Source organism: Runella sp. MFBS21 (assembly GCF_029433105.1).
Taxonomy (GTDB): domain Bacteria; phylum Bacteroidota; class Bacteroidia; order Cytophagales; family Spirosomataceae; genus Runella.
The window spans coordinates 113,721-208,879 of the sequence record NZ_JARNTW010000004.1; the positions used below are offsets into that span (position 1 = coordinate 113,721).

The 95,159-nt window shown below is 40.1% G+C and carries 89 protein-coding genes and 1 tRNA gene (1 of these 90 only partly in view); 55 read left to right on the forward strand and 35 right to left on the reverse strand.

Annotated features, from left to right (window positions below):
- The 5 genes in view from P1X15_RS10920 to P1X15_RS10940 are tightly spaced (at most 27 nt apart) and all read right to left on the reverse strand, a layout consistent with a single transcriptional unit that may run on beyond the window.
- On the reverse strand, positions 1-13 hold the 5' end (the start) of the coding sequence (locus P1X15_RS10920) for a Card1-like endonuclease domain-containing protein (RefSeq protein WP_277338164.1). Its footprint begins 1,214 nt before the window's first position; the window shows 13 of its 1,227 coding nt (coding positions 1-13); it begins with the start codon at positions 11-13; its stop codon lies beyond the left edge, outside the window.
- Between the two features lie 3 nt (positions 14-16).
- On the reverse strand, positions 17-1,063 hold the full coding sequence (cmr3, locus tag P1X15_RS10925; RefSeq protein ID WP_277338165.1) for a type III-B CRISPR module-associated protein Cmr3: 1,047 nt from the start codon (positions 1,061-1,063) through the stop codon (positions 17-19).
- Positions 1,064-1,071: 8 nt separating this feature from the next.
- Positions 1,072-2,868, reverse strand: coding sequence for a type III-B CRISPR-associated protein Cas10/Cmr2 (gene cas10 / locus P1X15_RS10930; protein WP_277338166.1), 1,797 nt, complete (start codon positions 2,866-2,868; stop codon positions 1,072-1,074).
- Entirely contained in the window at positions 2,865-3,800 is a 936-nt protein-coding gene (gene cmr1, locus P1X15_RS10935) for a type III-B CRISPR module RAMP protein Cmr1 (RefSeq protein WP_277338167.1), read from the reverse strand. The genes cas10 and cmr1 overlap by 4 nt, the downstream gene beginning before the upstream one ends.
- A gap of 27 nt (positions 3,801-3,827) precedes the next feature.
- Positions 3,828-4,499: a CRISPR-associated endonuclease Cas6 gene (locus P1X15_RS10940; protein ID WP_277338168.1), complete on the reverse strand. Its 672-nt coding sequence runs from the start codon at positions 4,497-4,499 to the stop codon at positions 3,828-3,830.
- A 292-nt stretch (positions 4,500-4,791) separates the two neighbouring features.
- Here P1X15_RS10940 and P1X15_RS10945 point away from each other — a divergent pair, with 292 nt between their 5' ends.
- Positions 4,792-5,007, forward strand: coding sequence for a hypothetical protein (locus P1X15_RS10945; RefSeq protein ID WP_157585378.1), 216 nt, complete (start codon positions 4,792-4,794; stop codon positions 5,005-5,007).
- Positions 5,008-5,011: 4 nt separating this feature from the next.
- Here the strand turns inward: P1X15_RS10945 and P1X15_RS10950 are convergent, their stop codons facing one another.
- Both P1X15_RS10950 and P1X15_RS10955 read right to left on the reverse strand, forming a co-directional pair.
- A complete protein-coding gene (locus P1X15_RS10950) occupies positions 5,012-5,389 on the reverse strand; it encodes a PIN domain-containing protein (protein WP_028666213.1) in 378 nt (125 codons plus the stop codon).
- On the reverse strand, positions 5,382-5,543 hold the full coding sequence (locus P1X15_RS10955) for a hypothetical protein (protein ID WP_157585380.1): 162 nt from the start codon (positions 5,541-5,543) through the stop codon (positions 5,382-5,384). Before P1X15_RS10955 ends, P1X15_RS10950 begins: the two co-directional genes overlap by 8 nt.
- Positions 5,544-5,598: 55 nt before the next feature.
- Here P1X15_RS10955 and P1X15_RS10960 point away from each other — a divergent pair, with 55 nt between their 5' ends.
- A complete protein-coding gene (locus P1X15_RS10960) occupies positions 5,599-5,769 on the forward strand; it encodes a hypothetical protein (protein ID WP_277338169.1) in 171 nt (56 codons plus the stop codon).
- A gap of 378 nt (positions 5,770-6,147) precedes the next feature.
- Here P1X15_RS10960 and P1X15_RS10965 read toward each other — a convergent pair whose 3' ends face one another.
- The 11 genes from P1X15_RS10965 to P1X15_RS11015 all read right to left on the reverse strand — a co-directional run bounded on the left by P1X15_RS10965 (position 6,148) and on the right by P1X15_RS11015 (position 11,296).
- The gene (locus tag P1X15_RS10965; RefSeq protein WP_277338170.1) at positions 6,148-6,459 is read right to left on the reverse strand and encodes a DUF3850 domain-containing protein; all 312 of its coding nucleotides are present in this window, start codon (positions 6,457-6,459) and stop codon (positions 6,148-6,150) included.
- An 18-nt stretch (positions 6,460-6,477) separates the two neighbouring features.
- Positions 6,478-6,786: a hypothetical protein gene (locus P1X15_RS10970; RefSeq protein ID WP_277338171.1), complete on the reverse strand. Its 309-nt coding sequence runs from the start codon at positions 6,784-6,786 to the stop codon at positions 6,478-6,480.
- Between the two features lie 134 nt (positions 6,787-6,920).
- Positions 6,921-7,697, reverse strand: coding sequence for a hypothetical protein (locus tag P1X15_RS10975; protein WP_277338172.1), 777 nt, complete (start codon positions 7,695-7,697; stop codon positions 6,921-6,923).
- 4 nt (positions 7,698-7,701) lie between these two features.
- Positions 7,702-8,094 carry a hypothetical protein gene (locus P1X15_RS10980; protein WP_277338173.1) on the reverse strand — a complete coding sequence of 131 codons (393 nt, stop codon included), beginning with the start codon at positions 8,092-8,094 and terminating at the stop codon, positions 7,702-7,704.
- Complete coding sequence (locus P1X15_RS10985) at positions 8,057-8,422, reverse strand: hypothetical protein (RefSeq protein WP_277338174.1); 366 nt, start codon at positions 8,420-8,422, stop codon at positions 8,057-8,059. Before P1X15_RS10985 ends, P1X15_RS10980 begins: the two co-directional genes overlap by 38 nt.
- Positions 8,423-8,433: 11 nt before the next feature.
- The gene (locus P1X15_RS10990; protein ID WP_277338175.1) at positions 8,434-8,925 is read right to left on the reverse strand and encodes a hypothetical protein; all 492 of its coding nucleotides are present in this window, start codon (positions 8,923-8,925) and stop codon (positions 8,434-8,436) included.
- Complete coding sequence (locus P1X15_RS10995; protein ID WP_277338176.1) at positions 8,892-9,362, reverse strand: hypothetical protein; 471 nt, start codon at positions 9,360-9,362, stop codon at positions 8,892-8,894. The genes P1X15_RS10990 and P1X15_RS10995 overlap by 34 nt, the downstream gene beginning before the upstream one ends.
- 252 nt (positions 9,363-9,614) lie before the next feature.
- On the reverse strand, positions 9,615-10,304 hold the full coding sequence (locus P1X15_RS11000; RefSeq protein ID WP_277338177.1) for a hypothetical protein: 690 nt from the start codon (positions 10,302-10,304) through the stop codon (positions 9,615-9,617).
- A 71-nt stretch (positions 10,305-10,375) separates the two neighbouring features.
- A complete protein-coding gene (locus P1X15_RS11005; RefSeq protein WP_277338178.1) occupies positions 10,376-10,591 on the reverse strand; it encodes a hypothetical protein in 216 nt (71 codons plus the stop codon).
- Entirely contained in the window at positions 10,588-10,899 is a 312-nt protein-coding gene (locus tag P1X15_RS11010) for a hypothetical protein (protein ID WP_277338179.1), read from the reverse strand. The genes P1X15_RS11005 and P1X15_RS11010 overlap by 4 nt, the downstream gene beginning before the upstream one ends.
- Positions 10,900-10,984: 85 nt before the next feature.
- Positions 10,985-11,296, reverse strand: coding sequence for a hypothetical protein (locus P1X15_RS11015; protein WP_277338180.1), 312 nt, complete (start codon positions 11,294-11,296; stop codon positions 10,985-10,987).
- Between the two features lie 555 nt (positions 11,297-11,851).
- Here P1X15_RS11015 and P1X15_RS11020 point away from each other — a divergent pair.
- Positions 11,852-12,268, forward strand: coding sequence for a helix-turn-helix transcriptional regulator (locus P1X15_RS11020; protein ID WP_277338181.1), 417 nt, complete (start codon positions 11,852-11,854; stop codon positions 12,266-12,268).
- Between the two features lie 231 nt (positions 12,269-12,499).
- On the opposite strand, the gene P1X15_RS11025 is transcribed toward P1X15_RS11020, so the two are convergent.
- Positions 12,500-13,057: an AraC family transcriptional regulator gene (locus P1X15_RS11025; RefSeq protein ID WP_277338182.1), complete on the reverse strand. Its 558-nt coding sequence runs from the start codon at positions 13,055-13,057 to the stop codon at positions 12,500-12,502.
- A gap of 992 nt (positions 13,058-14,049) precedes the next feature.
- On the opposite strand from P1X15_RS11025, the gene P1X15_RS11030 reads away from it, so the two are divergent.
- The 5 genes from P1X15_RS11030 to lpdA all read left to right on the forward strand — a co-directional run bounded on the left by P1X15_RS11030 (position 14,050) and on the right by lpdA (position 22,314).
- Positions 14,050-14,736: a LytTR family DNA-binding domain-containing protein gene (locus P1X15_RS11030; RefSeq protein WP_277338183.1), complete on the forward strand. Its 687-nt coding sequence runs from the start codon at positions 14,050-14,052 to the stop codon at positions 14,734-14,736.
- Positions 14,737-15,429: 693 nt separating this feature from the next.
- Positions 15,430-16,335 (forward strand): PorP/SprF family type IX secretion system membrane protein, encoded by a 906-nt coding sequence (locus P1X15_RS11035; RefSeq protein ID WP_277338184.1) that lies wholly within the window; start codon positions 15,430-15,432, stop codon positions 16,333-16,335.
- A gap of 84 nt (positions 16,336-16,419) precedes the next feature.
- On the forward strand, positions 16,420-19,200 hold the full coding sequence (locus P1X15_RS11040) for a 2-oxoglutarate dehydrogenase E1 component (RefSeq protein ID WP_277338185.1): 2,781 nt from the start codon (positions 16,420-16,422) through the stop codon (positions 19,198-19,200).
- A gap of 70 nt (positions 19,201-19,270) precedes the next feature.
- Positions 19,271-20,821, forward strand: a complete 1,551-nt coding sequence (gene odhB, locus P1X15_RS11045; protein ID WP_277338186.1) for a 2-oxoglutarate dehydrogenase complex dihydrolipoyllysine-residue succinyltransferase — start codon at positions 19,271-19,273, stop codon at positions 20,819-20,821.
- Between the two features lie 89 nt (positions 20,822-20,910).
- Positions 20,911-22,314 carry a dihydrolipoyl dehydrogenase gene (gene lpdA, locus P1X15_RS11050; protein ID WP_277338187.1) on the forward strand — a complete coding sequence of 468 codons (1,404 nt, stop codon included), beginning with the start codon at positions 20,911-20,913 and terminating at the stop codon, positions 22,312-22,314.
- A gap of 39 nt (positions 22,315-22,353) precedes the next feature.
- Here lpdA and P1X15_RS11055 read toward each other — a convergent pair whose 3' ends face one another.
- Positions 22,354-23,640: an McrC family protein gene (locus tag P1X15_RS11055; protein ID WP_277338188.1), complete on the reverse strand. Its 1,287-nt coding sequence runs from the start codon at positions 23,638-23,640 to the stop codon at positions 22,354-22,356.
- Between the two features lie 112 nt (positions 23,641-23,752).
- Between P1X15_RS11055 and rimP the strand changes: the two genes are divergently transcribed.
- The 7 genes from rimP (at position 23,753) to P1X15_RS11090 (ending at position 32,099) form a co-directional block, all read left to right on the forward strand.
- Entirely contained in the window at positions 23,753-24,220 is a 468-nt protein-coding gene (gene rimP, locus P1X15_RS11060; RefSeq protein ID WP_277338189.1) for a ribosome maturation factor RimP, read from the forward strand.
- Positions 24,221-24,268: 48 nt separating this feature from the next.
- A complete protein-coding gene (nusA, locus tag P1X15_RS11065; RefSeq protein ID WP_028668355.1) occupies positions 24,269-25,513 on the forward strand; it encodes a transcription termination factor NusA in 1,245 nt (414 codons plus the stop codon).
- 189 nt (positions 25,514-25,702) lie between these two features.
- The gene (infB, locus tag P1X15_RS11070) at positions 25,703-29,029 is read left to right on the forward strand and encodes a translation initiation factor IF-2 (protein ID WP_277338190.1); all 3,327 of its coding nucleotides are present in this window, start codon (positions 25,703-25,705) and stop codon (positions 29,027-29,029) included.
- A gap of 295 nt (positions 29,030-29,324) precedes the next feature.
- On the forward strand, positions 29,325-30,296 hold the full coding sequence (locus tag P1X15_RS11075) for a CPBP family intramembrane glutamic endopeptidase (RefSeq protein WP_277338191.1): 972 nt from the start codon (positions 29,325-29,327) through the stop codon (positions 30,294-30,296).
- Positions 30,283-30,495, forward strand: a complete 213-nt coding sequence (locus tag P1X15_RS11080; protein ID WP_028668357.1) for a putative signal transducing protein — start codon at positions 30,283-30,285, stop codon at positions 30,493-30,495. The genes P1X15_RS11075 and P1X15_RS11080 overlap by 14 nt, the downstream gene beginning before the upstream one ends.
- A complete protein-coding gene (locus P1X15_RS11085; protein ID WP_277338192.1) occupies positions 30,476-31,309 on the forward strand; it encodes a phosphatidate cytidylyltransferase in 834 nt (277 codons plus the stop codon). Before P1X15_RS11080 ends, P1X15_RS11085 begins: the two co-directional genes overlap by 20 nt.
- Positions 31,310-31,364: 55 nt before the next feature.
- Positions 31,365-32,099: a carboxypeptidase-like regulatory domain-containing protein gene (locus P1X15_RS11090; protein ID WP_277338193.1), complete on the forward strand. Its 735-nt coding sequence runs from the start codon at positions 31,365-31,367 to the stop codon at positions 32,097-32,099.
- Between the two features lies 1 nt (position 32,100).
- On the opposite strand, the gene P1X15_RS11095 is transcribed toward P1X15_RS11090, so the two are convergent.
- The gene (locus P1X15_RS11095; RefSeq protein ID WP_277338194.1) at positions 32,101-32,916 is read right to left on the reverse strand and encodes a UDP-2,3-diacylglucosamine diphosphatase; all 816 of its coding nucleotides are present in this window, start codon (positions 32,914-32,916) and stop codon (positions 32,101-32,103) included.
- Between the two features lie 98 nt (positions 32,917-33,014).
- Between P1X15_RS11095 and P1X15_RS11100 the strand changes: the two genes are divergently transcribed.
- The 12 genes from P1X15_RS11100 to P1X15_RS11155 all read left to right on the forward strand — a co-directional run bounded on the left by P1X15_RS11100 (position 33,015) and on the right by P1X15_RS11155 (position 45,501).
- Positions 33,015-33,509 carry a phosphoheptose isomerase gene (locus tag P1X15_RS11100; protein ID WP_277338195.1) on the forward strand — a complete coding sequence of 165 codons (495 nt, stop codon included), beginning with the start codon at positions 33,015-33,017 and terminating at the stop codon, positions 33,507-33,509.
- Between the two features lie 40 nt (positions 33,510-33,549).
- Complete coding sequence (locus tag P1X15_RS11105; RefSeq protein ID WP_277338196.1) at positions 33,550-34,083, forward strand: YfiT family bacillithiol transferase; 534 nt, start codon at positions 33,550-33,552, stop codon at positions 34,081-34,083.
- A 109-nt stretch (positions 34,084-34,192) separates the two neighbouring features.
- The gene (locus tag P1X15_RS11110) at positions 34,193-34,645 is read left to right on the forward strand and encodes a YkvA family protein (protein ID WP_277338197.1); all 453 of its coding nucleotides are present in this window, start codon (positions 34,193-34,195) and stop codon (positions 34,643-34,645) included.
- 266 nt (positions 34,646-34,911) lie between these two features.
- Positions 34,912-35,115, forward strand: a complete 204-nt coding sequence (locus P1X15_RS11115) for a twin-arginine translocase TatA/TatE family subunit (protein WP_028668364.1) — start codon at positions 34,912-34,914, stop codon at positions 35,113-35,115.
- A 108-nt stretch (positions 35,116-35,223) separates the two neighbouring features.
- Positions 35,224-36,675, forward strand: coding sequence for an Asp-tRNA(Asn)/Glu-tRNA(Gln) amidotransferase subunit GatA (gene gatA, locus P1X15_RS11120; protein WP_277338198.1), 1,452 nt, complete (start codon positions 35,224-35,226; stop codon positions 36,673-36,675).
- Positions 36,676-36,728: 53 nt separating this feature from the next.
- On the forward strand, positions 36,729-38,165 hold the full coding sequence (locus P1X15_RS11125) for a lytic transglycosylase domain-containing protein (protein ID WP_277338199.1): 1,437 nt from the start codon (positions 36,729-36,731) through the stop codon (positions 38,163-38,165).
- Between the two features lie 95 nt (positions 38,166-38,260).
- A complete protein-coding gene (hemJ, locus tag P1X15_RS11130) occupies positions 38,261-38,797 on the forward strand; it encodes a protoporphyrinogen oxidase HemJ (RefSeq protein ID WP_277338200.1) in 537 nt (178 codons plus the stop codon).
- 792 nt (positions 38,798-39,589) lie between these two features.
- Positions 39,590-40,963 carry a hypothetical protein gene (locus tag P1X15_RS11135; RefSeq protein WP_277338201.1) on the forward strand — a complete coding sequence of 458 codons (1,374 nt, stop codon included), beginning with the start codon at positions 39,590-39,592 and terminating at the stop codon, positions 40,961-40,963.
- 185 nt (positions 40,964-41,148) lie between these two features.
- A complete protein-coding gene (locus P1X15_RS11140) occupies positions 41,149-42,522 on the forward strand; it encodes a cytochrome-c peroxidase (RefSeq protein ID WP_277338202.1) in 1,374 nt (457 codons plus the stop codon).
- Positions 42,523-42,629: 107 nt separating this feature from the next.
- The gene (locus tag P1X15_RS11145; RefSeq protein ID WP_277338203.1) at positions 42,630-43,001 is read left to right on the forward strand and encodes a hypothetical protein; all 372 of its coding nucleotides are present in this window, start codon (positions 42,630-42,632) and stop codon (positions 42,999-43,001) included.
- A 165-nt stretch (positions 43,002-43,166) separates the two neighbouring features.
- Positions 43,167-43,904: a GDSL-type esterase/lipase family protein gene (locus P1X15_RS11150; RefSeq protein WP_277338204.1), complete on the forward strand. Its 738-nt coding sequence runs from the start codon at positions 43,167-43,169 to the stop codon at positions 43,902-43,904.
- 4 nt (positions 43,905-43,908) lie between these two features.
- On the forward strand, positions 43,909-45,501 hold the full coding sequence (locus P1X15_RS11155) for a serine hydrolase (RefSeq protein ID WP_277338205.1): 1,593 nt from the start codon (positions 43,909-43,911) through the stop codon (positions 45,499-45,501).
- A 70-nt stretch (positions 45,502-45,571) separates the two neighbouring features.
- Here P1X15_RS11155 and P1X15_RS11160 read toward each other — a convergent pair whose 3' ends face one another.
- From P1X15_RS11160 to P1X15_RS11215, 12 genes are all read right to left on the reverse strand, one after another.
- Entirely contained in the window at positions 45,572-47,053 is a 1,482-nt protein-coding gene (locus P1X15_RS11160; RefSeq protein ID WP_277338206.1) for a RagB/SusD family nutrient uptake outer membrane protein, read from the reverse strand.
- A 12-nt stretch (positions 47,054-47,065) separates the two neighbouring features.
- Positions 47,066-50,221 (reverse strand): TonB-dependent receptor, encoded by a 3,156-nt coding sequence (locus P1X15_RS11165; RefSeq protein ID WP_277338207.1) that lies wholly within the window; start codon positions 50,219-50,221, stop codon positions 47,066-47,068.
- 334 nt (positions 50,222-50,555) lie between these two features.
- Positions 50,556-51,407, reverse strand: a complete 852-nt coding sequence (locus P1X15_RS11170; RefSeq protein WP_277338208.1) for a flavin reductase family protein — start codon at positions 51,405-51,407, stop codon at positions 50,556-50,558.
- 33 nt (positions 51,408-51,440) lie between these two features.
- Complete coding sequence (gene fahA / locus P1X15_RS11175; protein WP_277338209.1) at positions 51,441-52,679, reverse strand: fumarylacetoacetase; 1,239 nt, start codon at positions 52,677-52,679, stop codon at positions 51,441-51,443.
- Positions 52,680-52,731: 52 nt separating this feature from the next.
- On the reverse strand, positions 52,732-53,889 hold the full coding sequence (locus P1X15_RS11180; protein WP_277338210.1) for a homogentisate 1,2-dioxygenase: 1,158 nt from the start codon (positions 53,887-53,889) through the stop codon (positions 52,732-52,734).
- Positions 53,890-54,012: 123 nt separating this feature from the next.
- On the reverse strand, positions 54,013-54,324 hold the full coding sequence (locus P1X15_RS11185; RefSeq protein WP_277338211.1) for a DHCW motif cupin fold protein: 312 nt from the start codon (positions 54,322-54,324) through the stop codon (positions 54,013-54,015).
- A 19-nt stretch (positions 54,325-54,343) separates the two neighbouring features.
- Complete coding sequence (locus tag P1X15_RS11190; RefSeq protein WP_277338212.1) at positions 54,344-54,682, reverse strand: cupin domain-containing protein; 339 nt, start codon at positions 54,680-54,682, stop codon at positions 54,344-54,346.
- Between the two features lie 81 nt (positions 54,683-54,763).
- Positions 54,764-57,814, reverse strand: a complete 3,051-nt coding sequence (locus P1X15_RS11195) for an efflux RND transporter permease subunit (protein ID WP_277338213.1) — start codon at positions 57,812-57,814, stop codon at positions 54,764-54,766.
- A 60-nt stretch (positions 57,815-57,874) separates the two neighbouring features.
- Positions 57,875-58,951, reverse strand: a complete 1,077-nt coding sequence (locus tag P1X15_RS11200; protein WP_277338214.1) for an efflux RND transporter periplasmic adaptor subunit — start codon at positions 58,949-58,951, stop codon at positions 57,875-57,877.
- Between the two features lie 42 nt (positions 58,952-58,993).
- Positions 58,994-60,361: a TolC family protein gene (locus P1X15_RS11205; RefSeq protein ID WP_277338215.1), complete on the reverse strand. Its 1,368-nt coding sequence runs from the start codon at positions 60,359-60,361 to the stop codon at positions 58,994-58,996.
- 195 nt (positions 60,362-60,556) lie between these two features.
- Positions 60,557-60,982, reverse strand: coding sequence for a DUF3995 domain-containing protein (locus tag P1X15_RS11210; RefSeq protein WP_277338216.1), 426 nt, complete (start codon positions 60,980-60,982; stop codon positions 60,557-60,559).
- Between the two features lie 25 nt (positions 60,983-61,007).
- On the reverse strand, positions 61,008-61,625 hold the full coding sequence (locus tag P1X15_RS11215) for a TetR/AcrR family transcriptional regulator (RefSeq protein WP_277338217.1): 618 nt from the start codon (positions 61,623-61,625) through the stop codon (positions 61,008-61,010).
- Between the two features lie 288 nt (positions 61,626-61,913).
- Here P1X15_RS11215 and P1X15_RS11220 point away from each other — a divergent pair, with 288 nt between their 5' ends.
- The 24 genes from P1X15_RS11220 to P1X15_RS11335 all read left to right on the forward strand — a co-directional run bounded on the left by P1X15_RS11220 (position 61,914) and on the right by P1X15_RS11335 (position 85,252).
- Positions 61,914-62,426: an HNH endonuclease gene (locus P1X15_RS11220; RefSeq protein ID WP_028668385.1), complete on the forward strand. Its 513-nt coding sequence runs from the start codon at positions 61,914-61,916 to the stop codon at positions 62,424-62,426.
- Positions 62,427-62,553: 127 nt separating this feature from the next.
- Complete coding sequence (gene rpsA, locus P1X15_RS11225; RefSeq protein WP_273213132.1) at positions 62,554-64,371, forward strand: 30S ribosomal protein S1; 1,818 nt, start codon at positions 62,554-62,556, stop codon at positions 64,369-64,371.
- A gap of 62 nt (positions 64,372-64,433) precedes the next feature.
- Positions 64,434-64,504, forward strand: a tRNA-Cys gene (locus P1X15_RS11230).
- 297 nt (positions 64,505-64,801) lie between these two features.
- Entirely contained in the window at positions 64,802-66,007 is a 1,206-nt protein-coding gene (locus tag P1X15_RS11235; RefSeq protein ID WP_277338218.1) for a c-type cytochrome, read from the forward strand.
- Positions 66,008-66,077: 70 nt separating this feature from the next.
- Positions 66,078-69,167, forward strand: a complete 3,090-nt coding sequence (locus P1X15_RS11240) for a TAT-variant-translocated molybdopterin oxidoreductase (RefSeq protein WP_277338219.1) — start codon at positions 66,078-66,080, stop codon at positions 69,165-69,167.
- Between the two features lie 68 nt (positions 69,168-69,235).
- Positions 69,236-70,663: an NrfD/PsrC family molybdoenzyme membrane anchor subunit gene (nrfD, locus tag P1X15_RS11245; protein ID WP_277338220.1), complete on the forward strand. Its 1,428-nt coding sequence runs from the start codon at positions 69,236-69,238 to the stop codon at positions 70,661-70,663.
- Between the two features lie 57 nt (positions 70,664-70,720).
- On the forward strand, positions 70,721-71,248 hold the full coding sequence (locus P1X15_RS11250) for a DUF3341 domain-containing protein (protein ID WP_277338221.1): 528 nt from the start codon (positions 70,721-70,723) through the stop codon (positions 71,246-71,248).
- A gap of 14 nt (positions 71,249-71,262) precedes the next feature.
- Positions 71,263-71,853 carry a cytochrome c gene (locus tag P1X15_RS11255; protein WP_277338222.1) on the forward strand — a complete coding sequence of 197 codons (591 nt, stop codon included), beginning with the start codon at positions 71,263-71,265 and terminating at the stop codon, positions 71,851-71,853.
- A 92-nt stretch (positions 71,854-71,945) separates the two neighbouring features.
- Positions 71,946-73,271: a quinol:cytochrome C oxidoreductase gene (locus P1X15_RS11260; protein ID WP_277338223.1), complete on the forward strand. Its 1,326-nt coding sequence runs from the start codon at positions 71,946-71,948 to the stop codon at positions 73,269-73,271.
- Between the two features lie 30 nt (positions 73,272-73,301).
- Positions 73,302-74,420 carry a cytochrome c oxidase subunit II gene (locus P1X15_RS11265; RefSeq protein ID WP_277338224.1) on the forward strand — a complete coding sequence of 373 codons (1,119 nt, stop codon included), beginning with the start codon at positions 73,302-73,304 and terminating at the stop codon, positions 74,418-74,420.
- Positions 74,421-74,450: 30 nt separating this feature from the next.
- The gene (locus P1X15_RS11270; protein ID WP_277338225.1) at positions 74,451-76,331 is read left to right on the forward strand and encodes a cbb3-type cytochrome c oxidase subunit I; all 1,881 of its coding nucleotides are present in this window, start codon (positions 74,451-74,453) and stop codon (positions 76,329-76,331) included.
- Positions 76,309-77,331 (forward strand): heme A synthase, encoded by a 1,023-nt coding sequence (locus P1X15_RS11275; protein WP_277338226.1) that lies wholly within the window; start codon positions 76,309-76,311, stop codon positions 77,329-77,331. Before P1X15_RS11270 ends, P1X15_RS11275 begins: the two co-directional genes overlap by 23 nt.
- A gap of 2 nt (positions 77,332-77,333) precedes the next feature.
- A complete protein-coding gene (cyoE, locus tag P1X15_RS11280; protein ID WP_277338541.1) occupies positions 77,334-78,209 on the forward strand; it encodes a heme o synthase in 876 nt (291 codons plus the stop codon).
- Positions 78,210-78,235: 26 nt separating this feature from the next.
- Positions 78,236-78,820, forward strand: coding sequence for a cytochrome c oxidase subunit 3 (locus tag P1X15_RS11285; protein WP_277338227.1), 585 nt, complete (start codon positions 78,236-78,238; stop codon positions 78,818-78,820).
- Between the two features lie 43 nt (positions 78,821-78,863).
- On the forward strand, positions 78,864-79,625 hold the full coding sequence (locus P1X15_RS11290; RefSeq protein WP_277338228.1) for a cytochrome c oxidase subunit 3: 762 nt from the start codon (positions 78,864-78,866) through the stop codon (positions 79,623-79,625).
- Between the two features lie 67 nt (positions 79,626-79,692).
- Positions 79,693-80,013: a cytochrome C oxidase subunit IV family protein gene (locus P1X15_RS11295; RefSeq protein ID WP_277338229.1), complete on the forward strand. Its 321-nt coding sequence runs from the start codon at positions 79,693-79,695 to the stop codon at positions 80,011-80,013.
- Positions 80,014-80,018: 5 nt separating this feature from the next.
- The gene (locus P1X15_RS11300; protein WP_277338230.1) at positions 80,019-80,537 is read left to right on the forward strand and encodes a hypothetical protein; all 519 of its coding nucleotides are present in this window, start codon (positions 80,019-80,021) and stop codon (positions 80,535-80,537) included.
- Position 80,538: 1 nt separating this feature from the next.
- Entirely contained in the window at positions 80,539-81,081 is a 543-nt protein-coding gene (locus tag P1X15_RS11305; protein ID WP_277338231.1) for a DUF420 domain-containing protein, read from the forward strand.
- A gap of 6 nt (positions 81,082-81,087) precedes the next feature.
- Entirely contained in the window at positions 81,088-81,366 is a 279-nt protein-coding gene (locus P1X15_RS11310) for a hypothetical protein (RefSeq protein WP_277338232.1), read from the forward strand.
- A 143-nt stretch (positions 81,367-81,509) separates the two neighbouring features.
- Complete coding sequence (gene prmC / locus P1X15_RS11315; protein ID WP_277338233.1) at positions 81,510-82,373, forward strand: peptide chain release factor N(5)-glutamine methyltransferase; 864 nt, start codon at positions 81,510-81,512, stop codon at positions 82,371-82,373.
- 141 nt (positions 82,374-82,514) lie between these two features.
- A complete protein-coding gene (locus tag P1X15_RS11320; protein ID WP_157585686.1) occupies positions 82,515-83,123 on the forward strand; it encodes a hypothetical protein in 609 nt (202 codons plus the stop codon).
- Entirely contained in the window at positions 83,120-83,578 is a 459-nt protein-coding gene (gene yidD / locus P1X15_RS11325; protein ID WP_277338234.1) for a membrane protein insertion efficiency factor YidD, read from the forward strand. Before P1X15_RS11320 ends, yidD begins: the two co-directional genes overlap by 4 nt.
- Positions 83,575-84,426 carry a hypothetical protein gene (locus tag P1X15_RS11330; protein WP_277338235.1) on the forward strand — a complete coding sequence of 284 codons (852 nt, stop codon included), beginning with the start codon at positions 83,575-83,577 and terminating at the stop codon, positions 84,424-84,426. Before yidD ends, P1X15_RS11330 begins: the two co-directional genes overlap by 4 nt.
- Positions 84,371-85,252, forward strand: coding sequence for a hypothetical protein (locus P1X15_RS11335; RefSeq protein ID WP_277338236.1), 882 nt, complete (start codon positions 84,371-84,373; stop codon positions 85,250-85,252). The genes P1X15_RS11330 and P1X15_RS11335 overlap by 56 nt, the downstream gene beginning before the upstream one ends.
- 37 nt (positions 85,253-85,289) lie before the next feature.
- Here P1X15_RS11335 and P1X15_RS11340 read toward each other — a convergent pair whose 3' ends face one another.
- Positions 85,290-85,733, reverse strand: coding sequence for a TM2 domain-containing protein (locus P1X15_RS11340; RefSeq protein WP_277338237.1), 444 nt, complete (start codon positions 85,731-85,733; stop codon positions 85,290-85,292).
- 80 nt (positions 85,734-85,813) lie between these two features.
- Positions 85,814-86,335 (reverse strand): hypothetical protein, encoded by a 522-nt coding sequence (locus tag P1X15_RS11345; RefSeq protein ID WP_277338238.1) that lies wholly within the window; start codon positions 86,333-86,335, stop codon positions 85,814-85,816.
- A 284-nt stretch (positions 86,336-86,619) separates the two neighbouring features.
- Between P1X15_RS11345 and cmk the strand changes: the two genes are divergently transcribed.
- The 4 genes from cmk to P1X15_RS11365 form a co-directional block, all read left to right on the forward strand.
- On the forward strand, positions 86,620-87,327 hold the full coding sequence (cmk, locus tag P1X15_RS11350; RefSeq protein ID WP_277338239.1) for a (d)CMP kinase: 708 nt from the start codon (positions 86,620-86,622) through the stop codon (positions 87,325-87,327).
- A complete protein-coding gene (locus P1X15_RS11355) occupies positions 87,324-88,394 on the forward strand; it encodes an FAD-binding oxidoreductase (protein ID WP_277338240.1) in 1,071 nt (356 codons plus the stop codon). Before cmk ends, P1X15_RS11355 begins: the two co-directional genes overlap by 4 nt.
- A gap of 85 nt (positions 88,395-88,479) precedes the next feature.
- Positions 88,480-91,695, forward strand: coding sequence for a hypothetical protein (locus tag P1X15_RS11360; protein ID WP_277338241.1), 3,216 nt, complete (start codon positions 88,480-88,482; stop codon positions 91,693-91,695).
- A gap of 492 nt (positions 91,696-92,187) precedes the next feature.
- Positions 92,188-95,159 (forward strand): SdrD B-like domain-containing protein (locus tag P1X15_RS11365; RefSeq protein WP_277338242.1); only part of this gene is annotated, 2,972 nt, incomplete at its 3' end.

Sequence of the window (95,159 nt, forward strand, 5' to 3'; positions counted from 1 at the left end):
CGGTAATGCTCATAGGTTAATTTTCTTTAAAAGGTATAACTTGAAACTTTCCAAAACCATTACTATTGGCTGTATTTTTAGCTATTAAGGTTTTTATGTTATCTGCCAAATTACTATTATGATTTAATTTCTTAAAAAGATAAATTGACCCCGCAGGAAGAGCCTTTTTCATAGGTTTGGGTTCTTTTTTATTGACGTCAAATCCACCTATTGAGAGATATTTACCTATCGAGGCACTTACCAGTTCAAAACCATCTATGTTATTAAGTTCTTCTATTCCATCGCCACTTTTCCAAAATGTAGGGCTTTGTATATATACTTTTACATATTTTGCTTGCTCAATACCTGTTGAGGAAATCGGTATGTTAGGTTGCTCAACCTTCTGGAATGAAGCCAGTTTTCCTTCTCCACCTAATTTGAGAATGCCATTGTCAAAAGCATAATCAGATTCATATTCAACCAAAAAACCCCAATTTTCAGCAAACTCGACCATTTCTACTTTATAAAACTGCTCGTTTACCGTTGTTCTTGAGGTTTTAGATAAAGCTATTCCAACTTTAGGATTTTTAGTGCTAAAATCATCAGGTTTATAAACCGTTGTCCTATGATTTTGTCTGGCACTGTATGACTCAAATAAATCTTCTATATTGATAAAAAGATTTTCTTCTCGTTCAGCATCCTTGATACTTGGCTTTACCAATGTTGAAAATGGTACATTTGAAAGGGGGTTATTAATGTATTTTTCGGTAAAGAAATAATCCCTTTTTTCATCTACAAACAAATCCAGTGGTGCAGGAACAAGCGTTTTACTTAATACAGGATTGTGTAGATATACATGATGAATCTGAAGTTTTTGTAGGTCTTCATCCTTAATAGAAAATTTTTGTAATCGTTCTTCTCCACTATTGATGCAAAGGCTTGTAAATAATGCACCCCAAATCACGGATGGATAAGGAATAATCATAGAACTATCTACAAAAGCTTCTTCGCCCTTACTAAAAGGTTTTCCAGAACGAAAAAATAAGGTATCAAGTGGTTGTATAAATAAATATGACTTGTTCATGAGTTGCTTTATTTTAGTTCTCCTGCAATTTTTTCAGCCATTTTGACAAACGATGCAAAGTTATCTATCGAAGTTTCTAATGTTTTCAGATTAAAACCTTGTAATAGAATCTTTTCCACCAATGGTTCATAGATTGCCTCTTCAATATATTTCCAATCTGCTTTAGGACTTTTAGCACGTTTCATCAAGCGTTTTAGTTCTACCTTTAAAATAGATACTTGTGCTAAAAAGGCAAATTCATCTGATAACTGTCCAATAATTGGCGTGCAGTTATTCACAAACTTGAATAGAAAAGTGGAGCTTATATGTTTATCTTTAAAGGCTTTTGCTAGACAAAATAGCAGGATTAAATCATCATTCTTACAGTACATTTCACTAATGATTGACGAGCGATTCATAAAAGCTAATCCAGAGGCGTTTTTATCATCAAAGCTTTTTTTAGCATTCATTTGTAGCCTTCTTACTTGATTCAACACATCATTTAATGGTGTTTTGTAATGTGCAATGACAATCCCAGTTGAGAAAGATAGCGATTGGTTTAAAGGTTTGTTGACTTTCTCTTTGAAAGCCTCTTGTAGGCTTACAAGCACAGAAGATAAATATTGAATATTAACAAACCCTAAAAAATCATCACCACCAGCGTAAATGGTTTCGCCAGAACTGTTAACAATTACAGTAGCCTCTTTAGCAAAATCCATCAGACATATAGATATTTTTTGATGAAAATCTAGCAATGAAATATCTTGAGGTAGATATTCTCCACTAAGCCATTGTCCCATGCTATCACCATCAAAGGAAATCAGGGCATAATGCCTTGTATTTAAGCTATGTGCAAAAGAGGGAATAAACTTTTCCAATATCAGTTGTCTTTGATAAGGATTGGGGATGCTTTCCTCTGTGATATTTTCTTTGTAATAATATTCTGCGTCAAAAGTAGTAATGAAACGTTGTTTATCATTACAATTCATCTCAGTAAAATTTTCTAGGCATAAGCTTACAATTTTATCGTGATTGAAAATAATGTTTTTGTATTCATTAAGCGTTTTTAGAGGTTCTCCTGATATATTTTCAATATCAGATTTTAATGCTATTTCAATTGTTGAGGGAAAGCTTTGACTATCATACATTCTCTTTAGAAAGCTAACGGCACTTAACCCTTCATTTTTAGACAATTTTGTGCCTTCAATTATTGTAGCAAAGGGATTCCATTTTGAGTCGAGATAGTTTGAGTTAGTACTCTCTCCAAAAAATAAGGCATTTCGTTCACCATCAAGACTACATTTGCGTCCTTTTTCACCATTCCCTTCATTAAACTGCTTAAATCGACGTACATTTTTCATACTGGCTAACTGCTGCTGAATATTTGAGTAAGCAGTATTGTAATCATTGTTTTTTATTTCTTCAAATACCCAGTATACCTCTAAATGCTGTTCAATCTGTTGTTTAAAGGCAGGAAATGTTGGTATTCTAGCATTTTTCAGTGCCTTTTCTGAAACACTTTTGAATTTTGCTCTAATTGCATCTTCCGTATCTTTACCAAGTTGATTTATCTCACTTTCTGTACCTGATAGTTGTGCTACAAAACGATTAGGAAGAGAATTAACTTCCTCCCAATCTTTTTCTATCTCATACTTTGCATAAGGAAAAACAATATTAGGTCTTCCAATAGATTCTACACCCGTTTTTGTGAGTTCTGTTAAAATCTTACTTCCGGCATACAAGTCCACAGTCTTTCTTGCCTGAGCAATAAACGATTGTACTGGGCCAATGGTTAGTAAGAATAGATATATTTTGTTATTGCTCATAAAATTTCATTTTTTAAATCTGTTTGTAAACTCCATTTTTTACCCCCATGTGATACTGTTTTAAGTGTTGTAATAATTGGCAAATTATCTTTTAATATAGAAATGTAAATGGGAGATGCAAAGCGAGGATTTCCTGCACCAACAGTACTTTTATAAAGAAAAGCATCACTTAACATTACCTTATGAGTGGAGTTTCCTATTTCTGATACTGTTTTAACCTGTGTCCCTATCTGAATTTTTGTCACATAAGGGAATTCGCCTAAATCCCTGTATGAACTTTTACTATTTAGTAGGATTCTATTCCTATCAATTTTAAACTTATCTTCATTAACTGAATTTTTTACAACAAGTAAATTCATACATGGCAATAAGTTTTCTAGATTTTGCTCTTCTGAATAGGCTTGATTATTTATATTAGTTATTCTAAAAGAACCAAAACCTCTTCTACTTCTTTTACCTAAGCCACCTAAAATAGATGTTAGTATAAACAAACTTCTTAATGAATTAATAGTAAATGTGTAATCAGAATTATTATATCTAACAGAGATACTGCTGGTCAGCGTTAATTCTATCTTAAAAGTACTTTTTTGAAGAAAAGCTTTATTTAAAGACCTTGAATCCTTTTCTTTATCTTTTGGTTCTGGTTTGTGAGGTAACATAAAACTGCTTGAATTTCCATCATATTTTAAAGGTGAATAATCGGTAGAAGGTTTAGGTTCTTTGATTATAATTCTACTCCTCTTCTCCGTACTCCCAAATATCTCTCCTTCAAGCTTTCGCATTTCATCCACGGACAAATGCCCATTCATCGCTCTCCACCAAAAGCGTAAGGCTCCTTTGATAGACGCAGGGCGGAGTTCGGGGGTAGTGCTGTCTGCTCCTGCCAGAAACATCGGCGTAATTACTTCGCAAGTAAAGGTGATGGTTTGCATGTTTTTCTTTTTTTTAAATCACTTTTTTCAGTTCTTAACTTGTCTAACTGTCCCAAATCCGTGGCTTACGCCTTTGCCTAGTCCGAGGTAGTCGGGTAAGAAAACATTGGAGCGAAAGGTCACATCAAAAGCCAATAGTTTTTGCGCCTTAAACGTCACAGGGCGTACCTTGTCGACGCTATCTATACGCAGACTCATCGTTTTGTCGATGTCCCAGCCGATACCCTTCGCAAAAGAAATGATGTTGGCTTTGAGCGTATTTTCCAGCAACGTCAGCCGCGAAAGCTCATCGGTCGTATTTAGGTATTTGGTATAGTTTTCCTGATTCAGAGCCAGCCATTGGGTCAGGCGCATACAAAAGCTCTTTTCCCACACTTGCAGGTTGTACTGATTCATTTCTAGGTGTTTCACATGCAGTGAAAGCTTACGACCACTAATTTCGATATCAAGGTTACGATTATTGAAAAAATGATGCACTTCATCGACCCCAAAATCCACGCAAATCAGCGCAGGATTCCGCCCGATGCGCTTGTATTGAATCACCGGATAGCGATAGATGACTTCGTGGTCGTTGATATGATTGTGAAAAGTGATGTGCTGTTCGCCCGTTTTTTGGATGACAGCCCCCCGAAAAGCAGGCAGCTCCCACCCTTCGATTTCGGCATCGAATTGAACTTTGAGGAAACGTATTTTTTTCAAAATGGCTAGCGGTTTAAGCTTTTGTTAAACTTATCGGTTTTTATTCAAAAAAAACAAGAATAAATGTCATAATTTTATCAAGTGGCAAAAAATTTACTTTACGGAAATTATGAGACTATAACCATGTATCTACAAAAGGCCGCATTTCAAAACTATTGGTAGGGCAATTTTGGTTAAATGGGCAGGTGTGACAGAAAAACTTAGAAGGAATGCATAAAATTGAAATGCGCCTTTAAATCTTACTATTTTAAGGTAAATTGCGACTATAATACAGTCACCTACTAAGGAAGCTATGTTACCAACTGCCTCAACTCTTTCGCTAGATAATTCTTGGATGTTTAAGGAAGTAAATGAGAAATTTCTGACTCGAAATGAAATTTATGGCGACCACTACGCACGTCATAAAATGGCCTACATCCGAAAAACCTTGAACCTAAAACAAATCACCATTCGTACTTTTGCAGAGTTTTACCGAATTGATGTTTGGTTGTTTTATGGCAAGAAGTAGAGATTTACCTATTACTTAAAAGTATCAAATCAATCATGGAAGCACTCTTAAATTTTGTTTCGCTGCTTATCAATGGCAGATTAAGCCACTGAGCCGTAGCTACAATAATGGCATCCATAAGTTTGAGAGAAGTGGAGAGTCGTGTTTTGATGGCTAAAGTCTTGACTTGTTCATTAAGGTCAAAAATCAGGAGTTGTTCCAACAAAGCCTTTATTAGCTTACGTTCTGAGGCTGTCATGTTTTTTTTGCACTGTATTTCCATTTCCGTGATGATTGATATGCAGGGGGTTTTGTCACCAAGGATGATTTTAACAGCCATATCCCCTTCCAACAAACGGATAAGAGCGTTGGTATCTAGCAATATGTATTCTTCTTTATTCACCTCTTAACTCACGTTGAAATTTCAAGGAGTCTTCTCCCCACTTGATTTTACCGAAGAACTTATCTACGTCAAATTTTTTAGTAGGCTTTTTGAGTTTACCTAAAGCCTCTTCTATCTGCTTTTTGGTGGCGTTAGGTTTGATGATAACAGTCATGGTTGTAAGCGTTTTAATTTCACTCACCAAAATTACAAATTTCATTTAACAATTCATGGCAAGATACATCATTCTCCCTTTGTACGTTCCCAAAGGGAGAGTGTATATTTTTTCATTTATTATCCTGCCAAATGCCCTGAATAGCCTCAAACTTAGCTTGGGCTTGGACTATTTCTATGGTTACTTCGAGGAGTTGGTCGGCAAAATTGGGAAGGCATTCGGCTAACCCTATTGCTTTTTTTTCAAGATTTGAATGAGTTCTAGTTGGTCGGTGTAGGCTTTTCGATAAGCCTCTCTGGTCAAGGTTATTTTATCAGGCATGGCAGGAGTTGTTTTAGGATTATCACCAAGAGTAGCAGGAAAGCCAATATGCCCACTACCGAAAATAAGGTATTGGTTTTCATAGCAACTTATTGATTAAAGTAATTCTTCATCTGAGGGGTAGTTTTCATACTCAATGTATTGTATGGTGAGCGTTTTTTGAACGTATGACTTTGACCAACTGGCTAGTCTGCAAATGAGTTTGTAATAGAACCGTTGCAGTTTCCACTTTGCATGATTGGATTGGTAATGAGCATAGGTATGTAGGTCAAGCGACAATTGTTTAAAGCGTTTCAATACCTCTATTTTGAGGTAGAGCTGATACTTCTCTTTCCGTATGTTCATGATTTTGGAGGTTTTTTAAGGATAAAATGCAAAAGCCTTTTTTGATTCCGAATTCTCCCCCTTCTAGCTTAAAGGAGATTTCGGCAGTGATATAAAATTTGCCATAGGACTGGAGTACTGAATAATATTCGACCAAATGTAAGATGTCTCCTACTTGAAAGTTACGGTCGTCTTTTCGTACCTCAAATAGTTTGTTTCGGAACCATATCTCCCCAAAGTATAAGGGCTCGGTTTTTAGTATGTGTGTCATGGAGTAGTCGTTTTAGGGTTATTTTATTAAGATTTTAAAGGCTTTTTTGACTAGATTGATATTCTCTTCGAGTTTTTGGTATTTCTCCTCAAACTCATTTCGCCAACGGTAATAGTCTCGGTATTGTTCTTCAGACTTATTTTGAAGGGCTTGATACGCTTTTTTGGTACAGTCGTAGTCTTTGATGATGTATTCGATAACACTCTGACCCGTTTTGATACCTTCTTTTTCCATGACTTCGTTCATGATGTTGACGAGGTCAGGTTTTTCGTTCATATCCCTGAGGGTGATGGTCTTGAAGTCCTTTTTTTCTGAATTTGCTATCATTTTTTTAGATTGGTTTTGCTGATGCGCGACGGAGCAGAGCTGCATCAGCGATTAGTGAATTTATTTTGCTATCAAAATGGACGCTGCGGCGGTGTCCAGGCTTCACGATCGATAGGTATTTTGCTATCAAAATTTTATAGGAGTTTGATAAGCTTTTCGATGATGGCTTGCCGCTGATGCTTGTGCATCTGAGCAAAGTTCTTTGCCCAATTCTTTTGTTGCTTTTTAAGCGTTTCGCGTTCTCGGTAGTCCTTGCCGATGTAGTAGGTGTCTTGCAGTTTTTGGGGAGGCTCGTAGTTCAGGTACATATGCTCGGTGCGAACTTGACCACTTCTTGTAACGGAACTGTAGATAGTTTTCCTCCAATCTGCTAGTCTTTCTTCATACATGGCGTTTGGGTAGGTGGTGATGGCTATTTGTGCATTTTCAAACTGCAACACCTCGCTAAGAAGTAGCTCATGTTGACCATCAGTAAGTTCGTGCTTATAGCGATTGTTAGAAGAACGGGTTGAAAGAGGGTAAGGAGGGTCACAAAAGATGAAAGTATGCTCGCGGTCAATGGCTTCTTTTCGGATATATTCAAGAATCTCAAAGGCTGATGCCCAAACTACCCAAGTACCTTGTTCTTCGGTAGGCAAAATATAAAGCTGCAAATCAGTGAGACTATAAACCTTGTTAAGCTCAAGGTTTTGGGCTAATCGTTTGGCCTGTTTTTGGTCTTTTTCAATCAAAAAACACCTCTCAGGCTTTTGGGTCAATTTGCGGTAAATAGAGGCATTCCCCGCAAAAATCTCCCAATAGTCGTGGCATTGCGGTATTTCGTTGATGATAGTCTGATAGACCCCGTCTTGCCCTTTGCCTCGAAAGTAGCTTTTGTCTGAAGCACCGCTTTTTATGGTGGTAGTAAACATTGGATTAGGGTTTGTTTTTGACAATGACCATGTTCATGAAAACGAATTTGAGGTTTTCGACGCTTCCCAAGTGCCTAAACTCAAACTGTAGTTGTCGTTGGTATTCTTCGAGCTTCATTCCTCTATCAATGCGTGATACAAAGCTGCTGATGCGTGAAAAAGGATAGACGCTGATTGCTTCACAAATGGCATAGAGGAAGGTTTTTCCCTTGACCTGAATTTCGTAGGTTTCCCCCACTTGGTAGAGGTCAGATTCAGGCAAAAGCACCTGAAAACTATGGGTAGAGGCCAATTTGTTGTTGTAGTTTTCGCCAAGATTGATTTTGGGAAAGGTCAAAGGGGGTTTGTAACCTTGTTGCTCAAAAAGGTTGATGTGATGGTTCCATTGGTTGTTCATTTCGGTAAGGGAGATTGAATTGTACAAAAACAGAATCAGGGATAGCATGAAGTAGCGTTTGAGGGTCGTAGTAGAGCGGATTTCCATTGATGTCTTTGGCGAACACGTCTATACGGGCAGGGCTGATGTAGGGTACCGCCTTCACAAAGAAGAGCTTGATTTGGGCGTTTTCGGCAGTGATAACGGCTTTTACCTCGGTCGAATCTTCGGTACGTTCGACGGCCAAAACCTGACCAATCTTAATGACAGGTGGATGCGTAAATAAAGAACCAAGGGTGATGATTCCAATCACCAAAAAGTAGAGAAAAATGAGTTGGATTCGTTTCATAGAATGATTGTTTAGTGTTCAAAATACCAGAGATAATCTTCTTCATTGTCGGGGGTAGATTCGCGTTTCATATCGCCCAAAAAGAGGTTGAAATTCTTCGCCAAATGCGTTTGGATATTACCCTTCAAGATGTTCAACTCTTTGTTGTTGGAAGCCTCACACAGCTCAAAAAGGATGATAGCGACCTCAACGGAAATCCTGACTTTCAACCCTCGTTGGTTTGGCCCTTGATAGTGCCACAACTGCCCCGATTTCTTCCACTTTTCGATGTCCTTTAGCAGGGTCTTGATATGGGCAATGCGAAGGATATTTTCGGGGGTACGCTTGAGGGGTTCGAGCCTGTCAAAATCGTGGCAGGGAGGGTATATTTTGGCCATGAGCGTCCATTCTATCCAATCCACTTCGGCGGATTGAATATAGATTTCGGCCTTATCCGCTAACTTTTTGAAGTAGAAATAAGCGTGCATGACTATCGACGGGCGTGTTGGATGTAGTACTGCCATGATTCCATGATTTTGGTCACAAAATCAATCCCTTCTTGGGTCGCAATGATGTCTCGGTTGATATGAGGCTCACATTGCCCATTCGTGAAGATGTTGAGTTTGCAAAGCATGGCATTGGGGTGGCTTTCGGGAATCGTCCCTCCTTTGTTGTCGTTGAAATAGATTTGTATGGAGGTCATTTGATTGTCACCATAGCGTGATTTTAGCTTGTTTTCGATGAATCTGACCGACCTATTGAGTTCGAGCATTAGCCTTTCATCTTCGTTGATGAGGGCGTCGTATTCGCGGTCTATTTTCTTTTTGAGGTAATACTTTAGGTTCTTTTTGCCTTGATGATTGACGGGGTTTTGGTGGTAAATGGTGATAGCCAAGAGGCTGTTGGCTTCATCAAAGGGGCTTTCGGATTTAGTAGCAGGTTTGAATACGGTAGTGTTCATGATTGGTTTGATTTAATGTGTTGATAGTCAGAGTATTAAGGTATTTTCCAAGAAAAATCGGGCCGCGCCCCCCCCTTACCCCAAGTTCAGAATCTGAACGGGTCGTCACTTTTCGGTACATTTTATCGGAACGGGGGAGGATTTTTTGGGATGAAAGGTCGAAGACCTTACTAAAAGTCCTTTCAGAAGTTCAGACGAGTACAGATAGGTACGGATTCAGTACTTGTGTCTGTACTTATAGTCAAAAATTAGCTATTCCCTTTTTAAAAAATGGGCAAACGAGTTTTCAAAAATCGAAGCAATGGCCGACGGCGTTTCGGAGCGTTTTTGGGCTTGGTTTTCGACCTGAGCTTTGGCGGCCATGATAGAAGCCCCTACCACACGGTGTTTTTGGTTGGTTTGTTGAGTTTTGTAGCGTGATTCTTCGGCAGATAGTTCGCCGACCTTTACGGCTTCGTTGTGCCTCTCATCCTCAAATTGAAGCACAATCGGGTTAACTTTGAGGATGATACAGGGGGTGTTTTGGTCGTGCAGTCCCAATCCACCTCGGTACTTTTCGGTCAAAAATGGCTTGTACATACCCAATAGCTTATTGATATGATTTTTGATAGTAGCAATGCAACAACTATCGTTGAGGGCTTTCCTAAGATAGCTATGGGTGATTCGGATTTCGTAGGCACGGGCGGTAGGTTTTCCCCAATTTTTGATGTAGTGCATGAGCAGTTGCCAAGCGGTGTTCTGAACGCTTTGGTGCATACGTGGATAGGTATCCTTGTTTTCCTGGCATAGTTTTCTGATTTGCTCGTTGGAATGGAAAAACTCGGCTAGTTTAGCTTTGGTCTTGGCCATTGAAAAAGCAGGTTTTCGAGGAAAGAAAGAAGCGGGTGCGGCGTAACGTTGGTACTGAGACCAAATCCCTGCGGTAACGGTGTTTTTGAGCATTTTTTTAGGGGTGAAAGTTTGTAAAAATGACTGAAAATGAGTATTTTTATGTATTGAAATCGGGTATAGTTCTAGTTTATTCTTTCTTCTAAGAAATCCCTTATAGCTCTAAAATGCTGTAAGGCCAATCCCTTTTTTGTTTTACCAAACCTGAGAATGCAAGCCCAGTTGGGATAGGATGCACCTATCGACACAGCTTTCTCACAAACTTCTACCCGTTGGTACTGCTTTTCGATTTTCTGACAGAGTTGTTCTGCCCATTCGCGGCTTTCGGTGGTAGTCTTCATTGTTGTCTCAAACGGTTGGTTTGGCATTTGGTGGGTCCGTGGCCATTGTAGGCATAGAGGTTGGGAAAGGTTCGGTCACATCCCTTGCAATGGATACCCTCATTGATAGAGGGAGCGTTTTGGCTTTTCTGCGTGAAGTACCATTCAATCCAGTCGAGGGGAGCTACGGAGGCTTGGTTGGCGAAATTGGGGATTCGAAGCAGGGCAGTTCGTTGGGCATGGGCATTGCCTCGTGCGGCCAATCCTTCTTCTACTATACTAGCTAAGTTTTGTAAGGCTTGTTCTCGTTCTTTGGTAGCAAGTGTCATGGTTTTTGCAGGATTAAAGATAGGGCAGGATTCTGCCTAGCTAAGTAGGTAGCTAGTACCTGAGCAATACACGAATAAATAGTACTTACGGGGTATGAACAGTATGAACTTCTGAGGCTTTGATGAAGTCCAAAGTGGTTTTGATTTGTGGGTGAGCTTGAAATTGACCCACAAAATCGTCAAAATCGCTATAATTAGAGTGGGGAACTAGTGGAATGATATGCTCAAAGACCATCAGATTTACGTAAAACCATTTTCTGAGAGGGCAAATATCGACCCACAAATACATCTCAAATGGTTCCCACTTGGGGATACTAAAAATACAGTGAATAAGGCTTTCTCCTGCCACAATGTCTTCCCCTCCTAGCTCTGCCAAAAACTTTGTAAATTCATTCATTTTAGGTATTGGTTTATGGTGAAAAAAGCGTGTTGGATTAATAAAAGAACAATGGAATCCAAGTGAGGCAGCAATAGTAAAAGGGAAATCCAAGGCTAAAAACGCCGATGAAAGGGGCAAAAAGGAGAATCCAGAAAAGTACTGGATACGACCAATGATGCTTGGGAGTTTCGGAGGTAGGGGCGATTTTCATAGAGTTAAATATGACGGTTTACTTCGTTTTCAATAAAGTCTATTTCTCTTGGAAGAGCTTCTTTTTTTCGCCCGATTAGGCTTTCGAACCTGACGTCGGATTTGTATCCATTTATTTTCCTAAAAAGAGCTCTTATCTCTTTCTTAGCCATCATAGGCAATCCTTTATACCTATCTATTAGCTCAGTTGGTAAAGAAATCATATGTTTGCCGTTTACTAAAAAAAACATCCTTTTATGTATATCATACTACAAAATAGTTGTAAAATGGCTATATTGTAGCGATTTGGTTTCAAAGTAAACTAAATAAATGAACTAAGTCAACTATAATAAGGAATAATTTTAAAAATAGTACATTATGATAATGAACATTCATCCTATTGGCCTGACCCTTAGAGAGATAGCCAATGAAAAAAAAATCCGTATAAAGGATATAGCAAGCGCAAAAGGGATTTCAAAGCAAGCGGTCTCAAATGTCTGGAAAAGAGACTCTATAAGGTTGTCTGAATTGGAGGTGTGGGCTAAGATTTTGGGTGTAACTCCAGAGGAGATTATAGACCGTTCTCGCAAGATTGGTACACTAAATAATGTACAAAAAGAAAGTGTTCAGTCAACTAAAGAAGATGTACAAATTTCTAGGGGGACTTTTAATGATGACCTATATGGGTTAATAAATCAAATACAAGTGAAGCACTCAAAGGAGTTATCTGAAAAAGATAAAGAGATTCAGTATTTACGAGAACAACTTCGGGTTGCAAACGAGAACTTGGGAAAGCACTAGCCAAGTAAGAAAAGTCTGTGTGAGTTTTTTTTTGATTAAAATTTACTCGCATTCTTACTTGTCGTTTTGGGTTTATAAACCTAATGCAGACAAAATCAGGAAGTTACGCAGTAAAAAGTGTGGCGGCCCTGGGTACTCAAAAAGTCGTAAGACGCATGGCTCGAAGTTTTTACTTCGAGCCTTTTTTGTTTTTAACTAATTTTAATCCCGAAATACGGATAAGCTGTATCACTAAAAAATAGGCCTCCTTTTAGAATGGGAATAGTTTAGCTGGTATTGCTTAGGAGTAACACCAAAGTGCTTCAGAAACATTTTAATGAACTTTATAGGTTGAGAATAGCCCACCATACTCGAAACTGCGCTTACGGGCAATCCTTGAAGAAGTTGAATAGAGGCATATTTCATCTTTTTATTCATGTAATACTCATAAAAAGGGCTGCCATACATCTTCTTGAAATGTAATTTAAAGGTAGGTACTTTTAATCCTAAATGATTTGCTACTTCACTGATTTCGGGGATAATTCCTTTCGATAGGTAGTCATCGATGAAAATATCAATGCTCCGAAGACTAATACTGTTTTCGGAAATTTTATTATTGCTACTCAAGTTTGTTTGTACTGACGTTTCGTTTATCTCATTAGAATCTTCTTTATGAGTTGGCTGAATTATAAAAAAAACTTCTGATTGAATCAGAGCAGATACTACTTTCTCTATGTCAGTTTGGCTAATAAAAAAATTTACATAAGAAGGTAGGATAGTTGGATTGATAGTAGGGCTGAATTTTGTCATGATATTTGGAAGTTAGATGGCTTTGTGTATAATTTAATATACTTTGGCGATTTCAAAAATTATACAAATTTTATGAATATTATGCTTGTTGGATATATTAGGTTGAAAAATGGATATATTCTATGGGATATTTGTATGATTATACTGAAAATAGTAATTAAAAATAAATTGTAATATTGCAGTGATTATATTTGAAAGAAGTAGTCAGTTCGAGTTTTGTGCTCTCTTATCACTACTTGTACTTTGATTGATTCGTTGATTAAGGATGTATAAATGAAAAGTATACCGATGATTTATTTTTTATGTAAAATATTTTAAAATTAAATTTTGGTATATTTTATCGATAAAATAGTAAAGATTGGTATAAAAACAAAATAGTTAAAAAAATAAAATATAGCTTTAAAGATTATTTGAAATTAGGCGGAGATATATGGTGTTAATTCCAACAATGAAAGATAAGAATATATGGTTTGTTGATGAGTATAGTGTAAGTCTTTTCTCTTTTAACTATAAAAAAAGATGCGCAAGGAGATTGAACTAAAACTTACAGAAATACAATACTGATTTAGATAGCCTTGCACAGAGAGTTAAAAGCCAAGTCAAGTCAAGACAGAGGTAGCTAATGGTTAGCTTAAAAAACTTGAGGCATAATGATTTTAGAGCCTTATTTACTGAAGGTAGGATTGATATTAGTGTATTGTATCTTAGCCATACACCAAAATTTGACTGGTGGCATGAGCATAGAGATAGCTGCTATTATTCAAAGAAAGTTGTGTAATACTTCAGATGCGAATCGGCGTGGAGATAAGTTTGCTATTGAGGGTAGTAGAAAAATCTTTCAGTTGGAATGCCACGGGTAGTGTAATAGTGAATAAAGGGTATTCCTTAAGTAGAATTAAATAAATAATGTAAGTTTGTCCCTTGATTATCAGAAGATTAAAAACGGTGATTTACCATACTTTGAAAATAACTTTAATAATTTACTCGTGTTTATGAACATCTTATTGATTGAAGACGACTCTTCGCACTCTCTACAGATAGAGGCAATGCTTTCAAAATTGGACTATAACATGATAGGGGTTGCTAAAAATTTTGAAGAAGCTATAGACATAATAAATCTTACTAGTATTGACTTAGTCTTATTAGATGTAGGGGCGAAGGGAGACAAAAGAGCTCTGGAAACAATAGCTTTACTATCGCCGCATCTTATTCCTATTGTATTAACACCAACTTACGACACCCAAGAACTATATGATAAAGTAAAAAAGTTAGATAATGTTTTTTATCTCGTGAAGCCTTTTCATATACATACCCTTGATAATAGCATAAGACTTTTGAAGCGTAAAACGGAAATAAATACTGAGTTTATACGAGGTGGGGTAAGAAGCGAAATTATTGCTTTGAAAAATATTTTATATATTGAGGTAGAGCGGACCTATTCCTTTATTCAGACTGAAAATCGCCGATATGCTTTCAAGAAATCATTGACTCTGTTAAAGAAGCAAATACCAGTGGGCGCATTTATTCAAATTCATCGTAGTTTTTTGGTGAACAAAAAATACATCAAAAGGATAGATATTGAACGTAGTATGGTAGAACTAGAAGGAGGTGTCATTTTGCCAATGAGCCGCAGGGTAAAACATTTGTTGATTTCTAAAGACATTAAAGATATTGGATGATTGAATTTGCGAATGAATTATATTATTGTTTTTCATTTATTAGTAAGGTGAATGTTTTTTGAATTATAATTTCGTTGTAATGAAAGAAGGAAGTATAATTTTTTGTTTTTAATATACTAAAAAAATGTAATTTTAATATTGAAAAGTCATCGTAGGTTTATTTTTTACAAAGAAGGATATTAATTGAAGTAATAGGATATTAAATTTAAAAATAATTTTTTGTTGACATATATTAGTGTAATTGTGAATATTTTAAAAGTTTTTACCCTAAAATATATCTTTTGTAATATTTTTTAAAAACTCTATAAGGACTGTTTATTAGTGATCAATTCAATGGAGTTCTAATTTGTATGTGCTATGGGTTATTATGAAGCTGTGTGGGGCTACAACTTTACAAACAAGTCTAGTTTTTATCGGTACTTAAGGAGTTATAAAAATACAACCAAATTCACCTAAAATAGGGAGCTGCCTAAAGTCCCACCATTCCATTATTGAAAATGAGAGACAAGTGAGAGAGAAATAGGTCTACTTACAGCAGTGTTGTAGCAGTACCCCCTTGATTATTCTTGGTAGATTAATAGTATCAGCCAAAAAAGCAGAAGACGCTATATCTTCTGCTTTTTTGTTGGGTTTGGCAAGATTCATGCTGTCTTTTGCGTTGTTAAACGAGCCAAACAGTTTATTATGAAAAAAATGTATTCACTCTTTTCCTTTGTACGTCTCTTTTTGCTCCTTGTAGTTTTATTGAACGGATATAGAAGCTATGCCCAACGAGAAGTGCAGTATTCCCAATACCTCGTCAATCCACTTGCCATCAATCCTGCGGCCACCGGTGTTCGCGAAAATTTTTACTTCAATGCGGTTTTGCGTCGTCAGTTTATAGCGGGAGTACAGGGGCTTCCTGTGACTCAATCCTTTGCCATGGATGGAAGCCTCGCCAATGGTAAAGTAGGCTTAGGACTACTGGGCCTAAACGACCGCGTCGCAGTCAATACGGCGGTGTTTGGAAGTATTTCTTACATCTTTAAAATATCAGAAGAGCAAAAAATTTCGATTGGAGGCTTAGGAGGTATCAATGTCTTACCTACGCGCAACGCCATCAATACAGGAGGAAGCCTCAATAAAGCACTCGCTAGTGCGGGTGTCGGAATTTATTATGAAGATGAGGTGTTTTTTGGAGGAGTCTCTATGCCTGAAATACTCAAACAACAATACGGCTACAATAACACAAGTGGATTACTTAACTATCAACGACCCTTGTTTGTACAGTTAGGGATGAAGACAGACTTGGTAGAAGAACTGGATTTTAGACCTTCTATCGTTTTGACAAAACCTGAAAATGGCAAAATACGTACTGATTTGAATGCTTTGGCACATTATAAAAGTAGAATTTTGGCAGGGCTTTCGGTTCGCATAGGTACTACTACTTATATACAAGGACTGCTAGGGTTTGACATTTCGAAGAACATTCGGGTGGGTTACACCTATAATTCTCGCCGTGTAGAAGATTTTAACGGTACTTCTAATAATATTCCTGGAGCAGGAAAAGGAATTCATGAAATTGTTTTTACACTTCAACCCAATCCACGTGTAGATTAGTTTTTTGCTAAAACTATACGATTTTTGCAATTTTTTACAAATACATAAGCTAACTTTGCCCGACTGAATCTAAGTGGTTTTCAAATGGAAAAATACTCATATATAGCTAATTCGGAAGCAGCGTACATTGAAGAGTTGTACCAGAAGTACCAGCAGCAACCAGACTCGGTTGATTTGAGCTGGCAACGATTTTTTGAAGGTTTTGAATTTTCAATTAAATATGGAGAAAACAAACCTCATATAAATGGAAATGGAGCTGCCGCTCCCGCCGCCGAAAAACCAGTTTCGGCAAGCCACACCCGCAAAGAAATGGAGGTAGTTCACCTCATTAGAGGGTATCGCCAAAGAGGGCACCTTAAGTCTCAAACCAACCCGCTAGGGCCTCGTAAAGACCGTCAGGCGCAATTAGATTTGCAAGATTTCAATCTTTCGGAGGGCGATTTGGACACTGTTTTTGAAGCCGGTATTGAAGTGTTTGGCCGACCAGCCAAACTGCGTGAAATCGTGGAAGCCCTTCAAAAGGTATATACTCAAAAAATAGGATTTGAGTATCAGTATATCCGCGACCGACGTGCCAAAAGCTGGTTGCGTAAAAAAATCGAAGACGAATATCTCAACTTCAAGCCTACTATTGAGCAGAAAAAGAGAATCTTGGAAAAACTCAATGAGGCTGTTACGTTCGAAAATTTCTTGCATACGAAGTTTCTTGGTAAAAAAAGATTTTCGCTTGAAGGGGGAGAAGCTACCATTCCGGCTCTTGATGTGGTACTAAATAGAGGTGCAGAGCTAGGAGTAGAAGAAGTAGTAATTGGGATGGCGCACCGTGGGCGTCTCAATGTGCTCACCAACATCATGCAAAAATCTTATGACCAGATTTTCAATGAGTTTGAAGAGAATGTAGTACTTGATGAGTTTAGTGATGGTGATGTAAAATACCATATGGGGTACGAGAGCCAAGTTGAGACCACTTCAGGTAAGCGAGTAAGTCTCAAACTTATGCCCAATCCTTCTCACCTCGAAGCAGTCAATCCCGTAGTAGTAGGGTACGCACGTGCTCGCGCCGATGAACACTATAACCATATTCCGGGGCAAGATAAATATGACCCTGTGCTGCCGATTTTGATTCACGGTGATGCCGCAGTCGCTGGTCAAGGTATTGTGTATGAAGTGACCCAAATGTCTAATTTGCCGGCTTATTACACGGGAGGTACGCTACATTTTGTGATCAACAACCAAGTAGGATTTACCACTGACCACGAAGACAATCGTTCGTCCATTTATTGTTCTGATATTGCTCGTATTGTAGATGCTCCTATCTTCCACGTCAATGGTAACGACCCCGAGGCGGTAGCATTTGTAATGAAAATCGCGGTCGAATTCCGTCAGGAGTTTAATCGGGATGTATTTGTAGATATGGTATGTTATCGTAAATATGGCCACAACGAAGCGGATGAGCCTCGTTTTACGCAGCCTACGATGTATACCAAGATCTCTCAACAGCTCAATGGGCGTGATTTGTATATGAAGATGCTCACCGAACGGGGTGAACTTGATGCGCAAATTGCCGACCAAATGAAAGTAGAATTGGAAGGCGAGCTACAAGAATTATTACAAAAAGTAAAACAAAAGCAACTACCTTATCAACGTCCTAAACTAGAACGTGATTGGGCTGAGCTTCGTCGTTCGATTCCCGAAGACTTTGAAGAATCGCCTGCTACTGGTATATCAAATGATGTAATTGAAAAAGTAGGAAATGCACTTACTAATTTGCCAGAAGGCTTCAAAGTGTTGAAGCAAATTGAGAAAGTCATAGAAGAACGCAAACAAATCTTTAGCGGCGAAAAACCATTTAACTGGTCGGCAGGTGAATTGTTAGCTTATGGCTCTATCTTGGCCGAAGGTCGTACCGTACGTATGACAGGTCAAGATGTGCAACGTGGTACGTTCTCTCATCGCCATGCAGTACTTCACGAGGTAGATTCCAACGAAAATTATAATAGCCTTGCACACATTGGCGAGGGACAAGGCATATTTGAAATATACAATTCTCTTTTGTCAGAGTATGGCGTGATGGGCTTTGAATATGGTTATGCCATGGCCAATCCTCACGCACTTGTAATATGGGAGGCGCAGTTCGGTGATTTTGCCAACGGCGCCCAAATTATGGTCGATCAGTTTATTTCGGCTACCGAGTCGAAATGGAATGCCATGAACGGCTTAGTGATGCTCTTGCCTCATGGATATGAAGGACAAGGCCCTGAGCACTCAAGCGCTCGTCCCGAACGTTTCTTGATTTTGTCGGCTGAGTACAATATGTATGTATGTAATGTTACTACGCCAGCCAACTTCTTCCACATGATTCGCCGTCAATTGGCATTGCCCTTCCGCAAACCTTGCATTTTGATGTCGCCTAAGTCGATGCTTCGTAGTCCTTATGCTGTTTCGCCTATGAGCGATTTTGAGGAAGGGACTCGTTTCCAAGAAACCATTGGTGATACTTTTGCTGAACCTAAAAAGGTAAAAAGAGTGTTACTTTGTACAGGGAAGTTGTATTGGGAATTGTATGAAAAACAACAAAAAGACAACCGAAAAGATGTGGCAATCATTCGTATTGAGCAGTTACATCCTTTCCCCGAAAAGCAAGTAGAAGCGCATCTGTCTCAATACAAAAAAGCGGAAGTAGTTTGGGTACAGGAAGAACCCGAAAACATGGGTTATTGGACGTTTGTTTTGCGGGCATTCCCTCAAATTGGCTTAGGAAAGGTATTGGCTCGTAAGCCTAGTGCATCTCCTGCTACTGGTTACATGAAAATCCACGCTAAAGAGCAAGCAGAGCTTATTGAGCAAGCTTTTAATGTAGGCTAACCTACATTTTGATTAAATAACCAACATTAAGATTCATTGAACAACTAGGATATAACGGATAATAGGAACAATGTCACAGATTGAAATAAAAGTGCCTACCGTAGGAGAATCTATCACAGAGGTAACGATTGGTTCTTGGGTAAAAAAAGATGGCGAGACTGTCAAAAGAGATGAAGTCATTTGTAGTCTGGATTCAGACAAAGCTTCTTTTGAAGTGGTAGCCGAAGCCGATGGTGTATTGCGTATCAAAGCACAAGAAGGCGACGTGTTGCCAATAGGAGGATTGATTTGTTTGATCGAAACTAGTGCTGCTGCCCCAGCACCTGTTGCTGCTAATCCAGCCCCAGCTACTACAACTGCTGCCCCTGCACCTAGTGCTCCTGCGGCAGCATCAAAAGTAGTAGAAATGAAAGTACCTACCGTGGGAGAATCTGTGACTGAAGTGACTATCGCCAACTGGAATAAAAAAGATGGCGAAACCGTGCAGTTGGATGAAGTACTTTGTGAACTAGAGTCTGATAAAGCTACCTTCGAACTTCCTGCTGAGGCGGCAGGGGTGCTTCGTATTGTAGCAGAAGCTGGCTCAACTTTGGCAATTGGAGCTGTAATTTGTCGGATTGAAGTAGGAGCTACTGCGCAGCCAGCTGCTAGCAATGGGCAGCCTGCACCAGCCGAAGCCAAAACCGTATCAGCCAATGCTGAATCTACTACTTATGCTGCCGGGCATCCTTCACCAGCTGCCGCAAAAATCTTAGCTGAGAAAGGCATTGATCCAAAAGATGTCTCGGCTTCGGGAGTAGGAGGTCGAATCACCAAAGAAGATGCTCAAAATGCACAGGCACCAGCGCCTGCTCCAGTGGCTAAGCCTAGTACTCCTGCTGCTCCGCCAGCACAAGCAAGTGCTAAATCAGAAGTAGGGGCACGAAGCCAACGTCGCGTTAAAATGACATCGCTTCGCAAAACCATTGCACGCCGCTTGGTAGCAGTCAAAAATGAGACAGCCATGTTGACTACATTCAATGAAGTCGATATGAAGCCTATCATGGATATCCGTGCTAAGTACAAAGACAAATTCAAGGAAAAACATGGCGTAGGTCTAGGTTTTATGTCTTTCTTCACTAAAGCTTGCGCGGTAGCATTGCAAGAATTCCCCATTGTAAATTCATACATTGACGGTGATGAAGTCGTCAACAACGATTTCTCTGATATTTCTATCGCTGTATCGACCGACCGTGGGTTGGTGGTACCGGTAATTAGGAATGCAGAGCAGATGAATTTTTCGGAAATAGAAAAAGAAATCATCCGCTTGGCAGGCTTGGCTAGAGACAACAAACTTACCATTGAGCAAATGCAAGGTGGCACCTTTACCATTACCAATGGTGGTATCTTTGGTTCAATGCTTTCTACACCTATTATCAACGCACCTCAATCGGCGATTTTGGGAATGCACAACATCGTCGAGCGTCCTGTAGTGGTAAACGGCGAAATTGTAATTCGGCCTATCATGTATGTAGCCCTTAGTTACGACCACCGCATCATTGACGGGCGCGACTCGGTAAGTTTCTTGGTTCGAGTAAAACAACTCTTAGAAGACCCCACCAGATTGTTGTTGGAGGTTTAAGATTTCATACCACAAAGACGCAGCCAAATTCTGCGTCTTTGTTTTTATAAAGACCTACCTATTTTTTATAGATTTTAATAGAAATAAAAATGCAATACGACGTTATCGTAATCGGCTCAGGGCCTGGTGGCTATATATGCGCAATTCGTTGTGCACAATTAGGCTTAAAAACTGCCATCATCGAAAAATATAAAACATTAGGAGGAACTTGCCTCAATGTAGGGTGTATTCCTTCCAAAGCCTTGCTCGATTCTTCAGAGCATTTCTACAATGCTTCCCATAGCTTTGCAGAGCATGGTATCAAACTCGAAAATCTTCAGGTAGATTTAGCACAGATGATTGCCCGCAAAAACGAGGTGGTAAACCAAGTGTGCAAAGGAGTTGAGTTTTTAATGAAAAAAAATAAAATTGACGTTTATCAAGGTCTAGGGTCATTTGTAGATAAGAATACTGTAAAAGTGACCAAAGAAAACGGCGAAATAGAAATGATTACTTCCAAAAATGTGGTAATCGCTACAGGGTCTAAACCTTCTTCGCTGCCAGGTGTAACAATCGATAAAAAACGTATCATCACTTCTACCGAAGCTCTTACACTTAAAGAAATCCCTAAGCATCTTATTGTGATTGGAGCAGGAGTGATTGGAGCAGAACTAGGATCTGTATATGCGCGTATTGGGGCAAAAGTTAGTTTTGTAGAATATGCCCCTGCCATGATCCCAACCATGGATGGTACCATGAGCAAAGAACTTCTGAAAACTGTGAAAAAACTCGGGGCTGATTTTTACTTTAGCCATAAAGTAAAAACGGTAGAGAATACTGGCGAAGAGGTGATTGTAACTGCTGAAAACCCCAAAGGAGAAATCGTTACGTTTACGGGGGATTATTGTTTGATGAGCGTAGGTCGCCGTCCTTATACCGACGGGCTTGCTCTTGAAAACGCAGGACTTGAAGCTGATAAGAGAGGCAAGATTGAAGTAGATGAGCATACCCTCCAAACCAAAGTGCCTAATATTTATGCCATTGGAGATGTGATTCGGGGAGCAATGCTAGCTCACAAGGCCGAAGAAGAAGGAGTGTTTGTGGCAGAGACCATCGTAGGCCAAAAACCTCATATCAATTATCTTCTGATTCCGAATGTAGTCTATACTTGGCCAGAAGTAGCAGGAGTAGGCTACACTGAAGAAGAACTTAAAGCAAAAGGAACAGCTTACAAAACAGGTTCTTTCCCTTTCAAGGCACTAGGTCGCGCCAGAGCAAGTATGGATATCGATGGCGTAGTGAAAGTATTGGCTGATAAAGAAACCGACGAAATTTTGGGAGCACACATCATTGGACCACGCGCTGCTGATATGATAGCAGAGGCAGTAGTAGCGATGGAGTATCGTGCTTCGGCCGAAGATGTAAGCCGAATGTCGCATGCGCACCCTACTTATACTGAGGCCTTTAAAGAAGCTTGTTTGGCCGCTACTGCCAACCGCGCCTTGAACGCTTAGTAAGCCTACAAAAAAATTACTCCAAACCGATAGCGTCTACTAAACGCTATCGGTTTTTTGTTGGAAATGCGTTTTTATTTTTTCGATTTCATCTGAGAGAGGTGCCGAGATATTAAACGGAAAAACAATCAACGAAAGATTTTCTTCAAAATAAAAAGGAGGCAAAGGCACCTGAAAACCATCATGGGCGGGATATAAAAGATAAAGAGACTCGGCGGCATATTTGTGGCCATAGGCATAGAGTTGATATAGGTCTGATTGCTCAATGCCATAGGTCGAACTTTGGGGTTCAATCCACTTCCATTTGATATCTAGTACGATAGTAAGATTGGCTTTGCGCACTACCAAGTCAGGACGAAGCCCGAAGCGGCGCTTGCCGGCATGGTCATTGACCAGAAAAAGAGAGTCTTCTTGATAAAAAACCTCAAAATCACTCAAATATTTTTTAAATCCTTGGGCTACATATTGCTCAAAAAGCCGCTCTGCCGGAAACAATAAAGAATCTGTAAAATGCTGGCCTTGAGTGGCCCAAGATTGCTGATTCAATAAAACCTTAGCCCATTGCAGGGCTTTTTGGTATCGGTCAAAACGACGATCTAATTGCGAAATTTTTTCAAAATCAAGTCTTATATTAGAAGATGTAGAGACTTCTTCTAAAGCAAAGCGTAGGTGTCTTAGTCTTACTTGATTAGGTAAATGTTGGCTTTTAGGGATCAAAAACATTACACAACTTTTGAGCAGTCGATTGGGGACAATATCGGATTTAAATTCATCACTAGCCGTAAAGAAAGTTTCTAAACGATGAGGTTTTTGGCGTGAAGGAAGCCATTTGCCTTTAAGAAAATTATGTTCGTTTTCGATAGTTTGATAGGTTTTTTGTAACCCTTGCCGCACGATTTGTTCAGTCTCTTGGATAAAAACCGTGATGAAAATCTCCAAAAGTGGCAAATTTGCTTGATTCAAATGGGCTGATGATATGCTTCGAAACGCTAATAGATTACTATAGCGAAGCATTTTTAAAAGTCCTTGTCGCGCTTGGGTAGGGTGGCTTTGGCGAGATAATTTGGGCAAAATTTCAAATTGGCTACCATCAGCCGTTTGGAGCAATCCCACGAAGTTTTTGAGTTTAATGATTTCTACACCTTTATAAATAGAAAAACTCAAAATGGCGTCAGCGTTTTGGCTAAAAACTAATTTTTTGAGAAGCTCAAAAGTTGTATCTGGAACAAATACGTCTGAAGACGTAGAGATAGAAAGAGAAATCGCCTGCGTCGATATTTTGCGGATAGTGTCATACTCATATACGACAAAGCGGGATAGGGGCATGAATTGTTGTGGTTAGATATTGCTAAATTAGTAAAAATCAATTACCTTTGCACCGCAATTTACTATTGATGATTTTGAGGGGAGTCGAATTCCCCTTTTTTGTTGGAAGAAAATGAATCTAAAAGAACAAATCATCGGATTACTCACGCCACTTCTGGAAGATGACAAGTATTTTATTGTAGAAATTCAGGTTTCGCCTTCCAAAATAAGACAAAAAGTAACCGTATTGATAGATAGTGATGAAGGAATTAGCATAGATGAATGTGCCGAAATCAGCCGTAAATTAGGAGACTTGATTGAAGAGCAGGCTATTTTACCCAATGCTTATATCTTAGAAGTTTCGTCGCCGGGGGTAGATTATCCATTATCCATGCCTCGCCAATTTCGTAAAAACATTGGTCGTACTTTGAAGGTGATACTGCCAGAAGGTATCGAAAAAAAAGGTCAATTAGTGTCAGCTTCTGAAGAGGGATTTGTGCTATTGGAAGAACTAAAAAAGAAGAAAAAAGACCAAGTGCCCAACGAGCTGTCTTTTGCTTACGCTGATATCGTAAGAGTAGAAGTACAGATTAAATTTTAAAAAGAACAAAAACCATTAACAAATAACGATAAACTCTTTCGTAAGAAAATGGATAGCGTAGTATTGATAGAATCTTTTGCCGAGTTTGCTCGCTCCAAAAATATAGATCGCCCTACCATTATAAAGGTGTTGGAGGAAGTGTTTCGCACAATGATTCGTAAAAAATACGGTACTGATACCAATTTTGATGTCATTATCAACCCCGATACTGGAGATTTAGAAATGTGGCGTACCCGCGAAATCGTGGATGATAATTCGGAAGATATTTGGGAACCAGATAAAATTCCGCTAGCAGAAGCCCGGAAAATTCAGGATGACTTTGAGGTGGGCGAAGAAGTGGCTGAAGAGGTAAAATTAGAGGATTTTGGACGTCGATTGGTACAAACAGCACGCCAGACGTTGATTCAAAAAGTAAAAGATTTAGAAAAAGAACTCCTATATTATAAATACAAAGATATGGTCGGTGACCTTATCACAGTAGAAGTATATCAGATTCTTAAAAACGAAATCATTTGCTTGGATTCAGAAAGTAACGAACTCGTTTTGCCGAAACAAGAACAAATCTTTAAGGATAAATATCGTAAAGGAGAGCCCGTAAAAGTAGTGATTCATAAGGTAGAACTTAACAATGGTACACCTCGTATTACACTTTCGCGGACTTCACCAGTATTTTTGGAGAGATTGTTTGAAACCGAAATTCCCGAAATTTATGACGGATTAATCAATATTCGTAAGATTGTACGGGAGCCAGGTGAGCGTGCTAAAGTAGCCGTAGAATCTTATGACGACCGCATCGACCCCGTAGGGGCTTGCGTAGGTATGAAAGGTTCGCGAATTCATACGATTGTTCGTGAATTGAACAATGAGAATATTGACGTGATCAATTACACCGAAAATCTAGAACTTCTCATTCAACGTGCTTTAAGCCCTGCTAAGATTACTTCTATGTCAATCGACAAAGAAGGTAAGCGAGTGGCAGTATATCTCAAACCCGACCAAGTGTCGTTGGCAATTGGAAAGGGAGGTCAAAATATCAAGCTTGCAGGGCGACTTGTAGGTATGGAGATAGATGTGTTTAGAGATGTAGAAGGCCAAGAAGACGAAGAGGACGTTGACTTGAGCGAATTTACAGATGAGATTGACGAGTGGATGATTGAAGAATTCCGCAAGATAGGTTTGGACACTGCTAAGCAAGTAATCAATATTAGTAGAGAAGAACTTGTGCGCCGTACCGACCTTGAAGAAGAAACAGTGGAAGAAATCTTGGAAATTTTGCGTCGTGAGTTTGAGTAGAAAACAGATTTTGGGGTTGATTTTCACCTTTTGTGAAAATTAAAAACCAGAATAATTGCCGACTACCCTCAACGTACACCATATGGATAACCATACTTGATAAATAAATCTTTATCTTTGGGTTAATTTTCAGGGTTTTCCTAATAACGAATAAACAATAACCCGTACTCAAGTACGAATATTTCCAGTATGTCGGAAGAAAAAAGTATGCGCCTTAGCCAAGCGGCCCGAATTCTCAACCGAAGCCACGCGGCGGTTGCGAGTATTTTGGGCGCAAAAGGTTTTAAGGTTGACAACAATCCTAACACCAAACTAAACGCAGAGCAGTTAGAATTTTTGGCAAAAGAATTCAAGGCTGATGGTCTGCTAGGGGGAAGTACGCCCAAAAAAGAGGAGGTAAACATTCCCGTAGCTCCTTCAGAAGATAGCCCTGTGTTGTATTTCCGTAATTCTCAGTCAGGAGTTGCTCCTAAGCCTGTCAATCCAGAGGTTCAATCTGAGAAGATAGAAAAAAGCGCTGAGCCTGAGCGCGCAGAAACCTCGTCGATTGGACTTAAAGTAGTGGGCAAGATAGATTTGGATGCCCCCAGAAGTACAAAAAATGTGGTACCTCCTAAGGTGGTCGAAGAACCTAAGCCAGTGGAAGCACCCGTAGAAGAGAAAAGAGTAGAACCAGTAGTAGAAGTGGTGGTTCCTGAAATAGTAGTTGAAAAACCAGTAGTAGAAGAGCCTAAGCTGCCTGAAGAACCTAAAGCCATAGCTCCTGTATCTTCTGTACCTGTGATAGAAGCTAAGCCTGAAGTGGTTTCGGCGCCAATGGTGGAACAACCTATTGTGGAGGTAAAAGCGGAGGCAGTTTCAGCACCAGAAGTGACTCCTCCACCTGTCGAAACACCTGAACTTCCTAAGGCACCAGTCGTAGAGCAAGTGGTGAAAGAGGATGTAGTAAAAAATGAGCCAGTAGTAGAACCGCCTAAAGCACCCGTGGTGGAGCCTAAAATTGCTCCCAAAGAACAACCAAAACCAGTACCACCTGTTGCTAAAGTGGAAAAGCAGCAGGCTCCATTTGTCCATCCTAAAAATAAACCAGCTGCCCCCAAAGAAGTGTTACCGACAGAGCCAGAAATTGAACCTGAGCTTATAGAAGCCAAAGCCGATCAACTCAAAGGATTGACGATTTTAGGCAAAATTGAGCTACCTACCGAGCGCCGTAGCGGCGGAGAAAGTGGCGGTCATAAGGATAAAGACCGCGACAAAAAACGTAAACGTAAACGTTTGCGCAAAGGGGAGAAAGTAACCGAAAATACCCCACAAGCACAAAACAATAATAATAATAACAGCAACAACAACAACAACAACAACAATAATAATAATAGCAATAATAACAATAAAGGGAAGGGCGAAAAAGGTGGACATCCTAACACTAACAACGCCAATAATCCCAATAATAACAACGCCAACAAGGGAGCTAGTACCCCAAATACGCCAGCTGCAAACACCCCTAATAACAATGCCAAAAAAGGCAATACAGCAGGAACACCTAACAGCGGTGGCGGTGGTAACAACAAAAAAGGTAATAATCGGCGTGAACGCAAAGACGAAATCACCGACAAAGAAGTATCTGAGTCAATCAAGGCTACCAATGCTAGATTGAGCGGAGGTACACGGGGTAAAAACTTTGGAGCCGACAAACGCCGCGAGCGTAGAAGAGTAAGGGCAGAAGCAGAAGAAGAACGCTTGATGCAAGAGCAAGAAGATGCAAGAGTACTTAAAGTAACTGAATTTATTTCGGCCAATGAGCTTGCGTCGCTTATGGGTGTATCAGTACAAGAAGTAATTTCGGTATGTTTGAGTATGGGGATGTTTGTCTCCATAAACCAACGCTTGGATGCCGAAAGTATCACCCTGATAGCAGATGAATTTGACTATGAAGTAGAATTTATTTCGGCAGAAGAAGAAATCCAAGGTGATGTAGAAGTAGAAGAAGATGATGAGGAATCGTTGCAAGAACGTGCACCAATTGTAACTATCATGGGGCACGTTGACCACGGTAAAACATCTTTACTTGACTATATTCGACGCACTCGCGTAGCAGCCGGCGAAGCTGGCGGAATTACGCAGCACATTGGAGCCTACAGTGTTAAGACAGACGGTGGTCGTCGAATCGCCTTCCTCGATACACCAGGTCACGAAGCCTTTACGGCGATGCGTGCCCGTGGAGCCAAAGTAACTGACGTAGTTATTATCGTCATTGCGGCTGATGATTCAGTAATGCCTCAAACACGCGAAGCCATCAACCACGCCCAAAACGCGGGGGTGCCGATTGTGTTTGCATTTAGTAAAATTGACAAGCCTGGTGCCAACCCTGAAAAAATACGGGAGGCATTGGCCAATATGAATATCTTGGTCGAAGAGTGGGGTGGTAAATATCAAACCCAAGAAATCTCTTCAAAATCAGGTTTGGGGATTCCAGACTTGTTGGAGAAGGTGCTTTTAGAGGCAGATTTGTTGGAACTCAAGGCAAATCCTGACCGCCGTGCTTCTGGTACGGTGATTGAAGCCTCTCTCGACAAAGGGCGTGGATATGTGGCTACCATTTTGGTGCAAACAGGTACATTGCGAGTGGGTGATGTGATTTTGGCAGGTGCTCACTTTGGTCGTGTAAGAGCAATGTTTGATGCTACCGGAACTCGCCTCAAGGAAGCAGGACCTTCTACGCCAGTTCAATTGTTAGGCCTAAACGGAGCACCACAAGCGGGAGATAAGTTCAACGTAATGGAAAATGAGCGTGAAGCGCGCGAAATTGCCAACAAACGTGAGCAAATCATGCGTGAGCAGACCATTCGCACTCGTAAGCATATTACTCTTGAGGAAATTGGGCGTCGTAAAGCTATCGGAACCTTCAAAGAACTCAATATTATTGTTAAAGGTGACGTGGACGGGTCGGTAGAAGCACTTTCTGATTCATTGTTGAAACTCTCGACCGAAGAAGTTCAAGTAAATATCATTAACAAAGCGGTGGGGCAAATTGCCGAATCAGATGTTAACCTTGCAATTGCGTCTGATGCCATTATTGTTGGTTTCCAAGTAAGACCTTCCAACAATGCCAAAAAACTGGCCGAACAAGAACAAATCGAAATTCGTCTATACTCCGTTATTTATGATGCTATCAACGAGGTGAAAGATGCTATGCTAGGCTTATTAGAGCCTACCATGGAGGAAGTGATCGTGGGTAATGCCGAAGTACGTGAGGTGTTTAAAATCAGCAAAGTTGGTACAGTGGCGGGTTCTTATGTTACAGATGGTCTCATCAAACGTAATAACAAAGTACGCGTCATTAGAGACTTTATTGTGGTACATGAAGGCGAAATATCTCAGCTCAAACGCTTTAAAGATGATGTCAATGAAGTAAAATCTGGCTTTGAATTCGGATTGAGTATCAAAGGTCTCAACGATATCCAAATTGGAGATGTCATCGAAAGTTTTGAGATGAAAGAAGTAAAAAGAACACTCTAAGTCAACTGGCAAGCTCCAAAAACGGGCTCGAATGAAAGCTTTGCAGTTAATGGACTTACCTCAATAATTTTTTTAACAGGCTTTTGGAACTTCCAGAAGCCTGTTTGTTTTGTTGTAACTATAGTCAGTTTTATTGACATTAAAATGCCCATACCCCTCATACACTTGAAGGTGAACCGTGGCCTTGTCTATGATAAACTCTCTATCAACACCCGTTTTTTGGGTTATAATATTATATTTGTGTTTATTTTAAGTAGTTAAGTAGCGCTGCACCGTAATTAACAAATCCTAGCCTGTGAAAAATATTCCTTCCGAAATAGCTCATAGCGTACCCCAGAGGCCTCCTTGGCGCAACATGATGCTGTTGATAGGGCTGATATTACTTGGTATGTCGATAGGTAATATGTTAGCAATGGGGGCTATCGTGTTGTTGAGCTTTATGCACGGAAAGCTTAGTCTAGAGCAAATTACTCAAATGCTCCAAACCCCTGAACAATTTCCGTATGCATGGTGGTACTTAATGTTGTTGCAGGGAGTATCTCACTTTTTCTCTTTTTTTCTACCTAGCATAATTTACTGGAAATGGTCTGAGCAGCACCGTATTGAAGAGTTTGTACGTCGTCCTCTTCCTTCCTATTTGGTGTTGGCAATTGTGTTGTTGACAGTTATCGTTTTTATGCCTTTCAACAGTTGGGTGATTGAATGGAATAGCCATCTACACTTGCCGCAAGGATTACAAAGATTGGAGGAGTGGATGTCGGGTAAAGAACAAGAACTCGCTCGAATGACCCAATTCTTGACAAATTTTGATTCTGTGTTAAAGTTAATTGTGGCGGTGCTAGTTATTGCAGTGATTCCAGCGGTAGGAGAAGAGGTGTTGTTTAGAGGTATTATACAGCGTAAAATTTTCCATAAAATTGGTGATGTCCATCTCTCTATTTGGATTACGGCGGTGCTTTTTAGTGCCATACATCTACAATTTTTTGGCTTTATTCCAAGGCTCTTACTAGGGGGAATGTTTGGATATATGTATGTTTGGACGCGTAATTTGTGGGCACCTATTTTTGCTCACTTTGTCAACAATGCCACCACTATCATTCTTGTGTTTCTAGCCCATCGAAAAGCAATAAATTTTGATGTAGAAAATACCGAATCTTCAGTGCCTTGGATTGGAGCCTTAGTGTCTTTGGCACTAACTACCGGATTGCTCTTTAACTTGAAAATGATTGTAAACCGAAGCTCAGCCTCTACGAATGGTACTCAATAACTGGGAAAAGATTTTTGAAACAAGTTTTCAACACCGAGCCGAGATTGTAAAAGAATATCTAGAACAACAAGGTATTTCGGCGGTAATCATCAATAAACAGGATAGTAGTTATCATTTTGGAAAGTGCGAGGTGTATGTTCCTCTGAAGGATTCAATCATCGCTAAAACAATTGTAGTGAATGAAATCTCGTTTGGATAAATTATCAAACCTTCAACAACGCATCATAGCGGCTATTGTAGGAGTTGCCATTATTTTATGGGCTATTTTATACGCAGATTGGACTTTTTTATTGCTTTTTTGCGCTATCAGTACCTTTACCCAATTAGAGTTTTATAAACTCTTGGGTCTCGATGGCAATCAGCCCTTGACCTATTATGGCACCATGTGTGGCGTTTTTATCAATGTACTTACCTATTTGATAGAAAAAGAAATTATAGGTTTTCAGAATTATTTTCTCATTAGCCCTCTAGTGACGATGATATTCTTCATTAAGCTTTATAAAAAGCGAGATTTGAAACCTTTTCAAAATATTGCTTTTACTTTTTTGGGTATTATTTATGTAGCGATTCCTTTTTCCCTTTTGAGTGTGTTGGCGATGAGAGGCGGCACCTACAACTTTGAAATTGTATTAGGGTGTTTGTTATTGCTTTGGGCTACAGACATCGGTGCTTATTTTGCTGGTACTTACTTAGGTAAGCGTAAGCTCTTTGAAAGAGTTTCTCCCAAAAAATCTTGGGAAGGAGCGGCGGGAGGAGCCGCTTTCGCTGGATTAGTAGCTTTTGTACTAGGTATTTATTTCAAAAGCCACGAGCCTTGGGAATGGTATTGTATTGCAGCGTTGATTGTGGTAGGAGGTACCCTAGGCGATTTGGTAGAATCACTATTCAAAAGAAGTATTGCTATCAAAGATTCGGGAAGTACAATCCCAGGACATGGCGGTTTTTTAGACCGTTTTGATGGGTTACTTCTTTCGGCTCCTTTTATTGTGACCTTTGTTAAAATTTTTTCCTGAACTAAGACGTTAAAATAGTAGTAGTTTTGTGGTTCCTGAACTTAAATAGAACATCATGCAACAAAAAAATATATATAGCTTCTTCTTCTTGGTACTCTTGTGCATGGGGTTGGTAGTTGTATCTTCGAATGAAGCCCAAGCCCAAGGACAAGTCAAAAGTATTATGTTTACGGGACGTGTAGTGGGTGTAAAAGGCACTCAGACTCTATCCAAAGCTTATATATTTATTCCGCGAGCAGGAAGAGGAACACTTGCCGATGAAGGAGGGTATTTTGCTTTGCCCGTATTTCCTGGTGATAGTGTGGTGTTTAGCTATCTGGGTTATCAGAAGCAGTACCATGTCATTCCTCGTCGGCACATGGAAGAGTCTTACTCTGCTATTATCTTGATGAAAGAAGATATTAAGACTTTAGCTGAAGTAAAAGTCTATCCATATGCAACTGAGGAGGAGTTTAAAAAAGCCATCATAGCTATGAAGCTACCAGATGAATTTGAACGTGAAAACCTCGAAAAAAATACCCGGCAAGAATTGCTAATGCAAATGGCTGCCGCTACTCCCATGAGTGCAGCAAGTAATTATAGGTCTTTTATGGACCAACAGATATTTGGCCGAGAAAATGCCGCTAATCGAAGTTTTACAACTGCCTTCCCTTTCCTCAATCCATTTGCTTGGGCTAACTTCTTAAAGTCAGTTAAAAACGGTGACTTGAAAAAGAAAGAATATCGTGAAATCCTGAATCAGGCCCCCCGCGAGAATCTTACACGTCAAGATATTTTAAAGAAAGATTAGCCTAGCGTGAGCCCTTAGGGGTACCAAAGTTTTGCATACTCATATGCTTACCGTCAAAGGTAGCGTAGCTTTGATATACAATCCAGTCTCCTAAAATCACCACGTGACTTTGCCCTTCTCCAATGGGATGGTAAACCTCTATATGGCGGTGGCCAAAAACATAAAAATCGTGGTGCTTTTTGTTTTCTTGTTCAATCGCGTACTGAATAAGCCATTCATTTTTTTCTCCCAAAAATTGGGGTAAGTCTGCTTTGGCATGTTTTTTCCAACTGTGTTCTGCCCACGATTGCCCTAGCCAGAGTGCCCAATCAGGGTGCATGAGATTACCAAAAGCCCAACGGGAAATTTTGCTTTCAAAGACTTTTTGTAGCACCTTATAAGAATAATCCCCCGGTCCTAGACCATCGCCATGAGTCACTAAAAATCGAGTGGTAGAGGTATGGGATTGAATGTTCATTTCTAAAGGGCGTCTGTACATCTTTACGTTAAGCTCTTTGACAAGATAGTCGGTCATCCACATATCATGGTTGCCTGGAAAGACGATGACTTCAATACCAGCATCTGTAAGTTCACCTAGTTTTCCCAAAAAACGCACAAATCCCTTCGGTACTACCCGCCGATGCTCGTACCAAAAATCAAACAAATCACCAACTAAACAAATCACTTGAGCTTCGTGGCGAATGCTTTCTAACCATTTGACTACTTGCCGCTCTCTTTCAAGGCTTTTGGCATGGGTAGGTGCCCCTAAATGAAAATCGGATGCAAAGAAAATTTTTTTTCCGGAAAGAAGTTGTACTTCTAACTGCTGAAAAGACATGTTTTATATTTTAGAATTCGGGCAAAAATACGGAGATTACTTTAATAAGATTTTTTAACTTTACGCTTCACCTGTATCAATATTAAATAGAATTTATCATGCCCACAAAAGCAGAAGTATTTGAAAACATTGCTTCGGACTTGGCTCAACAAGGTTTCAACGTCGTAAAACAAGACCAAACTCGTCCTTGGGGAGGTTTTTTTGTGTTGGACGAAGCCCAAACTCCAGCCTTTGCCGCAAAGTATTTCCCAAGCGTAGAGTTGTCGACGATACAAATTACACAAAAACTTAGTCCTAAAATTTTGGTAGTAGCTCCCGAAAAAAGATTGTCATGGCAATATCATCATAGGAGAGCCGAAATTTGGCGTGTAGTGAGTGGCATTGTAGGAGTAGTAAAAAGTGATACTGACCAAGAAACAGAAGTGAAATCTTACGAACCTGGTGAACTCATCACACTACGTCAAGGAGAGAGGCACCGGCTGGTAGGTTTAGCAGAATGGGGGGTATTAGCCGAAATTTGGCAGCATACCGATGCTTCTAACCCCTCAGATGAAGACGATATTGTACGCGTTCAGGATGATTTTGGACGATAATTTATAATAGGGTTAAAGAGCATTAATCTAAAATTTCAACATGGAAGAATCACTTCGTTATCCGATTGGTCAATTTGAGTACGGAAAAATATACACACCCGCTGAGACAAAATCTCAGATTCAAACCATCAATGCATTGCCGTCGAAGTTGTTTAATGCCGTAAATCCCCTCACAGAAGCCCAGCTCGACACACCTTATCGTCCAGGTGGGTGGACGGTGTTGCAAACAGTGCACCACGTAGCCGATAGCCACATGAATGCATATATTCGTTTTAAATTAGCATTGACTGAAGAAAACCCTTCTATCAAACCTTACGAAGAAGCGCTATGGGCTGAACTAGCTGATGGTAGAGGTGCTCCTGTCGATTGGTCATTGCAATTGCTCAAATATGTGCATTTACGGTGGGGTGTATTACTCAACTCCCTTACTGATGCTGATTTAGAACGAACTTACTTTCATCCTGAATCCAAACGAGTGTTTGCGCTGAGAGAAGTGGTAGCTATGTATGCTTGGCATAGTGAGCATCACTATGAGCATATCAATCGGCTGTGTTTACGAGAAGGGTGGAAATAAGAAAGCAAAAAAGAGATTTTTGGACTCCAATAAATTTTTTAATGTGATTTTGCGTTTATTGAGGTGTAGTCATAAAACAGATCACGAAAACAATTAATTTATTTTTAAAATGCCATCTGCATCCACTTCTGACAACATTGTTGTACGTATACTAAAATCCATTTTTTTTAAAAATGCCACTAGTAAAGCAGGACGCTATGCAAGGAATACAAGCAGCTTAGTGCAACTCTTAAAAGATACACTGGCAAAGAGTAATAGCCTAAAAGGTGCAGGGTATGATGCTCTACGCGAAAAAGTAGGGCTACTTACAAGATTGCTTAAGGCATACGTGTCAGGCAATTACCGCACAGTTCCTTGGAAAACATTGACGCGCATTATTGCTGTATTGTTGTATTTTTTATCGCCTATAGATCTGATTCCAGATTTGTTGCCTGTAGTGGGTCTTACTGACGATATTGCATTGATTGTGTGGTTGTTTAATGCTATCTCAGACGACCTTGAGTCTTTTCGCCAGTGGGAGTCACAGCAAAATACGGTTTCTATTGATACAGAAATAGGCTAAGTGAGCAGAGAGAGAAAGATGAAGAAGGGAGTCCTTGCCTCCAAAAATCATAAACCTAGAGTGACAAACTCAATATTTAATACTGCTTATTTGACGAATAGTTGTTAATTTTGCAGCTGGTCGTCTTAAAAAACGCTTAAAATTCGGAGGAAGTAAGGTAAATTTAAGGCCTTAGTTCGTTTTACAGATGTAGTAATTTAAGTTATTTGTCAATATCAGATTGTTTTAGACAACTAATAGCTCAACAATCATTAACCGTATTATCAATGAATATGCTTTCAATCTTGTTATTTTTAGGCTTAGGAGGACAAGAAATCCTTTTGATTGGCCTTATCGTTTTGTTGCTTTTTGGTGCTAAGAAGATTCCTGAGCTTATGAAAGGTCTTGGCAAAGGCATCCGTGAGTTTAAAGATGCTTCTAAAGAAGTAAAAGAAAACATCGAGAAAGGACTCGACGATGTAAGTAAATAATTAATCTGGGTATTTTTTAATAGCCTGATTCACTAAATCAGCAGTAGTTACAGAACTACTGCCGATTTTTTATTTTATGCCTTTCCAAAAACCACCTTATATAATATTTTGAAGTCATACACATCTTTCGGTCAAGTACAAGCAGATTTGAGCGCCGATCGGGTATCGTGCCGTGAGTTGGTAGCGTATTATCTAAAAAATATCGAAGAAAAAAATCCTACTCTCAATGCCTTCGTGGCGGTTTATGATGAAGAAGCCCGCCATAGAGCAGAAGAGATTGACAAAAAAATAGCCGCAGGCACAGCAGGACGCTTAGCGGGGATGGTAGTCGGAATCAAAGATGTCCTTTGTTATCAAGGGCATGGGCTACAAGCAGGAAGCCGCATATTAGATGGGTTTATTTCTCAATTTACAGCTACGGCAGTACAAAGAATTTTGGACGAAGATGCCATTATCATTGGACGTCAAAACTGTGATGAGTTTGCGATGGGGTCTTCCAACGAAAACTCTGCTTTTGGGGTAGTGCGCAACGCTACGGATATTTTACGAGTTCCAGGCGGGTCGTCAGGAGGCTCTGCGGTGGCAGTGCAAGCTGATATGTGTTTGGCATCACTAGGGTCGGATACGGGAGGCTCGGTGCGTCAGCCAGCCGCTTTCTGCGGACTAGTTGGGTTCAAACCGACGTATGGTCGTATTTCGCGCTGGGGTCTGATTGCTTATGGCTCCTCTTTTGATTGCATTGGCCCCATTGCCAATAGCGTGGAAGATGTGGCACTGCTACTTGAAGTGATGGCAGGCAAAGATGATTTTGATAGTACAGTTTCTGAAAGAGAAGTCGAAAAATATACTTCATTAAAATTAGACTCTCCGTCTTTAAGAATTGGGTATCTTCGAGAAAGCCTAAGTGAGGCTATCCAGCCCGAAATCAGAGAAGCTACTCAAGCCAAACTTACTTGGCTTCGAGAGCAAGGGTATGTAGTAGAACCCGTCGATTTTGAATTACTATCTTATATTTTACCTACTTATTATATTCTGACTACTGCTGAGTCAAGCTCCAATCTTTCGAGGTTTGATGGGGTGAGGTATGGGCACAGAAGCAGTAAAGCCGAAGATTTAACTTCTTTATACAAAAAATCAAGGAGTGAAGGTTTTGGGGCAGAAGTAAAGCGTCGTATCATGCTTGGTACGTTTGTATTGAGTGCGAGTTATTATGATGCTTATTATACCAAAGCGCAAAAAGTAAGACGTCTGATGAAAGAGCAAACGGACTTGCTTTTTGAGAAATATGATTTTTTGTTGATGCCAACTACTCCCACTACTGCTTTTCCGATTGGTGATAAAATGGAAGACCCATTGCAGATGTATTTGGCGGATATTTTTACGGTGCAAGCCAATGTAGTAGGAAACCCAGCGGTTTCGATTCCGAATGGTACCGACGAAGCGGGGTTGCCTATTGGGTTACAAATCATGGGAAAACCTTTTGGAGAAGCTCAGCTTTTGGCTTTTTGCAATCACCTTATGAGGAGTAGTCAGCAAGTACAGAACTTATCTACATACTAGCCATTGAAAATAGAAAGAGAAATGTAAAATCTAACGAGAAACAAACGTAAGCGATGATGGATTTGAAGCGAATTGTGAGAGTAAGTATGGTGGCCGGACTATGTTGGCTTGGGGCCAGCAAATATGCCCATACCCAAGTGGTAGAAACTAACACCAACGTGGCTGAGGAGGAATTATTAAAGATTGAAAATTTTGCCGATTCCACGGTGCCAGAAGCATTGGTAAAAGAGCGTTTGGCAAAGTTGCAAAATGAGATTCCGTTGCGTTATCACAAAGTGACGCATCAATTTGTCGAATACTTCATCTACAAAAAACCTAGCTTCGTCAAAAGAATGCTAGAGCATATGCATTTGTATTTCCCGTTGTATGAGCAAACGCTCGAAAAGTATAACATGCCTCGTGAGTTGAAGTTTTTGTCTCTCATTGAGTCAGGATTAAATCCGCGCATTATTTCATACGCTGGCGCGGGAGGTCTTTGGCAATTTATGCCTGCTACTGGCCGCGAGTATGGTATGAAACAAGACAACTATATTGATGAGCGCTTTGACCCCGTTAAGTCAACGGATGCTGCCTGTCGTTATTTAAAACGCCTTTATAATGCTTTTGGGGATTGGGAAATGGCCTTGGCCGCTTACAACGTAGGTCCCGGAAATGTCAAAAGGGCGATTCGGCGCTCAGGTTCCAATACGTTTTGGGGGATATACAATTTCTTACCAAAACAAACGCGTCATTATGTACCACAGTTTGTGGCTATTATGTACATGATGCACTATCATGCTGATCATGGCGTATTTCCAGAAAGTCCCGAATATCCGATGCTGACGGATACACTCCAAATCACGGGCTATTTCAATCTTCATACTTTTGCTAAATTAAGTAATGTCAATTTAGATGACTTGTACAAGCTCAATCCACAATTGATCAATACGGAACTCCCTCATTACGTTAAAGATTATGTCGTCAAAGTGCCTAGCTATTGCTATGAATATGTTACAGAAAATAGAATAGCGATTTGGGACTCCGCATGTAAATCTCCCTTTAGCAAAGCTCCCTATGCTTTGGCCTCACTCACAACGGCTGATAGTACAGAGCAGTCCGAAGAAGAGGGAGAAACCCTAAAACGTAGTACTCAGAAACTTTTTCATACTGTCAGAAAAGGAGAAACTTTGGGGAAAATAGCCAACCGGTATGGGGTAGAGATGCACGAGCTCAAGAAGTGGAATCACTTGAGAAGCAGCACTGTGATGCGAGGTAAAAAACTTCTAATTTATAAAGAGACGGTCGGAAGCCCGGTGCTCCAACGTTTGGCAGGAGGGGATACTAACCCCAAAGCAAACACGAAGATTAAAATGCGTTATCATCGTGTGCAAGCAGGCGACACACTCTCTACAATTGCTGAACGTTATGGTATTAATGTAAGCCGCCTCAAAAAAATTAATAGATTAAAAGGTAATACGGTTCGCAAAGGACAAAAACTAATTGTCGGATAATAATAATCTGTAATATTGTTGGTTATCCGTTAGGCGTTGTCGGACTGTATCACCATTTTTGATAACCGATAATTTTAACGGATAACATCACTCTAATGGCACTTTTTTATTTTAAAGCATTTCATATAGTAGGGGCCGTCGCATGGTTTGCGGGCCTTTTTTATTTAGTTAGAATGTTTGTGTATCACATTGAAGCTGACCAAAAGCCCGAACATTTGCGTCAAGCCTTCAAAGATCAATTCAACCTCATGGAATGGCGTGCTTACAAAATTATCTGTAATCCTGCCATGATGCTTACTTGGACATGCGGCCTTACCATGACGTACCTAAACCCAGGCTATTGGCAAATGGGTTGGTTTCAAGTCAAATTTGCGATTTTGTTGTTGCTTTCGGGCTATCATACTTGGTGTAAGCGCGTGATTATAAAACTAGAAAAAGGAGAAAAACCCTATAATTCTTTCCAATTTCGACTTCTCAACGAGTTGCCTACCTTATTTTTAGTGAGCATCGCTTTGCTGGCGGTCTTGCGCGACACCCTCAATTTCCTCTATGCTTTCGGTGGTGTGCTGGCCTTTGGCATTCTATTGTTTGTGTTTGCTAAGGCATATAAAAAACGACGGGGCGAAGGCTAATACCATAACTGTGATGAGTGATTAGGGTTGTGTATTTGATTAATACAACAGCTATGCTACTAACAGAATATGGCAGAGCGGATATTTGAAGCAAAGCTTTGTCTGAAGCTTCAAAATCCCTTTTCTTCAAGCACTTCAAGGAAAGTTCCTTACATTTTAGGACAATGTAAATAGCAAAAAAACAACTTATTGCTTCCTTAAAAAAGTGGATAAGGTAGAGGCAGCAAATTATTAAGATGTGATTAAAAAGAAAGATTCGCTGTTTTTTGTATGGCTTAAAGATTTAGTTTTGGAAATGAAAATGACAAAATCTAATCTTTAAACCTATAGGGAATTATATCCAAATAAGTTGTATTTATAAAGAAAAGTAAAAATGTCATAGCACATGGAGTGGGTAATATAACAATTAGCTTCTTAAAACATTGGTATAAGTTTTACAATTTAATATCCTCAAAATCCTGTCACCTACACAAAGTACCCAAAAACTACTAAAATGAGTATTTAAACGGGTTTGATTTAGGATTGCCACTACCAAAATCTTATAGGTTTTTTTGCCTATTCAAGGTGTTTATTGCGACCATATATATTTATAAGTAGTTAAGTAGGGGCGGCTTATCATCCAGTTTTTTGGAGCAGTGGCGTTAATATAACTGTTTGATTTTGAGATAATAAGTTCGCAGGAAAACTACGATTAATAGTTGACGGCCAAATCGTGATGTACTTTCACATTAATTTTTAAAAGCTTACTTTATTCTAATTAAACAATACACCTAATACCTAAATAATCACGCCATGAAGCATTCTTTTTGGTTTCTTCTTTTTTGTACTTTTTCAATATATGCTCAAACTCCTCCTCAAGCGAGCGAAAAAAATGAACTGAAATACCCTCTCAACCCATCAGGCTCTCATTTTTTTAAGGTTACATTTATGAACCAAACTTGGGTGCGTTATAATCAAAGCAACCCCGGCACTACAGTGGTGGGCGAAGCATCGCCCCAAACCTTAGATTTAGGACTTCGCCGCACGCGTATGCAGATGTTTGGGCAAATTACCGACCGCGCTTTTGTATACTTTCAAATGGGAATGAACAATTTCAATTTCTTAAACGGATTTCCTGCTTTAGGGAATGCTCAAGGTGTAGCTTCCAACCGTAAAATCGGCTTTTTTATCCATGATGCTGTCGTCGAATATTCGGCTTTTGCCAACAAAGATTGGCTCAAAATAGGAGGGGGGCTTACGATTTTGAATGGTCTTTCGCGGTTTAGTCAGCCAAGCGTAACTTCTATCATGACGATGGATGTGCCAGTATTTGCGCAAGCTACCGTAGATCAGACCGACGAGTTTTCACGAAAGCTGACCTTGTATGCACGCGGGCAAGTCGGTAAGTGGGATTATCGTTTAGGCTTGACCGATCCCTTTCCTATTGGTACTAACGGAAACCCCGTTGCTGCTATTTCAACCAACTCTTCGTTTGCCGCCAAAGGCCATCATAAGCAATATCAAGGCTATCTGATTTATAATTTCTTTGATAAAGAAACTCATCAGACGCCCTATATGACAGGTACTTATTTAGGTAAAAAGAAAATATTAAACATAGAAGGTGGGTTTATTACACAAAAAAATGCGATGTGGCGCACCGAAAACCAAGGACGCGACACCGTCTATAATGCCTTGAAACTATGGTCGATTGCGATGTATGCGGATATGCCTCTCAACAAACAAAAAGGGACAGCTATTTCGGCTTATTTAGGGTATTTTAATACTGACTATGGTACAAATTATTTACGATTCAATGGTATCATGAACCCTGCCAATGGAACCACGTTGCCACTTTCTGGAGTATCTGGTACACAAGGAAATGCTTTCCCGATGTTTGGAACAGGGAGTGTGGTGTATGGGCAGATAGGGTATTTGTGCGCAGCAGACTTACTAGGTAAAAATGGCACACTTATGCCCTATGCATCGGCTCAATTGGCAGATTATCAGAGATTAAATAATACGGCTGGGATTTATAGTACAGGAATCAATTGGCTACTTAAAGGTCATAATGCGAAACTGACACTTGATTACCAAAATCGTCCCGTGTATCAAAATGCTGTAAATGGTCAGCTGAATGCTAATGGGAGAAAAGGAGCTTTGACGCTTCAGTATCAGATTTTTATATGAAAATTGTGTGGTTTTCAATGTATACCAAAAGCTTCCTTTGTTAGGGAGCTTTTGTGTTTTAATAAAATTTAAAAAACATTAAACTGTCATTAAACCTGACCAAAATCATCTCTAATCGACATAAGATGGCTAGATTTTTGTTTATAAAAAAGTAGTTTTTATCGTATATAATTACCCTAACTACTATGGCTCAACAAAATTTTACTAAGCTAGCAATAGGTGTTGTATTAATAATAAGTTCTGGGGCTTGTAATCCGAATGCCAACGAGCCTGTTCAAGAAGGAGTTGATAGAGAGCTTGAGAAGGTACTTACTGCAGCATCTTCAGGGAAAGGGAAAGAGTTTTATATTTTGCCCGCTAGTACTGATTTCAATAAAATTCCTCAAGACCCTAAAAACCCCATTATTGCCGATAAGGTAGAGCTAGGCAAACTTCTATTTCATGAGACAGGTCTTGGAATGACGCCTCAAAAAGTATCAGGGTACCAAACTTATTCATGTGCTACTTGTCATCATTCCAAAGCAGGGTTTCAGGCGTGCGTGCCGCAAGGTATGGGCGATGGAGGCACAGGTTTTGGGTTGAGTGGAGAGGCTCGTACGATTAAGCCTGATTACAAACCTAATGAAGTAGATGTACAGCCTATTCGTACACCTTCGGCGATGAATGCGGCCTATCAACCTAATATGTTGTGGAATGGCCAGTTTGGCGCTACTCATTTCAACGAAAATACGCAAGCTGCTTGGACTAAAGGGACGCCCAAAGAAAATAATAAACTTGGGTTTCAGGGCATCGAAACGCAGGCTATTGCGGGTCAAGGGGTACATCGGTTAGGGTTTAATCCTAATTTTTTCTTCAATCGACCGCTCTATCGAGATTTATATGCAAAGTCGTTTGACCTAAAAACGTTGAATGACCCCGCACAATCAGTCATCAACGTAGGGCTGGCGATTGCTGCTTACGAACGGACCTTATTGTCCAATGAGGCAGCTTTTCAGCGCTGGTTGAAAGGCGAATATAGCGCTTTGAGCGAGAGCCAAAAGCAAGGGGCAATTTTATTTTTTGGGAAAGCAGGTTGTTATCAATGTCACAATGGTCCCTCTCTTGCCAATATGGAATTTTACGCACTTGGTATGTCAAATCTTACCGAAGGAACCTATGGGGCAAATGTAGTCGTAAATGCAGGCAGCGAAAAAGCTGAGCACAAAGGAAGAGGAGGCTTTACAGGCAAGGCTTCCGATATGCACAAGTTTAAAGTTCCTCAACTTTATAATTTAAAAGATTCACCTTTTTATGGACATGGAGCTTCATTTACAACCATAGAGTCGGTGATTACCTATAAAAATGCGGCAGTACCTCAAAACAAAAGCGTGCCTTCGTCGCAACTAGCCAAGGAGTTTAAGCCTCTTCAACTAACGCAGGAGGAAATACAGCATTTGACTTCTTTTATCAAAGAAGGACTCTATGACCCAAATCTTAAAAGATATGTACCTCAAGCTTTGCCTTCGGGACTTGGCTTTCCTAACAATGATACGCAAAGCCGTAAAGATTTAGGTTTTTAGATGTTGTATTTTTTTGTAAAAAAATTGGTTTATTTGTTGACAAGAAATGTGAGGCATTAAAACCACTTTGAGCCTCCTTAATGTTTATAAAAAAATAAAATACATCAATGAAAAAAATCCTTTTAAGTTTTCTGTTAGCAAGTACGGGGTTGATTTATGAAGCCGCAGCGCAGTCGGTAGCGGCATCTGTATTAGTGACCGACAGCCCTCGACTAGAGGAGTTTGTGGGAAATTTTAAGTTTGAAGACCTTCCTTTTGAATATATCGAATTTAGCATCAAAGAAGGAAACCTGTACGTCAAAGCAGGAGACAGAGAAGGTCCTTTAAAGCCTATTAAAGATACAATAGATAGATTTGAAAATGCCGATAATATGGCTAAGTTTTCTTTTTTGCGCAATGAAGAAAAACAAATTGTCAAAGTAGTTTTGGACTACGACGGTAGTGTATTTGAAGGTAAAAAAGATGCCTCAAAAAAATGAGTAGAGCTAATCTTTGCTAGATAAATTAAGGCTAGACCTTCTATAAGCATAAACATTGAAATTAGATTTTGAAAAAGGCTCTTGAAAAAGAGTCTTTTTTATTGGATTTAGAAAGCGTATAAATCACCCGAAATCTTCTTTGAAGAAGAAACTTCTTTTAGATGTATGAAAGTTTCTTTTCTTCACAAATTCCTTTGGGGTTCTTTGCTTATGGGAATCCTTGCCATTTTGGGGGCTTGTCACCGAAACGCACCATTGACCTATCAACCTATTGCCGAGCCTTTTGTACTTGACTATGCACCTAATCGCTTTGAGGCCGAAATCCAAAAGTACGAAAAAGAGGATGCTACCAATGGCATAAAAAAAGACGGTATTTTGTTTTATGGAAGTTCAAGCTGGCGGCTTTGGAAAGATATCCAAACCGACCTTGCTCCCCTTCCTATTTTAAATCGGGGTTTTGGAGGTTCTACCATTCCTGAACTTATTCATTATATAGACCGAATGGTGTATCCCTATGAGCCAAAGCTCATTGTGGTATATGGCGGGGAAAACGACTTAACTGGAAAAAAATATAAATCTCCCGAACAAATGTTTGATTCTTATCGGGAGTTTGTATCACTTGTACAAAAGCGTTTGCCTCAGACTCATATTTGTTTTGTCTCCATGAAACTCTCTCCTTCGCGGCGTCAACATTGGCCTACTGTAAAAGCCGGAAATGCCATGGTAAAATCAATGAGTACAGGGAAACGATTATCTTATGTAGATATTAATCCTGTGCTTTTCAATGCCAACGGAACGGTAAAAAGCGAACTTTATACCAAAGATAGCTTACATATCAATCCCCAAGGATATCGCGAATATGCCAAAGTACTTGTGCCAGTCTTAAAGAAAAAATACAAGTAAACAGATGCAAACAACTCGTCGCCAATTTATCCAGCAGTTAGGAATGACCAGTGCCGCTTTAGCACTATCTACTGCTTTTTCTTTGGATGGGTATTCTAAAGTCAAGGTGAGCCTGCCTCGAAGTGTGCCGGAGCTACAACGGGTTGACTCGGCGGGTATCCTTGCTTTTTTGGAGGCCATTGTCCAAAGCAAACACGAATTTCACAGTCTTATGATAGTAAGGCACGGGCAAGTAGTGGCCGAAGGATGGTGGGCTCCGTATCGGGCAGATTTACGGCATACGATGTATTCGATGAGCAAAAGTTTCACTTCTACTGCGGTAGGTTTGGCTATAGCAGAAGGAAAACTCAAAACGTCTGATTTGGTTGTTTCGTTTTTTCCAGAGGATTTGCCCCCCAAAGTAAGTGACCATTTAGCGGCACTCACCATCAAAGATTTGCTTACGATGTCGGTAGGGCATGCTGTTGACCCCACAGGCCAGGGGATTAGAGATGAAGAAAATTGGGTAAAAATGTTTTTAGCTTTGCCCATTCCTAACCAACCCGGAAGTACGTTTTTGTACAATAGTATGGCTACTTATATGTGCTCAGCAATTGTACAAAAAGTAACAGGCCAGAAGCTAATCGACTATCTCAAGCCTCGTTTGTTTGAACCATTGGGAATAGAGGGGGCCGACTGGGAAGAAGATTTCAAGGGAATCAATACCGGTGGCTGGGGCCTAAGAGTACGCACAGAAGATTTGGCGAAGTTTGGGCAGCTTTATTTACAGAAAGGCGTATGGAACGGCAAACAGCTTATCCCGAAAGCATGGGTAGAAGAGGCTACGTCGTTTCATATTCAGCAGCCTTCGCCTGCCAAACCTACACGGTCCAAGGAAGATAATGATTGGCTGCAGGGGTATGGCTATCAGTTTTGGCGCTGTCGCCACAATGCTTACCGTGGTGATGGAGCTTATGGGCAATATACAATTGTAATGCCCGACCAAGATGCGGTGATTGCGATTACAAGCGAAACTCCCGATATGCAAGGAATATTGGATTTGGTGTGGAGACATTTATTGCCTGCGATGAAGTCCCAGCCTCTTCCTGCCAACCCAGCTTCTACTAAACTACTAAAACAACAGATGAGTACTTTGGCGCTTAGTACTCCTAAGGGGAAAGTATTACGTGTCAATGCCGCCAAAGTATCAGGTCAGTCATTTCGGATGGAATCTAATCCCCAAAATATAGAGAGTGTATCATTGGCCTATCGAGAGGGAGATACTTATGAGTGGATAATGAAAGATGCAAAAGGTACTCATAAGATTGTCTGTGGTATTGGAAAATGGGCTTTTGGAGAAACGAATCTTCCGCGTCCTAATTTGGTTCCTTCTCAGAAAATAAGAGGAGAAAAAATCGCCAAAATAGCCGCTAGTGGGGTATGGAATGATCCTCAAACCTTTGAAATCACGATAAGGTATTATGAGTCACCACATCGAGATTATGTGATATGTTATTTTGAGGATGATAAAATTCGAGTCAGTTTTGACAATAGCATCAATCGAATGTCGGGAGCGAAAGACAAACGATTGCCTATTGAAGGCAAACGGATTGTTTGATATGAAAAATTAAAACGGCAGCTCAATTTGAGCTGCCGTTTGTATAAATATACTGTCCAATAAATAAAGCTTAAAGAGGGTTTTGGACTATGGCTTTGTTGGCATCAAGTTCTCTTCTTGGAAGTAAGAATTCCCACTGAACATCACCTGGAGGTACATCAAAAAGTACTGTGATAGAGGCAATATGATTGGCACCGTTACGATTGAGGGGTTGATTAAGTCTTTTCAAGTCTAAGAATCTAAATCCTTCACCCCAAAGTTCAATGCGGCGATTGAAGTAAATCTCTTCTAGTAAGGCTGCACCTGTTTTGGTCGAAAGTTTGTAAGCGGCATCTCTTTTGCTTTCTAAGTCAAACAGTGCCTTTGCAGCTCCAGCATCATCACCTAATTTTGCTTTTGCTTCTGCTTCAATCAAATACATTTCTGCTGCTCTCATGTATGGTACATCTCCCATAGCACTGGTCGAAGGCGTACCAGGAAGTCGGAATTTTTGATTGAGATACGGTACTCGTACTCCTCCTGGAGGTACTACCGAATTGGCAGCGGTGGGAGCTTTTACCCACATTTTAGACCGTATGTCAGTGGTTGGGATTTTGTCATAAAGCAAGCTATTGATTACCTTAGGATAGGTTCTGATTACGGTCGAGTTGTAGTTGCAAGAGATATATGAGTGATATCCTCCAAAAAACTCTGATTGATCTTCGAGGTGGTCAAAGCCCCACATCCATTCTGGATTGGTGATGTCAGCAAAACCGTCTTGGTATTGTGTCTCAGACATTAATGCAAATCCAGTACGTGCTTCGGCAGCATATTTGGCGGCATCAGCCCAGTTTTGTTGGGTAAGCGCTACTCTCGCCAAAATCCCCTTTGTCACTTCTAGATTGATATGCGATTTGAAAGCGCGCGTAGTTTTGAGCAAAGAAGCGGCTTGTTGTAAATCTTTATTGATTTGAGTATATACTTCCTCTACGGTATTTCGAGCAAGACCTTCTGTAGTGGGAGTAAGTACCAAAGGAATGCCTAGTTGACTATTGGGTTTAGCCGAGGCGTCGTATCTTTTGCCATAAAGCTGGACCAAATTGAAGTAAGACCAAGCCCGTAGTGCAAGTGCTTCTCCTTTGACTTGGTCTCTTTCTGCTTGAGGACCTACAGCATTGTCAATATTGGCAATAGCGATATTGGCATTTCCAATCACACGATAGTATAACTCATAAGGGAAACGAGCCATATTGTTTGTTTCTGAGCGGTGAGCTGTCCAGCGGGTTTCACCTACGTGCCAGCTAGCGGCGGTAGTTCCGATGATAAGATCTTCCCCCATATGGTCTAAGATAATCATCATAGCAGGATGCCCTGAATGTCCCTGAGAGCTTAAGTATCTCAAAATGAGTGCTCTATAAATTCCATTAATCGCAGCAGTAGCGTTTTTGGTCGTGGCATAAGCCGAAGCCGCATCTACACTGGCCGTAGGAGCAGTATCAAGAAAAGTCTTTTCGCAAGATGTAGCTATTGTGCATACAACAGCTAGTAATATGACAATGAATTTATTTTTCATATTTCTTAAATTTTAGATTGAAAGCGAAATACCCATTACCAAAGATTTGGCCGAACTATAGACGTTACCAGTAGTCCCTGCAAAATTTTGCTGAACATTCATTCCACTTCTTTTTGATTTTATGAAGAAGTTTTCACCACTTACAAATACCTGAGCATTGCCTAAGTATAGCTTTTGAGCAATAAGTTTAGGGAGCGTATAAGAAAGCGTAACGGAGCGTATATTGATATAGCTTCCGTCGATGAGCCAGCGGTCAGAAGCAGCATCAAAATCAGTAGTACGACCCGCGTCCATTCTTGGTACATCTGTGATGTCGCCAGGTTTTTGCCATCTTTTTAAGATGTCGACATGTTTGGCATTGTGGTAACCAGCACCCATCAAACTAGCATAGGCACCGTCGTAGATTTTACCCCCAATTTGATATACTACCAGTGCTGACAAAGTGATGCCTTTGTAGCTGAATGAGTTTGTAAAACCGCCCGTAAGCTTAGGAATAGCTGAACCATTGTAATGGAAGCGGGCATTGTTGACATTGGTAGTGACAGTATCGCCTTTTTCGGTGATAGTAGAGTTGGCAGGAACATAGCTAGCAGCTCTATATAAAGCTTCCCCTGTGGTGGAACTAACACCCATAAATTCTCTTAGCCAAAACTCGTAAATTGAGCTACCTTCTTTAAGTTTTCTAGTACCATCGATGAGTTCTTTATTCTCATCAGGCATTTTGGTGATTTTGTTTTTGTAAGAAGTTGCATTGAGATCCAAGCGCCAAGTAAAGTCTTTGGTTCTAACGGGTTCAAAACCCAACTCTACTTCAATACCTCTGTTGTACATCGTACCGATATTGCGAGTTACAGTAGTGATACCAGTTGACAAAGGCAAAGGAACATCAAAAATCAAATTAGAAGATTGACGGTCGAAGTATTCGACAGTTCCCGTAACACGGTTTTTGAAGAGACCAAATTCAAGGGCTATATCAAAAGCATTGCTTGATTCCCACTCAAGGGCGGTATTTCCTAGACTAGACTGCAAAATACCCGCTTCGGTAGCATTGTTACGGCCTAGTTCGTAAAGTGGCTGCCAAGCATAGTTGCTGATATCGCCGTCGTTTCCTGTTTGCCCATACGAGCCTCTGAGTTTTAAGGCACTGATTTGGGGAATTGATTTTAAGAAACTTTCTTGAGCTATTCTCCAAGCACCACTAACAGAATAGAAGGTACCCCAGCGTACATCTTTATAAAACTTGCTAGAACCATCTCTCCGTGCTGAAAGCGACAAGAAGTATTTTTGGTCGTAGTCATAGTTAATTCTTGAGAAATATCCCTCAACTCTGCGACGGTTGAGTTGTGAAGTAAGGTTGGTAGTAGTAGTGAAGTTGACAAGCTCATAGTTGCCATCCAAAATCTGTTGAGAACGAGAACCTTCGAGGTTGTTGCTCATTTGGTTGTAGCTTTCATGTCCTACTAGGGCTTCTATTCCGTGGCTACCAAATGTTTTGGTGTAATTGAGGAGTTGAGAAATGTTGTAGCTAGCTAGGTATTCAAATTCGTGGGTAGCTCTACCAGCAGGAGCGCCGTCTCCGATTTCGGGGTTTCCGAAAGTGACGTTGTTGCGGTTAGTGATATCTGCACCCACATTGGCCGTGAACTTAAAGTTTTTCAAGAAACTAATCTCAGCAAAACCACGCCCTCCAAATACATTGCGGCGGAAGTAGTTTTGGTTAAGAAGTGTTTCTGAAATAATATGGCGACCACCGTATTGAGGTCTGTTTGGCAATCCCAATGCGCTTAAGTTACCATAATCCCAGCGTCTATTCCCATTTTCAAGCATTAAGAAAGAACTAGGATTGGCAGGGTCATAAGCATAAATAGGATAGATAGGGGCAATACCTCTTGAAAAGAAAAATGGGTTGACAAAAGAAGTTCCTCCGTTGGCAGGGGCATCAGATTGGTTTGAGTTTGAAATAGTAGCCGTAATGTTAGCTCCTGTTCTAAACCAAGGTTTCATTTGGCTATTCACATTCAAACGGGCCGTATAGCGTTCCAAATCAGAACGAATAAGGAATCCCCTGTCGTTTAAGTATGATAGCGAAACAAAGTAGTCAGTATTGTTGTTTGAACCCGAGAAGTTGAGGTTTAACTCATCCCTGTTACCTTGACGCATGATGGGTTTTTCCCAGTTGAGATCATCGGGGCTATAAAGCATTGTGGCACTTGAATTGAACACCCCGTCGGTATTTACAAGCTGATTGAACGGAACATTATAAACATTATAACCTACAATGGCTCCCAAACCACTCGTAGCATTGGCATTGGCAGTTGCCATCGGAACAGGGCTTGTAGCGCGATAAGCAAAGTTGTTACGGTTTGCTTCCCACATCAATACATAGTAATCGGCAGGACCTACACGGTCATATTCTGGTAAAGCTCTTGTGTTAAGACCTTTAGTGTATTTGATGTTGATGCTGCTAGCTCCTTTTTGTCCTTTTTTGGTCGTAATCATTACTACACCATTGGCAGCACGTGCTCCATACAAAGCAGTAGATGCTGCATCTTTGAGTACCGTAATGCTCTCAATGTCGCTAGTACTGATGTTGGCAATGTCGGCACTATAAGGGATCCCATCTACTACATAAAGGGGAGAATTGGAAGAAGAAATAGATCCAAAACCTCTAATGCGAATCTCAGGTGCAGAACCAGGCTGACCGCTGCCGGCGGTTGTTTGTACCCCAGAAGTAGCTCCAGCAAGCGCTTGCCCAAGGTTGGTGACAGGACGAGGAGCAAGGCTGCTAGCGTCGATTTTGGCCGCCGAACCTGTAAACGAAGCTTTCTTCGCAGTACCAAAAGTAGTGATGACAACCTCTTCTAGATTTGCTGCATCAGGAACTAGACTTACATTGAGGGTAGTTTGATTCCCCACTACAAATTCTTGAGCTACAAAGCCTACATAACTGATTAGTAAGCGTGAATTTGCAGGAGCGCTAATCCGAAAGTTTCCTTCAGCATCTGTGTTGGTCCCCCTGGTTGTTCCTTTAATAACGATGTTTACTCCGGGTAATGGAGAACCGTCATCAGCGGTGACTTTCCCTGTTAGGGTTTTGTCTTGGGCATGTACAAACGTACTAACAGCCCCTCCCAAAAGGAGGAGAAAAAACAATAAAATTTTTCTCATAGTAATTTAGTTTTTGATAAAGTGCAAGTGCTTTGTACTATTTGGTGTGAAAAAGCACGGTGCAATTTTAGTTAATAAAATTGTATATTGACATATTTTTAGATTTATTTTTTTGTGTTTTTGTATGTATATATGCCTTTTTAGTTAAAATCTTGTTTTTAAAAATTTGAATTATATAATTTTATATTGTAATTATATAATTTTTTGAAAAATTAAAGTTTAATTATCTGATAGATAAAAAATACCTCCCTTTTCAAAATCAGGCAGATTTTGAACCGTAAAATAAATTTCTAAAAATAAAGAGAGGTGAATTTTTAGGGAAAATAAAAGAGATTTACTCCCTAGCGGATAGTATTGCTAACCAAGCTTCATGCACTTTCCCTTCTGAGAGAAACTGTTTAGCAAGTTGCAATAAATCACTTTTGTGATGAAGACTTCTAAACTCTTGGATTTCGCTTGTCAAAGGCAGTTGTTCGATATTTCCAAGACGACCTAGATCATTGCCCGTAAATAAAGGATTAGATTTAATAAAATCAGGAATCGTATCTACACCAATTCCCTTTTGGGTGCTAGGTTTTGGCACTTCAAAGATGGCTTCGCCCGAAGCTCTTGCATACCAATTCCCTCCCATTCGGGCTACCCAATCGGTTTTTTGTTGGTCAATCTTTCCATTTTCATCAAGTATATCTTCCGAAAAATGAGCTAGTACGACTTCACATATAATGAGGTTAGCGGCGCCACCCTCTTCTCCCAAAGCAATGATTTGCTTTACTTTGCACTCAAATACCGCTTTTGATTCACCTACGCGGGGTGGTTTTACTTTCTGCGAGGGAATTTCTGTAAAACCTGCTTTGATAAATTCGTTGGTACCTTTGGGGTATTCGCAACTTGCAAGCGACATCTGCTCTACCATTGCATAATCCACCATATTGATGACTACTTCGTCTACTTCCTGTACATTTTCAAGCGTATGTTTATTGGTGGCATCTCTTACTCGTCGATTGGGCGAAAAAATCAGCGTTGGAGGTTTTGTACCAAACAAATTGAAAAAACTAAAGGGGCTGAGATTGACATTGCCTTCTTTGTCAATAGTACTGGCGAAAGCAATAGGGCGAGGGGCAATGGCACCTTGTAGATAATGGTGAAGTATAGGAACCGAAACAGCCTGAGGGTCGATAGTAAGCATGAGTTGACAGATTTTCCTTGATGAAGACTTAGATTATTTGGGAGGCAAGATAGTGGTTTTTACTTCGCCAAATCCTACTTTGATGTCTCCTTTTTGCGCAAAACCTCGCATAATAATAGTGTCATAGTCTTCTACAAACTTACGCGTAGAGCCGTCGGGTAAGGCAATGGGGTTTTTGCCTCCCCAAGTCAGTTCCAACAACGACCCAAAACTATCAGGTGTAGACCCTGAGATAGTTCCTGAAGCTAGTACATCGCCTGTATTGAGATTACAACCATTGATAGTATGATGCGCAATCTGCTGTGATACTGTCCAATACATATTTTTGAAACTCGAACGACACAAAAGGGTTTCTGAAAGCGGATTTTGATTGGGTTGAAGATAAACTTCTAGCGTAATATCAAAATTAGTGAGATTGCTGCCTCTTAAATAAGGTAGCACTTGAGGGGATTGGGGAGAAGCCTGAATCCGAAAAGGAGAAAGAGCTTCTATCGTAACTACCCACGGAGATAGAGACGAAAAAAAGTTTTTAGACAAAAAAGGACCTAAAGGAACGTACTCCCATTTCTGAATATCACGGGCCGACCAGTCATTAAACAACACAAATCCAAACACGTGATTTTCGGCGTCATCTACCGAAATAGGCGTGCCAATCTCATTGCCATTGGCTATAATGGTAGCCATTTCAAGTTCAAAATCTAGGCGTTTGGTAGGGCCAAAGATAGGAGGTTGAGTGTCGTCGGGGCGTGTTTGGCCGTGTGGACGGTGAAAATTGGTACCAGATACAAAAATCGAAGAAGCTCTACCATGATAAGCTACAGGCAAGTGCTTCCAGTTGGGTAAGAGCGAATTTTGTGGGTCGCGAAACATCGCCCCTACATTGAAAGCATGCTGCTCGCTCGAATAAAAATCGGTATAATCTCCTATTTTGACCGGTAGATGCATGGATACTTCTCGCTGAGCTACTAAAAAATCTACGGCATGTGTTTTAAAAGGGCTGCATGGATCTTCAAAAATCTGCTGTAACACTTGTCTTACTGCCACACGAATATATTTTCCGGTAGCCATGAAAGCGTTAAGAAAATCTTGTTGAAAAACAGTTTTATCAAACTCAAGCGCATTAAAAGCTCCTAATTCCGCTAATTTAGGCATATCTATGACCCATTCGCCAAGGGCTACGCCTACTCGTTTGGGAGTATTAGCGGTAGAAAAGATGCCAAAAGGTAAATTGTGAATTGAAAAATCCGTGTTTTTGTCTATCGAAAGCCACATTTGAATTCAGGATTGGTGATATAAAGAAAAAATAGAGCCGTTATGAAAAGTTTCATTCCAGCCAACTTTGATAGTATTTGCCATCGTCAATCAACATTGCTTCTTGGGTAAGCATAAGGGGTCTAAAAGTATCAATCATGACAGCAAGCTCGATAGTTTCCTTTTTGCCGATACTACGCTCATAGGCTCCCGGAGCAGGGCCATGAGGAATACCCCCAGGATGAAGTGTAATATGCCCTTGCTCGATATTGTTGCGGCTCATAAAGTCTCCGTCTACATAATAAATCATCTCGTCGGAGTCGATATTGGAGTGATTGTAGGGCGCAGGGATGGCCTGCGGATGGTAATCATACAGTCTAGGACAAAACGAACATACTACAAAAGCACTGGTTTCGAAGGTTTGGTGTACGGGTGGGGGCTGATGAATACGTCCAGTGATAGGCTCAAAATTGTGAATCGAAAATCCATAAGGGAAATTGTATCCATCCCATCCTACTACATCAAAAGGGTGCGTTGGATAGAGCAGACTGTATATTTTTCCTTGTTTTTTGATTTTGATTTCAAAATCTCCCTTTGTGTCGTGCGTTTCTAAAACTTCGGGGAGTTTGTAGTCGCGTTCGCAAAAAGGAGAATGCTCAAGCAACTGCCCAAACCAATTGCGGTAGCGTTTGGGAGTATAAATAGGATGAAACGATTCGGCGATAAGTAGACGATTGTCTTCACTATCGAATTCGATTTGATAAATCATACCTCTCGGAATGACAAGATAATCTCCGTATTCAAAGCGGATATTGCCTAATTGCGTTCGCAATTGACCATTTCCTCGGTGAATAAACAATAACTCGTCGGCGTCAGCATTTTTATAGAAATAAGAAGAAAGAGAGTGCTGAGGTGCCGCTAGTGAAATATGAATGTCGCTGTTGACGAGTAAGCGAGTACGACTTTCTAGATAATCTTCTTTGGGAGGTACTTCAAAGCCTTTCAACAAACGCGCTTTGATTCCTTTTTCTACCGCGATTTTGGGCGAAACATCTGTTTCTGACAAAACCTCTTTGACCATCGTAGGCCGGTGTATATGATACATCAATGACGACATACCGTCAAAACCAATGGTACCAAACAGCTGTTCGTAATAAAGACCGCCTGAGGGTTTCTCAAATTGAGTGTGCCTTTTAGGAGGTATTTTTCCGAGTTTATGATAAATAGGCATATCTGTTTCGGTTAGGATACAATAATATATATGCAAAGTTATACAAATAAAATGCTTTGGCAATATTTGTTATAACAAATATATGAACCTAATACCTTTATCCTTGAAAAAGAGATATAGCTTTTAGGGATTTAAAAATGCCCCATCAATCACAAAGAGAGCGGCACCTATGTCAGAATATACTTTGTGGGAAGGCTCCCCATCCGACACTTGAAACGACATTCCTTGCTGGATAACATGACGTGAGCCATCCGAAAGCTCAATGAGAAGTTGTCCTTCAATACAATAAGCGATATGTCCTTTTGCACACCAATGATCGGCTTCGTAGGAGGCTGAATATTGAATATAGCGGACCTTACAAAGTGGGTAATCTTTGGTGCGAACATACGCCATACCGCTTTCACCTTTATGTTCTGTCGCAGTAATTGTTGCCAAGATGTAATTTCGAAGGGTATCATAGTATGGTGCGGTCGCCGTGAGATTTAGGCTCTGAAATGACTAAAAAATGCAAATCTTCCGTATGATTATTTTGAATTTGGTGAGCCACTTGTTTGGGTACATGAATACTTTCAGACGGAAGAAGCGTGTAAGTTTCATCTCCTAATATAAAAGTAGCTTTTCCTGCCAAAATATAAAACAATTGTTGGCAATGATGATGAAAATGACGCTGCTCAGCAGTAGTGGGAGGCATTCGTTCTTGAATTATACTGAGGCTATCGGATTTGAGTAAGTGCCATCCGTCGCAACCAGACCCCCATGTATAATGTTCGGCATTTTGAATAGAGATAGGCATACTGTTAAATTTTTTCAAAAATAACAAAATAGCCTCGTCCATTTTCCAATGAACAAGGCTATCTAGAAAACGACAAGGAAGTTAGGTGTTTTTTACCTCTACTTTGGGGGGAATCAGTCGATACAAGACCGGTGTCACAATCCTTGATAATAAAGTAGAACTAATGAGACCCCCTATAAGCACCCACGCCAGAGGTGAATAAAGGGGATTGGCTTCGATAGCCAGTGGAATAAGTCCTCCTATAGCGGTAAGAGAGGTAAGTACAATAGGAACAAAACGTATTTCGCCCGCTTCTTGAATCGCTTCTAAGAGTGGAAGACCTTCTTCGCGGAGCTGATTAGTAAAATCAACCAACAAAATGGAGTTTTTGACTTCAATCCCAATCAAGGCTATCAACCCAATAACCGCGATGAAAGAAAGAGGATAGCCCACAATCCAAAGCATCGTAAATGCTCCAATGATGCCCAGAGGAATGACTGACAGCACAATTAAGGAACTTTTGAAAGTCCCAAACTCTAGAATCAGAACGCCAATGAAACCAAAAGCAGTAATAAGAATGATTGTGCCTAATCCGCCAAATGATTTCTCGCGGGCTTCTAATTCACCAGCGGCTTTGTAAGTAAAATCTTGAGGGAATTGATACTTTTCAAGCTTATTGATTACTTCTTTATAAACATTATCAACCAAATAGCCATTTTTTACAAAAGCCGAAATAGTCACAAATCTGTCACGGTCATAGTGGCGTATTTGATTGGTAGAGACTTCAAACTCAATGTCGGCTACTTGACGAAGCGGTATAGATGCACCTGTCAGGGTATTGACATATAGATTTTTTAGAATGTCAGAATTCGTGGTTTTGCCTTTGGGGAGAGTCACATTGATATTGTAGTCATCGCCCTTGGAGTCTTTGTAGCTACCAATATTCAAGCCTGCAATGGCAAGTCTCACCGTTCGGTTGATATCCGCTATCGATACGCCGAGCATTCCCGCTTTTTCTTTGTTTATTTTTACCCGTAAATCTGTCCGTCGAGTAGTAAGCGGATTTTTGACATAAATAGTCCCGGGAGTAGCTTTCAAGATTTTTTCTACATCGGCAGCTACATTTCTTAGTTTGTCTAGGTCTTCGCCCATTACTCTGATAGCGATAGGAGCTTCTGTATTAGGCCCCTGCTCAAAATCTACTACTTCGACATTGGCATTAGGAATGTAGCGTAGGCGTTCGCGTAGGCGCTCAATGACTTTCTCTTTTTCAGGGGGATGGATTTCGTCTTGAAGTTGGACAAAAACTTCTGCATAATTGCTTGACTCTGACCGTTCAATCACATTGTAATACATCCGAGGTACACCTCTTCCAGTACTACTAGTGAAAAACTTCACTTCGGGTACCGTTTTAAGTTCATTTTCAATGAGGCGAGTAGAACGGTTGGTTTCATCAAGTGTACTTCCTTCGGGAGTCTCCAGCGTGACCCTAAACATAGGCTTTTCTGATTTTGGGAATAACCCAAATCCAATGATTTTGGGGATAGTAAGTGAAGCCCCAAAAAGCAAACCTGCAACCAGCAGGGTAGGAAAGGGATGTCGTAAAGCCCAATTCAACAGTCGGCTATAAGAGCCAGAAATGAGTTTTTTCAGCGCTCTTAAGAATAGATTCCCTTCGGGATTGTGGTTGTTTTCCAACAATCGGCTGCTCAAAAAAGGAACAATAGTGAGTGAAACCAACATAGATGCCAAAATGGTGGTCACTACGGCAGTGGGAAGGCTTCTGATAAAGTCGCCCGAGGCTTCTGGCAAAAATATCAAGGGCAAAAAAGCCAAGATAAGTGTGACAGTACACCCAATCACCGCCAAAGTGATTTGCTTTGTTGCCTTGACCGCCGCATCGCGTTTAGAATAGCCGTCGCGCATCCATCGTTCGATATTTTCGACCACCACAATCGAATCATCCACCAAAATACCCAATGCTACAATCAAACCTACTACACTCAATTGGTTGATACTATAGCCTAGATAATGCACGGCTGTCAGCCCAATAGCAAGGGATAAGGGAATTGAAATCATAACTACCAACGCAGCTCTAAAGCCCAAAGGGAGCAATGTAAGTGCAACCAAAAGAATGGCGATACCAAAGTCTTTGGCAAAACGATCCAAACGACGATCTACACTGACCGATTGGTCAAAGTATTTTACCATTTTGATATGTTTGGGCATTCCCTTTTCAAATGTTGTTAATGTTGCGTTGAGTTTTTTTCCAGTTTCTGTAATATTTTTCCCAGCTTTTTGAGCTGCTACTACAAGTACTGCTCGACTGCCATTGAGACGCGTGTAGTTGGTTTCGTCTTCATAGTTGAAATCAACTTCTGCTACATCGCCTAAATAGATGATTTTTTGACCATTGGTGGCTACTATAGTACTCCGAATCTGGTCGAGTGATTCGTAATCACCACTGGTTTTGACATTGAATCGGCGGGCACCTTCCTGTACACTGCCTGCGGGAATGTTGAGGTTTTCGGCTTGAAGTGCTCCCAATACGCGATTAAGGGCAATTCCTTCTTGTGCCATTTTCTCAACATTGAGAGAAATTCGGACGTTTTCTTTGGGAAAACCAAAATCTTTGACACTCCGTAAATCTTTATTTTTTTCTAAAACCTTACGAAGTTTTTCGGAATAGTCAGCTAGCTCTTTGTAAGAGGCCACTTCCGATACCAAAGCAACTTGTACAATATTTACCAAACCAGGGTCAAATTGGAAGTACCGTATGTCAAAAATATCATTAGGTAAAATCCCCCTCATGCTATTTACTTCACGGGCCACTTCCTGTTTTTTTTCATCATTGTCCACACCGTATTCGTATTCTAGCATAAAAACCGCTAGGCCATCATCAATGGTGGTTCGGATATTGTTGACATCTTTGAGTTCATTGAGGCGCTTTTCGACAGGGTCAACTACCAGTTCTTCCATGTCTTTTGGGTCGGTGCCAGGATAAATCACCGTTATCACAAAAGTAGGCGCTTCAAAAATAGGGTCTTCTGAACGAGGCATATTGAAGAGCGAATTGAGACCCAGGGCCACAACGCCTACAAACATGACGAGCATGAACTGCCAGTTTTTGACGGAAAATTCTGAAAGATTCATCGGAAAAATGTTTTCTATGACATACCTATCGCAGAAGGATAGATATTGGATTCATGGTTGTTATTTCACTATTACTAAAGAAGATTCGGTCAAAAAAGCACTCCCCGCCGTTACTACTTCTTGGATGTTTTCTAATCCATTGGTGATGAGTACTTTATCGCCATCTATAAACCCTATCTGTATAGGAAGTCTTTTTACTTTCTTACGCGTATCATCAAGTACATACACAAAGGCATCCTTTCCATTGCCTTCTACGATGGCTTCAATGGGAACTTTGATGTAAGAGCGATTTTGGACGGGTTTAAGTTGTACTTTAGCAAACAAGCCAGCGGCTAGTCGCTTTCCGTTAGGGGTTATTTTGATTTCAATTTCATAGAGTTTGTTCATGGGGTCGGCTGCGGGAGCCAATTTCTTAACGATACCCATAAACGTTTCGTTGGGATAAGCGTCTAGCACAATAGAGGCTTGGTCGCCTACTTTGAGCCTTGCCCAGTCTTTGTCAGAGACGCCTACTCTAACTACCCAATCTCCTTGACGGTCGGAGGTAAGATAAAAAATAGGAGTACCCGGACCAGTGAGTTCGCCTTCGTTGGCCATTTTTTTAATCACGGCACCGTCGATAGGAGAGGTGATTTGGGCATACGAACGATTAAACTGTGCTATTTGCAGGTTTTGTTTTGCTACATCTAGAGCGGTTGTGACATTTTGCATTTGTTCGAGGGTAGCCGCCGTGTCTTTAAACATATTTTGAACTCGCTTAAAATCACGCTCTGATTTTTCGACCCCATATTGTGCTTGATTCACTTGTGCATCTATTTCGGTCAAGTTGAGAGTGGCGAGTAATTGTCCTTTGCGTACTTTTTGTCCTTCTACAACATATATTTTTTGGATTATCCCGCCAATCTTAAAAGACAATCGGGCTTCTTCCGAAGAGGCAACCAGCCCCGAGGCGGTTATGCTTTCAGAACGACTGACTGTTTCGACTGGCGAAAGAGAAATAGGAACAAGAACTTCTTCGGTAGAAGCCTCTTTTTGAGTGTTTTTTTTGTCGTTACTGCAAGAAAAGACGGTCAGTAGGGATGCAGTAACCACCAGGAAAACAGGCCATAAACGTGATTTATTGTGAAAGTAATTCATGACATTTTAGGTTTTATTAGAAAAGAGTCTATTCCTGCTGATTTATTTAATTGCGGTAATTTTATCTAAGTTAGCTTGCTTATTCAGAACATCAAATTGGGCCAACGATTGCTGTAATTGTGCCGTTAGGACTTCATTTTGGGCGCGTACGTACTCAATCAACAGTACATTTCCATTGCGATAGCGACTATCGATAATTCTAAAGTATTGCTGTGATTTGGTGACGCCGTCCACATAGGTTTGGAAAGATTGGCGAGCGGCTTCCAATTCATAAAATGCTTGTGTCGTTTGGAGTTCTATCTGACGTTCGACTTCCAGTTTTTTGGTTTGGAGTATTTCCGTTTGAATTTTGGCTTGTTGGGTTTTTGATTTTCGTTCATATCCTTTAAACAAATCCCATTGTAATCCTATTTGGGCAACGACATAGGCTTGGTTGGAAAAAGTATAACCAAACCCTTGGAAACCAGTGTTTGCTCCGATAAAAAATGACGGTATTCTGGCAGCTTTTTCGTTGAGTGTAATAGCTGTTTGAGAAGCCAATATTGACTGTTCTAACTGTTTGAGCTCTTGTCGATTAGTGACAGCAAGTTGGGCGAGAGACGATGCCGTTTCTGGCCCCGACAATTCAGATGAAAATTTAGCTTTTAGAAATACAGAATCAATTTCAACCGAAGACGCTAGGTCTTTATTGAGTAAAAAATTAAAATAAGCCTTCGCCGTTTTTTGATTTTTTTCGGCGTTGGCTATCTGTTGTTTTAGCTTGCTTATTTCGTATTCTGCCCCTACTACCGCATCTTTCGTAACAACATTGTTTGAGGCCAAGCGTTGATTCAACCTCAGCAATTCTTGCAATGTTTTTTCGGCACTGTTATATATTTTGAGCGCTTCTTCAGCTTGTAAAAATTGAAAATAGGCCCCTTCGATATTATAGCGAAGTTCATTCTCTACCACTCTTTTTCGTGCTTCTTGGGCGGTGAGCAATGTCTTTTGAATCAGATAGTTGTACTGAATTTCTGGGTTGAAAATAGCGTATTGAATCGCAAACTTGGTATCATGAAAATTATTGGGAGCGAGCAGTTCGTCTACATTGGAGATTTGCGGAAACACACTCGATTGGGTAAGTTGGTTGAGAGTACTATAAACGGGATTGAGCAAATCTCCCACAGGAAACTGTAACCTGCGTCCGCCAGCTGCCAATGAGTAAGTAGGATTAAAACTTACTTTGGGGTAAAACAGCGCCTTGGCTTGTCGAATCGTTTCGCTGGCTTTTTTTATTTCTAGTCCCTCTTGTTTGAGAATAAGATTGTTTTGTAGGCCTTCTTGTACATATGCTTCCAAAATGGCTGATTGTTGGGCGATTACTTCCTCACCTAGTAGGAGCAATACCACTAAAAAGAAACTCCTAATCATGTCATATTTAATAAACAGTGTTCAGAAAAACGATAAAAAAATTTACTTAACAATTATTGAAAAATGAGTATGCTTGGATATAGCGGGATAAGTGAATATACTGCCTAGCTCCGCTTCCTTACTGAAGATGAAAATAGAATGACATTTTTATGCATAATAGCTTGAGTTTAAGTGATTTTGTGTTGGCTGTATTATTTATAAAACTAAGATAATCAAACAAATAATCGCAATCATGAAGCACAAAGGAGAATAATAGAACGTATCCATTTTTCCAAAATCTGTATGCTTTATCTTTTTGAAAAAACCCACATACCGAAATTCTCCAATTGATCTTATTAAAAAAAGAAAACCAATGATGGCAGTGGCATAACTGAGATAGTTTTCATTCCAGAGGATAAGTGAAATAAAATGGGCTTTTGTGCCAATTATGCCAGCAAATCCAAATAAGCCTAAGGCTACGATAATAGTTTCAGGAGTGCCAGGCTTGAAAAGCAGTTGCCCTGTTCCGGTTTTTGGGAGGGCTCTATCTATCCATTTTTTGCCGCCTACGGCCCAGTAAAGATGCAGTATTCCAATCGACAGGAAGATGCAAATTAAAACGGATGCAAAAAAAGTTGACATTGAAAATGAGTTGTATTTCAGTTTGTTATAACGAATCTCTTATCATTGAGGTAAACAAGATAAACGACTGCTGCATACCTTGTAGCTGCTGATCATCCTGAAACATGGTCATACGATTCTTGAGATATATGCTCACCAATCCATGCATATAAGACCATATAGTAAGAGCAGATATCTCGATGTTTTTGTTTTTGAAGTAGCCAGCATTTACGCAGTCGGTGATTACTTCTTTTAAAAAACCGAACGCTTTAAGGCCGTCCTCCCATATTTCTTCACGGCAGGCTAAAGTCTCCATTGGAGCTTTCATGATAAACATTAAATCGTATAATTCGGGGTTTTCTATGGCATATTTGATGTATTGGTGTCCCATTTCGAGTAGTCTTGCAAAGGGGTCATGAATACTTCTTACTTGGCCAAGCTCTTGCATCATTTTGAGGAAGGCATCCTCATGTAGTGCAAACAATAGTTCGTTTTTATCTTTATAATATAAATAAATAGTAGCAGGGCTGTACTCGATAGCGTCTGCAATGCCACGAATGCTTGTTTTTTCGTAACCTTGTTCTAAAAAAAGCTTACGAGCCGCATTCAAAATAAGCTTACGCATATCTTCTTTCTCTCTTTCTTTTCTCTCTGCAATACCCATGGTGCTCAGTAGTAAATCTATTGTATTTGAATAAACAATGCAAATATACTAAACACTGTTTAGTAAGCAAGTCATTTTTTAAAAACTTATAGACATAGCCTCATACGATATTACTACACATTGGGGAATATAAACAAAAGTTTACTTCCTAAAGCTCTGTAAAATAATAGTTTATGTAAATTTTGTGCTTTGAGATTTAAGAAGTTTATGTTAAGAAATTGGATTAGAAATAAATTTTAATAATAATCTTTTGTATCTTGCATAAACCTAAAAACCCCTTGTATCGGTATGGGTAGGAAAGTCTTAATATTGAATCAAGATTACTCCGCGTTGAGCATTTGCTCCGTTCCCAAAGCCTTTTTGTTAGTTTATCTCAATAAGGCAGAGTTAGTAGCCGAGTCTTCCTCTTATTTTTTGCGTACAGTGAGTGATACGTTTCCGATGCCAACGGTCATACGGTTGCATCGCTATATCAACTTACCTTATAAAGGAGTGATGATGACTCGGCAAAATATATTCAAGAGAGATTCGCATCGATGTGTGTACTGTGGCGCCCAAGAAGATCTTACTTTAGATCATGTAATGCCAAAGTCACGCGGGGGACGCACTAGTTGGGACAATTTAGTGACAGCTTGTAAAAGGTGCAATACCCGTAAAGGGGACTATACACCCGATGAGGCGTCGATGCCGATGAAACATCGCCCTTTTAAACCATCCTTCATTATGTTTTTACGTGAGTTTTCTGGTTCGACCGAAGAGTCATGGAAGCCTTTTTTGATGAAAAGAGAAAAGGTTCATTAAAAAATTGCTTTTTTTTGGGGAAATATCTACTTTTGCACTCCGTTTGCGAAAGCTAAGATTTTTTTCACCAAATTTCAGTCACTTTGCCTGATGGCTGATGTATAGAAAGGCAATTTTAAAATCTCTTATGAGTAAAACTCAATTAACTGATTTCGATTGGGATAGAGCTGATAACCGCGGCTTCGGTAGCGGCTATACTGCATCTGAGAGAGCTCAGATGGAACAATTAATCAATGGGACACTCTCACCAGTCGCCGAAAAAGAAGTTGTAAAAGGAGTCGTGGTCGGTATGAATGACCGCGAAGTGATTTTGAACATTGGCTCAAAATCTGACGGTATCGTACCGCGCTCAGAATTCCGTGATTTGACGGATCTGAAAATCGGCGACGAAATTGAAGTGTATATCGAAAATCAAGAAGATCCCAACGGACAGTTGATTTTATCCCGCAAAAAAGCACGTGTAATCACTGCTTGGGACAATATCCAGAAGTCATTTGATCATGATTTGGTAATCGACGGATTTGTAAAACGCCGTACCAAAGGTGGTCTGATTGTAGATATTTATGGTATTGAAGCTTTCTTGCCAGGTTCACAAATCGATGTGAAACCTATTCGTGACTTCGATATCTTCGTAGGTAAGAAAATGGAAGTGAAAGTTGTGAAGATTAACCATGCCAACAACAACGTGGTAGTATCTCACAAAGTACTTATTGAGAAAGACCTTGAAGCACAGCGTCAACAAATTCTTACTAACCTTGAAAGAGGTCAAGTACTTGAAGGTGTAATCAAAAACATGACTAAGTTCGGGGTGTTTATCGATCTTGGTGGTGTGGATGGTTTGTTGCACATTACTGATATTTCTTGGGGTCGCATCAATGATCCTTCGGACTTGTTGCACCTTGACCAAAAAATCAACGTGGTTGTGCTTGACTTCGACGAAGACAAAAAACGCATTTCTCTTGGTATGAAGCAATTGCAGGCTCATCCTTGGGAAGCACTTGCAGCAGAAATCGAAATCGGTTCTAAAGTAAAAGGTAAAGTGGTAAATGTAGCAGATTATGGTGCATTCCTCGAAATCATGCCTGGCGTAGAAGGATTGATTCACGTATCTGAAATGTCTTGGTCGCAGCATTTGCGTAACCCACAAGATTTCTTGAAAATTGGCGATGAAGTAGAAGCCGTCGTATTGACACTTGATCGTAACGAGCGTAAAATGTCACTTGGCTTAAAACAACTTACTGCTGATCCTTGGACTCGTCAAGAAATCATTGACAAGTATGCTGTAGGTACTGTTCACAAAGGTGTAGTACGCAACTTGACAAACTTCGGTCTTTTCCTTGAGTTGGAAGAAGGTATCGACGGACTTGTACACGTATCTGACCTTTCTTGGACTAAAAAAATCAAACATCCTAGCGACTTCATCAAAGTAGGTGATGAGCTTGATGTAATGGTACTCGAACTAGACGCTGAAAACCGTCGCTTGTCTCTAAGCCACAAGCACCTTGAAGAAAACCCATGGGATACGTTTGAAAGCGTATTTACTGTAGGATCTGTTCACAAGTGTACTATTGTAGCAAAAGGCGATAAAGTAGCCACTCTCGAATTGCCTTATGGTATTGAAGGAGTAGCTATCCTTAAAAATATTGTGAAAGAAGACGGTAGCGTTGCTGAAGTTGGAGAATCACTTGATTTTAAAGTGACTGAGTTCCACAAAGAAGAAAAACGCATCGTACTTTCTCACACTAAAACATGGCAAGAGAAAGAAGAGCCTAAAGTAGAAGAGAAACCCAAGCCCGCTGCAAAAGCAGAAAAACCTAAAGATGCTGAAAAAGCAACTCTAGGGGATTTGGAAGCACTCTCTGCTTTGAAAGAGCAACTTGAAGAAGGAGAAAAAAGAAAAAAATCTGCTCCTTCTAAAAAAACAAAAGAAGCGGAAACCGAATAATTTATTATATTTGCGCTCCCAAACCTTATAGGCTTCAAAAAAGCCTATAAGGTTTACAAAAAGGTCCTGTGGCCGAGTGGCTAGGCAGAGCTCTGCAAAAGCTCGTACAGCGGTTCGAATCCGCTCGGGACCTCTACTACTAAAGGTTGTTTTCTAAAAAAAATACCATTTTGGCCAAAAAAACTAACTATGGCTAAAATGGTATTTTTTGTTTTCAATAGGGTTGATTTTTGATGAAAATAATGCACTTGAATGTACTTAGTAGGTTATTAACGGCTTAATTAGAAGAAATCTAAATAATAAATTATTGCAAATTAACGATAGAAATGCTTTGGCACGTATTCAATCGTGCATTACTTTTGTAGGGTCAAGGAGTATCATGTTTTTGTTAATTCATACACGAATGAAAAGTAGTTTATTTTTCAAAAAAATGCGCAGTATTGCCCAATTCTTTCTAGTTGCTTTAATAGCTACTACGAGCATCACCCAAGCGGTGGCACAAGATGGTGATGCAGCTAATGGCGAAACGCTATTTAATAATAACTGTAAGGCCTGTCACGCAACTTCCGACGAAGTGGCAGTAGGGCCGGGTTTGAAAGACGTTCAAAAACGCCGCGATGTAGCTTGGATTGTTAAATGGGTAAAAAACCCGAATGGTGTCATTCAATCTGGGGATGAGTACGCTGTAGCGTTATACAACAAATTTAACAAAGCTCAGATGACAGCTTTTCCGGCTTTCGGTGAGAAAGAAGTAAAAGACATCTTAGCTTATATCGAAAAAGCAAATGCAGCTCCTGTTGTTACTACGGCCGCTCCTGGAGCCGCTGCTGGTGGGCAAGCTAGTGGAGATGCTGCCCCGTCAGATTTGTTTACCTATATATTAGTAGCATTGTTGATAGTAATGCTTCTTGTACTTGGGGTATTGATGGCAATCGTGTCTATTTTGTCAAAAGCTGTAAGTGGTACAGCTACAGCAGGTGAAGAAGGTTCGTTTTCTGACAAGCTCCGTAATGGTCTTGTAGGTTTGAGCCGTAATTCTGCCGTAAGAAGTGCAACAGTTTGGTTTTTTATTTTGATGGTAACCAAAGCTACCATTGATGGGATGTACGGAGTTGGAATTCAACAAGGATATGCTCCTAAACAACCTATCGCATTCTCACATAAACTCCATGCAGGTCAGTACAAAATTGATTGTAACTACTGTCATACAGGGGTGAATCGTGGTAAATCTGCTACTATTCCATCGGCCAACATTTGTATGAACTGCCACGGAGTTATTAAAAAAGAATCTCCTGAGATTCAGAAAATATACACTGCTATCGAAAAAGACCAACCTATCGAGTGGGTACGCGTTCATAACCTGCCTGATTTGGCTTATTTCAATCACGCTCAGCACGTAAATGTAGGAGGAGTGCAGTGTCAACAATGCCACGGCGAAATCCAGACCATGGAAGTAGTGGAGCAACGCTCATCTCTTACCATGGGATGGTGTATCGACTGTCACCGTAAGACAGAAGTTAATACCAAAGAAAACACTTACTATGATAAGCTAGTTGAACTTCACAAGTCGAAAAGCAAAGAACCATTGAAGGTTGCTGACATCGGTGGTTTAGAATGTTCAAAGTGTCATTATTAAAAATTTGTGATTATAATCACTAAGGCACAAATCACAAATCAAAAACAAGAATCCAGAATCTATCAAATATATGGAAACCCAAACAAAGAGGTATTGGAAAGGATTAGAGGAACTTCGAAATGACGAGACGTTTATAAAAAATGCCCATAATGAGTTCGGTAGTTTTGAATCTACAGATTCTAGCCAAAACAAGAGTATTGTAGATGGCATTGGATCAGACCGTCGTGACTTCCTAAAAGTATTGGGATTTGGGGTCGCTGCCGTTTCATTGGCAGCTTGTGATGCTCCTGTTAGAAAGTCAATTCCTTATATCAATAAACCTATTGATACTTTTCCTTCTATTGCTGATTGGTATGCTTCTACCTATGCAGAAGGAGGAGATTATACCAGCATTTTGGTAAAAACAAGAGAAGGCCGCCCCATCAAAATTGAGGGAAATCGCCAGTCAAGTGTTTCGGGTGGGGGTGTTAGTGCTCGTGCTCACGCTTCTTTGTTGGCACTTTATGACGTCGAAAAACTTAAAGGCCCTAAAAAAGGAGAGGCAGATGCCGCATGGGATACTATTGATAAAGAAATCTCCTCTCAGCTAGCTTCTATCGCTGCTAAAGGTGGGCAGATTCGTATCGTATCTTCGACTATTCTTAGCCCTTCAACCAAAGCCGTTATTTCAGATTTTACGAAGAAATATCCCACTACTCAACACATCACTTACGATGCTAACTCATTGGCTGGTTTGGTAAAAGCTAATGAGATTTCTTTTTCTAAGGCTGCTATTCCTTCTTATGACTTTAGTAAAGCCAAAGTAATTGTAGGTCTTAGCTGTGATTTTTTAGGTACGTGGCTTTCTGCTGATGAATTTTCTCGTCAATACGTAAAAGGGCGTAAGTTGAGTAGTGCCAAAGGTGGCAAACGCGATATGTCTCGCCACTATCAATTTGAGACTATCCTTTCTTTAACAGGTTCAAATGCCGATTATCGTGCCGCCGTTAAGCCTTCTCAAGAAGGATTGGTGGCATTGGCTTTATATAATAAAATCAGTGGCGCTGCTGGTGTTTCTTTAGGGGCAGAAGTTGATAAGCTCATCGACAAAGCCGCTAAAGATTTGAAAGCTGCACAAGGAGCGGCATTGGTAGTATCAGGTTCTAATGATCCCAATGTACAGATTGTAGTCAATGCACTAAATAGTGCATTGGGTTCTTATGGAACTACTATCGATTTAGGCTCGCCTACTTATTATCGTCAAGGAAACGACACTGCCATGAATGAATTGGTGGACGGTGTTAAAAACGGCGCAGTAAGTGCAGTTATTTTTTATGGATGTAATCCTGTATACGACCATCCTAGAGGTGCAGAATTGAAAGACGGTATTTCAAAATTAAGCCTTTCAGTATCATTTGCAGATCGCGCAGAAGAAACGGCTTCTTTGTGTAAATACATCACGCCTGCTCCTCACTATTTAGAGTCTTGGGGAGATGCTGAGCCAAAAGCTGGTTCTTATAGCCTTCAGCAGCCAACAATCTCTTTGATTTATAAAACACGTCAAGCCCAATCAAGCCTTCTTAAATGGGCTGGTTTAAGCGAAGATTTCTACGCGTACTTGCGCAATTTCTGGAAAAACAATATCCTTGGAGGTAGTGATTTCGAGAACGCATGGACCAAAGCATTGCATGATGGCGTATATGAGCGTGCTGGTGCTTCTACGGCAAGTGGTGCAGGTACTCCTGCTGGAGTAGATGCGGCTATCATTGCTGTAAAAAACACCTACAAGTCAGGTTCAGGTATTGAAGTAGTTTTGTACGAAAAAGTGGGAATGGGCACAGGTACACTTGCCAATAATCCATGGTTGCAAGAATTCCCAGAACCTATTACTAAGGCATGTTGGGACAACTATGCAAGTGTTTCGCAGAAAACGGCTCAGGAAATGGGGCTTTCTCAAAACGATGTAGTAAAAGTAGAAGTTAAAGGCAAATCACTAGAATTACCTGTCTTGGTACAACCAGGCCAAGCCAACGGAACCGTTGCAATCGCCATTGGTTATGGTCGTGAGAAAGCTGGTAAATCTGGTAATGGAGTGGGGGTGAATGTGTTCCCTTTTGCACAGTATAAGGCTGGATTTATTAGTTTCAATGCGGGGGAAGGGACTGTAAGCAAAACAGGAAGTACTCATAAAATTGCACAAACCCAAACTCACGAGACCGTAATGGCTCGTAAGGCGGTATTGCAAGAAGCTCGTTTGCCAGAATACCAAAAAGATACAAAAGCAGGGCGTTATTTCCCTCACGTATTTACTTCAGAAGGCGTAAAATCTTCGACCGAAATCTCGCTATGGAATGGTTATGAAAAACCAAACCACTCGTGGGGCTTAGTGATTGACCTCAATTCATGTACAGGTTGTGGGTCTTGTGTTATTAGCTGTCAAGCCGAAAACAACGTATCTGTAGTAGGACGTCAGGAAGTTATCAATCGTCGTGAGATGCACTGGATTCGTATCGACCGCTATTATAGCAGTGATGCGGTGGAAGATTTGAAAGGATTAGAAATCGCTTCCGAAAATCCAGAGGTGACTTTCCAACCTTTGATGTGTCAGCACTGTGGTAATGCTCCTTGTGAGACGGTATGTCCCGTATTGGCTACGACTCACAGTACTGAAGGTTTGAACCAAATGGCTTATAACCGTTGTGTAGGTACTCGTTATTGTGCCAACAACTGCCCTTATAAAGTACGTCGTTTCAACTGGTTTAAGTACTTTGATAACGATAACTTCGATTACCACTTCAACAATGACCTTGGTAAGATGGTAATCAATCCAGACGTAACAGTGCGTTCACGTGGGGTAATCGAAAAGTGCTCAATGTGCGTACAGCGTATTCAAGAAGGTAAACTCAATGCTAAGAAGGAGCGTCGTCGTCCAGTTGATGGCGAAATTGAGGTAGCATGTTCGCAATCTTGCCCTACTGATGCGATTATTTTTGGAGATATGAATGATCCAGAAAGCCGCATTTCTAAGTTGTTGGCAGAAGAGAAAGATAATCGTGCTTTTACGATGTTGGAAGAAATCAACGTTAAGCCACAAGTTACGTATTTGACCAAAATCCGTAACAAAGACGTTGATGCGAAAGCTGCTACTGCCACAGAACATGCTGAGCATGGAGGACACTAATATCCTTAGTGAACAAAAATTGGTTTTTAAATTAAAAGATAACTACTAACAAATAACTTTCAATAGATATGCACGTTACTTCACCCGTAAGAACCCCTCTCGTAACTGGTGGCAAAACATATGCCGATGTGACAGAGGATATCTGCAAGCAGGTGGAAGGCAAGCCTACCAAAGAATGGAAAGTCGCTTTTGGTATTTCATTAGCGGTTTTAGCTTACGGGACAGCCTGCTTATTCTGGACCTGGTGGGAAGGATTGGGCGTTTGGGGCCTAAACAAAACGGTCGGCTGGGCATGGGACATTACCAACTTCGTATGGTGGGTTGGGATTGGTCACGCAGGTACGTTGATTTCAGCCATTTTGTTGTTGTTTCGCCAAAAATGGAGAACATCCATCAACCGTGCGGCAGAAGCGATGACCATTTTTGCCGTTATTTGTGCGGCTTCATTTATCTTAATGCACATGGGGCGTCCTTGGTTGGCTCACTGGGCATTACCTCTTCCTAATACATTTGGTTCGTTGTGGGTAAACTTCAACTCTCCTCTTGTGTGGGACGTATTTGCAATCTCGACTTATTTCTCTGTATCGTGTTTGTTTTGGTACGTAGGTTTAGTGCCTGATTTGGCTACTATTCGCGATCGGGCTCAAAACAAAGTGTCTAAGTATATCTATGGCACATTGGCTATGGGATGGAATGGCTCTTCAAAAACTTGGGCACGTTACGAATACATCAGCTTGATTTTGGCTGGTTTATCAACTCCCCTCGTACTTTCAGTACACACTATCGTATCATTTGACTTCGCAACTTCGGTTATTCCAGGCTGGCACACGACTATCTTCCCTCCTTACTTCGTAGCAGGTGCGATTTTCTCTGGCTTTGCCATGGTACAAAACTTGATGCTTGTGACACGCGTAGTGTACAAATTAGAAGATTACATCACTTTTGAGCACATTGAGATGATGAATACAATCATCACTTTGACTGGGTCAATCGTGGGGGTAGCTTATCTTACTGAATTCTTCATTGCTTGGTACTCTGGAGTAGAATATGAAAGTTATGCTTTTATCAACCGTGCTACAGGTCCTTACTGGTGGGCATACTGGGCGATGATGACTTGTAACGTAATCTCTCCACAGTTGTTTTGGAGCCGTAAGATTCGTCGTAGTATAACTTGGACCTTCTTTTTGTCAGTAGTTGTAAACATTGGTATGTGGTTTGAGCGTTTTGTGATTATTGTAACTTCACTTCACCGCGATTACATTCCTTCAAGCTGGGCAATGTTCTACCCTACTATGTTTGATATTGGAGATTACATTTTCTCATTCGGGCTATTCTTTACTCTTTTCTTCTTGTTTTCTAAATACTTGCCAGTGATTAACATGGCCGAAGTAAAAGCAGTAATTAGAACATCATCTGAGAAATTGCCTAAGAAAATTTCTGGTGTATCAAAAGCGGATCGTTTGGCTTCGCCCGCCTACAAAAAAGATGCTGAATAAGAGAGAAGTATCGAAAAGATACATAATCTCAAATCCTAAAATTTAACTGACAAAAAAATGACGGATATTAATAAAAAGTTTTTAGTAGGTGTTTACGATGATGACGATGTGGTGTTGTCGGCCGTTGGTAAGTTGAAAAACTCAGGGGTGAAAATCTATGAAGTTTATTCTCCTTTTGCGATTCACGGTATGGATATTGCTATTGGGCATCCGCGTACTAGAATAGGTATTGCCGCTTTTTGTTTTGGATGCACTGGATTCTTGTGTGCATTGCTTCTTACGACTTGGACTATGGGAATAGATTGGCCAATGGTAATTGGAGGAAAAGACCCTATTTCGCTTCCAAACTATGTACCTGTCATGTTTGAGTTGACTGTATTGTTTACTGCATTTGGAATGACAATCAGCTTCTTTATCACCAATGGATTAGGGCCTACTGTAAAGCCTCTTTTGTTTGACCCACGTTGTACCGACAATAAATTTGTAATGGCCATTGACCTTAGCAAAAACAAATTGTCAGAAGCAGAAATCGCTAGTATTGTTAAAGCGTCTGGGGCAGAAGAAGTGAGTATAAAACAGTTGTAATGCATTAAAATACGATGAAAAGAATACATACATTGATAATTGCCGTTTTTGCTGGGATTGCTACCATGACTTCATGTAAGCGTGGTCACGATGATACTGGCTTGGAATATGCTCCTAACATGTACAATTCGGTTGGGTATGAACCGTACACTCAAATTGAGAAAAACCCAATCAATGCTGATGGTAAAAACATGAGAGAACCGGTAGTAGGAACGGTGTCACGTAGGAACTATAAGACTCAATTTGATAGCGCAAGTGTTGATTTGATGATTTATCATTTAGGAAAAGATGATTTGGCTACTGCGGAGGCAGTGCTCAAAAATCCTGTTCCTAACAATGCAAAAGCCTTAGCTGAGGGTAAAGCTTTGTATACACGCTATTGCCAACACTGTCACGGAGAAGGTGGCGCAGGTGATGGCCCTGTAGCAGATATGTACAAAGGGGTACCAAATTATAAAGCAGATGCTTATCTGAATATGACGGATGGACACATTTTTCATGTAATTACGCATGGAAAAGGACGTATGTGGCCACATGGCTCACAGGTGACTCCAGAAGAGCGTTGGAAAATCGCTCACTATGTTCATAAATTACAGAAAAGCTAAGTAAGAAGTTAAAAGTCGATGGATATGATGACATAGAGTCAATCCATTGACAACTAACAAAAACAATAAACAATTAACGACAAAGATTTATAATGGGCGCACATCATCACGAAGTTGTTTCTGTAGAAGAACAATTTGAATTTACCGCCGAATCAAAACGTAATCTGCTGATTGGCATGGGTATCGGTGCCGCACTGGTTTTGGTGGGAGCATATTTGTTGTCGCAGGGCGGAGGGCATGGCCACGAAGCTCACGATGCTGCTCATGCAGCTGCTGGTCATGCTGCCGAGCATGCTCATGACCATGGTCATGGCTATCACTGGACACAACGTATCATTGCCAATTTGTGGGTAAATAGTGTATATTTTGCCGGCATTTCAGTGGTGGGGATGTTTTTTATTTCGTACAATTATCTTGCCCAAGCAGGATGGTCAGCCGTTTTTAAACGTGTTCCAGAAGCGATGCCTGCTTTCTTACCAATTCCAGCTATTATTATTATTGTGATAGCCGTTTTGTTTGGGGATAAGCTGTTCCATTGGATGCACGAAGGAATTATGGACCCTACTAGCGAGCATTATGATGCAATCATCGCTGGCAAAAAGGGCTTTTTGAATAAGCCATTCTACTATATTCGCTTAGTCTTATATTTTGGACTTTGGTATGGATTATGGAGAGTGATTCGTACTCTTTCTCTTCAAGAAGATGAGATTGGAGGCACAGCCAATTATTATAAATCAATCAAATTTGGTACTGCCTTTTTGGTTGTTTTTGCTGTTACTTCTTCTACCTCGGCATGGGACTTAGTGATGTCAATTGATACGCACTGGTTTTCTACTATGTTTGGATGGTATACGCTCGCAAGCTGGCACGTGGCTGGTTTGGCAACGATGACTTTGACGATTGTGACCCTAAAAGAAAAAGGATATTTGAAAGCGGTAAATGCAAGCCACTTACACGATTTAGGTAAGTTTTGTTTTGCGTTTTCAATCTTCTGGACGTATGTATGGTTTGCTCAATTTTTGTTGATTTACTACGCCAACTTACCAGAAGAAACTATCTATTTCCGTGAGCGTTTTTCAGGATATGGAGGAATCTACAAAGCCCCATTCTTTGTGAATATTATTTTAAACTTTGTGCTTCCGTTCTTAGTTTTAATGACGAGAGACTCAAAACGTACCTCGATAATATTGAAAGTCGCTTGTTGGTCAATTCTTGTCGGACACTATTTTGATTTCTATACTAATATTATGCCTGGTACAGTTGGTGCTAATGGTGGTTTTGGAGCAGTAGAGTTCGGTTTTGTACTGTTGTTTGCCTGCGGATTTATTTGGTCGGTTTCAACTCAACTTACTAAAGCAAATCTTATCCCTCGTAATCACCCAATGCTAGAGGAGTCTTTGCATCACGATGTTGCTTAAAATAATTAGTTTACAACTTATCCTAATACGATGGTTTATTTAGTTGGAATATTGTTAGTAGTGCTGTTAGGCGTAGCAATCGCGATAGCAGCAAAATTACAAAAGGTTATGAAAGGTGTTCAGCCTGACAATCAGGATGATATGCCAGTTCCTAACAACAAAGTTAATGGTGCACTTTGGATTGTTTTCTTGGTTCTAGGAACAATCGGTGTGGCAGCGTCTTATTGGTCTGCTAAAGATTATTTCTTGCCAGAAGCGTCATCGCCCCACGGACGTGAAACGGATAGTCAGTTTTGGTTTGATATGTCATTACTGACCATTGCTTTTTTTGCAGTTAATTTCTTATTGTTTTTCTTTTCTTGGAGATACCAATATAAGAAAGGTTATAAAGCCACATTTTATCCTGAAAATCACAAACTTGAATTGATTTGGACGGCTGTGCCAGCGGTGATAATGGCCGTATTGGTATTCTTGGGCTTTCGTACTTGGACTCAGATTATGGCTGATGCCCCCGCAGATTCGCAAGTAATAGAAATCATGGGTAAGCAGTTTGGATGGATTGTACGCTATGGTGGTGTGCAAGATAACAAACTCGGCAATTATAACTACAAGCTCATTTCATCTGACAATGAAATGGGAATTGACTACTCAGACGAAGCATCCATGGATGATTTTATTAATCCTAGTGAGATGCACGTAGAAGTGGGCAAGCCAGTATTGTTGAAAATTCGTGCTCGTGATGTATTGCACAGTGTTTATATTCCTCACATGCGAGTTAAAATGGATGCAGTTCCAGGAATGCCTACAAAATTCTGGTTCATTCCAGATAAGTCTACTGCACAAATGCGTGCAGAATTAAATAATCCTAATTTTGATTACGAAATTGCTTGTACTGAAGTATGTGGACGTGGGCACTTTGCAATGAAACTTCGCTTAATAGTTGAAGATAAGGCCGCAGTAGATGCTTGGAAGCAACAACAAAAACCACAGCTTTCGTTGATTTTGGAATCAAATCCTAAGTTTATTTCCAAAATCCCTGAGAAATTGCGTGCTAAAGCGATGGATTATGCTCCATACGTGGAAGAGGCTGCTGATAGCACAACTGCCGCATCAGGCTCAGCGGCAGCCACAAGCGCGTCATTACGTTAACTTAACCAACCACTTTAAACTCTTATAAAAATGTCGGTAGTAGAGGCCAATTTGGATCACGATATTCACGCTCATGATGAGCATGAACATCATGAAGAGTTAAACTTCTGGCGTAAGTATATCTTCTCAGAAGACCACAAGGTGATTGCTAAACAATACATGATTACTGGTATATTTTGGGCAATCATTGGGGCAGCGATGTCAATTATTTTCCGGCTTCAATTAGGGTTTCCGGGCGCTAACCTAAGCTGGCTAAAACCTATCTTAGGAAAATGGATCACTGATACAGGTGCATTAGATCCAAATTTTTACCTTGCTTTGGTAACAATGCATGGTACTATCATGGTATTTTTTGTACTTACTGCCGGCCTTAGCGGTACATTCAGTAATTTTTTGATTCCGCTTCAAGTAGGAGCTAGAGATATGGCATCTGGATTTTTGAATATGATATCTTTTTGGCTTTTCTTTATTTCAGGTTTGTTGATGTTTGTTTCTATTTTTCTAGAAACAGGTCCAGCAGCTGGGGGATGGGTAATTTATCCTCCATTAAGTGCTTTACCTAAAGCTCACATGGGCTCCGAAATGGGAATGACGCTTTGGTTAGCAAGTATGGCTATCTTCATCATGTCGTCATTGTTAGGTAGTTTAAACTATATTACTACAGTCATCAACCTTCGTACAAGAGGTATGACTTTTACGCGTTTACCCTTGACAATTTGGGCATTTTTGATTACAGCCGTTTTGGGGGTAATCTCATTCCCTGTGTTGTTATCAGCTGCTCTTTTGTTGATTTTTGATCGTCATTTCGGTACTAGTTTCTATCTTTCTGAAATTTATATCGATGGTGAAGCTCTACCAAATGTCGGTGGTAGCCCTATCTTATTTCAACACTTGTTCTGGTTTTTAGGACACCCTGAAGTTTATATCGTACTCTTGCCTGCATTGGGTATTACTTCTGAGATTATTGCTACCAATTCTCGCAAACCAATCTTCGGTTATCGTGCGATGATTGCTTCTATCATGGCAATTGCTTTCTTAGCGTTTATTGTATGGGCCCACCATATGTTTGTGACAGGAATGAATCCATTCTTAGGATCAATCTTTATGTTTTTGACCCTTATTATTGCGGTACCTTCAGCAGTGAAAGCATTTAACTATATTACTACTCTTTGGAGAGGTAATATAGTATTTACTCCTGCGATGTTGTTCTCGATTGGATTGGTATCTTTGTTTGTGTCAGGTGGTTTGACAGGTATCATTTTAGGTAACTCTGCTCTTGATATCCAATTGCACGATACTTATTTTGTAGTTGCTCACTTCCACATCGTAATGGGAGCTGCTTCTGCTTTTGGTTTCTTTGCGGGTATTTATCACTGGTATCCCAAGATGTTTGGTAGAATGCTTAATAATACCCAAGGACAAATCCACTTCTGGTTGACTTTTGCGGGGGTATATTTAGTATTTATGCCAATGCACTATGTTGGTATAGCTGGTTTCCCTCGCCGTTATTACCAATTCACTGGTTTTGATTTTACGAAGTCGTTTACAGACTTAAACATGTTTATAAGTATTGCGGCAATTTTCACTTTCTTTGCTCAATTTGTATTTCTCTGGAATTTCTTCTACAGCATGTTTAAGGGTAAAGTAGCTCCTCCAAACCCATGGAAATCAAATACATTGGAGTGGACTACTCCAGTAAACGTAGGTCATGGAAACTGGCCTGGTGAGATTCCAGCAGTATATCGTTGGCCATATGATTATAGCAAACCTGGCTCTGAAGTTGACTTTATTCCTCAGAATATACCTCATTCCCAAACGCCCGAATCTAACTTCCCGCATGAGAATGAGTATATAGCTCAGGAAAAAGAAATTGAGGCTCAAAATTATAATGACCAATTCGCGGCTCATTAATTCAAACGATAATAATCGCCTATTTCGAAGACTGGCACTTCTAACGGTAGTTGTAGTCTATCTTTTGATACTGATTGGAGGTATCGTTAGAAGTACTGGTTCTGGAATGGGATGCCCTGATTGGCCAAAGTGCTTTGGAAGCTGGGTTCCCCCCACAGAGGTATCTCAGCTACCTCCAAATTATCAGGAAATATATGGTGCTAAACTCAAAGGTGAAATTGAGTTTAATGCCTTCAAGACTTGGACAGAATACCTCAATCGTCTTTTTGGGGCATTTACAGGTCTTATGATTTTTGCAACTTTGGTTGCGTCGGTGTCATATATTAAAAAAGATCGCCCTGTATTTACTGTAAGCTTGCTTACTTTTTTACTGGTAGGTTTTCAGGGATGGCTAGGTTCAAAAGTCGTTTCTAATGAGTTGGCACCGTGGTTAGTGACTTTGCACATGCTTTTGGCCATTGTGATTGTTTTTTTTCTATTGTATGTGGTGGCACGTACCTATGTGGGGAATATCCAAATTGAAAAAATAGGAAATAAAACACTGCTTAACCGGTGGCTATTTATCACCATAGGACTATCACTTATCCAAGTTTTGATAGGAACTCAAGTGAGAGAGGCTATGGATGTAGTGACAGAACGACTCGGTAATGAAAGACGCACTGAATGGATTGATAATTTAGGACTTTCATTTTACGTACATCGCTCTTTTTCAATATTGATTATGATTCTTCATATAGGGCTAGTTTACTGGCTTAAAAAGAATATAGTAACGAAAGGAGTCTTATCCCAACTGACAATGGTTCTGTTGATAATGGTTGGGGTTGAAATTATCTCAGGGGTGATATTGGCATATTTGAGCGTTCCAGCGATTGTTCAGCCTATCCACCTTACATTGGCTACCCTTGCTTTAGGCCTACAATTTGTGATAGGTTTGTTAATAAATGCAAAGGTGGTATTTACCCAAAACTCGGTTGTGAAAAGCAGCCCCATTAATGTGTGAAGATGGTATTTACTTTTGATATTTTGATCGAAAAAGCAAAAGCTTATTTAGAGCTTATGAAGCTTAGATTGGCTTGGCTTGTCGCTTTTTCGGGTGCTTTTGGATATAGCCTTGCTGTTGACAAAGTCGAATGGAATCCACTTATTTTGTTTTTATTGGCAGCTTTTGCTATTACCGGTGCTGCAAATATCATCAATCAAATCATTGAAGTAGATTTGGATAAGTTGATGAATCGCACTCAAAATCGACCACTGCCAAGTGGGAGAGTGAGTGTACAAGAAGCGGTAGTTTTCGCGATTGTCTTATTTTCATTTGCTACTTTTATCTTTTTGGTTGGGTTTAATTTGAGAGCTTGTGCTTTGGCGGTACTCTCAACAATCCTTTACGGATTTGTGTATACACCACTCAAAAAAGTGGGACCTATTGCTGTGTTTGTAGGAGCCATTCCAGGAGCTTTTCCACCCATGATAGGCTGGGTAGCGGCTACTAATCAGTTTGGGTTAGAACCAGGGATATTGTTTGCAATTCAATTTTTTTGGCAATTCCCCCATTTTTGGGCTATTGCTTGGGTATTGGACAATGATTATAAAAAGGCAGGCTTTAGACTACTGCCAGCTCAAGGTGGCAAAGACTTGAATACTGCTCGCCAAATGATGATTTATACCTTGTTTTTGGTGCCAGTTGCTTGGTTACCGTATGAATTAGGTATGACAGGTATGGTTTCAGCATTGGTAGCGATGTTGTGTAGTGCAATGTTTTTGGCTCAAACTTTCCATCTCATGCGTAAGTGCACAGACAAGACAGCACTTCAACTGATGTTTGGATCTTTTGCCTATTTGCCTATTGTTCAGATTGCCTACCTGATTGACAAAGTTTAACCTTAGAAAAGAAATAAACGTTGAAGATGGCAGAGGTTAAAAAACTAAGTATAGAGGAAGCACCCGACACCCTCTCGATGGATCCTAAGAAGTTTATTCTATGGGGATTCATTGTAACTATTATTATGTTGTTTGCTTCCCAAACTAGTGCCTATTTAGTAAGGAGAGCGGAGGGGAATTGGGTTGAGTTTCAAGTCCCTCTTATTTTTTGGTACAGTACAGTTGTACTGCTTGTGAGTAGTGTTGCCATGCATTGGGCATATGTGGCGGCAAAAAAAGACAATTTCAGTACACTCAAAATAGCAATTTCTATTACATTTGTATTAGGTCTTGCTTTTTTGTGGATGCAATTTGAGGGGTGGAAAGACTTAGTAGCTCAAAACGTGTATTTTGTAGGAAACCCTTCAGGCTCGTTTTTTTACGTATTTACATTGCTTCATGGGCTGCATTTGATTACTGGATTGATAGTTTTGTTTGTGACTTTTACTGCCTCATTGAGATTAAAAGTTCATGCCAAAAACCTACGACGTATTGAAATTTGTGCTACTTATTGGCATTTTCTAGATATTTTGTGGATTTATTTGTTTGTATTTCTTTTGTATTTCCGTTGAGATAAAACTTTAATTAAAACCTGAATTTTATAATAGAATAAAGATGGCTGCTACTGCACAACCAAATGTAAAAAATGTATGGCTGGGTGGGGTTGAACCCATGAAAGCTAGCTACGGTAAGTTGATGATGTGGTTCTTTTTGATTTCCGACACCTTCACCTTCTCGGCTTTGCTAGTTGCTTATGGATTAGTTCGTTTTAGTTCTCCCGCTTATGTTGGACAAGTGGCAGATTTTGTCGCTTCACCAGCTTACTGGCCTATTCCTGAAAAGGTATTTGATGCTATTCCATTTTTTCATGGGTTGCATGCTCCCCTAGTTTTTGTAGGTATTATGACATTTATTTTGATTTTTAGTTCGGTTACGATGGTCTTGGCTGTTGAGGCTGGTCATCGAATGGATCGTGCTGCTGTCGAAAAATATATGCTGTGGACTATCTTGGGAGGGGCTACATTTTTGGGCTGCCAAGCTTGGGAATGGACTCACTTTATCGTAGGCACAGATTCGGGAACTGTAGTCAAAGAATTGATAAATGGAGACTGGGTTACGCATACGGTCTTTGGAGCTAACTTAACCCAAAACCAATATGGCCCGCCAGCTTTCGCTGATTTCTTCTTCTTTATTACAGGGTTTCATGGTACACACGTATTATCAGGAGTAATTTTGAACTTCTTAGTATTTTACCGTACTGCTACTGGACTTTATGAGAGACGTGGCCACTATGAAATGGTAGAAAAAATTGGTCTATACTGGCACTTTGTAGATTTGGTATGGGTATTTGTATTTACATTCTTCTATCTTGTATAATTCAAATCCCTCAATACATCATTTTTTCTTTCTTACTGTTCTTGTTAACTTAAAAAAATTAATATAAATGGCACACGTACACGAGCACGAACATGATGAAAACGCTGGTGCAGAGCAACGTAAAGCAATTTGGCGGACATTTTGGATTCTTTTGGCTATTACAGCTTTAGAATTCTTGATTGCATTTACATTAGATGCAGGAGTACTTAAGACAGCAATATTTGTGGGGATGACTATCGTGAAGGCTTTCTACATAGTAGGGGAGTTTATGCACTTAAAGCATGAAGTTAAATCATTGATTTGGTCCATTTTAATCCCTTGTATTTTTGTAGTTTGGTTACTTATTGCGCTAATGCGTGAAGGAGGTTCGATTTTTGACTTGAGATAAGTATTATGCAGAAATATTTAAAAGCCGGCTTACTAACCATTGTGTTGGTATTGCCGGCTTTGGTTCTTTTATTTTTACACCTTTTTGCCGAAAATCATTTCAAGCTGCCCTATTTAGTTCCCCTCAAAGACACTACAGGGGCAGTCAAAATGATGGGGAAAGACACTGTTTTTTATAAGGTTCCAGGGGTGGAACCCTCCAAAATCAACGTGGTAGGGTTTTGGAAAGACGAGGAGGCGAGTCATTTAGCAGTGCAATTTTCAAGAGTACAAAAATTGGCTTCTGAGGAGATTGTATTTCGACGGGTTCGCAGTGATGAGGCTGAATTTGTAAACATCTATAAACTCTCACCTCTAAAAAAGTACCAATCTTCAGAAACCATTCCGTATACTCAACAGTTTGTTTTAATAGACAAAAAAGGCCATATACGGGGTTTTTATGACGGTAGCGACCCCGTTGAAGTAGATCGTTTAATAGCAGAATTGAAGATATTGTTGGATATTTATAAAAAGGAAAAAACGTAGAATGGCTACACTTTCTCTTCCTAATGATAAAAAATACAACCGCATCATTAACATTATTGCGGTGGCGATTCCGGTGGTAGTGGCTATATTGCTCAATCCACGGATTCCAAAAGTTGATTTGGGGGAATGGACCCAAATGCTTCCTCATCTTAATGGAATGATCAACTCACTTACTACTTTAGCTTTGCTGGCGGGGTTTTATTTTATTAAACAAAACAACATTGCAATGCACCGGCGTGCTATGACAATCGCTTTTGGATTAGGAGCTATTTTTTTAGTAAGTTATGTATTGTATCATTTATCCAACGATTCTACTCCGTTTGGAGGTGAAGGTATTATTAGACCTATTTACTATTTTTTGCTTATTTCTCACATTACACTTTCTATAGGGGTTGTTTGGTTTGTATTAAGAGCCATATATTTTGCGTTAAGCAATCAAATTGACTTACATCGTAAAGTGGTGAAATGGGCATTTCCGATATGGCTTTATGTAAGTATTACAGGTGTTGTCGTTTATTTAATGATTAGGCCTTATTATCAATAATTTATCATGAAAAGACTGAAAGTTTTATTTATAGCGTTTCTATTTTTGGTATCAAATGCAAGCGTTACGTTAGCACAATGTGCTATGTGCAAAGGTGCAGTAGAAACCAATATGAGTACCGGACGCAATGTAATTGGAAACGGAATCAACGCGGGCATTGCGTATCTTTTTGTATTTCCGTACTTGACAGTAGGGGTAATTGCTTTTTTGTGGTACAGAAATAGCAAAAAAGAACTAGCTAAAAAACTTGCGATTCAGGCGCGGCTCAAAGAGGCGCTACGTTAAAGCAATGCCTCTAGCATTCTGTAAGTCAATAATCGGGCTACAACCGTAAAGACTTTAGATGCTTGTTTTTGTAATTAATTGATTAATCAACGGACAATCGCCGTTGCGACCCGTAACTAACTGTTTGTAAGCACATAAGATAGATGTTTAATTCTGCCAAACCTCTTTTCGACTACATTGTTAGGAATATAACAGCCTATTCTCCTAAAGAGACTAAAGCTATTGCTTTTATGTTGTTGGAGCATTATTTACGCCTACGCAACGTGGATGTATTGGTGGATAAGCCTATTGCTTCTACTGAATCACAGCCCGACTGGGAGCATATTGTAGCACGTCTCAACCAAAGCGAGCCTATCCAACATATCATAGGTTCGGCTTTTTTCTGTGGTTTAGAATTTAAAGTATCTCCTTCTGTTTTGATTCCCCGTCCAGAAACCGAAGAATTGGTTCGCCTAATCGTAAAAGATTGTTTTTGGGACGAAAATCCTGTCAAAATTGTCGATATCGGTACTGGAAGTGGTTGTATTGCGATTGCATTGGATAGATTTATGTCTTTTGCAAAAGTATGGGGGTGGGATGTATCCGATGATGCCCTTGTGATAGCCCAAGAAAATGCTCATCGCTTGTTGTCGGAAGTAGTTTTTGAAAAATACGATATTTTAGAACAAGATACTTTTGAAGGGCAATTTGACTGTGTCGTGAGCAATCCACCTTATGTGACTTATTCCGAACAAACTAGTATGCAGCCCAATGTACTTCGATTTGAACCGCATTTGGCACTATTTGTAGAAGATCAAGACCCATTACTGTTTTATAGAGCCATAGCGGATTTTTGCCTCAAACATCTTAAATTGACAGGGGCTTGCTACGTCGAAATCAATGAGCAGTTTGGTGATACCACCAAAAATCTTTTTTTGCAGAAAGGTTTTAAGAAAGTTGAAATTATACAAGATATGCATGGTAAAGATAGAATCCTAAAAGCGAAGTTGTCGGAAGAAGGATTGTAAGGGATTCAAATTTTGCGTGGTCAGGTATCTAGTTTTTATGAAGATGTGGAGAATACAATGTTAAGAAAAATTGTCTTACTAATGCTGTTGCCTTTTTTTTGTTATGCTCAAAATGTAAGAAAAGTAAGCGCAACAATGACAATGAGAACGGCTCACAAGGGAAAAACAACTAATACCCGAGCGGAGCTTTGTTATGCTACTTCGGGTCGAATGGTAACCAAATTTCCCAAGCCAGCCGAGTTGTATGTAATCAACAATCTGAATGGTGAAATGCGTGTTTATGACCCTTCGAAAAACACGGTTTTGCAACAACAAAACCCCACAAATAGTACTGAAACTACCCAGTTTTTCTATTTTTTACACAATCGTAAAGCAGATTTGGGGCTTTCTAGCATGGGATTTAGTTTAGGACAAACAAAATTTGAAAATGGCGTTATGATCACTACTTGGAAGTCACCAGCGCCTGTAGCTAAAAATATAAAAAGGGTAGAACTTGTTCATAAAGGTCAAAATCCAATTTTTATGAAATATGTAGACCCCAATGAACGTACCATCAAAAAAGTCTACTATTACAATTACACTAAGCTGGGAGTAGTAGATTTTCCAACTACGATTACTCAAATAGACTACCTTACCGCGAGTGATTCTATCGTTACAAAAACGGCTTATGGAGCCCTAAAAGTGAATGACGAAGTAGAATCTAATTTGCTAGATTTTAATATTCCTGCCAACGCCAAAGTGATTAAATGAACATAAGAGTGGTATTCTTTAAAAAAATATTGCTACTGCTATTGTTAGTATTTGGGTCGAATCTTTATGCTCAAACTTCAGATTTAGAACTTTTAGCAGAATCAGGCTCTGATCCTGTTGTCAAATTTGGGCAAGTTCAAAAATCTAAGTCCAAACCTTTTATAAGATTTAATCCTTTATATTGGCTCCTCAATGGGGCTTTGACGGGTTATCAAAAAATCATTTCGCCCCAACTTTCGGCTGACTGCTTATATGAACAGTCGTGTTCTCGATTTAGTAGAGCTGCCATTCAAGAATTTGGCATTTTTAAGGGAATTGCGCTAAGCGCGGATCGTATTTCGAGATGTAATAGGGTAGCGGCCACGAGTATAGAATTGATAAGAATTTCGCCTCAAACTGGACGTGTAATAGATACACCTCAGATGTATCGTGTCAATAGCCCTAATGTAAAATGATACATATCCCTTCCTTTAAGTGGGTATGTTTTAATTACCTATTCTTCTTCATTTTTGGTTCAAACCTATTATTTGGACAGCAATCAGACTCACTTTTTGTTGAATATTTATTCGAGAAAAAGTATTATGCCGATATCATTAGATGGACGGAGCAAAAAGGCCAAGCATTTTCTTACTACAGAGGCCTTGCTTTTTATAATCAACAGCAAATTGACTCGGCTATTTACAGTTTTGACAAACTTCCTGTAGGGCATCCGTCCTTTATAAAATCACGTTTTTTGGTGGGATTTGGACAAGCATTCCTGAAGAAATATGGGATGTCTTACCAAACTTTTACTCAAAGTAAAGTAGAAGATACCCTTCAAAGCGCACTTAAAAATTTTGAATTGGCGGGTTTGGCATTACTTCAAAGAGACACCTCTGCGTTTGCAGCATATCAAAAAAACTTTAAGGGAAACTTTTTTGCTTTTAGCCAAGAAGAAGAAAAGTTGAAAGAAATTGATGTTTTGATTCGTAAACATAAAAAAAAGTCTCCTTGGCTTGCGGGAGCGATGTCGGTTGTTGTCCCAGGCAGTGGAAAGATATATGCTGGAAAAACGGGCCAAGGAATCATTACTTTTATTCAAAATTTAGCTTTAGGCTTACAAGCATATGAAGCGTATCGTCGGGATGGGTGGAAGAGTCCAAGATTTATAATTTATGGAGGGCTTTTTACTTTTTTTTACGTAGGAAATGTATGGGGGAGTACCCTCAGTGTGCATATTCGTCAGCAGGAGTTTAATGATAAAATGAATGGACAAATTTTGCTTAATATGCAAACTCCTTTGCGGGTTGTGTTTGGTCAGTAGTATGGTATGTGGGCAATCTTTGCTGAGGGCAGATAGCCTATTAAGAGAAAATAACTATGCTTTAGCGGCGGTATATTATGAAAAAGCTCTTTTTGAACAAAGTACTCAGCCCATAGTATCGGTAGAAGCGTATCGGGTACTTCAAAATAATTTGTTACATAAAAAAATTCAATGCCAAAAATCCCTCCGGGTATTTGAAGAGGCATGGGAAACTGCTCAGAGATTTGATTTAAACGAACTCAATGATACGCTCACGTTTAAATATCGTTATGAAACTACGCTATGCGGGTATTTGAGCGGGCACTACGAAGAAGCTTATGGACAGCTTCAGCAAACGCGCTATTATGTTCAGGATACTACTTTGACAGAAGGGTTAAAAATTATTGAAATTATGCTGTTGAATGAGCTAGGGCATTGGGAAGAATCAAAGGCGGCATTTCGAAAATACGCGGCTCAGAATCAATTATTTTTAGATGTTGACAACTTATACCGAGAAGTAAAGAAAAAGCCTAAAAGTGCCGATAAAGCACAGTTATTATCTTTTATTTTTCCAGGTCTTGGACAAGTATACGCAGGCTATCCAGCCAAGGGGATTGTATCGATGGGGCTACAGGCTTTTGCTCTTAGTTTTGGGGTGTACCATGTGTGGCATCGATATTATTTTATTGGCTTTTTTACAGGAGCGGGCTTGTTTCAGTCTTTTTATTTTGGAGGTGCTAGAAGGGCTGGTATCATGGCTGAAGAAACAAACCGGAAAAGAAAAGCAAGACACAATCAAAAAATGAGGAGTCTACTGGTAGATACCGAAAACAAAAAGCGGAAGTAGCTCAGCTACTTCCGCTTTTTGTTAAAAAAAGTAGAAATTAATTAGTCCACATGAAGAACTTCTTATTATCTACATAACTATCGAATTTCTTTTCATCAATTACTTCAAGCAACAGCACAATCCAGTCAATAAGGGCTACGATTCCAAGGCCACCGCAGGTTAGGATATAACCTACAATAACACCACCCGCAGTACCAAGATAAGCGCGGTGAATTCCTAAGAATCCAACAACCCAAGCTAAGATGAAAGCAACCGCTGGGTTTTTGTCAGCCATGATTTTAGTTGTTTCTTTTCCTTCGCCACCCATCAAGCTTTCAAGTGCAGTAGCTGCATGTGCATCATTAGTGATGTCCAATTGATCCCCTGAGTTGAGAGTTTGTTCGATTGCTTGTTCGTCAACAAAATACTCAGCTGTAGTAGCATAGCTTTTTCCTACCAGCAATAGTGCGAAGCAAAATACAAGAGCAAATAGTTTTTTCATAATTGTACTTGAAGGATTTATTTTAATGAGCTTCAAAAATAAACTTTACAACTTAAGAAGCCAACGAAAACAGCTTTTTTTTAAAACTTAAATGAAATACCAGCCTGAACCCATGAACCACCAGAACCTAAATCTGCAAAAGCAGAAAGATTATTCGAAATGTTCATGTTAGCACCTACACGAGCAAGCAAATTGACACTAGTGTAGCGGGTCTTAAAGTTATAGCCATAAGCTCTCCAGTATTCATCAGAATATCCGTAACTTCTTAATAAAAGCCCACCTGAAACGTACAAATCAAACTTCTCATCTTTCATGTTGAGAACGTTGTTGAGGTGATAAGTAGCGCGTGGGCCGATTTGAAAGTCTGAGTATCCATAATTAAAAGCTCCAAAACCAATGGTAGGTCTTTCATAACTTCCGTAGAGCCCGATACCAAGATCGTCCATTATTCCATATTCGGCACTTACGTTTGCGCCTATTGAGAATATACCTACTCCAATTCTCACTAATTTATCTCCTTTTGAAAATTGAGCGTTGGCATTAATTTGAAAACATACCATTGCGGTCAAAGCCAGCAATGAACTAAGAAATAGTTTTTTCATGGTAAACTTGTGATTTTAGTAAAACGCTTCAAAGAAAATATAAAAATATGTGTATTGGGATACTCGCACCCTAAAATTTATTATTCGGTATGCAGAGTTCGGCTTACTTGGTAAAGCTAGAAATGTGTGCTTGAAATAACAAATCTTTATCAAATTTTAATCTTTTGGGATATGAAGCACCCGTCTTGATTTGCATAGCTCAATCTTTCCAACAAGTTCGAAAGAGGGTGGCAGGGCATCCTAATTATCTTTCTATATTTGCATTTGAACTTTTTGATGAATAAATGCCAAAGATAATTGTTGCTGTAGACGGCTATTCTAGCTGTGGCAAAAGCACTACTGCCAAAGGCGTAGCAGCTTACCTTGGATATGCCTATATTGATACTGGTGCGATGTACCGCGCTGTGACGCTGTATTTTTATACGCATCATGTGGCTATCACTAATCCCAAAGAAGTGAGTAGAGCCTTAGAAAATATAAAAATAGATTTTAAAAGAAACCAAGAAACAGGCCGTAACGAGACTTATCTCAATGGCTTGAATGTAGAAGACGAAATTCGAAAATTATACATTGCCAATTGGGTGAGTGAGGTAAGTGCCGTGTCGGAGGTACGTAAAGCTATGGTGGCGCAACAGCAGCGCATGGCCCGCAATAGGGGAGTGGTAATGGATGGAAGAGACATCGGGACTGTCGTATTTCCGGATGCAGAACTAAAAGTCTTTATGACTGCCGAGCCAGAGATTAGAGCGCAGCGCCGTCAGATTGAGTTGTTAGAAAAAGGAGAAATGCTCGATTTAGATGATATCTTGGCCAATATCCGTAAACGTGACTTGATTGATACTACCCGAGCAGATAGCCCCTTGAAACAGGCTGAAAATGCCGTACTTGTAGATACCTCTTTTATGACACTTGATGAGCAAATAGACTTGGTGACGCGTTTAGCTGACGAAAAAATCAGTGAGTCAATCAGAAAGAACAATACAGCATTATGAAAGCCGACTATTTGATTGTGGGACAAGGATTGGCGGGCTCCGTACTTGCTTGGACGCTCGATCAGCGTGGGCATCGTGTGTTGATTTTAAATGATTCTTCTTTACCGTCTGCCTCTAAAGCTTCGGCGGGTATCTTCAATCCTTTGACGGGTAAGAAACTAAATCGTACTTGGAAGGCTGATGAGCTTTTTCCTTTTGCGCGGCAATTTTACGGAGACTTGCAACAAAAACTCGGAGGAGAGCTTTTACATTTTTGTGACATCTATCGACCTTTTAGATCTATTGAAGAGCAAAACGCCTATTTGGCCCAAACCGCCGCTCCTTCCCTTGCTAAGTATGTGCGAGAAGAGGCAGAAGATGAAAAATACCGAGATTTTATCGAAAATCCTTATGGTGGACTCCAAATCACCCAGTCTGGCTGGGTAGATTGTGTAAAGGTGCTTGAAAAAATTAAAGAGTATTTTGTTGGAAAAGGACAATATGTAGAAGGGAATGTCAATTACGAAAGTGTTGATTTGGAGACTGAAAAAGTCAAGTATGAAAATATAGAGGTAGAAAAAGTTATATTTTGTGAAGGGTATGAAGCACGTCAGAATCCTTTTTTTAAATGGCTTCCGTTCAATCCTGTAAAAGGCCAAAACCTCATTGCGTTGATAGAAGGCTATCCTATCAATGAAATCATCAATCAGGGCACGTTTGTGTTACCGATGGATGGTAAAGGAAAATGCAGAATTGGAGCTACCTATACGTGGCACGATATTGATTGGCAAACAACTGAGGATGCAAAAGAGTTTTTAGAAGAAAAGGTAAAAACATATTTGAAACCTACTTATCAGATTCTAGAGCAGCAAGTGGGAATTAGGCCCTCTACCAAAGATAGACGCCCTTTGGTCGGCCTCCATCCAGCATATCCTCAACTTGCGATATTTAATGGATTAGGTACTAAGGGAATTACGCTAGCTCCTTACTTTGCAGAACAATTTGCAAAATTTTTAGAATCTGTAGAAGAATTAGACCCTGAGGTGAATATTGAGCGAGTTTTTTCGTTATATTTTCGTTCTGAATAAATAAAAAAGCGATAGAATAACCGTAAATAAACACAAAGACATTTAATACTCAACTCTCTCGCTTTTTGCTGCTAACATATACAATATGAAAAGGTGTTTTATATACAAATTTTGGTTGATGGGGGTGGTAGCTATGTTGTCCCAATCGGTTGGGGCACAAAATTACCCTTCACAAGAGCAGTTTGGTAAAAATAGGGTTCAATACCAACGCTTTGAATGGAAGATTTTAAAAACTAATAATTTTGAAATATATCACTACGGCAATGGTACCCCTCTAGCCACCTTGGCGGCTCAGTATGCAGAGTCTGAATTTGACCGTATCACAGAGGCGTTAGGATATACGCCTTACAACCGTATCAAAATATTCCTTTACAATTCACCGCAGGAGCTGCTACAAAGTAATGTAGGAATGGCTAATAGCACAGACCTCAACGAAACAGAGCTCAATTTGGCTAAATCTCGCCTCGAAATCGCGTTTTCGGGAGATCAAATAAGTTTTCGTAAGCAGCTTATTCGTGAGATTGCGCGGTTGTTTGTCTACGATATGCTGTATGGCGGCAGCCTGAAAGATGCCTTACAGAGTACCTTACTGTTGTCGTTGCCCGATTGGTTTATGTCAGGGATTGCGGCGTATATTGCCGAAGGCTGGAGTCCTGAATTAGACGATTACATGCGAGATGCTATCGTCAATCGTCAGATGAAAAAACCTTCGCTTCTAAATGGCCCTGAGGCTACGCTGATAGGTCAGTCTATTTGGAATTATATTGCCGAACGCTACGGAAAAGATAATATTTCTAATATTCTGAATCTTACTCGTATCATTCGTACTGAGCAAACGAGCGTTGCTAGTACTTTGGGGGTATCATTTTCTCGATTTTTGAAAGAATGGAGAGAGTTTTACACCAATATGGCTACTACCACCAATACCAATTATAAGGCTCCTAGCGGGGATTGGCAGCAGGAGTTGAATTATTCTTTAGGTAATCTTCCCAACAATGCTCGCCTAAGCCTTGATAATCAATATGTGGCAGTTACTAATAAAAAAGATGGGAAGTATAATGTAGAGGTTATCAATACCGAAAAGCGTTCGACTATTACGATTCTCAAAGGTAAATTTTCTTTAGAAAAACGTACTTTCTTGACGCGTGCGCCACTGGTCGCTTGGGGGCGCAACAATGCCCTCGCTATCATATCCGAAGAAAATGGAAGGGTGTTTGTAGAGATTTTTGATATTTTAGATAAGGGAAAATACAAATTACGCCTAACAAGAGAGATTAGGGGGATAAATCAAATTGTCGATTTTGATATTTCGAGTGATGGTTCTATGCTTGCCTTAAGTGCTGATAGCAAAGGGCAAAACGATTTGTTTTTGTTTAACATAGGTCGCTCTTCCTTATTACAACTCACCAATGACCTATATGATGACCGTCATCCGCATTTTGTGGGGTATTCTTCTACAAAGGTTTTGTTTTGTTCTAATCGTCTCAAAGATTCTTTGAGTGTATCAGATAAAGGCTCCTATAAAACGGTCAGAGAAAAAAATACACTTTTTATTCATGATGGCAATCCTAGAGCACAGACCGTCAGGAGAATAGCCGATTCGTTGGGAGTAATTTCGAATCCACGTACAGTTGATGAAAACACTTTTTACTTTTTGTCAGATTATAAAGGGGTCACCAATCTATATAAGTATGAGCTAGATGTAAAGCAGCTTACTCCTATGACTGCGATGAGTCAGAGTATTTTGGACTATGACTATTTGGTGGCGTCGGGGGCTTTTGTGAGTATCAATTGGTACAAAGACAAAGAGATATTGACTTATCAGCGGAAGCTATCGCCAGTAACAGCCGAACACATTCCTACTCCACGTGTACAGAGCATGTCAGGAATATCGGTATACAAGACCGAACAACGAAACAATCCCGTAGCCGATGCAAATATCATCGCCCAAATGGCTAATCCGCGCAAAATGCAGCTAGATTCTGGCGAGATTGATACCGATAATTATGAGTTTGACCCAGAAGTACTGAAAACTTTTGAATATCGTCAAAGAAGGGGTACCTCGGTGCCAAGTATGGCAAACTTACCTATTCGTAATCGCAAACGGGACAACATTACAATCAAAGGTCCTATTAATTATAAAAGCTTATTTATTAGCAATGATGCTACCTCTGATTGGCGAATTGACCCTATCCGTGGATTTGGTTTTGCCCAATCTTTGACGATGAATGATTTGCTCGAAAATCATATCATAAAGGCAGGCTTTTTTTTAGGGCTTCTTAATTTTCGTACCAATAATCTTTGGGCTGAATACAATAATTTGGCGCATAGGATTGATTTTGGGGTAAGAGTAGATCGCCAAAGTTTGTATGTACAACCCCCTGCTAGTCAAAAATATAGATACAATAGAGTGGCCTTTACAGCTTCTTATCCGTTCAACAACAACGCGAGACTTTCCTTGAGTCCATTCTTTGCCGAATCAAGGCTGTTGTACGTAGGAAATGTCAATATCTCCACAGGTGATGCTGCTTCGACTTATCTAGGGGCACGGGCAGAATTTGTATATGATAACTCCCGCATCAATGGGATGAATATGATGGAGGGTACCCGTTTCAAGGTAAGATATGATGTATTTGGTGGTATCAGCAATACAAAAGGATTTAATCGTTTAGCGATTGATTTTAGACATTATCAAAAAATACATCGTGACTTGATTTTTGCTACACGTATTTCGTTTGCCCAGTCGGGTGGGAAAGCCCCCAAGCAGAGTGTTTTGGGAGGAATGGAAAACTGGACTGGAAACAATCAAGAAGGTAGGGTCGTGAATCCTCTCCGTGTGGGTATTAGTCAAAGTACACTTACTCCAATTGATAACCGAGATATTTTCTTTGTAGAGCTTGCAACCAATCTTCGAGGTTTTAATTTCAATAAAGTATCAGGAACAAGCCATCTATTGTTTAATGGAGAGCTTAGGATGCCATTGGTGAAGTATTTTTATAGAGGACCAATTACCTCTAATTTCTTACGGAATTTCCAGCTAGTAGGGTTTACTGATGTAGGTACTGCATGGACTGGCAAATGGCCTTTCAATCGTCAAAACAGTTTGAATACCGAACCGATTAACTTAGACTTCTTTAGTGCGATTGTGACCAATTTTAGAAATCCCTTCTTAGTAGGCTATGGGGTAGGTGCACGTACTATGTTGTTTGGTTTTTATGTGAAGTTTGATTATGGATGGGGATTGGATAATGGAGAAGTCAATAAGCCGATTCCATATCTAACTTTGGGATATGACTTTTAAATAGTATATACTTTAGTATAAAAAAGCCGAGCTCTTATGCTCGGCTTTTTTTATGTCTTTTATAAATCTTGATTCTTACTCTTAAAAGAGTTTTAAACGACATATCGTGCCTTCAAAAAGCTCTTTAGCTAACTCAAAAGGCCCTTTTCGAAGGTAAATTAAGGGAGGCCTTGGCACGGTTTTGGCTAACTCACCCTCACTCTTTTTTTACTACTAAAATAGGCAAATCACCTATAACACCTTTATACGCTTCTATAAAAGATAAGCTAGTTGTTTGTATGTAATGTGTTGTTTTATAGTGCATTATATCTTTTGTTGGAAACTCTGTCAGACTAGCGACAGACTTTGGCATAATTTTAGATACTTCTCAAGTGGGTCAAAGCCTTATTTCATGGCAAAACAGAAGCTTCGATTTCTGAATGGAAAATCGCATACAATAACAACGTATGCTTTTTGACAATGAAATATAATCTAAAACAACAAAAGTGGCAGATGAAATCACAATCTATTACCCCTTCTAATGAGATTTTTGGGTATCAGAGCTCAAGCCTAACGGCAATTTCAGAAAAGACGTTTTGGACTTTTCTAAAGAATTCATTGTCGTGCTTACAGTGGATTATGCCCAATCGAAAACAACCATTTAAGGCTGTACTCATCCAAACGCCTTTTGTTGATGATCTCATAGAAGGAGGACAGAGGGCTTCGTCTGTAAATGTACTGAGTGGAGATTATCACTACAATCTGCCTGGCGCATCACCCCCCACCTGCGATAGCTTAGGCTTCACCCATCAAAATTTTACTCCAAAATATACCTTTTTTCAACCAATTATGTCGCAGATTATGAATCAATTATCCATCTCACCTCCTCCAGATAAGCAGCGAATGCGGGCTCTGGGGGCACGCTTCGATGACAAGTCGAAGCGATGGGTATCGACCTCCCCTCCTTTACCGGATGTGGGGGCAAATTGTCATAAATCAGTGCAACGTACTGATTTACCTTCCTCTGCCCGTTACTTAACACAATCGTTTAAGGCATTTGCGGGTGTGCTAGTGCTGACGTTGTTTACAGCCTTTTCAGCATTGGGGCAAAAAGTAGTAGATATTAAGTTGTCTAAACTGGTTGATAATGCTCAGCCAACGATCGGGCAACAAATCAAGTTTACTATATACGCTAAAAATGAAGGCCCACAAAGTGCAGACTCTGTTATTGTGAGAGATGTGTTTCCCACTGCTGGTGCCACTTTTGGTACTAGTACAGCGACTGCGGGGACTGTTTATACACCAGTTGACGGCAAGTGGGTAATTCCTAGTATTGCTGCTGGTGACTCTGTTAAACTAGAGTTGACTGGAACAGTGACAGGACGTGGCGTTTATTTTAATATAGCTGAATTAGTAGCTTTGGGTTCGAGTAGTGAAGATTCTGACTCAAATCCAGGAAATGGTGATTTAGGCGAGGATGATATTGCAACGGCTTGCTTTTCGGTACCTTTATTATGGTACCCTGGAGATGAGTACACGGTATCATTGTCTGCATTAGGGACTAGCTACTCAAATGTAGTCTGGTCTAAGTTAGGTACGAATGGACTGGTACCTATTACAGGTATTCCAAGTGATAGTGCCTCTGTTTCTAACGATACCCTTACCATAAAAGGTACGGGGCGTTTTTCGTTTACAGCACAAGTAAATACTTCTTGCCCAGCTACCGGGTGTTGTGATATTGTGGTTATTCCTGGGCCTCTTGGCTCTATTGGCGATTTCGTGTGGAAAGACGTCAATGATAATGGTCGGTTAGATAGCGGCGAACCTGGCGTAAGCGGGGTTTTAGTAAGATTGTTCCAAAAAAATGAGGGTGGCACTTTCGTGAAAGTTGACTCTGTCAATACATCCCTTACAGGAGCATATACTTTTGGTAATTTGTTGCCAGGAGAGTATCAAGTTCAGTTTGTAGGTACAAACTTACCAGTAGGCTGTATTCTCTCTCCCAAACAAAACCAAGCTGGGGTACCCGATAGTTTAGATAGCGATGCTAATCCTACCACAGGGTTTAGCCAAATCGTGACTATCGATCCTGAGCAAGGTGGCCTTTTGAAAGACAATCCAACTATCGATGCGGCATTATTTAGCCCGCTTGGTAGCATTGGAGATTTTGTATGGAAAGATTTAGATAACGACGGTATTCAAGACGGAAATGAGCCGGGGGTTAATAATGTACAAATTATATTGTACCAAAAAAACCAAGGAGGCACTTTTGTTCCTATTGATACGACTTTGACTGCGAACAACCCAGTTGGAGGTGCGCCTGGTTATTACTTATTTGACGGCTTGTCGTTAGGAGAATACCAAGTACAAATCGTAAAAGGTAGCTTGCCAGTAGGCTGTGTATTAAGTGATTCTACCAATAAAGGAAGTGATGATACCTTAGATAACGATTTTAATCCTACTACAGGATTGAGTCAAGTCATTGTTATCAATCCTACGTTGGGAGGTATCAATAAAGACAATCCTACTATCGATGGAGCACTTTATAGTCCATTAGGCAGCATTGGTGATTTTGTATGGAAAGATTTGAATGACAATGGTCAGCAAGATTCAGGCGAGCCAGGTGTTCGTAATGTACGAGTTATATTGTGGACAAGCCAAGGAGGTAACCCCTTGACTGCCATTGATACAACCTTTACAGACAACAACGGTTATTACTTATTTAGTAATTTGGTAGGAGGGACTTATCAAGTAATGTTTGATCCAACCAGCTTACCTGATACTTGCCAACTTAGCTTGAATCAGAATGTAGGTTCGGATTTGACAGATAACGATGCGAATCCAACGACGGGTGTAACTGCTCCTATCGTGATTGATCCTACAAAGACAGGAATAGATAAGGATAACTTGACGGTAGATGCCGCTGTAACTAACTTTGACTTAGCATTGACTAAATCATTGGCAGCAGGACAATCGTCAACAGTACAACCAGGCAGCAATGTAACGTTTACTTTGACTGTTAAGAACGAAGGCAGCATGATTGCGACGGCGATTGTGTTGAGAGATTCATTGCCAGTGGGTATGACCTTGAATGATAGCGATTGGACCGCAGCCGGTCAGATAGCTACGTTGAATGTACCTATCGCATCATTGGCACCAGGTGCAAGCACCACAGTAGACATTACTGTAACGGTAAATGCTAACTTCAGTGGTTCAAGCTTGACCAACTACGCACAGATTCAGGATGCGAAAGACAAAAACGGTAATCCAGTAAAAGATAAGGATTCAACACCGGGTAACGGCTTCACAAAAGGTGAAGACGATGACGATGATGAACCTATCAATGTTTCTCCTGCGCCAGTATTTGACTTGGCTTTGTTGAAAAACTTAGCTCCCGGTCAAGCTTCAGTAGTGAACCCAGGTGCGAACGTTACCTTCCGTTTGACAGTAACCAACCAAGGTAATGTACCAGCGACAGCGATTGT

Excerpts from the sequence above, each read along its gene's own strand:
- P1X15_RS11210 (WP_277338216.1), bottom strand. The coding sequence starts at position 60,982 with ATGTCAACTTTTTTTGCATCCGTTTTAATTTGCATCTTCCTGTCGATT.
- P1X15_RS11160 (WP_277338206.1), bottom strand. The coding sequence starts at position 47,053 with ATGAAAAATAAATTCATTGTCATATTACTAGCTGTTGTATGCACAATA.
- prmC (WP_277338233.1), top strand. The coding sequence starts at position 81,510 with ATGTTTAATTCTGCCAAACCTCTTTTCGACTACATTGTTAGGAATATA.
- P1X15_RS10955 (WP_157585380.1), bottom strand. The coding sequence starts at position 5,543 with ATGACTGTTATCATCAAACCTAACGCCACCAAAAAGCAGATAGAAGAG.
- P1X15_RS11360 (WP_277338241.1), top strand. The coding sequence starts at position 88,480 with ATGAAAAGGTGTTTTATATACAAATTTTGGTTGATGGGGGTGGTAGCT.
- P1X15_RS11145 (WP_277338203.1), top strand. The coding sequence starts at position 42,630 with ATGAAAAAAATCCTTTTAAGTTTTCTGTTAGCAAGTACGGGGTTGATT.
- P1X15_RS11095 (WP_277338194.1), bottom strand. The coding sequence starts at position 32,916 with ATGTCTTTTCAGCAGTTAGAAGTACAACTTCTTTCCGGAAAAAAAATT.
- P1X15_RS11200 (WP_277338214.1), bottom strand. The coding sequence starts at position 58,951 with ATGAATTACTTTCACAATAAATCACGTTTATGGCCTGTTTTCCTGGTG.
- P1X15_RS10965 (WP_277338170.1), bottom strand. The coding sequence starts at position 6,459 with ATGACACACATACTAAAAACCGAGCCCTTATACTTTGGGGAGATATGG.
- P1X15_RS11235 (WP_277338218.1), top strand. The coding sequence starts at position 64,802 with ATGCGCAGTATTGCCCAATTCTTTCTAGTTGCTTTAATAGCTACTACG.
- P1X15_RS11020 (WP_277338181.1), top strand. The coding sequence starts at position 11,852 with ATGAACATTCATCCTATTGGCCTGACCCTTAGAGAGATAGCCAATGAA.
- P1X15_RS11220 (WP_028668385.1), top strand. The coding sequence starts at position 61,914 with ATGGGTAGGAAAGTCTTAATATTGAATCAAGATTACTCCGCGTTGAGC.
- P1X15_RS11305 (WP_277338231.1), top strand. The coding sequence starts at position 80,539 with ATGGCTACACTTTCTCTTCCTAATGATAAAAAATACAACCGCATCATT.
- cmk (WP_277338239.1), top strand. The coding sequence starts at position 86,620 with ATGCCAAAGATAATTGTTGCTGTAGACGGCTATTCTAGCTGTGGCAAA.
- rpsA (WP_273213132.1), top strand. The coding sequence starts at position 62,554 with ATGAGTAAAACTCAATTAACTGATTTCGATTGGGATAGAGCTGATAAC.
- P1X15_RS11310 (WP_277338232.1), top strand. The coding sequence starts at position 81,088 with ATGAAAAGACTGAAAGTTTTATTTATAGCGTTTCTATTTTTGGTATCA.
- P1X15_RS11005 (WP_277338178.1), bottom strand. The coding sequence starts at position 10,591 with ATGAAGACTACCACCGAAAGCCGCGAATGGGCAGAACAACTCTGTCAG.
- P1X15_RS11295 (WP_277338229.1), top strand. The coding sequence starts at position 79,693 with ATGGCACACGTACACGAGCACGAACATGATGAAAACGCTGGTGCAGAG.
- P1X15_RS10945 (WP_157585378.1), top strand. The coding sequence starts at position 4,792 with ATGTTACCAACTGCCTCAACTCTTTCGCTAGATAATTCTTGGATGTTT.
- P1X15_RS11135 (WP_277338201.1), top strand. The coding sequence starts at position 39,590 with ATGAAGCATTCTTTTTGGTTTCTTCTTTTTTGTACTTTTTCAATATAT.
- P1X15_RS11085 (WP_277338192.1), top strand. The coding sequence starts at position 30,476 with ATGAAATCTCGTTTGGATAAATTATCAAACCTTCAACAACGCATCATA.
- P1X15_RS10980 (WP_277338173.1), bottom strand. The coding sequence starts at position 8,094 with ATGAACAACCAATGGAACCATCACATCAACCTTTTTGAGCAACAAGGT.
- hemJ (WP_277338200.1), top strand. The coding sequence starts at position 38,261 with ATGGCACTTTTTTATTTTAAAGCATTTCATATAGTAGGGGCCGTCGCA.
- P1X15_RS11215 (WP_277338217.1), bottom strand. The coding sequence starts at position 61,625 with ATGGGTATTGCAGAGAGAAAAGAAAGAGAGAAAGAAGATATGCGTAAG.
- lpdA (WP_277338187.1), top strand. The coding sequence starts at position 20,911 with ATGCAATACGACGTTATCGTAATCGGCTCAGGGCCTGGTGGCTATATA.
- cmr3 (WP_277338165.1), bottom strand. The coding sequence starts at position 1,063 with ATGAACAAGTCATATTTATTTATACAACCACTTGATACCTTATTTTTT.
- P1X15_RS10975 (WP_277338172.1), bottom strand. The coding sequence starts at position 7,697 with ATGTTTACTACCACCATAAAAAGCGGTGCTTCAGACAAAAGCTACTTT.
- P1X15_RS10995 (WP_277338176.1), bottom strand. The coding sequence starts at position 9,362 with ATGAACACTACCGTATTCAAACCTGCTACTAAATCCGAAAGCCCCTTT.
- P1X15_RS11345 (WP_277338238.1), bottom strand. The coding sequence starts at position 86,335 with ATGAAAAAACTATTTCTTAGTTCATTGCTGGCTTTGACCGCAATGGTA.
- P1X15_RS11015 (WP_277338180.1), bottom strand. The coding sequence starts at position 11,296 with ATGAATGAATTTACAAAGTTTTTGGCAGAGCTAGGAGGGGAAGACATT.
- P1X15_RS10990 (WP_277338175.1), bottom strand. The coding sequence starts at position 8,925 with ATGGCAGTACTACATCCAACACGCCCGTCGATAGTCATGCACGCTTAT.
- odhB (WP_277338186.1), top strand. The coding sequence starts at position 19,271 with ATGTCACAGATTGAAATAAAAGTGCCTACCGTAGGAGAATCTATCACA.
- P1X15_RS11125 (WP_277338199.1), top strand. The coding sequence starts at position 36,729 with ATGATGGATTTGAAGCGAATTGTGAGAGTAAGTATGGTGGCCGGACTA.
- P1X15_RS11255 (WP_277338222.1), top strand. The coding sequence starts at position 71,263 with ATGAAAAGAATACATACATTGATAATTGCCGTTTTTGCTGGGATTGCT.
- P1X15_RS11040 (WP_277338185.1), top strand. The coding sequence starts at position 16,420 with ATGGAAAAATACTCATATATAGCTAATTCGGAAGCAGCGTACATTGAA.
- P1X15_RS11080 (WP_028668357.1), top strand. The coding sequence starts at position 30,283 with ATGGTACTCAATAACTGGGAAAAGATTTTTGAAACAAGTTTTCAACAC.
- P1X15_RS11025 (WP_277338182.1), bottom strand. The coding sequence starts at position 13,057 with ATGACAAAATTCAGCCCTACTATCAATCCAACTATCCTACCTTCTTAT.
- P1X15_RS11275 (WP_277338226.1), top strand. The coding sequence starts at position 76,309 with ATGACCAATTCGCGGCTCATTAATTCAAACGATAATAATCGCCTATTT.
- P1X15_RS11105 (WP_277338196.1), top strand. The coding sequence starts at position 33,550 with ATGGAAGAATCACTTCGTTATCCGATTGGTCAATTTGAGTACGGAAAA.
- rimP (WP_277338189.1), top strand. The coding sequence starts at position 23,753 with ATGAATCTAAAAGAACAAATCATCGGATTACTCACGCCACTTCTGGAA.
- P1X15_RS11100 (WP_277338195.1), top strand. The coding sequence starts at position 33,015 with ATGCCCACAAAAGCAGAAGTATTTGAAAACATTGCTTCGGACTTGGCT.
- yidD (WP_277338234.1), top strand. The coding sequence starts at position 83,120 with ATGAACATAAGAGTGGTATTCTTTAAAAAAATATTGCTACTGCTATTG.
- P1X15_RS11195 (WP_277338213.1), bottom strand. The coding sequence starts at position 57,814 with ATGAATCTTTCAGAATTTTCCGTCAAAAACTGGCAGTTCATGCTCGTC.
- P1X15_RS11340 (WP_277338237.1), bottom strand. The coding sequence starts at position 85,733 with ATGAAAAAACTATTTGCTCTTGTATTTTGCTTCGCACTATTGCTGGTA.
- P1X15_RS11240 (WP_277338219.1), top strand. The coding sequence starts at position 66,078 with ATGGAAACCCAAACAAAGAGGTATTGGAAAGGATTAGAGGAACTTCGA.
- P1X15_RS11000 (WP_277338177.1), bottom strand. The coding sequence starts at position 10,304 with ATGCTCAAAAACACCGTTACCGCAGGGATTTGGTCTCAGTACCAACGT.
- infB (WP_277338190.1), top strand. The coding sequence starts at position 25,703 with ATGTCGGAAGAAAAAAGTATGCGCCTTAGCCAAGCGGCCCGAATTCTC.
- P1X15_RS11150 (WP_277338204.1), top strand. The coding sequence starts at position 43,167 with ATGAAAGTTTCTTTTCTTCACAAATTCCTTTGGGGTTCTTTGCTTATG.
- P1X15_RS11170 (WP_277338208.1), bottom strand. The coding sequence starts at position 51,407 with ATGCTTACTATCGACCCTCAGGCTGTTTCGGTTCCTATACTTCACCAT.
- P1X15_RS11320 (WP_157585686.1), top strand. The coding sequence starts at position 82,515 with ATGAGAACGGCTCACAAGGGAAAAACAACTAATACCCGAGCGGAGCTT.
- P1X15_RS11110 (WP_277338197.1), top strand. The coding sequence starts at position 34,193 with ATGCCATCTGCATCCACTTCTGACAACATTGTTGTACGTATACTAAAA.
- P1X15_RS11330 (WP_277338235.1), top strand. The coding sequence starts at position 83,575 with ATGATACATATCCCTTCCTTTAAGTGGGTATGTTTTAATTACCTATTC.
- fahA (WP_277338209.1), bottom strand. The coding sequence starts at position 52,679 with ATGTGGCTTTCGATAGACAAAAACACGGATTTTTCAATTCACAATTTA.
- P1X15_RS11115 (WP_028668364.1), top strand. The coding sequence starts at position 34,912 with ATGAATATGCTTTCAATCTTGTTATTTTTAGGCTTAGGAGGACAAGAA.
- P1X15_RS11355 (WP_277338240.1), top strand. The coding sequence starts at position 87,324 with ATGAAAGCCGACTATTTGATTGTGGGACAAGGATTGGCGGGCTCCGTA.
- P1X15_RS10970 (WP_277338171.1), bottom strand. The coding sequence starts at position 6,786 with ATGATAGCAAATTCAGAAAAAAAGGACTTCAAGACCATCACCCTCAGG.
- P1X15_RS11090 (WP_277338193.1), top strand. The coding sequence starts at position 31,365 with ATGCAACAAAAAAATATATATAGCTTCTTCTTCTTGGTACTCTTGTGC.
- P1X15_RS11180 (WP_277338210.1), bottom strand. The coding sequence starts at position 53,889 with ATGCCTATTTATCATAAACTCGGAAAAATACCTCCTAAAAGGCACACT.
- P1X15_RS11270 (WP_277338225.1), top strand. The coding sequence starts at position 74,451 with ATGTCGGTAGTAGAGGCCAATTTGGATCACGATATTCACGCTCATGAT.
- P1X15_RS11300 (WP_277338230.1), top strand. The coding sequence starts at position 80,019 with ATGCAGAAATATTTAAAAGCCGGCTTACTAACCATTGTGTTGGTATTG.
- P1X15_RS11285 (WP_277338227.1), top strand. The coding sequence starts at position 78,236 with ATGGCAGAGGTTAAAAAACTAAGTATAGAGGAAGCACCCGACACCCTC.
- P1X15_RS10960 (WP_277338169.1), top strand. The coding sequence starts at position 5,599 with ATGGCAAGATACATCATTCTCCCTTTGTACGTTCCCAAAGGGAGAGTG.
- P1X15_RS11205 (WP_277338215.1), bottom strand. The coding sequence starts at position 60,361 with ATGATTAGGAGTTTCTTTTTAGTGGTATTGCTCCTACTAGGTGAGGAA.
- P1X15_RS10985 (WP_277338174.1), bottom strand. The coding sequence starts at position 8,422 with ATGAAACGAATCCAACTCATTTTTCTCTACTTTTTGGTGATTGGAATC.
- cas10 (WP_277338166.1), bottom strand. The coding sequence starts at position 2,868 with ATGAGCAATAACAAAATATATCTATTCTTACTAACCATTGGCCCAGTA.
- P1X15_RS11290 (WP_277338228.1), top strand. The coding sequence starts at position 78,864 with ATGGCTGCTACTGCACAACCAAATGTAAAAAATGTATGGCTGGGTGGG.
- nrfD (WP_277338220.1), top strand. The coding sequence starts at position 69,236 with ATGCACGTTACTTCACCCGTAAGAACCCCTCTCGTAACTGGTGGCAAA.
- P1X15_RS11155 (WP_277338205.1), top strand. The coding sequence starts at position 43,909 with ATGCAAACAACTCGTCGCCAATTTATCCAGCAGTTAGGAATGACCAGT.
- P1X15_RS11140 (WP_277338202.1), top strand. The coding sequence starts at position 41,149 with ATGGCTCAACAAAATTTTACTAAGCTAGCAATAGGTGTTGTATTAATA.
- P1X15_RS11030 (WP_277338183.1), top strand. The coding sequence starts at position 14,050 with ATGAACATCTTATTGATTGAAGACGACTCTTCGCACTCTCTACAGATA.
- P1X15_RS11260 (WP_277338223.1), top strand. The coding sequence starts at position 71,946 with ATGGGCGCACATCATCACGAAGTTGTTTCTGTAGAAGAACAATTTGAA.
- P1X15_RS11265 (WP_277338224.1), top strand. The coding sequence starts at position 73,302 with ATGGTTTATTTAGTTGGAATATTGTTAGTAGTGCTGTTAGGCGTAGCA.
- P1X15_RS11190 (WP_277338212.1), bottom strand. The coding sequence starts at position 54,682 with ATGCCTATCTCTATTCAAAATGCCGAACATTATACATGGGGGTCTGGT.
- P1X15_RS11165 (WP_277338207.1), bottom strand. The coding sequence starts at position 50,221 with ATGAGAAAAATTTTATTGTTTTTTCTCCTCCTTTTGGGAGGGGCTGTT.
- nusA (WP_028668355.1), top strand. The coding sequence starts at position 24,269 with ATGGATAGCGTAGTATTGATAGAATCTTTTGCCGAGTTTGCTCGCTCC.
- P1X15_RS11010 (WP_277338179.1), bottom strand. The coding sequence starts at position 10,899 with ATGACACTTGCTACCAAAGAACGAGAACAAGCCTTACAAAACTTAGCT.
- P1X15_RS11250 (WP_277338221.1), top strand. The coding sequence starts at position 70,721 with ATGACGGATATTAATAAAAAGTTTTTAGTAGGTGTTTACGATGATGAC.
- P1X15_RS11035 (WP_277338184.1), top strand. The coding sequence starts at position 15,430 with ATGTATTCACTCTTTTCCTTTGTACGTCTCTTTTTGCTCCTTGTAGTT.
- P1X15_RS11335 (WP_277338236.1), top strand. The coding sequence starts at position 84,371 with ATGGACAAATTTTGCTTAATATGCAAACTCCTTTGCGGGTTGTGTTTG.
- P1X15_RS11055 (WP_277338188.1), bottom strand. The coding sequence starts at position 23,640 with ATGCCCCTATCCCGCTTTGTCGTATATGAGTATGACACTATCCGCAAA.
- cmr1 (WP_277338167.1), bottom strand. The coding sequence starts at position 3,800 with ATGCAAACCATCACCTTTACTTGCGAAGTAATTACGCCGATGTTTCTG.
- cyoE (WP_277338541.1), top strand. The coding sequence starts at position 77,334 with ATGGTATTTACTTTTGATATTTTGATCGAAAAAGCAAAAGCTTATTTA.